General features: G+C 72.0%; 104 protein-coding genes and 1 riboswitch (2 of these 105 cut by a window edge). Of the genes, 65 read left to right on the forward strand and 39 right to left on the reverse strand.

Annotated features, from left to right (window positions below):
* The 4 genes from pknB to thiO form a co-directional block, all read right to left on the reverse strand.
* Positions 1-1,668 carry the 5' portion of a Stk1 family PASTA domain-containing Ser/Thr kinase gene (gene pknB, locus ACZ7L0_RS09385; RefSeq protein WP_471241830.1) on the reverse strand. The gene continues 297 nt to the left of window position 1, outside the view, so the window shows 1,668 of its 1,965 coding nt (coding positions 1-1,668); its start codon is at positions 1,666-1,668; its stop codon lies off the left edge, out of view.
* A 123-nt stretch (positions 1,669-1,791) separates the two neighbouring features.
* The gene (locus ACZ7L0_RS09390) at positions 1,792-2,586 is read right to left on the reverse strand and encodes a thiazole synthase (protein ID WP_471241831.1); all 795 of its coding nucleotides are present in this window, start codon (positions 2,584-2,586) and stop codon (positions 1,792-1,794) included.
* 2 nt (positions 2,587-2,588) lie between these two features.
* Positions 2,589-2,789 carry a sulfur carrier protein ThiS gene (gene thiS / locus ACZ7L0_RS09395; RefSeq protein ID WP_471241832.1) on the reverse strand — a complete coding sequence of 67 codons (201 nt, stop codon included), beginning with the start codon at positions 2,787-2,789 and terminating at the stop codon, positions 2,589-2,591.
* Positions 2,786-3,946, reverse strand: a complete 1,161-nt coding sequence (thiO, locus tag ACZ7L0_RS09400) for a glycine oxidase ThiO (RefSeq protein WP_471241833.1) — start codon at positions 3,944-3,946, stop codon at positions 2,786-2,788. Before thiO ends, thiS begins: the two co-directional genes overlap by 4 nt.
* Positions 3,944-4,055, reverse strand: a riboswitch (TPP riboswitch). (Overlaps the previous gene by 3 nt.)
* Positions 4,056-4,107: 52 nt before the next feature.
* Here thiO and ACZ7L0_RS09405 point away from each other — a divergent pair.
* The 6 genes from ACZ7L0_RS09405 to ACZ7L0_RS09430 all read left to right on the forward strand — a co-directional run bounded on the left by ACZ7L0_RS09405 (position 4,108) and on the right by ACZ7L0_RS09430 (position 8,996).
* Positions 4,108-4,458, forward strand: a complete 351-nt coding sequence (locus tag ACZ7L0_RS09405) for an avidin-fold protein (protein WP_471241834.1) — start codon at positions 4,108-4,110, stop codon at positions 4,456-4,458.
* A 32-nt stretch (positions 4,459-4,490) separates the two neighbouring features.
* On the forward strand, positions 4,491-5,720 hold the full coding sequence (locus tag ACZ7L0_RS09410) for an NAD(P)/FAD-dependent oxidoreductase (protein WP_471241835.1): 1,230 nt from the start codon (positions 4,491-4,493) through the stop codon (positions 5,718-5,720).
* Between the two features lie 80 nt (positions 5,721-5,800).
* Positions 5,801-6,166: an Rv2175c family DNA-binding protein gene (locus ACZ7L0_RS09415; RefSeq protein WP_471241836.1), complete on the forward strand. Its 366-nt coding sequence runs from the start codon at positions 5,801-5,803 to the stop codon at positions 6,164-6,166.
* Positions 6,167-6,328: 162 nt separating this feature from the next.
* The gene (thiE, locus tag ACZ7L0_RS09420; protein WP_471241837.1) at positions 6,329-6,985 is read left to right on the forward strand and encodes a thiamine phosphate synthase; all 657 of its coding nucleotides are present in this window, start codon (positions 6,329-6,331) and stop codon (positions 6,983-6,985) included.
* 116 nt (positions 6,986-7,101) lie between these two features.
* Positions 7,102-8,025 (forward strand): methylenetetrahydrofolate reductase [NAD(P)H], encoded by a 924-nt coding sequence (gene metF, locus ACZ7L0_RS09425; protein ID WP_471241838.1) that lies wholly within the window; start codon positions 7,102-7,104, stop codon positions 8,023-8,025.
* 56 nt (positions 8,026-8,081) lie between these two features.
* On the forward strand, positions 8,082-8,996 hold the full coding sequence (locus ACZ7L0_RS09430) for an SCO2102 family sporulation regulator (protein WP_471241839.1): 915 nt from the start codon (positions 8,082-8,084) through the stop codon (positions 8,994-8,996).
* A 22-nt stretch (positions 8,997-9,018) separates the two neighbouring features.
* On the opposite strand, the gene ACZ7L0_RS09435 is transcribed toward ACZ7L0_RS09430, so the two are convergent.
* The 4 genes from ACZ7L0_RS09435 to ACZ7L0_RS09450 form a co-directional block, all read right to left on the reverse strand.
* Entirely contained in the window at positions 9,019-10,530 is a 1,512-nt protein-coding gene (locus tag ACZ7L0_RS09435) for a phytoene desaturase family protein (protein ID WP_471241840.1), read from the reverse strand.
* Between the two features lie 412 nt (positions 10,531-10,942).
* The gene (locus ACZ7L0_RS09440) at positions 10,943-11,572 is read right to left on the reverse strand and encodes a TetR/AcrR family transcriptional regulator (RefSeq protein ID WP_471241841.1); all 630 of its coding nucleotides are present in this window, start codon (positions 11,570-11,572) and stop codon (positions 10,943-10,945) included.
* A gap of 50 nt (positions 11,573-11,622) precedes the next feature.
* On the reverse strand, positions 11,623-13,707 hold the full coding sequence (locus tag ACZ7L0_RS09445) for a YhgE/Pip family protein (protein WP_471241842.1): 2,085 nt from the start codon (positions 13,705-13,707) through the stop codon (positions 11,623-11,625).
* Positions 13,679-14,545 carry an ATP-binding cassette domain-containing protein gene (locus ACZ7L0_RS09450; protein ID WP_471241843.1) on the reverse strand — a complete coding sequence of 289 codons (867 nt, stop codon included), beginning with the start codon at positions 14,543-14,545 and terminating at the stop codon, positions 13,679-13,681. Before ACZ7L0_RS09450 ends, ACZ7L0_RS09445 begins: the two co-directional genes overlap by 29 nt.
* A gap of 181 nt (positions 14,546-14,726) precedes the next feature.
* Between ACZ7L0_RS09450 and ACZ7L0_RS09455 the strand changes: the two genes are divergently transcribed.
* The 3 genes from ACZ7L0_RS09455 to ACZ7L0_RS09465 all read left to right on the forward strand — a co-directional run bounded on the left by ACZ7L0_RS09455 (position 14,727) and on the right by ACZ7L0_RS09465 (position 16,825).
* Positions 14,727-15,290: an SAV_6107 family HEPN domain-containing protein gene (locus ACZ7L0_RS09455; RefSeq protein WP_471241844.1), complete on the forward strand. Its 564-nt coding sequence runs from the start codon at positions 14,727-14,729 to the stop codon at positions 15,288-15,290.
* An 89-nt stretch (positions 15,291-15,379) separates the two neighbouring features.
* Positions 15,380-16,150, forward strand: coding sequence for a methyltransferase (locus ACZ7L0_RS09460; protein ID WP_471241845.1), 771 nt, complete (start codon positions 15,380-15,382; stop codon positions 16,148-16,150).
* 285 nt (positions 16,151-16,435) lie between these two features.
* The gene (locus tag ACZ7L0_RS09465; protein ID WP_355934871.1) at positions 16,436-16,825 is read left to right on the forward strand and encodes a DUF3040 domain-containing protein; all 390 of its coding nucleotides are present in this window, start codon (positions 16,436-16,438) and stop codon (positions 16,823-16,825) included.
* A gap of 100 nt (positions 16,826-16,925) precedes the next feature.
* On the opposite strand, the gene ACZ7L0_RS09470 is transcribed toward ACZ7L0_RS09465, so the two are convergent.
* The 4 genes from ACZ7L0_RS09470 to ACZ7L0_RS09485 form a co-directional block, all read right to left on the reverse strand.
* The gene (locus tag ACZ7L0_RS09470) at positions 16,926-19,307 is read right to left on the reverse strand and encodes a transglutaminase TgpA family protein (RefSeq protein ID WP_471241846.1); all 2,382 of its coding nucleotides are present in this window, start codon (positions 19,305-19,307) and stop codon (positions 16,926-16,928) included.
* A 22-nt stretch (positions 19,308-19,329) separates the two neighbouring features.
* Entirely contained in the window at positions 19,330-20,691 is a 1,362-nt protein-coding gene (locus ACZ7L0_RS09475) for a DUF58 domain-containing protein (RefSeq protein ID WP_471241847.1), read from the reverse strand.
* Entirely contained in the window at positions 20,691-21,728 is a 1,038-nt protein-coding gene (locus ACZ7L0_RS09480) for an AAA family ATPase (protein ID WP_471241848.1), read from the reverse strand. The genes ACZ7L0_RS09475 and ACZ7L0_RS09480 overlap by 1 nt, the downstream gene beginning before the upstream one ends.
* A 237-nt stretch (positions 21,729-21,965) precedes the next feature.
* Positions 21,966-22,577, reverse strand: coding sequence for a beta-class carbonic anhydrase (locus ACZ7L0_RS09485; protein WP_471241849.1), 612 nt, complete (start codon positions 22,575-22,577; stop codon positions 21,966-21,968).
* A gap of 322 nt (positions 22,578-22,899) precedes the next feature.
* Here ACZ7L0_RS09485 and rsmH point away from each other — a divergent pair, with 322 nt between their 5' ends.
* From rsmH to ACZ7L0_RS09565, 16 genes are all read left to right on the forward strand, one after another.
* Positions 22,900-23,856, forward strand: a complete 957-nt coding sequence (gene rsmH / locus ACZ7L0_RS09490) for a 16S rRNA (cytosine(1402)-N(4))-methyltransferase RsmH (protein ID WP_471241850.1) — start codon at positions 22,900-22,902, stop codon at positions 23,854-23,856.
* Positions 23,857-23,920: 64 nt separating this feature from the next.
* Positions 23,921-24,487, forward strand: a complete 567-nt coding sequence (gene ftsL / locus ACZ7L0_RS09495; RefSeq protein ID WP_471241851.1) for a cell division protein FtsL — start codon at positions 23,921-23,923, stop codon at positions 24,485-24,487.
* Positions 24,488-24,492: 5 nt separating this feature from the next.
* Entirely contained in the window at positions 24,493-26,466 is a 1,974-nt protein-coding gene (locus ACZ7L0_RS09500) for a peptidoglycan D,D-transpeptidase FtsI family protein (protein WP_471241852.1), read from the forward strand.
* A gap of 148 nt (positions 26,467-26,614) precedes the next feature.
* Positions 26,615-28,135: a UDP-N-acetylmuramoyl-L-alanyl-D-glutamate--2,6-diaminopimelate ligase gene (locus tag ACZ7L0_RS09505; RefSeq protein ID WP_471241853.1), complete on the forward strand. Its 1,521-nt coding sequence runs from the start codon at positions 26,615-26,617 to the stop codon at positions 28,133-28,135.
* A 4-nt stretch (positions 28,136-28,139) separates the two neighbouring features.
* Positions 28,140-29,546 carry a UDP-N-acetylmuramoyl-tripeptide--D-alanyl-D-alanine ligase gene (locus tag ACZ7L0_RS09510; RefSeq protein ID WP_471241854.1) on the forward strand — a complete coding sequence of 469 codons (1,407 nt, stop codon included), beginning with the start codon at positions 28,140-28,142 and terminating at the stop codon, positions 29,544-29,546.
* Entirely contained in the window at positions 29,546-30,634 is a 1,089-nt protein-coding gene (mraY, locus tag ACZ7L0_RS09515; protein WP_471242201.1) for a phospho-N-acetylmuramoyl-pentapeptide-transferase, read from the forward strand. Before ACZ7L0_RS09510 ends, mraY begins: the two co-directional genes overlap by 1 nt.
* Positions 30,616-32,040, forward strand: a complete 1,425-nt coding sequence (gene murD, locus ACZ7L0_RS09520; RefSeq protein ID WP_471241855.1) for a UDP-N-acetylmuramoyl-L-alanine--D-glutamate ligase — start codon at positions 30,616-30,618, stop codon at positions 32,038-32,040. Before mraY ends, murD begins: the two co-directional genes overlap by 19 nt.
* A gap of 86 nt (positions 32,041-32,126) precedes the next feature.
* On the forward strand, positions 32,127-33,491 hold the full coding sequence (ftsW, locus tag ACZ7L0_RS09525) for a putative lipid II flippase FtsW (RefSeq protein WP_471241856.1): 1,365 nt from the start codon (positions 32,127-32,129) through the stop codon (positions 33,489-33,491).
* Positions 33,492-33,497: 6 nt separating this feature from the next.
* Positions 33,498-34,586, forward strand: coding sequence for an undecaprenyldiphospho-muramoylpentapeptide beta-N-acetylglucosaminyltransferase (murG, locus tag ACZ7L0_RS09530; RefSeq protein WP_471241857.1), 1,089 nt, complete (start codon positions 33,498-33,500; stop codon positions 34,584-34,586).
* Positions 34,587-34,612: 26 nt separating this feature from the next.
* Positions 34,613-35,416, forward strand: coding sequence for a cell division protein FtsQ/DivIB (locus ACZ7L0_RS09535; RefSeq protein WP_471241858.1), 804 nt, complete (start codon positions 34,613-34,615; stop codon positions 35,414-35,416).
* Positions 35,417-35,695: 279 nt separating this feature from the next.
* On the forward strand, positions 35,696-36,895 hold the full coding sequence (ftsZ, locus tag ACZ7L0_RS09540) for a cell division protein FtsZ (RefSeq protein ID WP_471241859.1): 1,200 nt from the start codon (positions 35,696-35,698) through the stop codon (positions 36,893-36,895).
* A 10-nt stretch (positions 36,896-36,905) separates the two neighbouring features.
* Entirely contained in the window at positions 36,906-37,634 is a 729-nt protein-coding gene (pgeF, locus tag ACZ7L0_RS09545) for a peptidoglycan editing factor PgeF (protein ID WP_471241860.1), read from the forward strand.
* A 6-nt stretch (positions 37,635-37,640) separates the two neighbouring features.
* Complete coding sequence (locus ACZ7L0_RS09550; RefSeq protein WP_471241861.1) at positions 37,641-38,360, forward strand: YggS family pyridoxal phosphate-dependent enzyme; 720 nt, start codon at positions 37,641-37,643, stop codon at positions 38,358-38,360.
* 129 nt (positions 38,361-38,489) lie between these two features.
* Positions 38,490-39,122, forward strand: a complete 633-nt coding sequence (locus ACZ7L0_RS09555; protein WP_471241862.1) for a cell division protein SepF — start codon at positions 38,490-38,492, stop codon at positions 39,120-39,122.
* 50 nt (positions 39,123-39,172) lie between these two features.
* Positions 39,173-39,463: a YggT family protein gene (locus tag ACZ7L0_RS09560; protein ID WP_471241863.1), complete on the forward strand. Its 291-nt coding sequence runs from the start codon at positions 39,173-39,175 to the stop codon at positions 39,461-39,463.
* Between the two features lie 51 nt (positions 39,464-39,514).
* Positions 39,515-40,699 carry a DivIVA domain-containing protein gene (locus ACZ7L0_RS09565; protein ID WP_471241864.1) on the forward strand — a complete coding sequence of 395 codons (1,185 nt, stop codon included), beginning with the start codon at positions 39,515-39,517 and terminating at the stop codon, positions 40,697-40,699.
* Positions 40,700-40,884: 185 nt separating this feature from the next.
* Here ACZ7L0_RS09565 and ileS read toward each other — a convergent pair whose 3' ends face one another.
* Positions 40,885-44,031, reverse strand: coding sequence for an isoleucine--tRNA ligase (gene ileS / locus ACZ7L0_RS09570; RefSeq protein ID WP_471241865.1), 3,147 nt, complete (start codon positions 44,029-44,031; stop codon positions 40,885-40,887).
* Between the two features lie 579 nt (positions 44,032-44,610).
* Between ileS and ACZ7L0_RS09575 the strand changes: the two genes are divergently transcribed.
* The 5 genes from ACZ7L0_RS09575 (at position 44,611) to ACZ7L0_RS09595 (ending at position 50,026) form a co-directional block, all read left to right on the forward strand.
* Positions 44,611-46,203: a TraR/DksA family transcriptional regulator gene (locus tag ACZ7L0_RS09575; RefSeq protein ID WP_471241866.1), complete on the forward strand. Its 1,593-nt coding sequence runs from the start codon at positions 44,611-44,613 to the stop codon at positions 46,201-46,203.
* A 70-nt stretch (positions 46,204-46,273) separates the two neighbouring features.
* Positions 46,274-46,876: a signal peptidase II gene (lspA, locus tag ACZ7L0_RS09580; RefSeq protein WP_471241867.1), complete on the forward strand. Its 603-nt coding sequence runs from the start codon at positions 46,274-46,276 to the stop codon at positions 46,874-46,876.
* 52 nt (positions 46,877-46,928) lie between these two features.
* Positions 46,929-47,873, forward strand: coding sequence for an RluA family pseudouridine synthase (locus tag ACZ7L0_RS09585; RefSeq protein ID WP_471241868.1), 945 nt, complete (start codon positions 46,929-46,931; stop codon positions 47,871-47,873).
* Positions 47,870-48,340 (forward strand): GNAT family N-acetyltransferase, encoded by a 471-nt coding sequence (locus ACZ7L0_RS09590; protein ID WP_471241869.1) that lies wholly within the window; start codon positions 47,870-47,872, stop codon positions 48,338-48,340. Before ACZ7L0_RS09585 ends, ACZ7L0_RS09590 begins: the two co-directional genes overlap by 4 nt.
* A gap of 99 nt (positions 48,341-48,439) precedes the next feature.
* Positions 48,440-50,026, forward strand: a complete 1,587-nt coding sequence (locus ACZ7L0_RS09595; protein ID WP_471241870.1) for a Na+/H+ antiporter — start codon at positions 48,440-48,442, stop codon at positions 50,024-50,026.
* 57 nt (positions 50,027-50,083) lie between these two features.
* Here the strand turns inward: ACZ7L0_RS09595 and ACZ7L0_RS09600 are convergent, their stop codons facing one another.
* Complete coding sequence (locus ACZ7L0_RS09600; RefSeq protein WP_471241871.1) at positions 50,084-51,190, reverse strand: mechanosensitive ion channel family protein; 1,107 nt, start codon at positions 51,188-51,190, stop codon at positions 50,084-50,086.
* A 116-nt stretch (positions 51,191-51,306) separates the two neighbouring features.
* Between ACZ7L0_RS09600 and ACZ7L0_RS09605 the strand changes: the two genes are divergently transcribed.
* Positions 51,307-51,876, forward strand: a complete 570-nt coding sequence (locus ACZ7L0_RS09605; RefSeq protein WP_471241872.1) for a dienelactone hydrolase family protein — start codon at positions 51,307-51,309, stop codon at positions 51,874-51,876.
* A 7-nt stretch (positions 51,877-51,883) separates the two neighbouring features.
* On the opposite strand, the gene ACZ7L0_RS09610 is transcribed toward ACZ7L0_RS09605, so the two are convergent.
* The 4 genes from ACZ7L0_RS09610 to ACZ7L0_RS09625 form a co-directional block, all read right to left on the reverse strand.
* Positions 51,884-53,554 (reverse strand): alkaline phosphatase D family protein, encoded by a 1,671-nt coding sequence (locus tag ACZ7L0_RS09610; RefSeq protein WP_471241873.1) that lies wholly within the window; start codon positions 53,552-53,554, stop codon positions 51,884-51,886.
* A 75-nt stretch (positions 53,555-53,629) separates the two neighbouring features.
* Positions 53,630-54,454, reverse strand: a complete 825-nt coding sequence (locus ACZ7L0_RS09615; RefSeq protein ID WP_471241874.1) for a thioredoxin domain-containing protein — start codon at positions 54,452-54,454, stop codon at positions 53,630-53,632.
* A gap of 78 nt (positions 54,455-54,532) precedes the next feature.
* Entirely contained in the window at positions 54,533-55,225 is a 693-nt protein-coding gene (locus ACZ7L0_RS09620; protein WP_471241875.1) for a hypothetical protein, read from the reverse strand.
* A gap of 68 nt (positions 55,226-55,293) precedes the next feature.
* A complete protein-coding gene (locus tag ACZ7L0_RS09625; RefSeq protein ID WP_471241876.1) occupies positions 55,294-56,619 on the reverse strand; it encodes a DUF2252 domain-containing protein in 1,326 nt (441 codons plus the stop codon).
* Positions 56,620-56,855: 236 nt separating this feature from the next.
* Here ACZ7L0_RS09625 and dnaE point away from each other — a divergent pair, with 236 nt between their 5' ends.
* Positions 56,856-60,395, forward strand: a complete 3,540-nt coding sequence (dnaE, locus tag ACZ7L0_RS09630) for a DNA polymerase III subunit alpha (protein WP_471241877.1) — start codon at positions 56,856-56,858, stop codon at positions 60,393-60,395.
* A gap of 96 nt (positions 60,396-60,491) precedes the next feature.
* Here the strand turns inward: dnaE and ACZ7L0_RS09635 are convergent, their stop codons facing one another.
* Positions 60,492-60,665: a hypothetical protein gene (locus ACZ7L0_RS09635; protein ID WP_471241878.1), complete on the reverse strand. Its 174-nt coding sequence runs from the start codon at positions 60,663-60,665 to the stop codon at positions 60,492-60,494.
* A 224-nt stretch (positions 60,666-60,889) separates the two neighbouring features.
* Here ACZ7L0_RS09635 and ACZ7L0_RS09640 point away from each other — a divergent pair, with 224 nt between their 5' ends.
* The 4 genes from ACZ7L0_RS09640 (at position 60,890) to ACZ7L0_RS09655 (ending at position 64,794) form a co-directional block, all read left to right on the forward strand.
* Positions 60,890-62,107: an NYN domain-containing protein gene (locus tag ACZ7L0_RS09640; protein WP_471241879.1), complete on the forward strand. Its 1,218-nt coding sequence runs from the start codon at positions 60,890-60,892 to the stop codon at positions 62,105-62,107.
* 104 nt (positions 62,108-62,211) lie between these two features.
* Positions 62,212-63,186, forward strand: coding sequence for an ABC transporter ATP-binding protein (locus ACZ7L0_RS09645; protein ID WP_471242202.1), 975 nt, complete (start codon positions 62,212-62,214; stop codon positions 63,184-63,186).
* A gap of 74 nt (positions 63,187-63,260) precedes the next feature.
* Positions 63,261-64,091 carry an ABC transporter permease gene (locus tag ACZ7L0_RS09650; protein ID WP_471241880.1) on the forward strand — a complete coding sequence of 277 codons (831 nt, stop codon included), beginning with the start codon at positions 63,261-63,263 and terminating at the stop codon, positions 64,089-64,091.
* Positions 64,092-64,125: 34 nt separating this feature from the next.
* A complete protein-coding gene (locus ACZ7L0_RS09655; protein WP_471241881.1) occupies positions 64,126-64,794 on the forward strand; it encodes an AAA family ATPase in 669 nt (222 codons plus the stop codon).
* Positions 64,795-64,835: 41 nt separating this feature from the next.
* Here the strand turns inward: ACZ7L0_RS09655 and ybaK are convergent, their stop codons facing one another.
* From ybaK to ACZ7L0_RS09675, 4 genes are all read right to left on the reverse strand, one after another.
* Positions 64,836-65,339 carry a Cys-tRNA(Pro) deacylase gene (ybaK, locus tag ACZ7L0_RS09660; RefSeq protein WP_471241882.1) on the reverse strand — a complete coding sequence of 168 codons (504 nt, stop codon included), beginning with the start codon at positions 65,337-65,339 and terminating at the stop codon, positions 64,836-64,838.
* Between the two features lie 14 nt (positions 65,340-65,353).
* Positions 65,354-66,094, reverse strand: coding sequence for an LON peptidase substrate-binding domain-containing protein (locus ACZ7L0_RS09665; protein WP_471241883.1), 741 nt, complete (start codon positions 66,092-66,094; stop codon positions 65,354-65,356).
* A gap of 11 nt (positions 66,095-66,105) precedes the next feature.
* Positions 66,106-67,131 (reverse strand): hypothetical protein, encoded by a 1,026-nt coding sequence (locus tag ACZ7L0_RS09670; RefSeq protein ID WP_471241884.1) that lies wholly within the window; start codon positions 67,129-67,131, stop codon positions 66,106-66,108.
* Positions 67,132-67,283: 152 nt separating this feature from the next.
* Positions 67,284-68,861: an oxidoreductase gene (locus ACZ7L0_RS09675; RefSeq protein WP_471241885.1), complete on the reverse strand. Its 1,578-nt coding sequence runs from the start codon at positions 68,859-68,861 to the stop codon at positions 67,284-67,286.
* A 178-nt stretch (positions 68,862-69,039) separates the two neighbouring features.
* On the opposite strand from ACZ7L0_RS09675, the gene hisD reads away from it, so the two are divergent.
* The 10 genes from hisD to ACZ7L0_RS09725 all read left to right on the forward strand — a co-directional run bounded on the left by hisD (position 69,040) and on the right by ACZ7L0_RS09725 (position 76,696).
* Positions 69,040-70,365, forward strand: a complete 1,326-nt coding sequence (hisD, locus tag ACZ7L0_RS09680) for a histidinol dehydrogenase (protein ID WP_471241886.1) — start codon at positions 69,040-69,042, stop codon at positions 70,363-70,365.
* The gene (locus tag ACZ7L0_RS09685; RefSeq protein ID WP_471241887.1) at positions 70,362-71,471 is read left to right on the forward strand and encodes a histidinol-phosphate transaminase; all 1,110 of its coding nucleotides are present in this window, start codon (positions 70,362-70,364) and stop codon (positions 71,469-71,471) included. Before hisD ends, ACZ7L0_RS09685 begins: the two co-directional genes overlap by 4 nt.
* A complete protein-coding gene (gene hisB, locus ACZ7L0_RS09690) occupies positions 71,468-72,061 on the forward strand; it encodes an imidazoleglycerol-phosphate dehydratase HisB (protein ID WP_471241888.1) in 594 nt (197 codons plus the stop codon). The genes ACZ7L0_RS09685 and hisB overlap by 4 nt, the downstream gene beginning before the upstream one ends.
* Before the next feature lie 4 nt (positions 72,062-72,065).
* Positions 72,066-72,230, forward strand: coding sequence for a hypothetical protein (locus ACZ7L0_RS09695; RefSeq protein WP_360346106.1), 165 nt, complete (start codon positions 72,066-72,068; stop codon positions 72,228-72,230).
* Positions 72,230-72,871, forward strand: a complete 642-nt coding sequence (gene hisH / locus ACZ7L0_RS09700; RefSeq protein ID WP_471241889.1) for an imidazole glycerol phosphate synthase subunit HisH — start codon at positions 72,230-72,232, stop codon at positions 72,869-72,871. The genes ACZ7L0_RS09695 and hisH overlap by 1 nt, the downstream gene beginning before the upstream one ends.
* 4 nt (positions 72,872-72,875) lie before the next feature.
* The gene (priA, locus tag ACZ7L0_RS09705) at positions 72,876-73,601 is read left to right on the forward strand and encodes a bifunctional 1-(5-phosphoribosyl)-5-((5-phosphoribosylamino)methylideneamino)imidazole-4-carboxamide isomerase/phosphoribosylanthranilate isomerase PriA (RefSeq protein ID WP_471241890.1); all 726 of its coding nucleotides are present in this window, start codon (positions 72,876-72,878) and stop codon (positions 73,599-73,601) included.
* On the forward strand, positions 73,598-73,996 hold the full coding sequence (locus ACZ7L0_RS09710) for a RidA family protein (RefSeq protein WP_471241891.1): 399 nt from the start codon (positions 73,598-73,600) through the stop codon (positions 73,994-73,996). Before priA ends, ACZ7L0_RS09710 begins: the two co-directional genes overlap by 4 nt.
* Positions 73,993-74,748: an imidazole glycerol phosphate synthase subunit HisF gene (gene hisF, locus ACZ7L0_RS09715; protein WP_471241892.1), complete on the forward strand. Its 756-nt coding sequence runs from the start codon at positions 73,993-73,995 to the stop codon at positions 74,746-74,748. Before ACZ7L0_RS09710 ends, hisF begins: the two co-directional genes overlap by 4 nt.
* An 83-nt stretch (positions 74,749-74,831) precedes the next feature.
* Complete coding sequence (locus tag ACZ7L0_RS09720) at positions 74,832-75,419, forward strand: ArsR/SmtB family transcription factor (protein ID WP_471241893.1); 588 nt, start codon at positions 74,832-74,834, stop codon at positions 75,417-75,419.
* Positions 75,420-75,436: 17 nt separating this feature from the next.
* Positions 75,437-76,696 (forward strand): MFS transporter, encoded by a 1,260-nt coding sequence (locus ACZ7L0_RS09725; protein WP_471241894.1) that lies wholly within the window; start codon positions 75,437-75,439, stop codon positions 76,694-76,696.
* A 3-nt stretch (positions 76,697-76,699) separates the two neighbouring features.
* Here ACZ7L0_RS09725 and ACZ7L0_RS09730 read toward each other — a convergent pair whose 3' ends face one another.
* Complete coding sequence (locus tag ACZ7L0_RS09730; protein WP_471241895.1) at positions 76,700-77,098, reverse strand: VOC family protein; 399 nt, start codon at positions 77,096-77,098, stop codon at positions 76,700-76,702.
* 11 nt (positions 77,099-77,109) lie between these two features.
* The gene (locus ACZ7L0_RS09735; RefSeq protein WP_471241896.1) at positions 77,110-77,745 is read right to left on the reverse strand and encodes a TIGR03085 family metal-binding protein; all 636 of its coding nucleotides are present in this window, start codon (positions 77,743-77,745) and stop codon (positions 77,110-77,112) included.
* An 82-nt stretch (positions 77,746-77,827) separates the two neighbouring features.
* Here ACZ7L0_RS09735 and hisI point away from each other — a divergent pair, with 82 nt between their 5' ends.
* The 11 genes from hisI (at position 77,828) to lgt (ending at position 86,723) form a co-directional block, all read left to right on the forward strand.
* Complete coding sequence (gene hisI, locus ACZ7L0_RS09740; RefSeq protein WP_471241897.1) at positions 77,828-78,238, forward strand: phosphoribosyl-AMP cyclohydrolase; 411 nt, start codon at positions 77,828-77,830, stop codon at positions 78,236-78,238.
* A gap of 11 nt (positions 78,239-78,249) precedes the next feature.
* A complete protein-coding gene (locus ACZ7L0_RS09745) occupies positions 78,250-79,740 on the forward strand; it encodes an anthranilate synthase component I (RefSeq protein WP_471241898.1) in 1,491 nt (496 codons plus the stop codon).
* A gap of 61 nt (positions 79,741-79,801) precedes the next feature.
* A complete protein-coding gene (locus ACZ7L0_RS09750) occupies positions 79,802-80,440 on the forward strand; it encodes a TIGR02234 family membrane protein (RefSeq protein WP_471241899.1) in 639 nt (212 codons plus the stop codon).
* A gap of 163 nt (positions 80,441-80,603) precedes the next feature.
* The gene (locus ACZ7L0_RS09755) at positions 80,604-80,861 is read left to right on the forward strand and encodes an HGxxPAAW family protein (protein ID WP_471241900.1); all 258 of its coding nucleotides are present in this window, start codon (positions 80,604-80,606) and stop codon (positions 80,859-80,861) included.
* Between the two features lie 94 nt (positions 80,862-80,955).
* Positions 80,956-81,405 (forward strand): DUF2752 domain-containing protein, encoded by a 450-nt coding sequence (locus tag ACZ7L0_RS09760; RefSeq protein WP_471241901.1) that lies wholly within the window; start codon positions 80,956-80,958, stop codon positions 81,403-81,405.
* A 143-nt stretch (positions 81,406-81,548) separates the two neighbouring features.
* Entirely contained in the window at positions 81,549-82,358 is an 810-nt protein-coding gene (gene trpC / locus ACZ7L0_RS09765; protein ID WP_471241902.1) for an indole-3-glycerol phosphate synthase TrpC, read from the forward strand.
* Positions 82,359-82,380: 22 nt separating this feature from the next.
* Positions 82,381-82,629: a tryptophan biosynthesis modulator TrpM gene (trpM, locus tag ACZ7L0_RS09770; RefSeq protein WP_471241903.1), complete on the forward strand. Its 249-nt coding sequence runs from the start codon at positions 82,381-82,383 to the stop codon at positions 82,627-82,629.
* Between the two features lie 59 nt (positions 82,630-82,688).
* Positions 82,689-83,972 (forward strand): tryptophan synthase subunit beta, encoded by a 1,284-nt coding sequence (gene trpB / locus ACZ7L0_RS09775; RefSeq protein WP_471241904.1) that lies wholly within the window; start codon positions 82,689-82,691, stop codon positions 83,970-83,972.
* The gene (gene trpA, locus ACZ7L0_RS09780) at positions 83,969-84,787 is read left to right on the forward strand and encodes a tryptophan synthase subunit alpha (RefSeq protein ID WP_471241905.1); all 819 of its coding nucleotides are present in this window, start codon (positions 83,969-83,971) and stop codon (positions 84,785-84,787) included. Before trpB ends, trpA begins: the two co-directional genes overlap by 4 nt.
* An 88-nt stretch (positions 84,788-84,875) precedes the next feature.
* On the forward strand, positions 84,876-85,655 hold the full coding sequence (locus ACZ7L0_RS09785; protein WP_471241906.1) for a DsbA family protein: 780 nt from the start codon (positions 84,876-84,878) through the stop codon (positions 85,653-85,655).
* A gap of 99 nt (positions 85,656-85,754) precedes the next feature.
* Positions 85,755-86,723, forward strand: coding sequence for a prolipoprotein diacylglyceryl transferase (gene lgt / locus ACZ7L0_RS09790; protein ID WP_471241907.1), 969 nt, complete (start codon positions 85,755-85,757; stop codon positions 86,721-86,723).
* Between the two features lie 53 nt (positions 86,724-86,776).
* Here the strand turns inward: lgt and ACZ7L0_RS09795 are convergent, their stop codons facing one another.
* The 7 genes from ACZ7L0_RS09795 to ACZ7L0_RS09825 are packed head-to-tail and all read right to left on the reverse strand — an operon-like array spanning position 86,777 to position 94,423.
* Positions 86,777-87,589, reverse strand: coding sequence for an HpcH/HpaI aldolase/citrate lyase family protein (locus tag ACZ7L0_RS09795; protein WP_471241908.1), 813 nt, complete (start codon positions 87,587-87,589; stop codon positions 86,777-86,779).
* A complete protein-coding gene (locus ACZ7L0_RS09800; protein ID WP_471241909.1) occupies positions 87,586-88,779 on the reverse strand; it encodes a CaiB/BaiF CoA transferase family protein in 1,194 nt (397 codons plus the stop codon). Before ACZ7L0_RS09800 ends, ACZ7L0_RS09795 begins: the two co-directional genes overlap by 4 nt.
* The gene (gene rbsK / locus ACZ7L0_RS09805; RefSeq protein WP_471241910.1) at positions 88,776-89,669 is read right to left on the reverse strand and encodes a ribokinase; all 894 of its coding nucleotides are present in this window, start codon (positions 89,667-89,669) and stop codon (positions 88,776-88,778) included. Before rbsK ends, ACZ7L0_RS09800 begins: the two co-directional genes overlap by 4 nt.
* A complete protein-coding gene (locus tag ACZ7L0_RS09810; RefSeq protein ID WP_471241911.1) occupies positions 89,666-91,048 on the reverse strand; it encodes an ADP-ribosylglycohydrolase family protein in 1,383 nt (460 codons plus the stop codon). Before ACZ7L0_RS09810 ends, rbsK begins: the two co-directional genes overlap by 4 nt.
* Positions 91,036-92,211 carry an ADP-ribosylglycohydrolase family protein gene (locus ACZ7L0_RS09815; RefSeq protein ID WP_471241912.1) on the reverse strand — a complete coding sequence of 392 codons (1,176 nt, stop codon included), beginning with the start codon at positions 92,209-92,211 and terminating at the stop codon, positions 91,036-91,038. Before ACZ7L0_RS09815 ends, ACZ7L0_RS09810 begins: the two co-directional genes overlap by 13 nt.
* 8 nt (positions 92,212-92,219) lie before the next feature.
* Entirely contained in the window at positions 92,220-93,335 is a 1,116-nt protein-coding gene (locus ACZ7L0_RS09820) for an ADP-ribosylglycohydrolase family protein (protein WP_471241913.1), read from the reverse strand.
* On the reverse strand, positions 93,332-94,423 hold the full coding sequence (locus ACZ7L0_RS09825; protein WP_471241914.1) for an ADP-ribosylglycohydrolase family protein: 1,092 nt from the start codon (positions 94,421-94,423) through the stop codon (positions 93,332-93,334). Before ACZ7L0_RS09825 ends, ACZ7L0_RS09820 begins: the two co-directional genes overlap by 4 nt.
* A 263-nt stretch (positions 94,424-94,686) precedes the next feature.
* On the opposite strand from ACZ7L0_RS09825, the gene ACZ7L0_RS09830 reads away from it, so the two are divergent.
* The 3 genes from ACZ7L0_RS09830 (at position 94,687) to ACZ7L0_RS09840 (ending at position 101,856) form a co-directional block, all read left to right on the forward strand.
* A complete protein-coding gene (locus ACZ7L0_RS09830; protein ID WP_471241915.1) occupies positions 94,687-95,418 on the forward strand; it encodes a VIT1/CCC1 transporter family protein in 732 nt (243 codons plus the stop codon).
* Between the two features lie 383 nt (positions 95,419-95,801).
* Positions 95,802-100,400, forward strand: a complete 4,599-nt coding sequence (gltB, locus tag ACZ7L0_RS09835) for a glutamate synthase large subunit (protein WP_471242203.1) — start codon at positions 95,802-95,804, stop codon at positions 100,398-100,400.
* Positions 100,393-101,856, forward strand: coding sequence for a glutamate synthase subunit beta (locus tag ACZ7L0_RS09840; RefSeq protein WP_471241916.1), 1,464 nt, complete (start codon positions 100,393-100,395; stop codon positions 101,854-101,856). The genes gltB and ACZ7L0_RS09840 overlap by 8 nt, the downstream gene beginning before the upstream one ends.
* 121 nt (positions 101,857-101,977) lie before the next feature.
* On the opposite strand, the gene ACZ7L0_RS09845 is transcribed toward ACZ7L0_RS09840, so the two are convergent.
* A complete protein-coding gene (locus ACZ7L0_RS09845) occupies positions 101,978-102,877 on the reverse strand; it encodes a rhomboid family intramembrane serine protease (RefSeq protein WP_471241917.1) in 900 nt (299 codons plus the stop codon).
* 98 nt (positions 102,878-102,975) lie between these two features.
* Here ACZ7L0_RS09845 and ACZ7L0_RS09850 point away from each other — a divergent pair, with 98 nt between their 5' ends.
* Complete coding sequence (locus ACZ7L0_RS09850) at positions 102,976-103,698, forward strand: vWA domain-containing protein (RefSeq protein ID WP_471241918.1); 723 nt, start codon at positions 102,976-102,978, stop codon at positions 103,696-103,698.
* A 7-nt stretch (positions 103,699-103,705) separates the two neighbouring features.
* Here the strand turns inward: ACZ7L0_RS09850 and ACZ7L0_RS09855 are convergent, their stop codons facing one another.
* Positions 103,706-104,662: an acyl-CoA dehydrogenase family protein gene (locus ACZ7L0_RS09855; protein ID WP_471241919.1), complete on the reverse strand. Its 957-nt coding sequence runs from the start codon at positions 104,660-104,662 to the stop codon at positions 103,706-103,708.
* On the reverse strand, positions 104,662-105,801 hold the full coding sequence (locus ACZ7L0_RS09860) for an acyl-CoA dehydrogenase family protein (RefSeq protein ID WP_471242204.1): 1,140 nt from the start codon (positions 105,799-105,801) through the stop codon (positions 104,662-104,664). The genes ACZ7L0_RS09855 and ACZ7L0_RS09860 overlap by 1 nt, the downstream gene beginning before the upstream one ends.
* Positions 105,802-105,884: 83 nt before the next feature.
* Between ACZ7L0_RS09860 and ACZ7L0_RS09865 the strand changes: the two genes are divergently transcribed.
* From ACZ7L0_RS09865 to ACZ7L0_RS09875, 3 genes are read left to right on the forward strand one after another with little or no spacing between them, the layout of a single operon-like run.
* The gene (locus ACZ7L0_RS09865; RefSeq protein WP_471241920.1) at positions 105,885-106,673 is read left to right on the forward strand and encodes an SDR family oxidoreductase; all 789 of its coding nucleotides are present in this window, start codon (positions 105,885-105,887) and stop codon (positions 106,671-106,673) included.
* A 25-nt stretch (positions 106,674-106,698) separates the two neighbouring features.
* A complete protein-coding gene (locus ACZ7L0_RS09870) occupies positions 106,699-107,310 on the forward strand; it encodes a TetR/AcrR family transcriptional regulator (RefSeq protein WP_471241921.1) in 612 nt (203 codons plus the stop codon).
* A 17-nt stretch (positions 107,311-107,327) separates the two neighbouring features.
* A complete protein-coding gene (locus tag ACZ7L0_RS09875) occupies positions 107,328-108,485 on the forward strand; it encodes an acetyl-CoA C-acetyltransferase (RefSeq protein WP_471241922.1) in 1,158 nt (385 codons plus the stop codon).
* Here ACZ7L0_RS09875 and ACZ7L0_RS09880 read toward each other — a convergent pair.
* The 4 genes from ACZ7L0_RS09880 to ACZ7L0_RS09895 are packed head-to-tail and all read right to left on the reverse strand — an operon-like array spanning position 108,469 to position 111,865.
* Positions 108,469-109,518, reverse strand: coding sequence for an NAD(P)H-dependent flavin oxidoreductase (locus tag ACZ7L0_RS09880; RefSeq protein WP_471241923.1), 1,050 nt, complete (start codon positions 109,516-109,518; stop codon positions 108,469-108,471). The two genes, ACZ7L0_RS09875 and ACZ7L0_RS09880, sit on opposite strands and share 17 nt — an antisense overlap.
* Complete coding sequence (locus tag ACZ7L0_RS09885) at positions 109,518-110,261, reverse strand: CoA-transferase subunit beta (RefSeq protein WP_471241924.1); 744 nt, start codon at positions 110,259-110,261, stop codon at positions 109,518-109,520. Before ACZ7L0_RS09885 ends, ACZ7L0_RS09880 begins: the two co-directional genes overlap by 1 nt.
* Positions 110,258-111,106: a CoA transferase subunit A gene (locus tag ACZ7L0_RS09890; RefSeq protein ID WP_471241925.1), complete on the reverse strand. Its 849-nt coding sequence runs from the start codon at positions 111,104-111,106 to the stop codon at positions 110,258-110,260. The genes ACZ7L0_RS09885 and ACZ7L0_RS09890 overlap by 4 nt, the downstream gene beginning before the upstream one ends.
* Positions 111,107-111,865: an enoyl-CoA hydratase family protein gene (locus ACZ7L0_RS09895; protein ID WP_471241926.1), complete on the reverse strand. Its 759-nt coding sequence runs from the start codon at positions 111,863-111,865 to the stop codon at positions 111,107-111,109.
* 124 nt (positions 111,866-111,989) lie between these two features.
* On the opposite strand from ACZ7L0_RS09895, the gene ACZ7L0_RS09900 reads away from it, so the two are divergent.
* Positions 111,990-112,644: the 5' portion of an SDR family oxidoreductase gene (locus tag ACZ7L0_RS09900; RefSeq protein ID WP_471241927.1), read on the forward strand. Its footprint extends 80 nt past the window's final position; the window shows 655 of its 735 coding nt (coding positions 1-655); its start codon is at positions 111,990-111,992; the stop codon falls past the right edge of the window.

Genomic DNA, 112,644 nt, shown 5'->3' on the forward strand with positions numbered 1-112,644 from the left:
CTGGCGCGTGGCCACGGTCACCTTCAGCCCGGCGGCCTCCAGATCGCGCTTGGCGCTGTCCAGGTCCTCACCGGTGACGTCCGGTACGTCGATCGGGCTGCCCTTGCTCACGGTCAGCGCGATCGCCGAGCCCGCGTGCCGCACGGTGCCCGCCTCCGGGTCCGTACCGATCACCGACCCGGAGGCCACGTCCTCACTGAACTCCCGGGTGACCATGCCCGGCTCCAGCCCCTCGGACTTCAGCAGCGCCCGCGCCTTGCCCAGCTCCTTGCCCGACAGGTCCGGCACCTTCACCGTCTCCGGACCCTTGGAGAGTGTCAGCGTCACCGAGTCGTTGCTGCGGATGCGGGCGCCGGTCTTCGGGTCGGTGCTGATCACCGTGCCCTTCTTCACCGAGTCGCTGTAGGCGAGCTTGACCTGCCCGACCTCGAGCCCGGCCTTCTCCAGCCGCTCCCTGGCCTGTGTCTCGGTCTTCGTCAGCAGCGGCGGGACGTGGGTGAACTGGCCGGAGTTGATGTACCAGATCCCGGCCCCGACCCCGAAGACCACCAGCACGGCCGCGACGATCGTGAGGAGCCCGCGCCGGGGGCGCCCCGGCCGCCGCGCGGGCGGGACGGGCGGGGCCTGGAGCCGGCTGGTCCGGTCGACGACCGCCGCGGGCCGGTCCTCCTCGTTCACCGGCAGCGGGCGCGCCGGGGGTCCCCCCGCGCCGGCGAAGCCGAGTGTGGGGGAGGTCAGCGCGCGCGGGATCACGCTCGTCCGGTCCTCCGCGTTGTCGTGCTCCACGGCGACGGCCTGCGGCGGCACGGCGTCCAGCTGCCCGTCGGCGAGCGCCGCGCGGGCCTCCCGCACGTGGGCGAGGAAGCCCACGGCGTCCTGCGGCCGGAGCTCCGGGGCGCGGGCGGTGGCGGCGACGACCAGCTCGTCCAGCTCGTAGGCCAGTCCCGGCACCACGGCCGAGGGCGGCGGTACGTCCTCGTGGATGTGCTTGTACAGCACCTGGGCGGGGGTGTCCCCGGCGTGCGGCTTGCCGCCGGTGAGCATCTCGTAGAGCACGACACCACAGGCGTACACGTCGACGCGCGGATCGGCTGTCCCCCGCTCGATCTGCTCGGGCGCGAGGTAGGAGACGGTCCCGAGCACGGTCCCGGTCGTGCTGGTCACCGTGTCCACGGACCGCACGAGCCCGAAGTCGGCCACCTTGACCCGCCCGTCGTCCCCTATCAGGACGTTCTCCGGCTTCATGTCCCGGTGCACGAACCCGGCCCGGTGGGCGGCGCCGAGCGCGGCCAGCACCGGCTCCAGGATGTCCAGCGCGGCCCGCGGCTGCAGCGCGCCCCGATCGCGCAGCACGTCCCGCAGGGTGCACCCGGCGATGTACTCCATGGCCAGGTAGACGTACGACCCGTCGGTCCCCTGGTCGAAGACCTGCACCACGTTGGGGTGGGCGAGCCGGGCCACCGACTTCGCCTCCCGGATGAACCGGTCCACGAACGATCCGTCGGCCGCGAGCGTCGGGTGCATCACCTTGAGCGCGAGGACCCGGTCAAGGCGGGTGTCCAGGGCCCGGTAGACCGTGGCCATCCCGCCGACCGCGATCCGCGCGTCGACGCGGTAACGGCCGTCGAGCACCTGCCCGACGAGAGGGTCCTGAAGGGTCGTATCCACGCAGGTGAGTGTACGAGCCACGACCGACAGCCCCACGGGTTCGCCCACGATCGGAGCGGTACTGAAGCGGACCTGTGACGCTTCCCACGAACGGAAAGCCGCCGAACGGGACCGCGACCCCGCTCAGAACGCGGGCCGCTCAGGATCGAGCGCGGCCAGGCCCTCCGCGGGAGAAGACGCCTCGGCGAAGTGCCGCCGCGGGATCCGCCCCGCCCGCCGGGCCAACCGCCCCGCCTCCACCGCATGCCGCATCGCCGAAGCCATCAGTTCGGGCTCCTGAGCCCGCGTCACCGCAGACGCGAGCATCACCCCCGCACACCCCAGCTCCATCGCCAGCGCCGCGTCCGAGGCCGTACCGGCCCCCGCGTCCAGAATCACCGGTACGCGCGCGTGCTCGACGATCAGCCGGAAGTTGTGCGGATTGCGGATCCCGAGCCCCGACCCGATCGGCGACCCCAGCGGCATGACCGCGGCGCACCCCACGTCTTCCAGCTTCCGCGCCAGCACGGGGTCGTCGTTCGTGTACGGCAGCACCGTGAACCCGTCGTCGACCAGCGTCTCCGCCGCGTCCAGCAGCTCGATCGGATCCGGCAGCAGCGTGCGCTCGTCGGCGATGACCTCCAGCTTGACCAGATCGGTGCCCAGCGCCTCCCGCGCCAGCCGGGCGGTGAGCACGGCCTCCCCGGCGGTGAAGCAGCCCGCCGTGTTCGGCAGCACCCGGATGCCGAGCCGGTCCAGCACCGACAGCACCGACCCGTGCACGCCGGGATCCACCCGCCGCATCGCCACGGTCGTCAGCTCCGTGCCGGAGGCGACCAGCGCCCGCTCCAGCACGTCCAGGCTGGGCGCACCGCCCGTACCCATGATCAGACGGGACGTGAAGGACGTACCACCGAGGACGAAGGGGTCGTCGGCCATGCTCAGCCTCCTTGGACGGCGGTGAGGACTTCGACGCGGTCGCCCTCGGCCAGGGCCGTGGACGGCCACTGCGCGCGCGGGACGACGGTTTCGTTGAGCGCGGCGGCGACTCCGCGCGGCGCCGCGGTGAGGGACTCGACCAGCGTGTCGAGAGCGGTGCCCGGGGCGACCTCCCGGGGCTCTCCGTTGACGGAGATGTTCATACGGGCTGCTCCGTGAGTGCCGCGCTGAAGCGCTTCGGGGTGAACGGGAGGGCCACTTCCGGCAGTTCACCGGTGACCAGTACGTGCGCCATGGCGTCCCCGGTGACCGGCGTGAGCAGCACGCCGTTGCGGTAGTGCCCGGTGGCCAGCAGCAGCCCGTCCAGACCGGTCGGGCCGAGCAGCGGCGCGTTGTCGGGGGAGCCGGGGCGCAGTCCGGCCCGGGTCTCCGTGAGCGGCAGTTCGGTGATGCCGGGCACCAGTTCGTGCGCGTCGCGCAGCAACTGGTACACCCCGCCCGCGGTCACCGTCGTGTCCCAGCCCAGCTCCTCGCTGGTGGCCCCGACGACCAGTTCGCCGTTCTCCCGGGGCACCAGGTAGACCTGGCTGCCGCGCACCACGGCCCGCACGGTCCGGCTCAGGAACGGCGCGTACCGCTCGGGCACGGCCATCCGCACCACCTGCCCCTTCACCGGCCGCACCGGCGGCAGCAGGTCCTCCGGGACGCCCGCGAGCCGCCCGCTCAGGCTCCCGGCCGCGAGCACCACCTGGCCCGCGCCCAGGGTCACGCCCTCGCGCGTGACGGCACCCGCCGCCCGGTCCCGTACCACGGACAGCCGTTGCGCCCACGTCCGGTGGAAGACCACCCCGGCCCGCTCGCACGCGGCGAGAAGCGCCGCCGCCAGCCGGCGCGGGTCGATCTGGTGGTCTCCGTCCACCCGCAGCCCGCCGCGCACGCCCGGCGCGAGCAGCGGCTCCAGGCGCCGGCACTCCCGCCCGGACAGCCACTCGGACGCGAGGCCCGACCGCTGCTGCAGGGCGTGCAGTTCGCGCAGATGGGCGCGGTCGTCGGCGTCCAGTGCCACGGCGAGCGTGCCGCAGCCGCGGTAGCCGAGGTCCAGGCCGGTGAGACCGGTCAGCTCGGCCGCGAAGTCCGGATAGCGGCGGGCCGATTCCAGGTTCAGGCCGAGCAGCGTCTGCTCGCCGTAGTGCAGTTCCGTGACGGCGGCCAGCATCCCGGCCGCGACCTGCGCGGCCCCGCCGCCCGGCTCCGGGTCCAGCACGGCCGTGACCAGCCCGCGCTGCGCGGCGCGCCAGGCCGTGACCAGGCCGATGATCCCGCCCCCGATGACGAGGACGTCTGACGTACGTGACGACATGGGCGTCCAGCCCCTCCCTTCGCCGGCATGACCCGGATCAGGTTCGTACGGTCGGAGGCCGCCAGCCTCCCTCTCAGCCCGGTGCGTCCGGGCTCCCGCGAGTGCTTGTACGGTGGCCACCCTAGCCCGCGGACCTTCGACCTTGTAGGGAGCCTCTGCCCATGCCCCGTTCGCTCGACGGACTGACCCTCGCCCCGGTCGCGGACCAAGCCCCAGGTCAGGTGGGTACTCGCACCCGGTTCACCTACCACGAGGAGAACGGCGCGATCTGGGCCGAGTACGCGGGCGGCGACGTGGTACGAGGGCATCTGGTGGGCACCCGGGAGGGCGACCGGCTGGACTTCCGCTATGTGCAGCTGAAGCACGACGGCACCACCTCCTCCGGGCACTGCGTGTCCACCGTCGTCGGCCTGCCCGACGGCCGGGTGCGGCTGGAGGAGACCTGGGAGTGGGAGTCGCAGCCCGGTCGGGGGACGAGCGTTGTGGAACAGGTCACTCAGCACGCCCCCTGACTGACGGATTGTCAGTTGTCTATGGTGATCGGGTGAGCGAGCAGACGCGGGAACAGGGCACGTCACAGGCGCGGCGCGTGGTCGTCGTCGGCGCGGGCATGGCCGGGGTGCAGACCGCGGTCGCCCTGCGCGAACAGGGCTTCCAGGGCACCGTGACGCTGATCGGCGCCGAGCCCCACCAGCCGTACGACCGGCCACCGCTGTCCAAGGCCGTGCTGCTCGGCAAGGCCGAGGGCTCCGCCTTCGACGTCGACTTCGAGGCGCTCGGCATCGAACTCCGGCTGGGGCGCGAGGTACTGGGGGTGCGTCCCGGCGACCACGAACTGGACACCGAGGCCGGCCCCGTGCCGTACGACGTCCTGGTCCTCGCCACCGGCGCCGAACCGATCCGCCTGCCCGGCGCGGAGGGCGTGCCCGGCGTGCACCTGCTGCGCACCCTCGACGACGCCGAACGGCTGCGGCCCGTCCTCGCCCGGCAGCACGACGTCGTGGTCGTCGGCGCGGGCTGGATCGGCGCCGAGTTCGCCACGGCGGCCCGCGAGGCGGGCTGCGCGGTGACGGTCGTGGAGGCGGCGGACCGCCCGCTCGCCGGCGCGCTGCCCGCCGAGGTGGCCGCGCCGATGGCGGCCTGGTACGCCGACAGCGGCGCCGCCTTGCGCACGCACGCGCGCGTGGAGCGCGTCGAGCCCGGCGCGGTGGTGCTCGACGACGGCTCGCGGCTGCCCGCGGGCGCCGTCGTCGTCGGTATCGGCGCCCGCCCCGCCACGGGGTGGCTGGCCGGCTCCGGCGTCGAGCTCGGCGCGCACCGCGAGGTGGTGGCCGACGAGCGCCTGCGCACCTCCGTCCCGGACGTGTACGCGGTCGGCGACTGCGCCTCCTTCCCCTCCCGCCGGTACGGGGAGCGTCTGCTCGTCCACCACTGGGACAACGCCTTGCAGGGCCCGCGCACGGTCGCCGCGAACATCATCGGCGAGGCTCCCGCCGTCTACGACCCGGTGCCGTACTTCTGGTCGGAGCAGTTCGGCCGCTTCGTCCAGTACGCCGGCCATCACGGGGCGGCCGACCGGACCCTGTGGCGCGGCGACCCCGCCGGACCGGCGTGGACGGTCTGCTGGCTGAAGGAGGACCGGCTGGTGGCCCTGCTCGCCGTCGGGCGCCCGAGGGATCTGGCGCAGGGGCGGCGGCTGATCGAGGCGGGCACGCCCATGCGGCCGGAGGCACTGGCCGACCCGGCGAGGCCGCTGAAGAACGCCACGGCGTAGGGGCGGCCCGGGCTGCCACGGGGCCCCGGGTGGACCGGCCCGGCTTCCGACTGTCAGTGGCAGATGGCAGGCTTGTTTCCGTGACCGAGATTGACGCAAAGATCGATGCTCTCGTCCCCGCCTGGCTCACCCTCCCCGACATCGCGGAACAGCTCGATGTCGAGGTGACACGTGTGCGGCAGCTGGTCAAGGACGGCCAGCTCATCGCCGTACGCCGTGGTGAGAACCGGGCGCTGCACGTCCCCGCCGCCTTCATCGACGGGGACAAGGTCGTCAAGGGCCTGTCCGGGACCCTGACGCTGCTGCGGGACGACGGCTTCACGGACGAAGAGATGCTGGAGTGGCTCTTCACTCCTGACCCGAGCCTGCCCGGTACCCCCGCGCAGGCCCTGAGCGAGAATCGCGGCACGGAGGTGAAGCGCCGCGCCCAGGCGCTCGCCGTCTGACCCGGACCACCTGAACCGGACACCGTCCGGCGTACGGGCCGGGGCCCCGCGGGGCCCCGGACCTCACCGGCGGCGGCCTGCCGCGCCCTCACCGGGGCGGCAGGGCCGGCGCCGGGCCCGGCGCCGCCGACATCCGCAACCGACCACTGGGGGGATTCTCGTATGTCCGACACCGCCGCCACCGCCCGCGCCCGGCTCGCGGACGCCCGGCTCTATCTGTGCACGGACGCCCGCAAGCGGCAGGGCGACCTCGCCGAGTTCCTGGACGCGGTGCTGGCCGGCGGTGTCGACATCGTGCAGCTGCGGGACAAGGGCATGGAGGCGGCCGAGGAGCTGGAGCACCTGGCGGTCCTCGCCGACGCCTGCGCCCGGCACGGCAAGCTGCTGGCGGTCAACGACCGCGCGGACGTCGCCCACGCCGCCGCCGCCGATGTGCTCCACCTCGGCCAGGGCGACCTCCCGGTCCCCGCGGCCCGCGCGATCCTGGGCCCGGACGTGCTCATAGGACGCTCCACGCACGCCCCGGCCGAGGCGGAGGCGGCGGCCGTCCAGGAGGGCGTGGACTACTTCTGCACCGGCCCGTGCTGGCCCACCCCCACCAAGCCCGGCCGCCACGCCCCGGGCCTCGACCTGGTCCGGCACACCGCCGCCCTGGGCACCGACCGCCCCTGGTTCGCCATCGGCGGCATCGACCTGGGCAATCTCGACGAGGTTTTGGACGCGGGCGCCCGCCGGGTGGTCGTCGTACGGGCGATCACGGAGGCCGAGGACCCCGGAGCGGCGGCGGCGGAGTTCGCCAAGCGGCTGCGGCAGGCGTAGGGCCTGTCCGGCTCCCTGTCCGGCTTCGTGTCCAAGGGGTGGACAACAACCCGGCAAATCGGGCAAATTTCCGATGTCCGGTTGGGGGACCGGCCACCCCTGGCTAACCTGCGGGTATGGCCCTCGGAACCGCATCAACCAGGACCGATCGCGCGCGTACGGTGCGTGACATCATCGGCACCGGCAAAACGACGTACTCCTTCGAGTTCTACGCGCCCAAGACCCCTCAGGGCGAGCGGAACCTCTGGAACGCGCTGCGCCGGGTCGAGGCGGTGGCGCCCGACTTCGTGTCCGTGACGTACGGCGCCGGCGGTTCCACCCGGGCCACCACGGTCAAGGAGACCCAGCAGATCGTCGTCGACACCACGCTGACGCCGGTCGCCCACCTCACCGCGGTCAACCACTCCATCGCCGAACTGCGCAACATCATCGGCCAGTACGCGGACGCGGGGATCCGCAACATGCTCGCGGTGCGCGGCGACCCGCCCGGCGACCCGATGGGCGAGTGGGTGCCGCACCCCCGGGGCCTGACGTACGCGGCCGAACTCGTCCGTCTCATCAAGGAGTCGGGCGACTTCTGCGTGGGCGTCGCCGCCTTCCCCGAGATGCACCCGCGCTCCACCGAGTGGGACGCCGACGTCGCCCACTTCGTCGACAAGTGCCGGGCCGGCGCCGACTACGCCATCACCCAGATGTTCTTCCAGCCGGAGTCCTACCTGCGTCTGCGCGACCGGGTGGCCGCGGCCGGCTGCGAGACCCCGGTCATCCCCGAGGTCCTGCCGGTGACGAGCGTGAAGATGCTGCAACGGTTGCCACAGCTCAGCAACGCCGCCTTCCCGTCCGCGCTGAAAGAGCGGATCCTCACAGCCAAAGACGATCCGGCGGCGGTACGCTCCATTGGTATCGAATTCGCCACGGAGTTCTGCGCACGGCTGCTGTCCGAGGGAGTGCCCGGACTGCACTTCATCACGCTCAACAACTCCACGGCGACGCTGGAAATCTACGAAAACCTGGGCCTGCACCATCCCCCGCAGGCCTAGACCGGCCGCACCGCGATACGACACACTGCGTAGCGGCCAATGGGAGAGGGGCGTACATGGGCTGGACGGTCCTCTACATCGCGTTCGGCATCGTCGCGCTGTGGTTGCTCGGTGAGGTGCTGCTGCAGTACAAGGCGAGACTGCGCTGGCGGTTGCTCGCCTTCGTCGGCTTCCTCGGTGTCGTGCTCGGTGTCCTGATCCCGTCCGTGATCGTCATCGGCCTGGGCGCGGCCGCCTTCGCGGTCGGCCAGACCTACGTCACGCTGTCGTTCCGCCGGGGCTTCGCCGAGGGCTGGGCGGTCAGCCGCCCGGCAGCCGATGCCGGGGCGGGCAGCGGCGGCAAGAGCAAGCGCCGCCGCGGCGAACCCGAGCGCCAGGAGCCCGCCCTGGAGGTCTCCGGCCTGGAAGGCGCGACCACGGCCGGTTACGCCGACGGCAACGGCGACTACGGCCGCGACGGGCTCGCCTACGGCCAGGACGACGACTTCGACCGCGACGACGTGTTCACCCCCGCCGCCCGCTCCGCCGCCGAGGCCACCGCGGTCTACGAGCCGCAGCCCCTGCCCGACGAGACCGGTACGTACGGCATATACGGCCACTCCTACCCGGACTCCGCCTACGCCGCCGCCCAGGGCACCGACCAGTCGTACGCCTACGACTACTCGGGCTACGGGCAGCAGCAGTACGGCTACGAGGCCGGCGGCCAGCAGCAGTACACCGGTTACTCCGACCCCTACGGCGGGACCGGGTACGACCAGACCTACGGCGGCCAGCAGTACGGCCAACAGGGCTACGGCCAGGACCAGTACGCCACCGGCGGCTACGGCGAGACCCCGGCCGACGGCGTCTGGGTCCCGCAGCAGCGCACCGACGAGCCCTACCAGGGCGAGCCCCCGGCCGAGCAGCAGTACCCCTACCAGACGGGCGGGCAGCAGCAGGAGCACGGGTTCGACGAGCAGTACCGTTTCTGAGCCCCGCGCCCGCGCGCTGGACTCACTGCGAGCCCCGGAAGTCCGGCCCCTCCACGATCAGCCCCGCGACCAGCGCGCCGGACATACCGGCGTGGGGGAGCCCGCCGCCGGGGTGTGACCAGCCGCCCACCCGGTACAGGCCCGGCAGGCGTGTGGTGTTCGCCGGATGCAGGAAGCGGCCGTCGGCGGCGGCGAGCGCGGGTGCGGGGACGGCCCCGAAAGCGGCGCCCGTCTCGGCCTCGACGTGGTCGGGCGTGCGCACCTCGTGCCAGATCAGCCGCTCACGCAGCCCCGGAACGGCGGCCTCGGCGGCGTCCAGGACGAGGTCGGCGTAGCGCCGGACCATGCTCTCCCGCTCCCAGCCCGCCCCGGCCGGCACCACCGCCGAGGCCACCACCGACTCATGCGCCCCCTCCGGACGCATGGAGGGGTCGCCGGGCCGCAGTACGGTCACCGTGGGCCGCACGGGCTCGTCGCCGCCGAGGGAGGCGAGCAGGTCCTGCTCGGCCTCGGGGTCCGGCGCGTGCACGACCGTGCGGTGCGCGGCACCGGGCTCGCGCTCGCCGCGCAGGGCCAGCAGCACGGTGAACCGGCCCGGGCGGGGCGTCACGGTCTCGGCGCGCACGTCCGCGTCCGCGTCGAGCGGATGCTCCGTCAGGCCCAGCAGCCGCACCGGGTGCACGTCCGCCACCACATGGTCCGCCTCGGCCACCGTCCCGTCCGCCAGCTCCACCCCGGCGGCGCGGCCGTCCTTCTCCAGGATGCCGGTGACCTCCGCGCCGAAGACGAACTCCACCCGGCGGGCCACGCACCGCTCGTACACCGCGCGCGCCAACTCCCTTATGCCACCGCGCACATACCAGATGCCGAAGGCGTGCTCCATATAGGGCAGCACGGCCGCGCTCGCCGGAGTGGTCCGGGGCTGAAGGCCGTACGCGAGCGCGTGGCTCTCCAGGAGCGCGGCGAGACGGGGGTCGCGCAGTTCCCAGTCCCCGACCTCGGTGAGTGTGGACGCCCGGCGGGTGCGCAGCAGCCGCTTGTGCGGGACGGCGGGATAGGGCTCCTGGTCGGCCAGCACCCGCCAGTTCGGCCACAGGGGCTCTTCCAGCAGGGGACGGCGGGTGCGGTCCCAGGCCTCCCGTGCCCGCACCAGGAAGTCGCCCCAGCGCTGACCCGCGCCCGCCCCCAGGGCCTCGTCCAGGGCGGTGACGACGCCCGCGCGCGAGGCGTTCGGCAACGACACCTCGGTGCCGTCCGCGAAGACGTGCCGGGACGACGGGTCGACCTGCACCAGCTCGACGCAGGCCTCCAGGGGCTCCTTGCCGGTCTTGACGAACAGGTCGCGGTAGACCGCGGGCAACGGCAGCAGACCGGGACCGGTGTCGAAGCGGAACCCGTCCCGCTCGAACCGGCGCACCGCACCGCCGTACGTCCCCGTACGTTCGTACACCGTCACCCGGTGGCCCGCGACGGCCAGCCGGGCGGCGGCCGCCATCGCGCCCATCCCGGCGCCGATCACCGCAATCGTTGCCATGCCTGCGACTTTATCGAGCACCACCGACAATCCGGCCCACAGGGCCGGGGGTGAGCGCGCGGGGCTGAGTACGCGTACCTATGCGGAGAGATGAGTACGCGCACGGATGGGCCACCACCTGCGCGGACGAGAGAGTGGAGACACGGAAAGGGGCGCGGCTCCGGCACCGGCGACACGGGGCGCCGGAACGGAGCGGCCCTCGATCCGCTCCTTCCGCCGATCCATCGGCGGAAGCGAGACACGGGGGAGATCCGGGGGAGACCCGGGGAGAACAGGGGGGACGACCGTACGGGGGACGTACGGGGGAGTACGGGGGAGCGAGAGGGAAGCGCCGGTTCGAGGTGGCCCGCGGGGGACGCGGCCAGGGCGGACCGGCGCTTCCTTCGTGCACGTGCGCGTGCCGGTGACCCGCTCAGCCCTTCCCGCTGACCCGCCCCTGGAGCAGCCGGGACAGCGCCGCGTGGACATCGTCCAGGGACCGCTCCGGCTGGAACGACTTCCAGTCCAGCGCGGCCACCAGCACCATGCCGACGAGAGCGGCGGCGGTCAGCTGGACGTCGATCTCCTCGCTGAACTCGCCGTTCGCCACGCCCTCGCGCAGTACGCCCTCCACGACCGCGACGGCCTCCTGCCGGACCACCATCAGCGTGGACTGCCAGGCCCGGTTGGTGCGCCACAGCTCGGCCACGTACAGCTGGGTGAAGGCCGGGTAGCGGTCGATGAAGACCAGCCCGGCCCGGACCATCGCGTCCAGGGCGTCGACCCTGCTGCCGCCCTCGCATGCCGTCCGCTCGGCCGCCTCGCGCAGGGAGGCGGTGAGCAGGCCGACGCCGTGCCGCAGCAGCTCCTCGAAGAGGACCGACTTGCTCGCGAAGTTGTAGTAGACCGTGCCCTTGGCCACGCCCGCCCGCTCGGCGATCTCGTCCACCGTGGTGGCGGAGAAGCCCTGTTCGGCGATGAGCGTGACGGCTGCCTCGTAGAGCTTCTGCCGGGTGGCCTCGCGGCGTGTGCTGCCACCCGACGTGGCGCTGCTGCTTTCCATGGCGTCGATTGTCACAGGAACAGCGCCGGAACGGGGCACGAAAGGCGAGGTCACAGGCTCAGCTCCGGGTGCAGCCGGTCCAGTGTCCACACTTGGCGGCGGCGGGCCGACAGGGCGGTGAGCGCGAGGGCGCCCGCGGTGAACGCCGCCAGCACGCCGCACGCCGTCCACACCGGGCCGAGGCCGCCGCCCGAGATCAGCCGGCGCAGCGCGTCCACGATGTAGCTCATCGGCAGGAACGGGTGGATGGCGTTGAAGAAGCCCGGACTGGTCTGCACGGGGTAGGTGCCGCCCGCGGAGGTCAGCTGGAGCATCAGCAGGGCCAGGACGAGGATCCGGCCCGCCGCCCCGAAGCGCGCGTTCAGCCACTGCACGATCGCCGCGAAGCACGCCGCCACCAGGAACAGGAAGCCCACCGTGCCGGCCGCCCGGGTCATCTCCAGGCCGATCGCCCAGTGCAGGACGGACATCAGGGCCGCCGTCTGCAGCACCCCGATCGCGGCCACCGGCAGCCAGCCCGCCAGCGCGATCCGCCAGGCCGAGGAGCCGACCGCGAGGGCACGCCGGTTGAGCGGCGGGATCAGCATGTAGGCCACCATCGCGCCCACCCACAGGGACAGCGGGATGAAGTACGGGGCGAACCCGGTGCCGTAGTTCGGGGCCTGGTGCAGGTCCCTGGAGGCGAGCTGGACCGGGTCGGCCATGACGTCGGTGCGCTGGTCGCGGTCCCGCTTGTCGTAGTCGGGGATCTTCTCCGCCCCGTCGTGCAGGCCGCCGGCCAGCTTCCCGGAGCCGTCGACCAGCTTGTACATGCCGCCGCTGAGGGTCTCGGCGCCCGACTCGGCCGTGCCGATGCCCGTGTCGAGCTTGGCCGCGCCGGTCTTCGCGGTACCGAGCCCGGTGTGCAGCTTCTTCGCGCCCGCGGCCACCTTGCCCGCGCCCTCGTTCAGCTTGTTGATCCGGGACACGGCGTCGTCGAGGTCCTCGGAGAGGTGCGGGGCGCGGTCGGCGAGCGCCTGGGCCTGCTTCTGGAGCGTGCCGAGGTTCGCGCGCAGCGTCTTCAGGTCGCCGTCCTGGTCGGCGATCAGCGTGTTGAGGTCGTCGGCGACCTTGGCCACGTCGGAGGCCGCCACCTTGGCCTTCTTCAGGTCGGGGCAGATGGGGTCGGGCAGTACGGGGCTCTCGCAGTGCGTCTTGTAGACCTCGTCCAGCGTGGTGGAGGCCGCGTGGGCGGTCTTGGCGGCGGCCGGTGCCGCCTTCACCAGGACGTCGAGGTTGTCGCGGACCGTCTTGGCCGAGTCGGCGACGAGCCGGGCGGTGTCCCCGATGGTCTTCTCGTTGTCCTTCACGAACGGGCCGACCTCGGCGTAGACCCCGTTGACCTTGTCGGCGAGGGTCTGGGTGCCTTCCGCGACCTGCTTCGAGCCGTCCTCCAGGTCGCCCGCGCCCGTGTCGAGCTTCTTCAGGCCCTTGGACAGCTTGCCGCTGCCGCTCTTGGCGTCCTTCAGCCCGTCGGCGAGGTCCTTCGAACCCTTCTCCGCCTTCCCGATGCCGCCCTCGAGCTTGTCGGCGCCCTTGGCGGCCTTCTCCGTCTCCCCGTGGATGTCGGAGAAGGAGATGAAGATCCGGTCCAGGAAGGACCGGGACGCCTTGGTGGACGCGGCCGAGCGCACCTCGCCGAACACCGTCTTGGATATCTGCCCGACGATGTAGTTGTTCGCGTCGTTCGTCCGCACCTGGAGCGCGCTCGTCTCGGGGGAGTCGCCCGCGCTGGAGGCGATGCGCCGGCTGAAGTCGGCGGGCATGGTCAGCGACAGGTAGTAGGTGCCGTCCTCGACGCCCCGGCGCGCCTCGGCGGCGCTCACCTCGTGCCACTCGAAGGTCCGGCTGTCGCGCAGGCCGTCGACGATGTCGTCACCGGCCGTGATCTTCTTCCCGCCGGTCTTCGCCCCCTTGTCGTCGTTCACCAGGGCCACGGGGATGCGGTCGAGGCGGCCGTAGGGGTCCCAGAAGGACCACAGGTACAGGGCGCCGTACAGCAGGGGCAGCACGAGGAGGGCGACCAGGGCGGCGCGGGGGAGCTTGCCCCGGCCGAAGCGCCGCAGCTCAAGGGCGGCCAGTTTCGGCGAGCGCATCGGCCGCCTCCTTCGCTTCTTCGTCGGTGCCTTCGGTGCCTTCGGTGGCTTCGGGGGTCTCGGTGGCCTCGGTTGCTTCGGCGGACCGGGTGGAGGTGGAGACGGTCACGGCGCCCTCGGGTGCCTCGGCGCAGACCGCCACGACCGTCGTCCCGGCCGCGGCGAGGGACGCCAGCAGTGCGTGGGCCTCGGCCCGCTCCGCGCCGGTGAGCTTGAGGTCGGTGTCGTCCACCGCCAGCAGCCGGGGGCCGCCGACGAGGGCCAGGGCGACGGACAGGCGCAGCGCCTCCAGCCGCTCCAGGTCGCGTACGGCCGTCCGGGCGCCCTTGGGCAGGGCGTCCAGGTCGAGTCCGGCGGCGGCCAGCGCGGTGTCGGTCCGCCGCCGCGCCTCGTCCGCCCGCTCCTGCCGGGGCCGCAGCAGCCCGCGCAGGGTGCCGCCGAAACGGCGTTGCAGCAGCGCCCGTTCGCGCAGGTGCTCGCCGGCGGTGAGGGCCGGGTCGAGGTCGGTGACGCCGGCGACGTTGGCCACGGCGCTGACCCGGCGCAAGGCGGACATCTGCCGGGGGAGTTTGAGGCCGCCGACGCTGGCCACTCCCTCCGTGGGCTTCATGCGTCCCGCGAGCGCGAGCAGCAGACACGTACGGCCGGAACCGGAGGGCCCCTCGATCGCGATCAGCGAGCCGGGCCCCGCGTCCACCGAGACGCCCCGGAACACCCAGCCGCGCGGTCCGCGCAGCCCGAGGTCGCGGGCCGTGATGCCGAGGCCGTGCGGGCTGTCAGGTGATGGGTCGTCCGCTGACGGGTTGTCCGGTGACGGGCTGTCCTGTGACGGGTCCATGGCTCCCGCCTTCCCCCTGCTCCGTGTTTTTGAACTGACTGGTCAGTGCAAAAACTAGCCCGAACCTTCGATCGAAGCAAAGGCCCAGGTCAGAACGGGTTGTCAGTGGCATACCTCACGATGGGCACATACGGCACCACCTGACAGGGCGTGCCGTCACCCAGACGACAGGAGGTTCGTCATGGCCAACTCCTCCGCAGCCGCCGCCCGTCGGCGCCGCGCCACCGGCCCTGCCCCCTCACTGACCGGACCGGCGAGCGACGTGCACCCCGTACTGCGCCGGTCCACGGCCCCGCCCGCCGCCCTCGACCTGCTCGCCCAGGCCCGCGCCGGACTCGAAGAGGCCGCCGTCCTCGAAACCCCGAACGAGCGCTACGCCACGGCCCACCTCGCCGCCCTGCGCACCGCCGCCGCAGTCCTCGCCGCGCGTGGCCGCCCCGAAACCTCCCCGCGACGCCGCGCACGCATCCGGAGCGCCTGGGAAGTGCTCCCCGAGATCGCTCCCGAACTGACCGAGTGGAGCGCCCTGTTCGCCGCCGGCGCCGCCCGCCGGGCCCGGGCCGAGGCCGGCATAGAGGGCGCCGCGACCAGCCGGGACGCCGACGACCTGATACGGGACGTGGCGATGTTCCTCCGTATCGTCGAGCGGATGCTGGTGCCGCAGCCGGTGCTGCCCCAGCCCCGCCAGGACACCGCCGGGCCGGACGGCCCGGCCACCCCGCGCGAGATGCCGGACGCGGGCTGACTCGATGACCGCCCACGGGGCCGGAGGCAATAGGGTGGAGGGCGCCTGAAGCCTTCCGGAAGCGTTTTGTCCCCGAGGAGTCAACTGCCGTGTCGGACCCGATGCGCCCCCGCGCCTCTCTCCGTACCGCCGTGGTCTGGGAGGTCCTTCAGGACGCCCTCGACCGCCGGGTCAAGGCCACGGGTCGGGACTCGCTGGACGTCCTCGACACCGGCGGCGGCAGCGGCAAGTTCGCGGTGCCCGTCGCCCGCCTCGGCCACCGCGTCACCGTCGTCGACCCCAGCCCGAACGCGCTGTTCGCGCTGGAGCGCCGGGCCGCCGAGGCCGGCGTCGCCGACCGGGTGCGGGGCGTGCAGGGCGACGCCCACGGCCTGTTCGACGTGGTCGAGCGCGGCGGCTACGACGCGGTGCTGTGCCACGGCGTCCTGGAGTACGTGGACGACCCGGCCGAGGGCGTCCGCAACGCGGTGGCCGCCCTGCGCCCCGAGGGCGTCCTCAGCCTGCTCGCCGCCGGTCTCGGCGGTGCCGTGCTCGCCCGCGCCCTCGCGGGTCACTTCAAGGAGGCCAAGCAGGCGCTCGAGGACCCCCACGGCCGCTGGGGCTCCGGCGACCCGGTGCCGCGCCGCTTCACCGCCGAGCAGCTCACCTCGCTGGTCGAGGGCGCGGGCCTCAGGGTCGGCGCCGTGCACGGCGTCCGGGTCTTCGCCGACCTGGTCCCGGGCGTCCTCGTGGACACCGAGCCCGGTGCTCTCGACGCCCTGCTCAAGCTGGAGGCGGCGGCCGCCGAGCTCCCGGCCTTCCACTCCGTGGCCACCCAGCTGCACGTGCTCGGCGAGAGTGCCGGGGCCGCCGGGGCGTGAGCCGCCTCCCGTGGTAGCCGGGGGCACGTCGCTGATCAGGGAGTCGGCGGCGCATGGAGTACGCCACAGGCCCCCCGATCGAGGGGTTTGCGCCGTATGATCGAGGGAGACCGCTCGGCATGACGGGTCGGCCGCCGGGGAATGGAAGCCTCAGCGAGCCGGACCGCCGTGGCGGTTCCGGTTGGCCAATTGGCGCAGAGGGGCGGGTTTCACGGGGGCGATTCCCTGCCTATCCTGAAGGGACCCCCCGGGTCGCCCCGGCGACTGCACGATGAGGAGGACTCCGTGCCGCTCTCGGAGCACGAGCAGCGCATGCTCGAGCAGATGGAGCGAGCGCTGTACGCCGAAGATCCCAAGTTCGCGTCAGCGCTCGAGGGAAGCGGGCTGCGTACGTACACCCGGCGGCGGGTCTACCAGGCGGTCGCAGGCTTCCTCGTGGGTATCGCGCTCCTCATGGCCGGAATGGTCGCGCAGCAGATCTGGATCAGCGTGGTGGGCTTCCTCGTCATGCTGGGCTGTGCGGTGCTCGCCGTCACCGGCTGGCGCAAGGCCCCCAAGCCGGGCGAACAGCCCGCGGGTGCCCCGCACGCCCGCCGTCAGGGACGGCCCAAGCGCTCCATGATGGACCGGATCGAGCAGCGCTGGCAGCGCCGCCGCGACGAACAGGGCCACTAGCCTCCGGCTCTCACCGACATACCTGAGGGGCGGCCACCATCCGGTGGCCGCCCCTCACGGCTGTCCGCTGTCTGCCTGGGGTGTCTGCCTCGGGGCCGCCTCAGCCCCGCTGCCCCGACGACGCCCCGCGCAGCGACGGCCGGGCCGCCGTCGCGCGCGCCCTGACGGACGCCCACCAGGCCGACGCGGCCCACAGCACCCGGACGGTCGAGCGCGGGGCGAGCAGCGCCCGCAGTCGCGTACGGCGGTTCACCGCGCCGCCGAGCGCCTCGGTCACCTGGCGCACGTCCGCGGCCAGACCCGCCGTCGGGCGCGGCCGGGGAGCGTAGAGGACCTGCTCCACGGCATCCGCCACCCGGTGCACCGCGGCCCCGGCCGCCGGGTCGAGATGCCCGAGCCGGACGATCCGGGCGGCCGCTCTGCGCGGGGTCTGCGACTCGTCCGGCAGGATGCCGAAGTCCCAGGCGCTGTCCGTCAGTTCCTGCCAGGCCGCCAGCGTGTGGGCCGCCGCGCCCTGTTCGGTGCGGGCGTGCGCGCCCAGCCGTGCCCCGCGCAGACGGGTCCGCCAGAGCATCGGTGCCAGCGGGATCAGCACGACGGCGAGCCCGCCGAGTGCCCACAGCGCGTACACCCACCGCTGCCGGTCGTCCTGGTGCTCGCCCTGCTCGGCCTGCGCCGACGGGCCGCCGCACGCCTCCAGCTTGCGCTGCCGGGCCGTGCAGCTCTCGCTCGGGGAGACCGGCACGGCGGGCGCCGCGCTCGCCTCCCGCGAGGGCCGCACCTGGTCCGGGAGGCTGCTGCCGGGCGTGTCCGACTGGGTGTACGACGGTGTCGTGCCCCGCGTCGGGGTCGGCTCGAAGCGGGTCCAGCCCACGCCCTCGAAGTACAGCTCCGGCCAGGCGTGCGCGTCCTTCAACCCGACCGACACACTGCCGTCCGCCTGCGGGGAACCGGGCGCGAACCCCACCGCGACGCGGGCCGGGATGCCCAGCGTGCGGGCCATCGCCGCCATCGCGAAGGAGAAGTGCACACAGAAGCCCTGCTTCTGTTCCAGGAACTTCGCTATGGCGCCCGGGCCCCGGCCGACCTGCACCCGGGTGTCGTACTGGAAGCCGCCCGTCACGGCGAAGTAGTTCTGGAGCTTGACCGCCTGGTCGTAGTGGCTCGTCGCGCCGTCGGTGACCTCCGCGGCGGTCCTCGCCACCACCTTGGGCAGCGAGCGCGGCACCTTGGTGTACTCCCGCAGCAGGGCCGCCGGCGGCTGCGGCGCCGTGTCCAGCTGCTCGGCGGTCGGCCGCACGTCCAGGCTGGTCACCGTGTACGTCGCGCCACGCGTGTTCTGGCCGTGGTCGCCGACGAGCGTCATGCCCACCGGCTCGTACCGCCAGTTGCCGCTGATCTTCACGCCGCTCGGCGGGTACGGCATCGGCAGCCAGTCCTGGGCGTACCAGTCCGCCGCCGTCACCGTGGTCCGCACGCTCGTGCGCTTGGTGTCCCCGCTCAGGCCGATCGGCGTGGGCAACCGGTCCGGTACGCCGACGATGTGCCGCTGGGACGGCTTCCAGGTGGTGCCGTCGAAGTCGTCCAGGGAGACGATCCGCAGATACAGGTCCGAGATGTCGTTCGTGCTGGTCCTCACGGACAGCACCTGGCGGTCCTGGTCCACGTTCAGGCTGTCGCGCAGCGACACCAGCGGGTTCACGGCGGAGATCGTGCCGCCGTTGCCGCCGCCCGCCCCGATGCCGGTGCCCGCCCCGTCCAGGAGGCCGCCGCTCATCCCGGGCAGCGCCAGCGGCACCACCAGGGCGACGCCCAGCGCGACCATGCCGATGCGGCGCCCCGTACGGACCGGGGCCACCGCGCCACCCGGCGGCTCGCCGGGCGCACGCGACGCGAAGACCCGGCCCCACTGCGAGAGCCGGTCGCGGCCCTCGGCGAGCAGCAGCATCAGATAGCCCGCGGCGGCGACCAGGAACCACAGCCAGTCGGCGCCGCCGTCGGACAGTCCGGCGGCGACGGAGTACAGCGCGAGCAGCGGCAGACCGGCCGGGGCGGCGCTGCGGTAGGTCACCGCGAGGGTGTCCACCAGCAGGCCGATCACCAGGACGCCGCCGATCAGCATCAGCCGGATGCCGTCGGACAGCGGCGCCGGTATCGCGTACCGGCTGACGTCGTCCGAGCCCTGCTGGAGCAGGTCGGCCAGGTGCCGGATGGCCTCGGGGCCGGGGATCAGCCCGGCGACGGCCTGCGCGTGGGCGAAGACCAGGGTGAGCAGCAGCAGCGTCGCCAGGGCCTGCGCCGCCACGGTCAGCGGCCGGGCCAGCGGCACCCGCCGGGTCGCCGCGCCCACGCCCGTCTGCACCGCCACCAGGAAGACCGCCTGCAACAGCCAGGTGGGCTGGTCCACCAGGGGCAGCAGCGCGCACGCCGCCATCAGCGTGGCCGCCGCGGCACACAGGGCCAGCCGTGCCCGCCCGCTCATGACAGTCCCTCCGGCCTCGTCCTCACAGCGCCTCCCCGCCGGCCACCGCGCTCAGACCCCTGCGTTCGAGGTCCGCCCGACGCCACAGGTCGGTCAGGGAAGCGCCGCGGGGGACGCTCACAGCGGTCCAGCCCGCGTCGTGCAGCATCCGCAGCCGCTCACCGTGCTCGTCCGCCGGGCCGGGGACGTCGGTGGGCTCGCGCAGCCACGCGTCACCGTCCAGCAGGAAGGCGACCGCGCCGCCGCTGCGCTGGCGCATCTTGGCGACCACCGCGGCCTGCTCCTCGTCGAGGTCGCCGAGGAAGGCCACCAGCAGCCCTTCGTTGCCGCCGCGCAGCACGTCGTACGCGAGGGACAGGCCCGCGCCGTCCGAGTGGTCGATCACCGCGAGCGTGTCCATCATCAGCCCGGCCGCGTCCGCCGTCTCCTGGCTGGCACCGGCGAACCCGTCGGCCCCCTCGCCCGGCACCACGCTTCCGGTGTCCGTCAACAACCGCACCGCGAAGCCGCGTTCGAGCATGTGCACCAGCACGGACGCCGCGCCCGACACCGCCCACTCGAAGGCCGAGTCCGGGCCCGCGCCCGCGTAGGCGATGCCCCGGGTGTCCAGCAGCACCGTGCAGCGGGAGCGCTGCGGCTGCTCCTCGCGGCGGACCATCAGCTCGCCGTAGCGCGCGGTGGAGCGCCAGTGCACCCGGCGCAGGTCGTCGCCGTAGCGGTACCCGCGCGGGATCACGTCGTCCTCGCCCGCCAGCGCCAGCGAGCGCTGCCGCCCGTCGCCGTACCCCTTGGCCTCGCCGCTCAGCCGGACCGGCGGCAGCGGTTCCACGCGCGGGATCACCGTCAGGGTGTCGTACGTAGAGAAGGAGCGGGTCAGCTCGCACATCCCGAACGGGTCGGTGAGCCGCAGTTGCAGCGGGCCCAGCGGATAGCGGCCGCGCAGGTCCGAGCGGACCCGGTAGGACACCTCGCGCCGGCCGCCCGGCTCCACCCGGTCCAGGACGAAGCGGGGCCGTGGCCCGAGGACGTACGGCACCCGGTCCTGCAGCATCAGCAGGCCGGTGGGCAGCCGCGAGACGTTGTCCATCCGCAGATGGACCCGGGCCTCGCTGCCGGCGGGCACCCGCGCGGGGGAGAGCCGGCGGCTGCCGGCCACCCGGTAGCGCGTGCGGTACAGCACGGTCGCGCAGATCAGCGGCAGCACGGCCAGCAACAGCCCGACCCGGAGCAGGTCGCTCTGGCCCAGCACATACGCGCAGATCGCGGCGGCGATGCCGGCGGCCAGGAAGGACCGCCCGCGGGTGGTCAGCCCGGCCAGCGCCGTGCGGATGCCGCCCTGCTCCCCGCGGTCGGCCTCCGCCTGGCCGGTGCCCCCCATGGCCATCACAGCCTCCGTGGGGGCTGCGAGGGATAGTCCGGAACGCCCCGGCCGAAACCGAAGCCGGTCTGCTGCGGCGCCGCCGCGGGCACCGGTGTCTGCTGGAGGATCTCCTGCACGACCTGCTCCGAGGTGCGCCGGTTGAGCTGGGCCTGGGCGGTCGGCAGCAGCCGGTGGGCCAGCACGGCGACGGCCAGGGCCTGCACGTCGTCCGGCAGCGCGTACTCCCGCCCGCTGAGGGCGGCGGACGCCTTCGCGGCGCGCAGCAGGTGCAGCGTCGCGCGCGGGGACGCGCCGAGTCTGAGGTCGGGGTGGGTGCGGGTGGCGGCGACCAGGTCCACCGCGTACCGCCGGACCGGGTCGGCGACGTGGACGCCACGCACCGCCTCTATCAGCTTCACGATCTCGTGCGCGTGCGCCACCGGCTGGAGGTCCTCCAGCGGCGAGACCCCGCCGTGCACGTCCAGCATCTGCAACTCGGCCTCGACGCTGGGGTAACCGACTGAGACCCGGGCCATGAAGCGGTCGCGCTGGGCCTCGGGCAGCGGGTAGGTGCCCTCCATCTCGACCGGGTTCTGCGTGGCCACCACCATGAACGGGCTGGGCAGTTCATAGGTCTGCCCGTCGATCGTGACCTGGCGCTCCTCCATCGACTCCAGCAGCGCGGACTGGGTCTTGGGCGAGGCGCGGTTGATCTCGTCGCCGATCACGATCTGCGCGAAGATGGCGCCCGGCTTGAACTCGAAGTCACGGCGCTGCTGGTCCCAGATGGACACACCGGTGATGTCCGAGGGCAGCAGGTCGGGCGTGAACTGGATACGCCGTACCGAACAGTCGATCGACCGCGCCAGCGCCTTGGCGAGCATCGTCTTGCCCACCCCGGGGACGTCCTCGATCAGAAGATGCCCCTCGGCGAGCAGTACGGTCAGCGAAAGCCGTACGACCTCGGGCTTGCCCTCGATCACTCCTTCCACCGAACTGCGGACCCGCTCCACAGTGGCAGTCAGATCTGTAAGGCTCGCTCGATCGTCATAGGTCGTCACCCGGCCCTCCTCGGCCCGTTCTTTTGCCGGGCCGATGCTCTGCGTACGCAGCCGGCCCACCCCAAAACACGGACACCACGCGGAAACAGTTCCGCGTGACGTCACACTCGCATTCTTGCCGCCGTTACCGATTCGTGTCACTCGCCTGTGGACAACTGCCCGCACTTTGTCGGTCTTACGACCTTTTCGACTGGACTTTCGATGCCGGCGGCGGGATTTTCGGGGCGGGCAGGACGGTCAGCCCGGGTCGACCTCGCGCAGCAGACCGGTCCTGACGTCGAAGACGAAGCCGCGCACGTCGTCGGTGTGCAGCAGGAACGGCGAGGTGCGCACCCGCTGCATCGACTGCCGTACGTCCTGGTCGACATCCCGGAAGGACTCCACCGCCCACGCCGGACGCTGGCCGACCTCCATCTCCAGCTCGGTGCGGAAGTCCTCGGTGAGGGACTCCAGGCCGCAGCCGGTGTGGTGGATGAGGACGATGCTGCGCGTCCCCAGCTTGCGCTGGCTGATGGTCAGGGAGCGGATCACGTCGTCGGTGACCACACCGCCCGCGTTGCGGATGGTGTGGCAGTCACCGAGCTCAAGGCCGAGCGCGTCGTGCAGGTCGAGCCGGGCGTCCATGCAGGCCACCACGGCGACGTGCAGAACGGGGCGGGCGTCCATGCCGGGGTCGGTGAACGCGGAGGCGTAACGCCGGTTGGCCGTCACGAGGCGGTCCGTGACCCTGTCGCCGCTGTTTATGGCGTCTTCGGATCCAGTGGGAGCTGCTGCGGAAGTCGTCATAGTCATGACGTTACTGGTCACCCGCGTTCCCGGCCTGCTGTGAGAGGGGACAAAGAACGTCATCGTGGCTTGTTGTGAGCTAACCCACACGGAGGGCAAACCCGCGCCGTACGGGTGATTCCTTTCGAATTGCGGGCCCGGCCGGGATGCGGTACGCGACGCGCAGGCCAGTTGATTGACCGCGAGACAGGGTGGACTAAAGTGACGCGAAGCGGGAGGCGACGCTCTCCCTGCTGGACTGACTTTCCCCGCGCGGCGCGTACGCACGGCCCGGCCTCCTCCCGCTCCCGGCCGGCTGACGCCTCCGGCGCCGGCAGGCCTCCCCTTCGCGAGCGGGCGGGGACCCGGCGGTGCGTACCGCCCGCGCCGCACATGAGAGGCCCCCTTGAGCCAGAGTCGACACGTCCCGGTGATGCTCCAGCGGTGCCTGGACCTGCTGGCGCCCGCCCTGGAGCGGCCGGGAGCGGTGGTCGTCGACTGCACCCTCGGCCTCGGCGGCCACAGCGAGGCGCTGCTGACCCGGTTCCCCGAGGCCCGGCTCGTCGCCCTCGACCGCGACAAGGAGGCCCTGCGGCTGTCCGGAGAGCGGCTGGCGCCGTACGGGGAGCGGGCCACCCTCGTGCACGCCGTGTACGACGAGCTTCCCGAGGTGCTGGACCGGCTCGGCATCCCGGGCGTGCAGGGCGTGCTGTTCGACCTCGGCGTCTCCTCCATGCAGCTCGACGAGGCCGACCGCGGGTTCGCCTACGCCCAGGACGCCCCTCTCGACATGCGCATGGACCAGACGACCGGTATGAGCGCCGCCGAGGTCCTCAACACCTACCCGGCCGGTGAACTCGTCCGGATACTGCGCGCGTACGGCGAGGAGAAGCAGGCCAAGCGGATCGTGGCCGCGATCGTGCGGGAGCGCGAGAAGGAGCCCTTCTCCCACAGCGCCCGGCTGGTCGAGCTGATCCGGGACGCCCTGCCGCAGGCCGCCAAGCGCACCGGCGGCAACCCGGCCAAGCGCACCTTCCAGGCCCTGCGCATCGAGGTCAACGGCGAACTCTCCGTCCTGGAGCGGGCGATCCCGGCCGCGGTGAAGGCGCTCCAGGTGGGCGGGCGGATCGCCGTGCTGTCGTACCACTCGCTCGAGGACCGTCTGGTCAAGCAGGTGTTCGCGGCCGGCGCCGCCACCACCGCACCGCCCGGCCTGCCGGTCGTCCCCGAGCGCTACCAGCCCCGGCTCAAGCTGCTCACGCGCGGTGCCGAACTTCCCACCGAGGAAGAGATCGCCGAGAACCGCCGGGCCGCTCCGGCACGGCTGCGCGGGGCCCAGCGCATCAGGGAGGACGTCGAGTGAGCGAGCTGGGTCGGCCGGATCCCCGGACTCAGTCGGTCGGGTCCCCGAACTCACCGGAGGGCACGTGAGCAGGAAACCCGAGCTGAGGGGGCGGGCGGCCCGGCTCGCGCGGCTCTTCCCGGCGGGGCCGGGACAGGCGGCGCGCACCCCGTTCGTGCTCCTCGTCGTCCTGCTCCTCGGTGGCGGCCTCATCGGACTGCTCGTACTGAACTCGGCGCTCAGCGAGGGGTCGTTCAAACTCGACGACCTGCAGAAGCAGACCAAGAACCTCACCGACGAGCAGCAGGCCCTCCAGCGGGACATCGACGCCTTCTCCGCTCCCGACGCCCTCCAGCGCCGTGCCCGGGAACTCGGCATGGTGCCCGGCGGCGACCCGGCCTTCCTCGACCCGAACGGCACCGTCAAGGGCGTCCCCAGCCCCGCCGTCGCCGACCGGCCCGCCGCCCCCGCCGTCCCCCTCGCGGCCCCCGCCACCACACCCCCACCCGCACCCACCCCACCGCCCCCCGCGCCGCCCACCCCTTCGGCGCCCACCCCCGCGCCGCCCGCCCCTTCGGTGTCCGCCGTCCCGGCGCCCGTGGTGGCCCCCGCCGCCCCCCAGCCCGCCACGACCACGACCCCCGGCAGGTGACGGAAGTGTCCGACAGGGAACCGCCGCGCCGCCGTGTGCCCGGCCCCGCCAAGCCGCCCCGGCCCCGTACCGCGGACGGTGGGGGTGTCAGGCGTCCCGGTCCCGGGGCCCGGCCGGCCCGGCGTCCGAGCCGGCCGCGGCCGCCGGCTCCCCGTACGATCCGGCTCGGCAGCCCGCGCCCGCGTCTGCGCATGGTGAGCCTCGCGCTGACCCTGGTGCTGCTCGCCTTCGTCGTACGTCTGCTGCAGGTCCAGGCCGTCGACGCGAGCGCGTACACCGCCAAGGCCGAGCAGAACCGGTACGTGGTCCACACCCTGGCCGCCGAGCGCGGCGGGATCACCGACCGCAACGGGGTGGCCCTCGCGATCAGCGAGGACGCCTACGACCTCACGGCCGACCCCACCATGTTCACCCGCAAGCAGCTGGGCATCGACGACGGCCCCGAACAGGCGGCGGCCCTGCTCGCCCCGATCCTGGGCCAGGACCAGGCCGCGCTGGTGAAGAAGCTGCGGCCCGCGAACAAGGGCCTGCGGTATGTGAAGCTGGCGAGCCGCCAGACCCCGGAGGTCTGGAACCAGATCAAGGACCTGAGGACCGCGCTCACCAAGAAGGCGGCCACGGACCACTCCACCGTCAACGTCCTCGCCGGCGTCTTCTCCGACCCCAGCAGCAAGCGCGTGTACCCCAACCGCGACCTCGCCGCCGGGATACTGGGCTGGGTCAACGCCGACGGCAAGGGCGGCGGCGGCATCGAGCAGCAGCTGAACAAGCGGCTGACCGGCAAGGACGGCAAGGTCCGCTACGCCCAGTCCGGCGGCCGTCAGGTGCCCACCGTCGGCTCCACGGAGACCCCCGCCGTGCCCGGCTCCGACGTCGAGCTCACCATCGACCGCGACATCCAGTGGGCCGCGCAGAACGCCATCACCGAGCAGGTGAAGAAGTCCAAGGCGGACCGCGGTTACGTGATCGTCCAGGACACCCGGACCGGCCAGATCCTGGCCATGGCCAACTCGCCCGGCTTCGACCCCAACGACCTGGCGAAGGCCGACGGCGCGGCGATGGGCAACGCGGCCGTCCAGGACGCGTACGAGCCCGGTTCCACCGCCAAGGTCATGTCGATGGCGGCCGTACTGGAGCAGAACGTCGCCACCCCGCTGACGCATGTCGTCGTACCCAACCGGCTGCACCGCGGCGACCGGCTCTTCCAGGACGACATCGACCACGCGACCTGGTACCTCACGCTCAACGGCGTGCTGGCCAAGTCCAGCAACATCGGCACCATCCTGGCCACCGGCCAGCTCGGCAAGACACAGCCGCAGGCCAACAAGGTGCTCTACTCCTATCTGCGCAAGTTCGGCCTCGGCAGCTACAGCGGGCTCGGCTTCCCCGGCGAGACCAAGGGCATCCTGGCCCCGGCCGGCAAGTGGTCCACGTCGCAGCAGTACACGATTCCTTTCGGCCAGGGCATGTCCCTGAACGCCATGCAGGCGGCCTCCGTCTACTCCACCGTCGCCAACGGCGGCGTCCGCGTCCAGCCGACCCTGGTGCGCGGCACCAAGGGCGCCGACGGCCGCTTCGTACCCGCGCCGAAGCCCAAGAAGACGCGGGTGATCAGCGAGAAGACCGCCAAGACCCTCGCCAGGATGCTGGAGTCGGTGGTGGACGACGAGCAGGGCACCGGCATCAAGGCACGCATCCCGGGGTACCGGGTGGCCGGCAAGACCGGTACGGCCAACCGTGTGGATCCGGCCACCGGCAAGTACCGCGGCTACACGTCGTCGTTCGCCGGATTCGCACCCGCGGACAACCCGCGCGTCACCGTCTACTGCGCGATCCAGAACGCCACGACCGGCAGCTACTTCGGCGGCCAGATCTGCGGCCCCATCTACAAGCAGGTGATGGAGTTCGCGCTGAAGACCCTGCAGATCCCGCCGACCGGTGCCAAGGCCGCGAACCTGCCCGTCGACTTCAAGCCCTGATCAGGAAGACCCCGTGACAACGATCACTCCCGATCCCGGGAAACCCGGTGCCCCCCGCCCCTCGCTTCGCTCCCAAGAGGGTGCGCCCGGTACGCTCACCGCCGTGCCACACGCTGATCAGTCCCAAACCACCCAGAAGGGCGCTTCCGTGACCTATCCGGGACCGCCGCGACCGGCTCAGGCCTCCGCCACACCCCTGGCGGAGCTCGCCGATCAGCTGGGTGCCGAACGACCGGAGAGCGACGCGCGGGTCACGGGCATCACCCACGACTCGCGCGCCGTCCGCCCCGGCGACCTGTACGCCGCCCGCCCCGGCGAGCGCGTGCACGGCGCCGACTTCGTCGCCCAGGCCGCAGGTCTCGGCGCGGTCGCCGTGCTGACCGACCCGTCCGGCGCCGAGCGCGCCGCCGCGACCGGTCTGCCGGTCCTGGTCGTGGACGACCCGCGCGCGCGGATGGGCGAACTGGCGGCCACGATCTACGGCCACCCCGGCCGGGACCTGCTCCAGATCGGCATCACCGGCACCTCGGGCAAGACCACCACCGCCTACCTCGTCGAGGGCGGGCTGAAGACGGTGAGGTCCACCGGGCTGATCGGCACGGTCGAGACGCGCATCGGCGACGAGCGCATCAAGTCCGAGCGCACCACCCCCGAAGCCACCGACCTGCAGGCGCTGTTCGCCGTCATGCGCGAGCGCGACGTCGAGGCGGTCGCCATGGAGGTCTCCAGCCACGCCCTGGTCCTCGGCCGGGTCGACGGCTGCGTGTTCGACATCGCCGTCTTCACCAACCTCAGCCCGGAACACATGGAGTTCCACTCCGGCATGGAGGACTACTTCCAGGCCAAGGCGCAGCTGTTCACCCCTCTGCGCAGCAAACTCGGCGTGGTCAACATCGACGACGACTACGGCCGCCGGCTCGCCGGGGAGGCGACCGTCCCGGTGGTCACCTACTCCGCCGAGGGCCACCCCGACGCCGACTGGCGCGCCCAGGACGTGCACGTCGGCCCGACGGACTCGACGTTCACCGTGCTCGGCCCGCGGGGTGAGCGGATCACCGCCAAGGCTCCGCTGCCGGGCACCTTCAACGTGGCGAACACCCTCGCCGCCATCGTCGCCCTCGCCGCCGCCGGCCTGGACCCGCAGGCCGCCGCCGACGGCATCGCCGCCGTACCGGGTGTGCCGGGCCGCCTCGAACGGGTGGACGCCGGACAGCCGTATCTGGCCGTCGTCGACTACGCCCACAAGACCGACGCGGTCGAGTCGGTGCTCAGGGCCCTGCGCAAGGTCACCAAGGGCCGTCTGCACGTCGTCCTCGGCTGCGGCGGCGACCGCGACACCACCAAGCGCGCCCCGATGGGCGCCGCCGTGGCCCGGCTCGCCGACACGGCCGTACTGACCTCCGACAACCCCCGCTCCGAGGACCCTCTCGCGATCCTGGCGACCATGCTCCAGGGCGCGGCGTCCGTGCCCGCGCACGAGCGCGGTGAGGTGGCCCTCTTCGAGGACCGCGCAGCCGCGATCGCCGACGCCGTGGGCCGGGCGCAGCCCGGGGACACCGTGCTGGTCGCGGGCAAGGGCCATGAGCAGGGCCAGGACATCGCCGGCGTGATCCGTCCCTTCGACGACCGCCAGGTGCTTCGCGAAGCTATCCAGAAGACCCAGGGATGAACTTGTGATCGCCCTCTCCCTCGCCGAGATCGCAGCAGTCGTCGGCGGGCAGACGCACGACATACCGGATCCGTCCGTCCAGGTCACCGGGCCCGTGGTCCGGGACTCCCGGGAGGCGGGCCCGGGCAGCCTGTTCGTCGCCTTCGTCGGCGAGCGCGTCGACGGCCACGACTTCGCGGCGCAGGTGGTGGCGGCGGGCGCGGTCGCCGTCCTGGCCTCCCGCCCCGTCGGTGTGCCCGCGATCGTCGTCGAAGACGTCCAGAGCGCCCTCGGCGCCCTCGCCCGGCACGTCGTACGACGGCTCGGCGCGACCCTCGTCGCCCTCACCGGCTCCGCGGGCAAGACCAGCACCAAGGACCTGATCGCCCAGGTGCTCCGGCGCAAGGCGCCGACCGTGTTCACGCCCGGCTCCCTCAACAACGAGATCGGGCTGCCGCTGACCGCCCTGAGCGCCACCGAGGAGACGAGGTTCCTCGTCCTGGAGATGGGCGCCCGCGGGATCGGCCACATCCGCTACCTCACCGAGCTGACGCCGCCCAGGGTCGGACTCGTGCTGAACGTCGGCACCGCCCACATCGGCGAGTTCGGCGGGCGCGAGCAGATCGCACAGGCGAAGGGCGAACTGGTCGAGGCGCTCCCGGAAGACGGTGCGGCGATCCTCAACGCCGACGACCCGTTGGTCCGGGCCATGGCCTCCCGTACCAAGGCGAAGGTGATCCTTTTCGGAGAGTCGGCCGAAGCGGACGTACGCGCCGAGAACGTACGACTCACGGACAGCGGACAGCCCGCCTTCAGGCTTCACACACCCTCCGGTGCATGCGATGTGACCATGCGCCTGTACGGTGAGCACCACGTGTCGAACGCGCTCGCCGCGGCCGCCGTCGCCCATGAGCTGGGCATGTCCGCGGAAGAGATCGCCACCGCGCTCTCGGAGGCGGGCTCCCTCTCCCGCTGGCGGATGGAGGTCACCGAGCGCCCGGACGGCGTGACCGTCGTCAACGACGCCTACAACGCCAACCCGGAGTCCATGCGGGCCGCCCTGCGCGCCCTGGCTGCCATGGGCCGGGGGCGGCGGACCTGGGCGGTGCTCGGCAAGATGGCCGAGCTCGGGGACGAGGCGCTCGCCGAGCACGACGCGGTCGGGCGGCTCGCCGTCCGGCTCAACGTCAGCAAGCTCGTCGCGGTCGGGGGGATCGAAGCCTCCTGGCTGCAACTGGGCGCATATAACGAGGGTTCGTGGGGTGAGGAGTCGGTGCACGTGTCCGACGCACAGGCGGCGGTCGAGCTGTTGCGCAGCGAGTTGCGCCCGGGAGACGTCGTTCTCGTGAAGGCGTCCCGTTCGGTGGGGCTGGAGGGCGTCGCCCAGGCGCTGCTCGAGACCGGTGCCGAGGGTGAGGTTTCCGCCCGATGATGAAGCAGATCCTGTTCGCAGGAGTCATTGGCCTCTTCCTGACCCTGGTCGGCACCCCGCTGCTGATCAAACTCCTCGCGCGCAAGGGCTACGGCCAGTACATCCGCGACGACGGCCCGCGTGAGCACGCCAGCAAGCGCGGTACACCGACCATGGGCGGTATCGCCTTCATCCTGGCGACGGTCGCCGCCTACTTCCTGTCCAAGGTGATCACGAGCTGGACCACCGAGCGGGCGGCCACGCCGACCTTCTCCGGTCTGCTGGTCCTCGGCCTGATGGTCGGCATGGGCCTGGTCGGCTTCCTGGACGACTACATCAAGATCGTCAAGCGGCGTTCGCTGGGTCTGCGGGCCAAGGCGAAGATGGCCGGCCAGCTGATCGTCGGCATCGCCTTCGCGGTCCTGTCGCTCCAGTTCGCGGACGCCCGCGGCAACACCCCGGCCTCCACCAAGCTGTCCTTCATCACCGACTTCGGCTGGTCGATCGGCCCGGTGCTGTTCGTCGTCTGGGCGCTGTTCATGATCCTGGCGATGTCGAACGGCGTGAACCTGACCGACGGTCTGGACGGTCTGGCCACCGGCGCCTCCGTGCTGGTCTTCGGCGCCTACACGTTCATCGGCGTCTGGCAGTTCCAGGAGTCCTGCGCCAACGCGACGACACTGACCAACCCGGGCGCCTGCTACGAGGTGCGCGACCCGCTCGACCTGGCCGTGGTCGCCTCCGCGCTGATGGGTTCCTGCCTCGGCTTCCTGTGGTGGAACACCTCGCCGGCGAAGATCTTCATGGGCGACACCGGCTCGCTCGCCCTCGGCGGTGTCCTCACGGGCCTGGCCATCCTCTCCCGCACGGAGCTGCTGGTGGCCATCATGGGCGGTCTGTTCGTCCTCATCACCATGTCGGTCGTCATCCAGGTCGGCTCCTTCCGGCTCACCGGCAAGCGCGTCTTCCGGATGGCGCCACTCCAGCACCACTTCGAACTCAAGGGCTGGTCCGAGGTACTTGTGGTGGTCCGATTCTGGATCATCCAGGGCATCTGTGTGATCGTCGGACTGGGCCTCTTCTACGCGGGATGGGCAGCGGACAAGTGACCGACTGGCAGGGGAAGAACGTCACCGTCGCCGGACTCGGCGTCTCCGGCGTCCCGGCGGCCAAGGTGCTGCACGGGCTGGGCGCGCGGGTCACCGTCGTCAACGACGGCGACGACGAACGCGCGCGGACCCAGGCCGCCGAACTCCGCGAACTGGGCGTCACCGTGCGCCTCGGCGACGGCGACACCCTGCCCGAAGGCACCGAACTCATCGTCACCGCGCCCGGCTGGAAGCCGGACAAGCCGCTGTTCGCGGCGGCGGCCGAAGCGGACGTCCCCGTCTGGGGCGACGTCGAGCTGGCCTGGCGGCTGAGGGGTCCCGACGCCGCCCCCTGGCTGGCCGTCACCGGCACCAACGGCAAGACCACGACCGTGCAGATGCTCGCCTCCATCCTCAAGGCGGCGGGCCTGCGCACGGCGGCCGTGGGCAACATCGGCGTCTCGCTGCTGGACGCCGTGCTCGGCGACGAGGAGTACGACGTCCTGGCCGTGGAGCTGTCCAGTTACCAGCTGCACTGGGCGCCCTCCCTGCGCGCGCACTCGGCGGCGGTGCTGAACATCGCCCCCGACCACCTCGACTGGCACGGCTCCATGGAGGCCTACGCCGCCGACAAGGGCCGTATCTACGAGGGCAATCGGATCGCCTGCGTCTACAACGTCGCCGACAAGCTCACCGAGGACCTGGTGCGCGAGGCGGACGTCGAGGAGGGCTGCCGGGCCGTCGGCTTCACCCTCGGCACCCCCGCGCCGTCCCAACTGGGCGTGGTGGACGGCATCCTGGTCGACCGCGCCTTCGTCGAGAACCGGCAGAAGAACGCCCAGGAGCTCGCCGAGGTCTCCGACGTCAACCCGCCCGCCCCGCACAACATCGCCAACGCCCTTGCCGCGGCGGCCCTCGCACGCGCCTTCGGAGTGCCTCCGCAGGCCGTACGGGACGGCCTCAGGGCCTTCACCCCGGACGCCCACCGCATCGCGCACGTGGCCGACGTGGCGGGCGTGGCGTACGTCGACGACTCGAAGGCCACCAACACCCACGCCGCGGAAGCGTCGTTGGCGGCATACGAGTCGATCGTGTGGATCGCCGGCGGCCTGGCGAAGGGCGCCACCTTCGACGAACTGGTCGCCAAGTCGGCCAAGCGACTTCGCGGGGCCGTCCTCATCGGCGCCGATCGCGCCCTGATCCGCGAGGCCCTCGCGCGACACGCGCCGGAAGTACCCGTCGTCGACCTCGACCGGACCGACACTGGGGCGATGCTCCAGGCGGTGACGGAAGCCAAGCGGCTCGCGCAGCCCGGCGACACGGTGCTGCTGGCCCCGGCCTGCGCCTCCATGGACATGTTCACCAACTACAACCAGCGCGGTGACGCGTTCGCGGAGGCGGTTCGCGAACTCGGCGCGGGCGCCTGACGGCGGGTCCCGTCCACAGCGGGTGCCACGGGACCCTTGGAGGGACGCGTGACTGTCGATGTGGTGCAGGGCGGGAGGAGCCGGTGATGTCCGGTAGCCGTACGGGCCGTCCTCCGGTCCAGCGGGCGGTCAGACGGCCGGCGGCCCCCCGGCCGCCGCGCGACAACCCCGTACGACGGCTCTTCACGCGCGCGCGGAAGGCCTGGGACCGTCCGCTGACCGCGTACTACCTGATCCTCGGCGGCAGCGTGCTGATCACCGTGCTGGGTCTGGTGATGGTCTACTCGGCCTCCCAGATCACCGCGCTCCAGCTCTCGCTGCCGGGGTCGTACTTCTTCCGCAAGCAGTTCCTGGCCGCGGCCCTCGGCGGCGGGCTGCTGTTCGCCGCCTCCCGGATGCCGGTGAAGCTGCACCGCGCGCTGGCCTACCCGATCCTCGCCGGTGCCGTCTTCCTGATGGTCCTGGTGCAGGTGCCGGGGATAGGGATGGCGGTCAACGGCAACCAGAACTGGATCTCGCTCGGCGGCTCCTTCCAGATCCAGCCCAGCGAGTTCGGCAAGCTCGCCCTGGTGCTGTGGGGCGCCGACCTGCTCGCCCGCAAGCACGACCGGAAACTGCTGACCCAGTGGAAGCACATGCTGGTACCGCTGGTGCCGGTCACCTTCCTGCTGCTCGGGCTGATCATGCTCGGCGGCGACATGGGCACCGCGATCATCCTCACCGCGATCCTGTTCGGGCTGTTGTGGCTGGCGGGCGCGCCGACCCGGCTGTTCGTCGGGGTGCTGTCGGTCGCCGGGGCGATCGGGGTGCTCCTGATCAAGACCAGCCCCAACCGCATGGCCCGCCTCGCCTGCATCGGCGCCACCGAGCCCCGCTCCGGGGTCGCCGACTGCTGGCAGGCCGTGCACGGGATCTACGCCCTGGCCTCCGGCGGGATCTTCGGCTCCGGGCTCGGCGCGAGTGTGGAGAAATGGGGCCAACTCCCCGAAGCCCACACCGACTTCATCTTCGCCGTCACCGGTGAGGAACTGGGCCTGGCGGGGACGCTGTCGGTACTCGCCCTCTTCGCGGCTCTAGGCTATGCGGGTATCCGCGTGGCCGGACGCACGGAGGACCCCTTCGTCAGGTATGCCGCGGGAGGCGTGACCACCTGGATCACCGCCCAGGCGGTGATCAACATCGGTGCGGTGCTCGGCCTGCTGCCGATCGCCGGCGTGCCCCTCCCGCTGTTCTCCTACGGGGGATCCGCACTGCTGCCGACCATGTTCGCCATCGGGCTGCTGATCGCCTTCGCGCGCGACGAGCCCGCTGCGCGGGCAGCGCTTGCGATGCGGCAACCCCGCTTTGGTAGAAAACGGGGGGCGGGGGGTTCCGTGCTTGATCGGGGCCCCCGGAGATGGAACACGATGAGACGGCGCGCCTCGGCGGCGCGCTCGTCCGGAGAGCGGTGAATTTCGGTGCATGTCGTACTCGCCGGTGGGGGGACCGCCGGCCACATCGAGCCAGCGCTCGCCCTCGCGGACGCCCTGCGCAGGCAGGACCCGACCGTGGGGATCACGGCCCTGGGCACGGAGCGCGGCCTGGAGACCCGGCTCGTCCCGGAGCGCGGCTACGATCTCGCGCTGATCCCGGCGGTGCCGCTGCCCCGCAAGCCCACCCCCGAGCTGATCACCGTCCCGGGCCGGCTGCGCGGCACGATCAAGGCCGCCGAGCAGATCCTGGAGCGCACCAAGGCGGACGCGGTGGTCGGCTTCGGCGGCTACGTCGCCCTGCCCGGCTACCTGGCCGCCAAGCGCCTCGGCGTGCCCATCGTGATCCACGAGGCGAACGCCCGCCCCGGCCTGGCCAACAAGATCGGCTCGCGCTACGCCGCCCAGGTCGCCGTCTCCACGCCGGACAGCAAGCTCAGGAACGCCCGCTACATCGGCATCCCGCTGCGCCGCTCCATCGCCACCCTGGACCGCGCCGCCGTCCGCCCCGAGGCCCGCGCGCGCTTCGGCCTCGACCCGAACCTGCCCACGCTGCTCGTCACCGGCGGCTCGCAGGGCGCCCGCCGCCTCAACGAGGTGGTGCAGCAGGTCGCTCCCTGGCTCCAGCAGGCCGGGATCCAGATCCTGCACGCGGTCGGCCCGAAGAACGAACTGCCGCAGGTGCACCAGATGCCGGGAATGCCCCCCTACATCCCGGTAAGTTACCTGGACCGGATGGACCTCGCGTACGCCGCTGCCGACATGATGCTCTGCCGCGCGGGCGCGATGACCGTCGCCGAACTCTCCGCCGTCGGGCTGCCGGCCGCCTATGTCCCGCTGCCCATCGGCAACGGCGAACAGCGGCTGAACGCCCAGCCGGTGGTCAAGGCCGGCGGCGGGCTCCTGGTCGACGACGCGGAGCTCACGCCCGAGTGGGTGCAGCAGAACGTCCTGCCCGTGCTCGCCGACCCGCACCGGCTGTACGAGATGTCCCGTGCCGCCGGCGAGTTCGGCCGCCGGGACGCCGACGACCTGCTCGTCGGCATGGTGTACGAGGCGATCGCCTCGCGCCGTTAGGACGATATGCACGGAGGGCAGTGAGCGTGGCCGGACCGACGACCGCCGAGCGCGGTGACCGCCAGCAGGAGTCGTCCGGCCCGCCGCTCGTGCGGCGGTTGCGGAAACCCCGTCTGCCCCGGGTTCGTGTGATCGTCATTCTGGCTGCCGTCCTGGTGCTCCTCGGCGCCGGTTCCGTCTGGGTGCTCTACGGCTCCAAGTGGCTCAGGGTCGACCACGTCTCGGTCTCGGGGACCGTCGTCCTGACGCCCGCCGAGGTGCGGGAGGCCGCCCGCGTGCCGGTCGGGAAGCCGATGGTCTCCGTGGACACCGATGCCATCGAGGCGCGACTGCGCCGGAAACTGCCCCGAATTGACGTGGTGGACGTCGTCCGTTCCTGGCCGCACGGAATTGGGCTGAAAGTGACCGAGCGTGTTCCGGTTCTTCTCATCGAAAAGGGCCGAAACTTCGTCGAAGTGGACGATGAAGGTGTCCGTTTCGCCACGGTTGCGCAGCCGCCGAGACGTGTTCCGACTCTGGAACTGGCCCCGTCCCGGTCCGGTTCGGCCGCCGCGAGCCTGCGCCGTTTCGGCGAGGACGGCCTGGTGCGGGCGGCGGTGCATGTCGCGGGGGACATTCCGGCCACCGTCGCGCGCGACACACAGGTCGTCAAGGTCCGCTCGTACGACGACATCTCGCTGGAGTTGACCGGCGGGCGGACGGTGGAGTGGGGCAGCGACGAGAACGGCCGCGCAAAGGCCCGTACCCTCAACGCTCTCATGAAAGCCGCGTCCGGCGCACGGTACTTCGACGTCAGCGTGCCCACGGCCCCTGCGTCATCAGGGAGTTGACGCACATCAGCGCAGGCCAGCACCCTGGTTGGGCACCGCTATGGCTGATCACATAGGGTGAAAAGAAAAACGGGAGGTTCGGCGTGTTCGTTGAACGGGCGCCACTTGTCGACTTAGTGTCCTGTTCAGAAGACTTCAAGGAACAGACACACTGGTAACCCTAAACTTCAGGGTTAGGGTTCGGGTCGGCGCTACGGACCGTCCCATTCGGCATCAGTCGTCGGATCGCGGCAAGGTCGCGATGCGGCGACACGTAACTCGAGGCGAGAGGCCTTCGACGTGGCAGCACCGCAGAACTACCTCGCAGTCATCAAAGTCATCGGTGTCGGCGGCGGTGGTGTCAATGCCATCAACCGGATGATCGAGGTCGGTCTCAAGGGCGTCGAGTTCATCGCCATCAACACCGACGCACAGGCGCTGTTGATGAGCGACGCCGACGTCAAGCTCGACGTCGGCCGCGAACTCACCCGCGGACTCGGCGCCGGAGCCAACCCGGCCGTCGGCCGCAAGGCCGCCGAGGATCACCGTGAGGAGATCGAGGAGGTCCTCAAGGGGGCCGACATGGTCTTCGTGACGGCCGGTGAAGGCGGCGGCACCGGCACCGGCGGCGCGCCCGTCGTGGCCAACATCGCACGCTCGCTCGGCGCCCTCACCATCGGCGTGGTCACGCGCCCGTTCACCTTCGAGGGACGGCGCCGCGCCAACCAGGCCGAGGACGGCATCGCGGAACTCCGCGAAGAGGTCGACACCCTCATCGTCATCCCGAACGACCGGCTGCTGTCCATCTCGGACCGCCAGGTCTCGGTGCTCGACGCCTTCAAGTCGGCCGACCAGGTCCTGCTCTCCGGTGTGCAGGGCATCACCGACCTCATCACCACCCCCGGCCTGATCAACCTCGACTTCGCCGACGTCAAGTCGGTCATGTCCGAGGCCGGTTCCGCCCTCATGGGCATCGGCTCGGCCCGCGGCGACGACCGCGCGGTGGCCGCGGCCGAGATGGCGATCTCCTCACCGCTCCTCGAGGCCTCCATCGACGGCGCCCGGGGCGTGCTGCTGTCCATCTCCGGCGGCTCCGACCTCGGCCTGTTCGAGATCAACGAGGCCGCCCAGCTGGTCAGCGAGGCCGCCCACCCCGAGGCCAACATCATCTTCGGCGCGGTGATCGACGACGCCCTCGGCGACGAGGTCCGGGTCACCGTGATCGCGGCCGGCTTCGACGGGGGCCAGCCGCCGGCCCGCCGGGACACCGTCCTCGGCTCGTCCTCGTCCTCGGCCCGGCGCGAGGAGCCGGCGCCGGCCCGGCAGCCCGAGAGCCGTCCCTCCTTCGGGTCGCTCGGCAGCGTCACGCCCAAGGAGGAGCCGGAGCCCGCCGCTCCGGAGCCGGTGGCCGAGATCCCGGTCGCTCCGCCGGTGCCGCCGTCGCGGACCTACTCGGACAGCGCGGCCGAGGAGCTGGACGTACCGGACTTCCTCAAGTGATCCTCCTGACGTGATAGGACAGCACGACATCGTGAACGGCGCGCACTTCGCCTTCACCGACCGGTGGGGCGGGGTGAGCGCCGTTCCGTACGAGGAGCTCAACCTCGGCGGCGCGGTCGGCGACGACCCCGACGCCGTTCGGACCAACCGCGAACTGGCCGCCAAGTCACTGGGCCTGGACCCGGCGAACGTGGTGTGGATGAACCAGGTGCACGGGGCCGGCGTGGCCGTGGTCGACGGACCCTGGGGCGAGAACCCGGTGCCCGAGGTCGACGCGATCGTCACGGCGCGGCGCGGACTCGCCCTCGCCGTCCTCACCGCCGACTGCACGCCGGTGCTGCTGGCCGACCCGGTGGCCGGGATCGCCGCCGCGGCCCACGCGGGGCGGCCGGGCATGGCCGCCGGGGTCGTCCCGGCCGCGGTGCGGGCCATGGTGGAACTGGGCGCCGAGCCGGACCGGATCGTCGCCCGCACCGGACCGGCCGTCTGCGGACGTTGCTACGAGGTGCCGGAGGCGATGCGCGCCGAGGTGGCCGCCGTCGAGCCGGCGGCGCACTCCGAGACGAGTTGGGGCACCCCGGCGGTCGACGTGAGCGCCGGAGTGCACGCGCAGCTCGAACGCCTCGGGGTGCGCGACCGGCAGCACTCGCCGGTGTGCACGCTGGAATCGGGCGATCACTTCTCGTACCGACGCGACCGCACCACCGGGCGGCTCGCGGGCTATGTGTGGTTGGACTGATGGGGCATGACGGACCGTAAGGGCGAACTCGCCGCAAATCTGGCGAAAGTGGAGGAGCGCATCGCCGCGGCCTGCGTGGCCGCCGGGCGCGAGCGGGAGGAGGTGACCCTGATCGTGGTCACCAAGACCTACCCGGCGGGCGATGTGCGGATCCTGTCGGAACTCGGTGTGCGCCATGTCGCCGAGAACCGCGACCAGGATGCCGCCCCCAAGGCGGCCGAATGCTCGGACCTGCCCCTTTCCTGGCATTTCGTGGGCCAGTTGCAGACCAACAAGGTGCGATCCGTGGTCGGTTACGCCGATGTCGTGCAGTCCGTCGATCGTTCCAAGCTCGTCACGGCGCTGTCGAAGGAGGCCGTGCGGGTCGGGCGCGAGGTGGGATGCCTGATCCAGGTCGCGCTCGACGCCGGGGCGAGCGAACGGGGGGAGCGCGGTGGTGTGGCGCCGGGCGGAATCGAGGAGTTGGCCGACCTCGTCGCCGGCGCTCCGGGACTGCGGCTCGACGGGCTGATGACCGTGGCACCGCTGACCGGTGAGTACGCCGGGCGCCAACGGGCGGCCTTCGAGCGGTTGATGGATTTGTCGACCGACCTGCGCCGAGCCCATCCTGCTGCGAACATGGTGTCCGCAGGGATGAGTGCGGATCTCGAGGCCGCCGTGGCCGCCGGAGCGACACATGTACGCATCGGCACTGCGGTACTCGGAGTCCGCCCCAAGCTCGGGTAACGTCGCCAAGAAGTCGGACCACAGCAGAAAATATGGTCAATGTCGCCGAAAGGCGGACAGAACGACCTCGTGGATCGCGGGCACTTGGCAGTCGTCAGCCGATCCACCACAGAGCGGAGGACTCAGAGCATGGCCGGCGCGATGCGCAAGATGGCGGTCTACCTCGGCCTCGTGGAGGACGATGGGTACGACGGCCGCGGTTTCGACCCCGACGACGACTTCGAGCCCGAACTGGACCCGGAGCCCGAGCGGGACCACCGACGGCACGAGCCGTCACACCAGTCGCATCAGTCCCAAAGGGACGAATCGGTACGAGTCGTGCAGCCTCCGGCACCGCGCGACCCGATTGCCCACGCCGCTTCGCTCCCCGCGGAATCGGGACGCCCGGCGCGGATCGCGCCCGTGGCATCCATCACACAAGAACGTCAGTCCCTGGAGAAGAACGCACCGGTGATCATGCCCAAGGTCGTGTCGGAACGAGAGCCTTACCGGATCACCACCCTTCACCCCCGGACCTACAACGAGGCCCGTACCATCGGGGAACACTTCCGTGAAGGCACGCCGGTGATCATGAATCTGACTGAGATGGATGACACAGACGCGAAGCGACTTGTCGACTTTGCGGCCGGTTTGGTGTTTGGTCTTCACGGCAGCATCGAGCGGGTGACGCAGAAGGTGTTCCTGTTGTCTCCTGCTAACGTCGATGTCACGGCGGAGGACAAGGCCCGCATCGCAGAGGGCGGGTTCTTCAACCAGAGCTGAGACACACAACCGGAACGAAGCACGAAACAGGGGAGAGTGAAGCACAGGCCATGAGCGTGTTCGCCGAGGTGATCTACATCGCGCTGATGGTGTTCCTCATCGTGCTCATCTTCCGGCTGGTCATGGACTACGTCTTCCAGTTCGCCCGCTCGTGGCAACCCGGCAAGGCCATGGTGGTCGTACTGGAGGCCACCTACACTGTCACCGATCCACCGTTGAAGCTTCTGCGGCGCTTCATCCCGCCGCTGCGTCTCGGGGGCGTGGCGCTCGACCTGTCCTTCTTCGTACTGATGATCATCGTTTACATTCTCATCTCCATCGTGGGAAACCTGATGGGGTGACTGTGGACGAAAGGTCTTGCCGACTGCCGATGACTACGTTGAGGTGAAGAGATGCCGTTGACCCCCGAGGACGTGCGGAACAAGCAGTTCACGACCGTCCGCCTCCGAGAAGGCTATGACGAGGACGAGGTCGATGCCTTCCTCGACGAGGTCGAAGCCGAACTGACCCGTCTGCTCCGCGAGAACGAGGACCTGCGCGCCAAACTGGCCGCGGCCACGCGCGCGGCCGCGCAGAACCAGCAGAACATGCGCAAGCCGCCGGAGCAGGACCAGCAGCAGGGCGGAATGCAGCAGGGCGGAATGCAGCAAGGCGGTATGCCGCAGGGCGGTATGCAGCAGGGCGGCATGCCGCAGCAGGGCATGCGCGGACCCGGCGCTCCGGTACCCGCCGGGATATCGGGCCCGCCGCAGCAGCAGATGGGTGGCCCCATGGGTGGTCCGCCCCAGCTGCCGAGCGGTGCCCCGCAGCTGCCCGCCGGCCCCGGCGGTCAGGGCGGTCCGCAGGGTCCCGGCCCGATGGGTCAGGGTCCGATGGGCCAGGGCCCGATGGGTGGTCAGCCCCCCATGCAGCAGCAGATGGGCGGTCCGATGGGCGGCCCCATGGGCGGTCCGATGGGCGGCCCCGGTCAGGGCCCCGGCGGCGACAGCGCCGCCCGTGTCCTCTCGCTGGCCCAGCAGACCGCCGACCAGGCGATCGCCGAGGCCCGCTCCGAAGCCAACAAGATCGTCGGCGAGGCCCGCAGCCGCGCCGAGGGTCTGGAGCGTGACGCCCGCGCCAAGGCCGACGCGCTCGAGCGGGACGCGCAGGAGAAGCACCGCGTGGCCATGGGCTCCCTGGAGTCCGCGCGCGCCACGCTGGAGCGCAAGGTCGAGGACCTGCGTGGCTTCGAACGCGAGTACCGTACGCGCCTGAAGTCGTACCTCGAGTCCCAGCTCCGTCAGCTGGAGACCCAGGCGGACGACTCCCTGGCCCCGCCGCGGACTCCGGCCACGGCCTCCCTGCCGCCGTCCCCGGCGCCCTCCATGGCCCCGGCCGGCGCGAGCGCCCCGTCCTACGGCGGCAACCAGGGCATGGGCGGTGGGCCGAACCCCGCCGGTCCGTCCTACGGCGGCCAGCAGCAGATGACCCCTGCGATGACCCAGCCGATGGCTCCGGTCCGCCCGCAGGGCCCGTCGCCGATGGGCCAGGCTCCCTCGCCGATGCGCGGGTTCCTGATCGACGAGGACGACAACTGACGGCCGGCACGGTCAGTAGTACGCCCTAGGCGTCGGCAGCGTTCACAGGGCGGAGCCCCGGATGCGATATCCGGGGCTCCGCCCTTTTTACGCGCGTTGGCACGGGCGTTGGGCGGCCACACACCGAGGGCCCGGTCTCCGCGGGGGAGACCGGGCCCTCGTGTCTTCTGCGCGCGCCGTGCGCCTTACGCCTTGCGCAGGCGGAAGGTGAGGGACAGGCCCTCGTCGGTGAACGGCTCGCCGTAGGAGTCGTCCGCCTCGCCCTGGGCGAAGTCGGTGCCCAGGACCTCGTCGGCGATCAGCTCCGCGTGCTCGGTGAGCGCCGCGACGACCGCCGGGTCCGTGGACGTCCAGCGCAGCGCGATGCGGTCGGCCACATCGAGGCCGCTGTTCTTGCGGGCCTCCTGGATCAGACGGATCGCGTCACGGGCCAGGCCGGCCTGGCGCAGCTCCTCCGTGATCTCCAGGTCCAGGGCGACCGTGGCGCCGGAGTCGGACGCCACCGACCAGCCCTCGCGCGGGGTTTCGGTGATGATCACCTCGTCGGGGGCGAGGGTGATCGTCTCACCGTCGACCTCCACCGACGCCGTGCCCTCGCGCAGGGCCAGGGACAGCGCGGCGGCGTCGGCCGCGGCGACGGCCTTCGCCACGTCCTGGACGCGCTTGCCGAACCGCTTGCCCAGCGCACGGAAGTTGGCCTTCGCCGTGGTGTCGACCAGCGAACCGCCGACCTCGGAGAGGGACGCGAGCGCCTCGACGTTGAGCTCCTCGGTGATCTGCGCGTGCAGCTCCGTGTCCAGCGTCTCGAAGCCCGCCACCGCCACCAGCGCGCGCCTCAGCGGCTGGCGCGTCTTGACGCCCGACTCCGCGCGGGTGGCGCGGCCCAGCTCCACCAGGCGGCGGACCAGGACCATCTGCTTCGACAGCTCCGGGTCGATCGCCGACAGATCCGCCTCGGGCCAGGAGGCCAGGTGGACGGATTCCGGGGCGCCGGGGGCGACCGGTACGACCAGGTCCTGCCAGACCCGCTCGGTGATGAACGGGGTCAGCGGGGCCATCAGCCTGGTGACCGTCTCGACGACCTCGTGCAGGGTGCGCAGCGCCGCCTTGTCGCCCTGCCAGAAGCGGCGGCGGGAGCGGCGGACGTACCAGTTGGACAGGTCGTCGACGAACGCCGAGAGCAGCTTGCCGGCGCGCTGGGTGTCGTACGCCTCCAGGGACTGGGTGACCTGGTCGGTCAGCGCGTGCAGCTCGGACAGCAGCCAGCGGTCCAGCAGCGGGCGCTCGGCGGGGGCCGGGTCGGCCTCGCTGGGCGCCCAGTTGGAGGTGCGGGCGTACAGGGCCTGGAAGGCGACCGTGTTCCAGTAGGTCAGCAGCGTCTTGCGGACGACCTCCTGGATGGTGCCGTGGCCCACGCGCCGTGCCGCCCAGGGGGAGCCGCCGGCCGCCATGAACCAGCGCACCGCGTCCGCGCCGTGCTGGTCCATGAGCGGGATCGGCTGCAGGATGTTGCCCAGGTGCTTGGACATCTTGCGGCCGTCCTCGGCGAGGATGTGACCGAGGCAGACCACGTTCTCGTACGACGACTTGTCGAACACCAGGGTGCCGACCGCCATCAGCGTGTAGAACCAGCCGCGGGTCTGGTCGATGGCCTCGGAGATGAACTGCGCCGGGTACCGGCTCTCGAACAGCTCCTTGTTCTTGTACGGGTAGCCCCACTGCGCGAACGGCATCGAGCCCGAGTCGTACCAGGCGTCGATGACCTCCGGCACGCGCGTGGCCGTCTTCTCGCACTGCGGGCAGGCGAAGGTGACCTCGTCGATGAAGGGGCGGTGCGGGTCCAGTCCGGACTGGTCGGTGCCGGTCAGCTCGGTCAGCTCGGCGCGGGAGCCGACGCAGGTGAGGTGGTCGTCCTCGCAGCGCCAGATCGGCAGCGGGGTGCCCCAGTACCGGTTGCGGGACAGCGCCCAGTCGATGTTGTTGTTGAGCCAGTCGCCGTACCGGCCGTGCTTGACGGTCTCCGGGAACCAGTTGGTCTTCTCGTTCTCCGCCAGCAGCCGGTCCTTGACGGCCGTCGTGCGGATGTACCAGGACGGCTGCGCGTAGTAGAGCAGCGCGGTGTGGCAGCGCCAGCAGTGCGGGTAGCTGTGCTCGTACGGCAGGTGCTTGAAGAGCAGGCCGCGCCGCTGGAGGTCCTCGGTGAGCTGTTCGTCCGCCTTCTTGAAGAAGACACCGCCGACCAGCGGGACGGTCTCCTCGAAGGTGCCGTCCGGGCGGACGGGGTTCACGACCGGCAGGCCGTAGGCGCGGCAGACCCTGAGGTCGTCCTCACCGAAGGCGGGGGACTGGTGGACCAGGCCCGTACCGTCCTCGGTGGTGACGTAGTCGGCGTTGACGACGAAGTGCGCCTCGGCCGGGAACTCCACGAGCTCGAACGGACGTTGATACGTCCAGCGCTCCATCTCGGCGCCGGTGAAGGTCTCGCCCGTGAGCTCGAAGCCCTCGCCGAGTGCCTTGCCCACGAGCGGCTCGGCGACGACGAGCTTCTCCGCGCCGTCCGTGCCCTTCGTCGCGACGACGTAGGTGACCTCGGGGTGGGCGGCGACGGCGGTGTTGGAGACCAGGGTCCACGGGGTCGTCGTCCACACCAGGAGTGCGGCCTCCCCGGCGAGCGGACCGGAGGTGAGCGGGAAACGGACGTACACGGACGGGTCGACGACCGTCTCGTAGCCCTGCGCCAGCTCGTGGTCCGACAGACCGGTGCCGCAGCGGGGGCACCAGGGGGCGACGCGGTGGTCCTGGACCAGCAGACCCTTGCCGAAGATCTCCTTCAGCGACCACCAGACCGACTCGATGTAGGCCGGGTCCATGGTGCGGTAGGCGCCGTCGAGGTCCGTCCAGTACCCCATGCGGGTCGTCAGCTCGGCGAAGGCGTCGGTGTGGCGGGTCACGGACTCGCGGCACTTGGCGTTGAACTCGGCGATGCCGTACGCCTCGATGTCCTGCTTGCCGGAGAAGCCCAGCTCCTTCTCGACCGCCAGCTCCACCGGGAGGCCGTGGCAGTCCCAGCCGGCCTTGCGGGCCACGTGGTAGCCGCGCATGGTGCGGAAGCGGGGGAAGACGTCCTTGAAGACGCGGGCCTCGATGTGGTGGGCGCCGGGCATGCCGTTGGCGGTGGGCGGGCCCTCGTAGAACACCCATTCGGGGCGGCCCTCGGACTGCTCCAGACTCTTGGCGAAGATCTTCTGCTCGCGCCAGAAGTCGAGCACCGCGTGCTCGAGCGCGGGCAGGTCGACCTGGGCGGGTACCGGGCGGTACGTCGGCGCTGTCATCAGCGAGCTTCCTCCAACGGACTTGCTGCCTTCCGTCGGAGGGACGAGAGCCGTATGTGCTACGTACGCCGTGTGCGGCGCGCTCCCGCGGTACCACCCTCCTTGGCCCCCGGTGCTTCGTGCGCACCGATGAGCCCCCTCATTGGGGTCGCGATGCCGGTTCTACCGACCGCGGCGGTCCTGCTGCGGCTTTCTTCCGGCGGCTCCGGGGTGATCTTCACGTCGCGCTCGCCCCCGGGCTTCCACCGTCCCCGGGTCGCTCTGGGCTGCGTACGCCGCTACTCGTCCCCATCCACGCTTTTCGCTCCGCCCAGTGTACGGCGCCCCGGGGACAGTGGCAGACGGATTTCCGGAGGGGTGAGATGCCCCGAATGGCGAGGTACGCGTGTTCGGATCCCGGGATGCCCGGCTCGGCGGATTACCCGGCGGGGAGCTGGGCACAACGCATGCAGGCTTGTCGCGCGGGGGTCGCGGGGCGGGCGGATCGGGCGGCGTGCCCCGTTGCCGCGGGACTCAAGTCGATTTATCGTCCCAGCACGATTCGCGTGCAAGATCACAATATGTGAAGGGGCCGCGGCCATGGTGGTGAAGAAGACCGCCGTACAGCAGTCGGCGGCGTCCGGCAGGGCCAGGGGCGCGGGTGCCTCCGGCGGTGTGGGCAACCCGGTGAGGCCGGCGCGGGCGGCCCAGGAGAAGGCGGTCGGGAAACGGACGGCCGGCAAGACGTCGGCGAAGGCGCCCGCGAAGGGGACTGCCGAAGAGGACGCGGCCCGGAAGAGCGTGGCCCAAACGAGCACGGTCCGGAAGACGGCGGTCACGAAGGCGGCCGAGAAGGCCGCGGCCACGAAGACCGTGGCGGCCACGAAGAGCACCGCGAAGAAGGGCGCCGCGAAGAAAACGGTGGCCAAGGAGGCGGGGGCCGGGAAGGCGCGGGCCACTGCCTCGGGGAAAGCTTCGGCCAAGGAATCCTCGGCCAAGGAATCCGGGGGCAAGAAGGTCGTGGCGAGAGGGGTCATCCCCAAGAAGGCCGCGGCGAAGGCGCCCAAGGGCGCGGGGGGCGGGAAGGCGGCGGCCGAGGAGGCCACTCCGAAGAAGACCGCGGCCGAAGAGACCGGCCGGGGGAAGGCTTCGGCAGGGCAATCCGGTGGCACAAAGGTGGTGGCCAGGGAGGTCATCCCCAGGAAGGCCGCGGGGAAGGAGACCGGCCCCGGAAAGGTCCCGGCCGGGGAATCCGGTGGCGCGAAGGTGGTGGCCAAGGGGACGGGGGGCGGGAAGGCGGCGGCCAAAGAGGTCATCCCCAAGAAGGCCGGGGCTAAAGAGGCCAGCCCCGGGAAAGCTTCCGCCGAGGAAACCGGCGGCGAGAAGGTCGTGGCCGAGGGGGCGGAGCACGGGAAAGCGGGGGTCGGCAAGGCGGGGGCTGGGGAATCCGGGGCGGTGGCCAAGAAGGCGGCGGTGAAGGAACCCGGCGCCAAGCGGCCCCGTTCAACGAAGACGGCGGTCGAGAAAGCGGTGGAGGAACCCGGCGCCGAGACAGCACGCGCCGAGGAGAGCGGTGTGGCGGAAAACGGGGTCGCGGAAGTGGGCGTCGGGGAAGCGGTGGGTAAGAAGGCGGGCACCGCGGAGGCGGTGGCCGGGAAGAGTTCGGCCAAGAAGGCGGGCGCGGCGCAGGCCGCGAAGCAGACGGGAGCCACAACGGTGGTTGCGAAGAAGACTCCTGGCACGGCCACGGCGGGGAGTACCGCCGTTCCCAAGGCACGCCTCGCCGCGGTGGAGCCCGGCGAGCTCGCGGTGCGCCCCGGCGAGGACCCATGGACCCTGGAGGAGGTCGAGGAGGCCCGCGCCGAGCTGCAGTCCGAGGAGGCACGGCTCAGCGCCGAGATCACCGCGTCCGAGCAGTCGCTCGTGGGGCTCATGCGGGACTCCGGGGACGGTGCCGGCGACGACCAGGCCGACACCGGTACCAAGAACATCACGCGTGAGCACGAGATGGCGCTGGCCGCCAACGCGCGCGAGATGCTCATCCAGACCGAGCGGGCCCTGGAACGGCTCGACTCCGGCACGTACGGTCTGTGCGAGAACTGCGGCAACCCCATCGGCAAGGCCAGGATGCAGGCCTTCCCCAGAGCCACCCTGTGCGTGGAGTGCAAGCAGAAGCAGGAACGCCGGTACTGACCGCTACCGGGGCCTGCCGTGGCGTGCCGTAGTCTCGTCTGCAGTCAGGCACCTAGGTTGAGGGACTCACGTGGCAGAGGCGGAGCGCATCATCGGTACGCCGGACACCCCGGGCGCGGCCGGAGCGGGAGACGATGAGACCGCGGCGACCGCGGCGATCGCGGAGACGCCGGCCGAGCGGCCCCGGGGCCGGCGCCGGATCGCCGTGCTGTTCTCGGTGGCCGCCTTCGCGTACGCCCTCGACCTGGTCAGCAAGCTGATCGTGGTCGCCAGGCTGGAGCACCACGCGCCGGTCAAGGTCCTCGGGGACTGGCTGGAGTTCACCGCCATCCGCAACCCCGGCGCCGCCTTCAGCTTCGGCCAGGCCTTCACGGTCATCTTCACGGCCATCGCGGCGGCCGTGATCGTGGTGATCATCCGCCTGGCCCGCAAGCTCTACAGCCTGCCCTGGGCGATCGCGCTCGGCATGCTGCTCGGCGGCGCGCTGGGCAACCTCACCGACCGGATCTTCCGCTCGCCGGGGATCTTCGAGGGCGAGGTCGTCGACTTCATCGCGCCCAAGGGCTTCGCGGTGTTCAACCTGGCCGACTCCGCGATCGTCTGCGGCGGCATCCTGATCGTGCTGCTGTCCTTCCGTGGCCTGGACCCGGACGGCACGGTCCACAAGGACTGAGGCCGCGGGAGGCTCGTACGGCGTAGTCCGACCCGTCCGGCATACTCGTCGGGTGAGTACGCTTCCCGAGATCCGAACCCTGCCCGTGCCCGACGGCCTGGAGGGCGAGCGCGTCGACGCCGCCATCTCCCGCATGTTCGGCTTCTCCCGTACCAAGGCGGCGGAGCTGGCCGCCGCGGGCAAGGTCCAGGTCGACGGCGCGGTGGTCGGCAAGTCCGAGCGGGTGAGCGGGGGTGCCTGGCTGGAGGTCGAGATGCCGCAGGCACCCGCGCCGGTGCAGGTGGTCGCCGAGCCGGTCGAGGGCATGGAGATCGTGCACGACGACGACGACGTGGTCGTGATCGTCAAGCCGGTCGGCGTCGCCGCGCACCCCAGCCCCGGCTGGACCGGGCCGACCGTCATCGGCGGGCTCGCCGCCGCCGGGTACCGGATCTCCACCTCCGGCGCCGCCGAGCGCCAGGGCATCGTGCACCGGCTCGACGTCGGCACCTCCGGCCTGATGGTGGTCGCCAAGTCCGAGTACGCGTACACGTCGCTCAAGCGCCAGTTCAAGGAGCGCACGGTCGACAAGCGGTACCACACCCTCGTACAGGGCCACCCCGACCCGACCAGCGGCACCATCGACGCCCCCATCGGCCGCCACCCCCACCACGACTACAAGTGGGCCGTCACCGCGGACGGCAAGGCCTCCGTCACCCACTACGACCTCATCGAGGCCTTCCGCGCCGCCTCCCTGCTCGACGTGAAGCTGGAGACCGGCCGCACCCACCAGATCCGCGTCCACATGGCCGCCCACCGCCACCCGTGCGTCGGCGACCTGACCTACGGCGCCGACCCCACGCTCGCCAAGCGGCTCCGCCTGACCCGCCAGTGGCTGCACGCCGTACGGCTCGGCTTCGAGCACCCCGGGGACGGGCAGTGGGTGGAGTTCGCCTGCGACTACCCGGAGGACCTCCAGCAGGCGCTCGACCAGGTCCGCGAGGAGACCTACGGGTGAGCGGCACGCCGTACGCGGTGCGGGTAGCCGAGAGCCCGGCCGACCGGGAGGCCTGCTTCGCGGTGCGCAAGGAGGTCTTCGTCGGCGAACAGGGCGTGCCCGAGGACATCGAGTACGACGCGTACGACGCCGTGGCCGTGCACCTGCTGGCGGTCCGGGAGGACGGCGTGCCCCTCGGTACCGGCCGGCTGCTGTACGGCGAGGCGGCGGCGGCCAAGACCGGCGGTGACGCCTCGGTGGGCTCGCTGGGGCGGCTCGCCGTGGCCAAGGAGGCTCGCGGGCTGGGCGTCGGGGTGGCCCTGGTGCGGGCCGTCGAGGACGCGGCACGCGCGCGTGGACTGGCGGCGGTGGACCTGCACGCGCAGACGCACGCGCTGGGATTCTACGAGCGGCTCGGATACGAGGCGTACGGGCCGGAATACCCGGAGGCGGGCATTCCGCACCGGGCGATGCGGCGCGCACTGTAGCGCGGACCGCCGCCGGGGCGGTCCCGGACGGCCGGTGAGCAGGGGTACATGGCAGGCTTGGGGGCAGCCGTGTGACGTCGAACCACCGGAGCGCCGGCCGTGGATCAGTTGGCTCTGCTGTTCATCCTGTTGCTCGGGGCCTTGGTGAGCGTGCCGGTGGGGGACCGGTTCGGGCTGCCGGCGCCGGTGCTGATGACGCTGCTCGGAATCGTGCTCGCGGTGGCCGACTTCGTGCCGAACGTGAACATCCCGCCGGACCTGATCCTGCCCGCGCTGCTGCCGCCGCTGCTCTACGCGGCGGTGCGGCGGACCTCCTGGCGGCAGTTCACCGCCAACAAACGGCCGATCTTCCTGCTCGCCGTCGCCCTGGTCTTCGTCACCACGGTGTGCGTGGCGGCCGTCGCCTCCGCGATCGTGCCGGGACTGCCGGTGGCCGCCGCCGTCGCGCTGGGCGCGCTGGTCGCGCCGCCCGACCCGGTGGCCGCGACCGCCGTCGCCGGGCAGCTCGGACTGCCGCGCCGGCTGGTGTCGATCCTGGAGGGCGAGGGGCTGTTCAACGACGTCACGGCCATCGTCCTCTACCACGTGGCGATCGCCGCGGTGGTCGGCGGGAGCTTCTCGCCGTGGGGGGCCGGACTGGACCTGGTGCTGTCCGCGGTGGTCGCCGTCGCCGTGGGGCTGGGGCTCGGCTGGGGCGCCAACCGGCTGATGGACCTGCTGGGGGACGCGACCCTGCAGATCGGTCTGACGCTGCTGGTGCCGTACGCCTCGTACGTGCTCGCGGAGGAGCTGCACGGCTCCGGGGTGCTCGCCGTGCTCACCACCGCGCTCTTCCTCGCCGAGTACGCCTCCGACCCGGACGACGTGATGACGCGGCTCGCCGGGCACACCGTCTGGGACGTGATCGACACGCTCGTCACGGGGGTGGCGTTCGGGCTGATCGGCCTGGAGCTGCACAACGCGATCCGCACGGCGTCCGGGCGGTGGGGCGAGCTGCTCGGCTGGGCGGCGGCGATCCTGGGTGTGGTGGTCTTCGTACGACTGCTGTGGCTGATGCCGGCGACCTGGCTGACAAAGCGACTGCACGCGAGGCGGGACTACGACGAGGACATCCCGATGAGCTGGCGGGAGACCGTCGTGATGTGGTGGGCCGGGATGCGGGGCGTGGCGTCGGTGGCGTTGGCGCTGGCGGTTCCGCTGCGAACCGATGACGGGTCGGCGTTTCCGGACCGGGACGAGATGGTGTTCATCGCCTTCGGGGTGATCATGGGGACGCTGGTGCTGCAGGGGTTGACGCTGCCGTGGCTGGTGAAGCGGCTGGGGGTGCGCTCGGACACGGAGCGCGAGAAGGAGTTCGAGAAGCAGCTGGCCGTGCGGGCGGCGAAGGCGGCGAAGCGGCGGCTGAAGGAGATCGAGGAGATCGAGGAGCTGCCGGAGGAGCTGGCCGAGCAGATGGGGCGGCGGGCGTTCGACATCGGGCTGCGGATCAGTCCGGACATGGGGGAGGACGAGCGGCGGGAGGCGCATCAGCAGCGGGTGCGCAGGCTGAAGCGGGTCCGGCGGATCCAGGGGGAGATGCTCAGCGCCGCGCGACACGAGGTGATGGCGGCGCGAAGTGAGCCCGGGGCGGATCCGGAGATCGTGGACCGGGTGCTGCGGCATCTCGACGTACGCAGTCTGAGATGACCTCCCACTTCGCGCCGCCCGCAGCGGCCGTCCCTGGCCGTCCCTTGCGTCGAGGTATCAGCCCCTCCCCGTCCTCGGCTGCTCATAGGCGCGGCGGTGGACGCCGTCCTGGGAGGGCACATGGGCCCAGTGCGGAGGCAGCACCGCGTCGGCCGTGTTGACGCGGGGCAGGGCGTACGGGTGTTCCGCGTACAGCCAGGTGATCATCTGCTCGCGGACCGTGACCCGTACCGTCCAGATGTCGTCGGCGTCCTTCGCGGTCACCAGCGCGCGGACCTGGACGGTGTTGGGCGTCGAGTCGGTGACCTGGAGGCCGTGGGCACGGCCGTCCCAGGCCGCGCACTCGCGCAGGATGTCGCGGAGCTTCTCGCGCATCGCCTCGATCGGCGCGCTGTGGTCCAGGTGCCAGTAGACGATGCCGGTCATCTGCGGGGTGCCGCGCGACCAGTTCTCGAAGGGATTGGCCGTGAAGTACGACACCGGCATGGTGATCCGGCGCTCGTCCCAGGTCCGCACCGTCAGGAAGGTCAGTGTGATCTCCTCGACGGTGCCCCACTCGCCGTCCACCACCACGGTGTCCCCGATCCGCACCATGTCGCCGAAGGCGATCTGCAGCCCGGCGAACATGTTGCTCAGCGTGGACTGCGCGGCGACACCGGCGACGATGCCGAGGATGCCGGCCGAGGCCAGCAGTGAGGCGCCGGCGGCGCGCATCGCCGGGAAGGTCAGCAGCATCGAGGCGGCGGCCACGACGATGACGATCGCCGAGACCACCCGCATGATCAGCTCGACCTGCGTGCGCACCCGGCGCACCCTGGCCGCGTCCCGATGGGCGCGGGCGTACCGGCTGTAGGACGTCTCGACTATCGCCCCCGCGATACGGATCACCAACCAGGCCGCCGACCCGATCAGCACCAGGGTCAGTGTCCGGCCGATGCCGGCCTGGTGCTGTTCCAGCAGCTTCGCCTGGTCGTACGACCCTCTGAGCATGGCGGAGCAGATCACGAGCTGATAGGGAACGCGCGCACGGCGCAGCAGTCCCCACAGCGGTGTCTCATGGTCTCGTTCGTCGGCCTTGCGCAGCAGCCGGTCCGTGGCCCAGCCGATGGCCAGGGTCACCAGAACCGCGCTGCCGATGACAATCAGTGGGCGGAGAGCGTCCATGCCTGCGAACCTAACCGGCGCTCCGGGGGCATGAACATGTGACTTCGGCGCGTATCTGGGTAGCGCCGGACACGGTCGCAGTCCGTCACTGGCGCACCGGCTGGCACCATGGCCTCATGAACATCATGCTCTTTCACTCGACCTACGGCCTCAGGCCCGCGGTGCGCCGGGCCGCGGACCGGTTGCGTGCCGCGGGGCACGAGGTGTGGACGCCGGACCTCTTCGAGGGGCGTACGTTCGACACGGTCGAGGAGGGCATGGCCTTCAACGACGAGGTCGGCAAGGACGAGCTGCTGAAGCGGGCCGTACTGGCCGCAGCGCCGTACTCCGAGCGAGGACTCGTCTACGCGGGGTTCTCGCTCGGCGCCTCCATCGCGCAGACCCTCGCGCTCGGCGACGAGAAGGCGCGCGGGCTGCTGCTCCTGCACGGCACCTCGGACCTCGCGCCGAACACCTCCGTGGACGACCTGCCGGTGCAGTTGCACGTCGCCGAGCCGGATCCGTTCGAGACGGACGACTGGCTGTCCGCCTGGTACCTGCAGATGGGCCGGGCGGGCGCCGACGTGGAGGTGTACAGATACGCCGGGGCCGGTCACCTCTACACCGACCCCGACCTGCCGGACTACGACGAGGAGGCCGCCGAGGCCACCTGGCGGGTGGCGCTCGGCTTCCTCGAATCGCTCTAGCCGGCGGCTACACCGGGTCGTAGGTCCGCTCGACCTTCTGGGTGCCGCTGCGCGTGCGGTAGGAACGCGCCCAGGTGGAGGTGGCGTTCGTGTCCGCGCGGTCGGACAGCACGTAGTAGTCCATCTGCGCGCGGTCGGCGGTGATGTCCAGGACGCCGTAGCCGTGCCGGTCGGTGTCGACCCAGTGGACGTGCCGGTTGGCGGCCTTGATGATCGGGGCGGCGACGGCGGAGACGGTGCCCTCGGGGACCTTCACGATGTCGTCGAGGTTGTCGGAGGTGACCGAGGTGACCACGAACTCGGTGGCCGCCGACGCGGACAGCGGGTAGGTCCCGGCGTCCACCGGCACGTCGTTGGCCCACGCCATGTGGATGTCACCGGTCAGGAAGACGGTGTTGCCGATGGCGTTGGAGCGCAGGTGGGCCAGCAGTTCGCGCCGGTCGTCGGTGTAGCCGTCCCACTGGTCGGTGTTGAGGGCGAGGCCCTCCTGGGGCAGTCCGAGCAGCTTGGCCAGCGGCTTGAGCAGGTCGGCGGAGAGGGAGCCGATGGCGAACGGCGAGATCATCACCGAGTTGCCGACCAGCCGCCACTTGGTGTCGGAGGCCTTCAGCCCGGCCTTCAGCCAGTCGAGCTGGGCGCGGCCGGTGAGCGTGCGGTCCGGGTCGTCGACCGAGCCGTTGCCGACCTTGACCTGCTGCGAGCGGAACGAGCGCAGGTCCAGCAGGGAGAGGTCGGCGAGCTTGCCGAAGCGCAGACGGCGGTAGGTGGTGCCGGCGATCGCCGGGCGTACCGGCATCCACTCGAAGTAGGCCTGCTTGGCCGCCGCCTGACGGGCCGCCCAGGTCCCCTCGGCGCCCTCGGTGTGGTTCTCGGCGCCGCCCGACCAGGTGTCGTTGGCGAACTCGTGGTCGTCCCAGATCGCGATGACGGGCGCCTTGGCGTGCAGGGCCTGCAGGTCGGGGTCGGTCTTGTACTTGCCGTGCCGGGTGCGGTAGTCGGCGAGTGTGAGGATCTCGTGGGTGGGCGCGTGCTGCCGTACGACGGTCCCGCGCGTGCCGTACTCGCCGGTGCCGTACTCGTAGATGTAGTCGCCGAGGTGCAGCCAGGCGTCGAGGTCGCCGCGGGCCGCGAGGTGACGGTACGAGGAGAAGTAGCCGGCCTCCCAGTTGGCGCAGGAGACGACGCCGAAGCGCAGGCCCGTGACGGCGGCGTCCGCCGCCGGCGCGGTGCGGGTGCGCGCCGCCGGGGAGTCGGTGCCGCCGGCCGAGAAGCGGAACCAGTAGTCGGTGGCCGGTTCCAGGCCGCGGATGTCGGCCTTGACGGTGTGGTCGGAGGCGGCCGTGGCGGTGGTGGAGCCCTTGGCGACGACGGTGGTGAACGCCTTGTCCTTCGCGACCACCCAGCTCACCTCGGTGTCCGCGCCGAGCCCGGAGCCGGGTATCGCCTCGGCGGCGGGCGTCACCCGGGTCCACAGCAGGATGCCGTCGGGCAGCGGGTCGCCGGAGGCTACGCCGTGCAGGAAGGCGGGCGTGTCCGTGGCGGCCCGGGCCGGGAGCGCGGCGGCGAGCGGGCCGGCCAGGACAGCGGTGGCCGCCGCGGCCTTGACGACCGTACGGCGGCGCGGGGAGAGGGAGTTGAGGCCCTCGGACGATGTGGAGGCTCTGTATCGACTGGTCACGGCCGATCAGGTTACTGATCGGTACGCAAAAAGGGCAGGCGAACTCACAAAGTTCGCCCGCCCTTTACGCAGTGGCTAGGCCTTGAGGGCCGCCCCGACCAACGAGTTGAACTCGGCCACCGTCATCGGCGGGTTGCCGTCGGGCCGGCCGTTGGTGGTGAGCTTCTTGCCGTTCATCACGAAGCTCGGCGTCCCCGTCACCCCGTCCTTGTTGGTGTTGAAGGTGTTCGACATGGCCACGGCCCAGGCGTCGTACGTGCCCTTCTTCACCGCGTTCTGGAAGGCGGTGTTGCCCTTCAGCGCGGAGACGGTGTCGGCGACCTTGATGAGGTAGGCGTCGTCCTTGAACTTGTCGGTCGTCTCGTCCGGGTGCCACTTCGCCGAGTACAGCGCGGCCTTGTACTCGATGAACGCCTCCGGGCTGACGTTCAGCGCGGCGCCCATCGCGCTCAGCGCGTTCTTGGAGCCCTGGCCGTTGTCCTTGTCGTCGATGAACGTGCCACCGATGTACTGGATCTTGAACTTGCCGTCGTCGACGTCCTTCTTCACGGTGGAGCCGACGGCCTGCTCGAACTGGGCGCAGACGGGGCAGCGCGGGTCCTCGTAGACCTTGAGGGTCTTCTTGGCGCTGCTCTTGCCGATGACGAGGGTGGTGCCCTTCGCGCCCGTGGTGTTGGCCGGGGCGACGACCTTGGCGTCCTTCAGACCCGCCCAGTAGCTGGGCTTGTTGGCCTGGACGACGGCGTAGCCTATGCCGCCGGCCGCCGCCAGTACGGCCACGACCGAACCGGCGACGATGGCCTGCCGCTTGGCCTTGTCGCGCTTGGCCTGGCGCTCGCGCTCCTGGCGCAGCCGCTCGCGGGCCGCCGTCTTCGCCGCCGCGCTGTTCCGCTTGCTCATGTGATGCTCTCCGTAGGGACGCGCGCACAGATGAAGTGCGCGGGGATGTTCATGGGGGCCGTGCTCGGGTGGTGCCGCTCAGACGAGGGCGGCCCGGCGCGGCGGTCCGCGCCGTCCCAGGGAGTGCGTGAGCAGCAGGTCGCGGGCGATGGCCGTACGGCGGACCGGGCGGGAGGGGCGACGCACCTTCGGGACCCGTCGTACCGCCCCCGAGGCGACCGCGAGCAGCAGCGGCCGGAACGTCGTCGCGCCCACCGCGCGCACCACCTGGCCCAGCGCCCGCTCGCCCCGGCGCAGCCAGGCGGCGGCGAGCAGCCCGACGCCGACGTGCGCGGCGAGCAGCAGCCAGGCGGTCGCCGGGTCGGCGTGGGCCAGCAGCAGGGCGAGCCGGTCGGTGTCCGTGCCGGTCACCCGTGCGAGGGGGGTACCGACACCGCTGCCGTTGCCGCACAGCACGTCCCAGCCGACCGAGCGCAGCGGGCCCGCGACCGGGCCGCCCGCCCGGCCGTAGCAGACGTGCTGGCCGGTGGTGAAGACGGTGTCGGCGGCCAGCTCCAGCGGGATCAGCAGGGCGGCGATCCTGGCGAAGCCGCGCTCGCGGCCCGCCAGGGCGTAGGCGAGGACGAACACGGCGACCGCGACCGCGGCCACCGTGTTCACCGGCAGCGGGACCCGGGACAGCAGCACGTGCGACGCGGTGCTGAGGGTCACGACCAGTGCCGTGAACAGCGCCGCGCGTACGGCTCTGAGCTGGATCCGGGATATGTCCATAGTCGGGGAGAGTGTGTCACGCGCCGCTGTAAGAGACCCCTAAAGGGCGCCTGTGAGCGGCCGGTCGGTTACAGGCCTGGAATCCGGCCGTTGCGGAACAGGTCGACGAAGATCTGGTGGTCGGCACGCGCGCGTGCGCCGTACCCGTGCGCGAAGTCGGTCAGCAGCTGGGCGAAGCCCTCCTCGTCCGCCGCGATCGCCGCGTCGATGGCCCGCTCGGTGGAGAACGGCACCAGGGACTCGCCGGAGGTGTCGTCGGCCGCCGCGTGCATCGTGGCGGTGGCCCGGCCGAGGTCGGCGACGACCGCCGCGATCTCCTCCGGGTCGTCGATGTCGCTCCAGTCCAGGTCGACCGCGTACGGCGACACCTCGGCGACCAACTGGCCCGCGCCGTCCAGCTCGGTCCAGCCCAGCCACGGGTCGGCGTGCGCCTGGAGGGCGCGCTGGGAGATCACCGTGCGGTGGCCCTCGTGCTGGAAGTAGTCACGGATCGCCTGGTCGGTGATGTGCCGGGAGACGGCCGGGGTCTGGGCCTGCTTGATGTAGATCACCACATCGTTCTCCAGGGCGTCGCTGTGGCCCTCCAGGAGGATGTTGTACGACGGCAGACCGGCCGACCCGATGCCGATGCCGCGCCGCCCGACGACGTCCTTCACCCGGTACGAGTCCGGGCGGGCCAGCGAGGTCTCCGGGAGCGTCTCCAGATAGCCGTCGAAGGCGGCCAGCACCTTGTAGCGGGAGGCCGCGTCCAGCTCGATGGAGCCGCCGCCCGGGGCGAAGCGGCGCTCGAAGTCGCGGATCTCGGTCATCGAGTCCAGCAGCCCGAACCGGGTCAGGGAGCGGGCGTCACGCAGCGCGTCCAGGAGGGCGCCCTGGGCGGTGTCCAGGGTGAAGGGCGGCACCTCGTCGCGCTTGGCGCCGGTCGCCAGGGCGTGCACGCGCTCGCGGTAGGCGGCCGCGTAGACCCGGACCAGCTCGGTGATCTGGTCGTCGCCGAGCGCCTTCGCGTACCCGATGAGGGCGATGGAGGCGGAGAAGCGCTTCAGGTCCCAGGTGAACGGGCCGACGTACGCCTCGTCGAAGTCGTTGACGTTGAAGATCAGGCGGCCGGTGGCGTCCATGTACGTGCCGAAGTTCTCGGCGTGCAGGTCGCCGTGGATCCACACCCGGGACGTCCGCTCGTCGAGGTACGGGCCGCCCCGCTTCTCGGCGTCGAGGTCGTGGTAGAAGAGGGCCGCCGTGCCCCGGTAGAACGCGAAGGCCGAGGCCGCCATCTTCCGGAACTTCACCCGGAACGCGGCCGGGTCGGCGGCCAGGAGCTCGCCGAAGGCGGTGTCGAAGACGGCGAGGATCTCCTCGCCGCGCTGCTCGTCGTTGAGCTGGGGAACCGACATCGCTGGGTGCCTCCTGGTACGGGTGGTACGTGACATGTAGGGGAGGATCTTCCCTCACACCAACGTCCGACGGCGCGGGGGAGTGCCCGCTGTCTCCTCGCACGAAGGTACGCGGCGAACGCCGCCGAGTGTCAGTGCCGGGGCATAGACTTCGACGCTGTCCCCCAGACCGTCCGCGGTCGGTCCGCAGCCGGTCGGAAGATCGTCGACGCCCGTTCTCCTTGGAGGCCGAAACCGTGTCAAAGCCGCCCTTCACGCACCTGCACGTTCACACCCAGTACTCGCTGCTGGACGGTGCCGCGCGGCTCAAGGACATGTTCAACGCCTGCAACGAGATGGGCATGACGCACATCGCCATGTCCGACCACGGCAACCTGCACGGGGCGTACGACTTCTTCCACTCCGCGAAGAAGGCCGGAGTCACCCCGATCATCGGGATCGAGGCGTATGTCGCCCCCGAGTCCCGGCGGAACAAGCGCAAGATCCAGTGGGGCCAGCCGCACCAGAAGAGGGACGACGTCTCCGGTTCGGGTGGTTACACCCACAAGACGATCTGGGCGGCGAACGCGACCGGCCTGCACAACCTCTTCCGGCTCTCCTCGGACGCGTACGCCGAGGGCTGGCTGCAGAAGTGGCCCCGCATGGACAAGGAGACCATCTCCCAGTGGTCCGAGGGGCTCATCGCCTCCACCGGCTGCCCCTCCGGCGAGCTCCAGACCCGGCTGCGCCTCGGCCAGTTCGACGAGGCCCTGAAGTCCGCCGCCGAGTACCAGGACATCTTCGGCAAGGACCGCTACTTCCTGGAGCTGATGGACCACGGCATCGAGATCGAGCGCCGGGTCCGCGACGGGCTCCTGGAGATCGGCAAGAAGCTCGGCATCCCGCCTCTGGTCACCAACGACTCGCACTACACGTACGCGCACGAGGCGGCGGCGCACGACGCCCTGCTGTGCATCCAGACCGGCAAGAACCTCTCCGACCCCGACCGCTTCAAGTTCGACGGCACCGGCTACTACCTGAAGTCCACGGACGAGATGTACGCCATCGACTCCTCGGACGCCTGGCAGGAGGGCTGCCGCAACACGCTCCTGGTCGCCGAGCAGATCGACACCACGGGCATGTTCGAGGCCAAGAACCTCATGCCCAAGTTCGACATCCCCGAGGGCTACACCGAGGTCACCTGGTTCAAGGAGGAGGTCCGCCGCGGCATGGAGCGGCGCTTCCCCGGCGGCATCCCCGAGGACCGCCAGAAGCAGGTCGAGTACGAGATGGACGTCATCATCCAGATGGGGTTCCCGGGCTACTTCCTCGTGGTCGCCGACTTCATCATGTGGGCCAAGAACAACGGCATCGCGGTGGGCCCGGGCCGTGGTTCCGCGGCGGGCTCGATCGTCGCCTACGCCATGGGCATCACCGACCTCGACCCGATCCCGCACGGCCTGATCTTCGAGCGGTTCCTCAACCCCGAGCGCGTCTCCATGCCCGATGTCGACATCGACTTCGACGAGCGCAGGCGCGTCGAGGTGATCCGGTACGTGACCGAGAAGTACGGCGCCGACAAGGTCGCCATGATCGGCACCTACGGCAAGATCAAGGCGAAGAACGCCATCAAGGACTCCGCGCGCGTGCTGGGCTACCCGTACGCGATGGGCGACCGCCTCACCAAGGCGATGCCCGCCGACGTCCTCGGCAAGGGCATCGACCTCAACGGCATCACCGACCCCTCGCACCCCCGCTACAGCGAGGCGGGCGAGATCCGCTCGATGTACGAGAACGAGCCGGACGTGAAGAAGGTCATCGACACCGCCAAGGGCGTCGAGGGCCTGGTCCGGCAGATGGGTGTGCACGCGGCCGGCGTGATCATGTCCAGCGAGACCATCACCGAGCACGTCCCGGTCTGGGTGCGGCACACCGACGGCGTGACCATCACGCAGTGGGACTACCCGAGCTGTGAGTCGCTCGGCCTGCTGAAGATGGACTTCCTCGGCCTGCGCAACCTGACGATCATGGACGACGCCGTCAAGATGGTGAAGTCCAACAAGGGCGTCGACATCGATCTGCTGAGCCTCCCGCTCGACGATCCGACGACCTTCGAACTGCTTCAGCGCGGCGACACCCTCGGCGTCTTCCAGTTCGACGGCGGCCCGATGCGCTCGCTGCTGCGCCTGATGAAGCCCGACAACTTCGAAGACATCTCCGCCGTCTCCGCGCTCTACCGTCCGGGCCCGATGGGCATGGACTCGCACACCAACTACGCGCTGCGCAAGAACAAGCTCCAGGAGATCACCCCGATCCACAAGGAGCTGGAGGAGCCCCTCGAAGAGGTCCTGGCCGTCACCTACGGCCTGATCGTCTACCAGGAGCAGGTGCAGAAGGCCGCCCAGATCATCGCGGGCTACTCGCTCGGCGAGGCCGACATCCTCCGCCGCGTGATGGGCAAGAAGAAGCCCGACGAGCTGGCCAAGAACTTCACCATCTTCCAGGCCGGCGCGAAGAAGAACGGCTACAGCGACGAGGCCATCCAGGCCCTGTGGGACGTGCTGGTCCCCTTCGCCGGCTACGCGTTCAACAAGGCGCACTCCGCCGCGTACGGCCTGGTCTCGTACTGGACCGCGTACCTCAAGGCGAACTACCCCGCCGAGTACATGGCCGCGCTGCTGACCTCCGTCAAGGACGACAAGGACAAGTCGGCCGTCTACCTCAACGAGTGCCGCCGCATGGGCATCAAGGTGCTCCCGCCGAACGTCAACGAGTCCGAGTCGAACTTCGCCGCCCAGGGCGACGACGTGATCCTCTTCGGCCTCTCCGCCGTCCGCAACGTCGGTACGAACGTCGTCGAGTCGATCATCAGGTGCCGCAAGGCCAAGGGGAAGTACGCGTCGTTCCCCGACTACCTCGACAAGGTCGACGCGGTGGTCTGCAACAAGCGCACCACGGAATCGCTGATCAAGGCCGGCGCCTTCGACTCGATGGGGCACACCCGCAAGGGCCTCACCGCCCAGTACGAGCCGATGATCGACAACGTGGTCGCGGTCAAGCGCAAGGAGGCCGAGGGCCAGTTCGACCTCTTCGGCGGGATGGGCGAGGAGACCAGCAGCGAGCCGGGCTTCGGGCTCGACGTGGAGTTCACCACCGACGAGTGGGACAAGACCTACCTGCTCGCCCAGGAGCGGGAGATGCTCGGTCTGTACGTCTCCGACCACCCGCTCTTCGGCCTGGAGCACGTGCTGTCCGACAAGGCCGACGCAGGCATCGCCCAGCTCACCGGCGGCGAGCACGCGGACGGCGCGGTGGTCACCATCGGCGGCATCATCTCGGGCCTGCAGCGCAAGATGACCAAGCAGGGCAACGCCTGGGCGATCGCCACGGTGGAGGACCTCGCCGGTTCCATCGAGTGCATGTTCTTCCCGGCGACCTACCAGCTGGTGTCGACCCAACTCGTCGAGGACGCGGTCGTCTTCGTCAAGGGGCGGCTGGACAAGCGCGAGGACGTGCCGCGGCTCGTCGCGATGGAGCTGATGGTCCCGGACCTCTCCAACGCGGGTACGAACGCGCCCGTGATCCTCACCATCCCGGCCACGCGGGTCACCCCGCCGATGGTCAGCCGCCTCGGCGAGATCCTCAGCCACCACAAGGGCGACAGCGAGGTCCGGATCAAGCTCCAGGGCCCGCGCAAGACCACGGTCCTGCGCCTGGACCGGCACCGGGTGAAGCCGGACCCGGCGCTCTTCGGCGATCTGAAGGTGCTGCTCGGGCCGTCCTGTCTGGCGGGCTGAGCGGCCCGGCGGACGGCGGTCGACGTGAACGAGGGGCGTATCCGGCACGGATACGCCCCTCGTCAGTGCCTGGGCTCAACGGCCCGCGCCTCGGTCTCAGTTGTGGCCGAAGCGCTTGTGCTGCTTACGGGCAACGTCCGCCGGGCCGCCCTGTGCCATCGGGGATTCGTGCGCCTCCACCGGAGTGCGCTGCGTGTGCTCCTGCGGCTGCTCGGCCTGGGAGGAGCGGTTCTTCGGGCCGGCCTGCTTGCGGTTCTTGTTCTTGGCCATGGTGATCTGCCTCCTGTGGGGGATCTAGGGGCCAGGGCCGCCATCAGATTCACATAGGCTGACAATGAACGCATTCCAGATAATTACCGTGTGTGACAGGCTTGTCGGAGCGCAAGGCCCGGAAACGCCACGCCGAAGATCGAGTTCGGGCCGTTAACCCCCGCGTGGTCGGGCAGACTCGAAGGAAGCCGCAAACGAAACCTCCGGGGAAGAGGGTGAGTCGCGTGGACCGCTGCATCGTCCTGGTGGACGCCGGGTACTTGTTGGGGGCCGCCGCCAGCCTCCTCGCCGGTGAGCCCTCGCGGTCCCGGATCACCGTCGATCACACCGCCCTGATCCAGGCGCTGCGCGAGCGCGCCGAGGCCGACACCGAGCGCCCCCTGCTGCGCATCTACTGGTTCGACGGCGCCCCCGACCGCGTCCCCCAGCCGGAGCACCGCCGGCTGCGCGTGATGCCCCGGGTCACCGTCCGGCTCGGCGCCCTGACCCGCAGCGACGGCCGCTGGGCCCAGAAGGGCGTGGACGCCGCCATGCACGCCGAGCTCACCGAGCTGGCCCGCAACCGCGCCTGCTCCGACGTCGTCCTGGTCACCGGCGACGGCGATCTGCTGCCCGGCATGATGGCCGCCAAGGAACACGGCGTCGCCGTCCACCTGTGGGCCGTACAGGCCGCCGACGGCGACTACAACCAGTCCGAGGACCTGGTCGCCGAGGCCGACGAGCGGCGCGTCCTGGACCGTGCCTGGATCACCCAGGCGGTACGGGCCAAGGAGCTGACCGGTGTCTGCGCGCCGCCGCCCGTGCCCCGGCCGGAGATCGCCGCGATCCTCTCCGCGCCGCTGCCCGAGTCCGCGCCGGCCACCGCGGCCGAGCGGTCCGTCGAGGAGGGCGAGCACGCACCGGCCGCCACCGCCTCGGAGAACGGTGCCCAGGAGCGGCCCGCCCCCAAGGGCGTGCCCACCCCCAAGGACCTGGCCGCGCTGCGGGCGCCCGGCGCCCAGGCCGTCCAGCACCCGGCCACGGCCACCCTGCGCTGGTCCTCCGACAAGGGCTGGGTGGACCGGCCGGGCGTGGTCGCCGAGCCCCCCGAGGCGGCCTCCATGCCGACGCTGGCGCAGCTGACCACGGCCGAGCAGCGGTGGGCCGACCGCGAGGAGGACATCACCACGGTCGGCGGGGACCCGTACGAGGTCGGGCAGGTGTTCGCCCGGCGGTGGATCTCCCGGCTGGGCGACCAGAGCCACCTGCAGAAGCTCTCCGCGATGTACCCGCGTGTCCCGCACCGCATCGACGGCGAGCTGCTGCGCTACGCGGCCCGCTTCGGCCTCCTCGCCCACAAGGACGACCAGATCGACGAGCACGACCGCTACGCCATCCGGGCGGGCTTCTGGCGGGAGATCGACGTGCCCGCCGCCGCGGAGCACGCGCCCGCGGGGGAGTGAACCCACGTAGGAGGACCCAAAGGCGAGTAAAGGTCCCCGACCCCGTACTCTCGTCCTTTGTGAGTACGCGCGCGGCACAGGCACTTCGGCATCCCGATGACGTCGTGTGCGCCGTGCGCGGGCTGACCAAGACCTACCCCGCCGTGCGCGGGCGGCGGGGGACGCCCGGGGCCCCTCAGGTGCTGGCCACCGACGGCGTGGCGCTGGACGTCCGGCGCGGTGAGATCTTCGGCCTGCTCGGGCCGAACGGCGCCGGCAAGTCCACCCTCGTACGGCAGCTCACCGGACTGCTCAGGCCGGACGCCGGCAGCGTCGATCTGCTCGGCCACGACATCGTGCGGCATCCCGAGCGGGCCGCGCGCATCCTCGCCTACCTCGGCCAGGAGTCCACCGCCCTGGACGAGCTGACCGTCTCCCTCGCCGCCGAGACCACCGGACGCCTGCGCGGCCTGGACGTGGTGCGGGCGCGCGCCGAGCGGGACGCCGTGCTGGAGGAGCTCGGCCTCACGCCGATCGCCGGGCGCGCGCTGAAGAAGCTGTCCGGCGGCCAGCGGCGGCTCGCCTGCTTCGCCGCCGCCCTGGTCGGCGAGCGTCCGCTGCTGGTCCTGGACGAGCCGACCACCGGCATGGACCCGGTGGCGCGGCGCGCGGTGTGGGCGGCGGTCGACCGGCGGCGGGCCGAGCGCGGTACCACCGTGCTGCTGGTCACCCACAACGTCATCGAGGCCGAGACCGTTCTGGACCGGGTCGCCGTCCTCGACCAGGGCCGGGTCATCGCCTGCGACACCCCCGCCGGGCTCAAGGAACGCGTGGCCGGTGAGGTGCGGGTGGAGCTGGTGTGGCGGGAGCAGCCTCCCCTGGAGGTGCCGGAGGTCGCCGTGCTGCGGGAGCGGGCCGTGGAGGCCGGGCGCCGCTGGACCCTCCGCCTCGCGCCCGAGGAGGCCCGCGCGGCCGTCGCCACGGTCACCGGCGGGGCCGCCTTCGCCGCCCTGGACGACTTCACGCTCGCCACGCCCAGCCTGGAGGACGTGTATCTGGCGCTGGGCGGTGCCGCGCGGCAGGGGCTGGTGAGGGCATGAGCGCGCGGGGCGTGGCGTCCGTAGGTTCCCCTGGGGAGCGGCTCGGCCGCCGTAGGGAAGAGGAGCAGCTCGAGGTGAGTGCCGTATCCGCGCAGTCTCCCCGGGGGAGTGCCGTGTCCGTGTCCGTGGAGCAGAAGGTGGCGCGGGACGCGGCCGAACTGGGGCAGGGCGCGCGGTTGTGGCCGTCGCTGGCCGCCGTGTACCGGGCGCAGCTGTCCCGGGCCCGGGTGGCGCGGATCCCGCTGCTGTTCGTGGCCACCTTCCAGTCGGTCGGTATCATGATCATGATGCGCGGGGTGGTGGACACCCGGGGCGAGGCGCAGTCCGTGGTGGCCGGGTCGTCGGTCGTGGTCGTCGCGTACGTCGCGCTGAACCTGCTGGCGCAGTACTTCGGGCAGCTGCGGGCGAGCGGAGGGCTCGACTACTACGCCACACTGCCGGTGTCGCCGGCGGCCGTGGTGCTGGGGGCGGCGGGGGCGTACGCCTCCTTCACCGTCCCCGGGACGCTGGTGACCGCGGTGTTCGGCTGCGTCCTGTTCGGGCTGCCGCTGGGCAACCTGTGGATCCTCGTCGCGGTGATCCCGCTCGCGGGTGCCGCGCTCGCCGGGCTCGGCGCGGCCTGCGGGCTGCTCGCGCCCCGGCCCGAGCTGGCCACGCTGCTCGGACAGCTGGGCATGTCGGCGGCGCTGCTCCTCGGGGTGCTGCCGCCCGACCGGATGCCGGAGATCATCCGGCTGGCCCGGGATCTGCTGCCGTCCACCTACGGCGTGGAGGCGTACGCGCGTACCTTCGGGGCACACCCCGACTGGGCGTTCGTCGCCGGTGACCTGGGTGTGTGCGCCGGGGTCGGGGTGGTGTCGCTGGCCGTGGCGACCTGGGCGTATCGCAGGGCCGCCGTCCGGTGACGCGCCGCACAGGGCGACCTGGCACGATGTCAGGGTGACCGCACCACTGACTCCGCCTCCGCCGCCGCACGAACCGTCCTCGCACCAGGCCTGGCAGGCGCCGCACCCTGCCGGGACGGCGGGAGGAGCCTACGAACAGGACGGCCCCGGGATGAAGACCGAAGTGCGCGAAGCCGCCGTGGTGACCGTGGCGCTGGCGCTCGGCGGGGTGCTGCTCGGGCTGCTGTGGTGGTGGCTGGCGCCGAGCCTGCCGCTGGTCGGTGCCCCGGATGAGAACGGCGGCTGGATCGTCATCCTCAAGGACAGCGAGGGGGAGCAGGCGATCGGCGTCGACGGAACGTTCACGCTGCTGGCGCTCGCCTTCGGGGCGGTCAGCGCGGTCGCCGTCTTCCTGCTGCGGCGGCGCGGGGGCGTGCCGCTGGTCGTCGCGCTGACCGTCGGGGGCGTGCTCGGCTCGCTGCTGGCATGGCGGCTCGGGGTGTGGCTCGGCCCCGAGAAGGACGTCCTCGCCCACGCCAAGTCCGTGGGCAAGGGAGTGACCTTCTCGGCACCGCTGAAGCTCGGCGCGAAGGGCGCGCTGCTGGCGTGGTCGGTGGGCGCGCTACTGGTCCACCTCGGCCTGACAGCACTCTTCGGACCGCGGGACCCCGACCCCTACCAGGACGGCTACCACCAGCCCCCGTACGGGGCGCCTCCGGCGTAGGGCGGATCCCGCTGGGGGCTGCGCCCCCGGGCCCCCAGAGGTCACGCGCGGCCGATGGGGGCGAGGGTGGCTTCGGTGAGGTTGGTGAGGGTGGTGGGGGAGAGTTCGACCTCCAGGCCCCGGCGGCCCGCTGAGACGCAGATCGTGGTGTGGGTGGTTGCCGAGTCGTCGAGGACCGTCGGGAGTTTTTTGCGCTGGCCGAGGGGGGAGATGCCGCCGCGTACGTAGCCCGTGGTGCGTTCCGCCAGGGTGGGGTCGGCCATGGTGGCGCGCTTGCCGCCGACCGCGGTGGCCAGGGCCTTCAGGTCGAGGGAGCCCGCGACCGGGACCACGGCCACCGTCAGGGTGCCGTCGACGTCGGCGACGAGGGTCTTGAAGACCCGTTCGGGGGAGACGCCCATCGCCTCGGCCGCCTCCTCGCCGTAGGAGGGGTGGGAGGGGTCGTGGTCGTAGGCGTGCACGGTGTAGTCGACGCCCGCCGCCGTCAGCGCGACCGTGGCGGGCGTGCCTCCCGGCTGTTGCTGCTTCTTGGACTTCTTCGCCATCCGGGATCCCGGCCTCAGTTCAGACTCGTCGGGCCGCGCGTCAGGTCTGCCGCCGGCAATGAGGGCAGGTTACGGATGATGGCCGTCTCCGAGCGAAGGAGTTTCAGCTCGTCGCGCAGGCGGGAGGCGGTGTCCGGGGCCTGCAGCAGCCGCTGCTTCGTCGGGGTGTCGAGCATCATCGCCGCCGCCACCAGATAGGAGACGACGGCCGGTTCGTCCGGCAGCTCCGCCCCGGTGGACAACGAGCGCTCCCGCGCTCCCGCCAGCCGCTTCTGGTACTGCCGGAAGGCCCGCAGGGTCCCCTCGGCCAGCGCCCCCGCCTCGTCGCCCGGTTCCTCCTCCAGCTCCTCCAGCTCGGCCGTCAGGAAGGGGCCCGACGCGTCCACGGACAGCAGCCGGACCCGGGTCGTCCCGGTCGCCAGCACCTCGAAGGTGCCGTCGGCCCGTTCCCGGACGGTCGCCGCGTCCGCGACGCAGCCCACGCCGTGGAACGCCCGCAGGGGATCGGCGCCGAAGCCCGCGGCGGGCCCGCGGTCGGGCAGGGCCGTCGGGTCCGGCATGCCCGGGGCGCTCGGCGCGACCTCGTAGCCGTCGCGGATCGCCACGACGACGAACCGGCGCGGCTCCTCCTCGGGCGTCTTGAGCAACTCGCGCATCATGGCGCGGTAGCGCTCCTCGAAGACGTTGAGAGGCAGCACCAGGCCCGGGAACAGTACCGAGTTCAGCGGGAAGAGGGGGAGACGGACGGTGGTCACGGCGCCCCAGCCTAGTGGTCACCGGCACGGGCGTGTCCGCGGTGCTCACCAGGCGGTCGCAGGGGGGCCGGGATCAGCCCCGTCCGGAGTTCCTCGCGCAGCCGCAGGAAGTGGCCCAGCGGATCGTCCGAGACCCGGTCCCAGGGGAAGGAGGTGGCGTAAGGGCCGATCAGACGCAGTTGGGCGCGGGCGTCCTCCCAGCGTTCCAGCCGTACGAGGACGTACGTGAGCTTGTTGCGGATCTCGGCGGGCCAGGGGTCGGCCGCCGGGAACCGGCCGGAGAGCGCGAGGGCCCGGTCGGCCGCCGCGTCCAGCCGCCCGCGCGGCACCTCGGGACCGCAGCCGTCGGTCAGATAGCCGAGGGCCACCCGCGCGGGCAGCGCCTGGACGAGCGAGTCCGCCGGGGCGTCCTGCGCGGCCAGGTCGGCGAAGTCGAAGCACGCGTGGTGGGAGCCGTGCCAGGAGGCGGCGAGGTAGCGCAGGGCCGCGACATGGCAGCCGTAGTGGTGCGGGGCGCGCCGGACCGCCGCCTCCCACAGCTCCTCGAAGTACCGGTGGCCGGCCCGGGAGCCGCGGGCGTGGTCCAGCGCGATCCGCCACGGCACCGGGTCGCGGTCGTCGCCCCGGGCAGCGGCCGTGATCAGCGGGCTGACCTCGCGCAGCAGTTCGGCCCGGGCCGGCGAGGGCCAGGCCCGGTCCACCGCCAGCTGCGCCCCGACCAGCAGTGCGTCGGGATCGTCCGGGGCGGCCGTACGCCACTCCTCGAACCACTCGGGGCGCGAGCGGGCGAAGGCGGCCAGGCGACGCGCGTAGCGGTCACGGTTCTCCCACGCGGCGGCCGCACGGGTGGCGGCCAGCAGCTCGGCGGCGGCCCCGTACTCGCCTCGCCCGGCCGCGACGAGGGCGGGGCCGAGCAGGGCGTCGGGGGCGTCGAGCAGCACCTCGTCATCGATCGGCGGTCCGGCCGGGCGCGAGGGGGTCCTTTTCATCCGGGTGGGGCGGATGAACGGGGGCAGCAGAGCCATGGTGTCGACCATTGAAAGACCGCAGGTCGGCCCCGCGCCAGCCCTTGCGGCAAGGCCGAGGAAAGTTGTACGCGGCCCGGTCAAGGGCGAGTAAAAGATGATGACTGTTCAACTACTGACGGATACCTGCCAACCCCGGGAAACCGGCGCGGTCCGGCACCGGGTCAGCCCCGCCGCAGCAGCCGCGTCGCCCCCGCCGCCACCGTGGTCGCCAGGACCCAGCCCAGCAGGATCAGCGCCGTCGCCAGCCACTGCCAGCCGCCGCGCAGCTGCCACTGACCCGCCTGGCCCAGGTCGATGACCGGCAGCAGCAGATCGAGGGCGAACAGCGCCGGGCTCCAGGTCGGGTGGCCCCCGGAGTTCATCGGCGGATGGCTGGCGTGCGTGAAGGCGAGCGTGCCCGCCGCCCACAGCACCGCCATCCACACGGCGGCCCGGCCCGGCCGGTACCCGTAGGCGACCGTCCAGTCCTGCGCGTACCCCCAGAGCTTGGCGGCCAGCGGCAGGGTCTCGCGGCGCCGGCGCTGCTTGGCGAGCAGCACCTCGCGCGCGTCCTCGTCCTCACCGGCGCCGCGCAGCACGGCGGCCAGCCGCTCGTACGGCTCCGGGTTGTACTCGGCGGTGGCCGCCGCCACCCAGCCCAGCCGTTCGGTGAGCGGGAACGGGCCCTGCGGCACCAGGCTCTCGTACGTGAAGCCGCCCATGTGCAGCTGCCCCGGCTCCGGCCAGCTGGCCGCCCGGTCCACGAGGTTGACGACCCGCGCCCCGGACAGCACCACCTTGCCGCGCTGCGGCCGCTCCCCGAGGAAGCGCAGCTCGGGCGTCTGCACCCGGCGCAGCGACAGCTCCTGCTCCTCGGCGAAGGCGAACCGCGCCCGCTCCAGGTCGACCGCGTCCCCGAACCGCCCGTCGTCCAGGCGCACCCCGCCCTGGCACTCGAAGCGCTGGACGCGCGTCCCGCGCGCGGGGGTGGTGCCGCTGAGCAGCGGACTGCCCACGCCGGCCGGGGTCAGGTAGAGGGTGCGCTCGACGGTCAGCTGGGGCGCGTTCAGGGCCAGCCGGGAGTAGGGGTTGGCCAGCTTCGCGCCGCGCAGGCTCAGCGAGACGCCGACCTTGGCGCTGCGCAGACTCAGCTCGCCGTGCGACTCCAGCAGCTCCGCCTGGAGGTCCTGGCCGACGGTCATGCCGTCGGCGGCGATCGAGCGGCCGGTGCGGTCCCGGTACACGATCGCCTGGTTGAGCAGCAGATCCGTACCGATGTGCGCGTCGGTGAGCCGGACGCCGCCCTGGAAGCGGCAGCGCGGCAGGTGCAGGTCGCCCTCGGTGTGCACCCGGGCGGCCTCCAGGCGCGGCACCGCGCAGTCCACCAGGCGCAGGGTGGTGAAGCGGGCCTCGGGCAGCAGGACCTCCCGGTCGAAGCGGCAGCCCTTCAGCTCCACGTACGGCACCACCGTGCCGCCCGCCAGGTCCAGGGTGCCGCTGATCCGCACGCCGGCCAGCTTGAGCGAGGACACACGGCCGGCCAGGGCGGGCGGGCCGTCCAGGAGCAGCCAGCAGACGATGCGCGCCCGCACGGTCCGCTCGGGCCCCCAGGGATGCCCGCCGTGCGGGTCGTCCACGACGGCGTCCCCGCTGCTCAGGTCGTACACGCTGCCGTTGCGGAAGGCCTGCCACATGCCGGCCTCGGCGGCGGTCAGGTCGTCCGGCAGGTCCCCCGCACGGAGGCCGGCCCCCTCGGTCACTGCTCTTCCTTCTCCCTCTGCTACTCGCGGGTTCGTCCGTTTCGTACAGCAGTTCATGCCCGGTGAGTGAGCCCCGAACGCTAGACGTGAAGGGGATCTTCCGGGTTCCGGCCACGTTCTGTATCAGCCATTGATACGCGCGGACGACCGCCGACCCCGGTCTGAGAGAATTGGAACCGTGATCTCCCGAATCGATCTGCGCGGCGACGCCCTTCCCGAGGGCCCCGCCCTGCGCGACCTGCTGCCCCGAGCCGACTTCGACGTTCAGGCCGCACTGGAGAAGGTGCGTCCGATCTGCGAGGCCGTGCATCATCGGGGTGACGCGGCGCTGATCGACTTCGCCGAGAAGTTCGACGGGGTGCGGCTGGAATCCGTACGGGTCCCGGCGCAGGCGCTCACCGACGCGCTGGAGCGGCTCGACCCGGCCGTGCGCGCGGCCCTGGAGGAGTCCATCCGGCGCGCCCGTCTCGTCCACCGCGAGCAGCGCCGTACGACGCACACCACCCAGGTCGTGCCCGGCGGCTCGGTCACCGAGAAGTGGGTGCCGGTCGAGCGGGTCGGTCTGTACGCCCCCGGCGGGCGGTCCGTCTACCCCTCCTCCGTGATCATGAACGTCGTGCCCGCGCAGGAGGCCGGCGTCGGGTCGATCGCCCTCGCCTCGCCGGCGCAGGCCGAGTTCGACGGCCTGCCGCACCCGACGATCCTCGCCGCGTGCGCGCTGCTCGGCGTGGACGAGGTCTACGCGGCCGGTGGCGCCACCGCCGTCGCGATGTTCGCGTACGGCACCGAGTCCTGCCCGCCCGCCCCCATGGTCACCGGGCCCGGCAACATCTGGGTCGCCGCCGCCAAGCGCTACTTCACCGGCAAGATCGGCATCGACGCCGAGGCCGGCCCCACCGAGATCGCGATCCTCGCGGACTCCAGCGCCGACCCGGCGCACGTCGCCGCCGACCTGATCAGCCAGGCCGAGCACGACCCGCTCGCGGCGGCCGTGCTGGTCACCGACTCCACCGAGCTGGCGGACGCGGTGGAGAAGGAGCTCGAACCGCAGGTCGCGGCCACCAAGCACATCGACGACCGGATCGTCCCGGCCCTGAAGGGCAGGCAGTCCGCGATCGTGCTGGTCGACGGAGTCGACGAGGGTCTCAGGGTGGTCGACGCCTACGGCGCCGAGCACCTGGAGATCCAGACGGCCGACGCCGCCGCCGTCGCCGACCGGGTCAGGAACGCGGGGGCGATCTTCATCGGCCCCTGGGCGCCGGTCTCGCTGGGCGACTACGCGGCCGGGTCCAACCACGTCCTGCCCACCGGCGGCTGCGCCTGCCACTCCTCCGGCCTGTCCGTCCAGTCCTTCCTGCGCGGCATCCACATCGTCGACTACACGCGGGAGGCGCTGGCCGACGTGGCCCACCACGTGGTGACGCTGGCGGAGGCGGAGGACCTGCCCGCGCACGGCGCGGCGATCAAGGCGAGGTTCGGCTGGAAGGTACCGACGAGCAAGTGAGCTTCGGAATCGACGATCTCCCCGTACGGGACGAGCTGCGCGGCAAGTCCCCCTACGGCGCGCCCCAGCTGGACGTCCCCGTACGGCTGAACACGAACGAGAACCCCTACCCGCTGCCCGAACCGCTGGTCGAGCGGATCACCGAGCGGGTGCGCGAGGCGGCCCGCGGCCTCAACCGCTACCCGGACCGGGACGCGGTCGAGCTGCGTACCCAGCTCGCCAAGTACCTGACGGACACCTCCGGTTACGAGGTCGGCCCGGCGAACGTGTGGGCCGCCAACGGCTCGAACGAGGTCATCCAGCAGCTGCTGCAGACCTTCGCCGGCCCCGGCCGTACGGCGATCGGCTTCGAGCCCTCGTACTCGATGCACGCGCTCATCTCGCGCGGCACGGGCACCGGCTGGATCTCCGGCCCCCGGCGCGAGGACTTCACCATCGACCCGGCGGCGGCCGAGCGGGCCATCGCCGAGCACCGGCCGGACGTCGTCTTCATCACCACCCCCAACAACCCCACGGGCAACGCCGTCCCGCCCGAGACGGTTCTCGCGCTCTACGAGGCGGCGCAGGCGGCCAAGCCGTCGATGGTCGTCGTGGACGAGGCGTACGTCGAGTTCAGCCACGGCGACTCGCTGCTGCCGCTGCTCGAAGGTCGGCCGAAACTCGTCGTCTCGCGGACCATGTCGAAGGCGTTCGGGGCCGCCGGCCTCCGCCTCGGCTATCTCGCCGCGCACCCGGCGGTGGTGGACGCCGTCCAGCTCGTACGGCTGCCGTACCACCTGTCGGCGATCACCCAGGCGACCGCCCTGGCCGCCCTGGAGCACACCGGCACGCTGCTGAAGTACGTCGAAGAGCTGAAGTCCGAGCGGGACCGACTGGTCGGTGAGCTGCGCGCGATCGGCTACGAGGTCACCGAGTCCGACGCGAACTTCGTGCAGTTCGGACGGTTCCCCGACGCCCACGAGGCCTGGCGGCGGATCCTCGACCGGGGCGTCCTGGTCCGTGACAACGGCGTACCGGGGTGGCTGCGGGTCACCGCCGGGACCCCGGCCGAAAACGACGCGTTCCTCGACGCGGTCCGTGATGTGAAGAAGGAGCAGAGTTCATGAGCCGCGTAGGACGCGTGGAGCGCACGACGAAGGAGACCGCGGTCCTCGTCGAGATAGACCTCGACGGCACCGGCAAGACCGACATCGCCACCGGCGTCGGCTTCTACGACCACATGCTCGACCAGCTCGGCCGGCACGGTCTGTTCGACCTGACCGTGAAGACCGACGGCGACCTGCACATCGACTCCCACCACACCATCGAGGACACCGCCCTCGCGCTGGGCGCCGCCTTCAAGCAGGCGCTCGGCGACAAGGTGGGGATCTACCGCTTCGGCAACTGCACGGTCCCGCTGGACGAGTCCCTCGCCCAGGTCACCGTCGACCTCTCCGGCCGCCCCTACCTCGTGCACACCGAGCCCGAGAAGATGGCGCCGATGATCGGCGAGTACGACACCACGATGACCCGGCACATCCTGGAGTCCTTCGTCGCCCAGGCGCAGATCGCGCTGCACGTGCACGTGCCCTACGGGCGCAACGCCCACCACATCGTGGAGTGCCAGTTCAAGGCGCTGGCCCGGGCGCTGCGCTACGCCAGTGAGCGGGACCCGCGCGCGGCCGGCATCCTTCCGTCCACGAAGGGTGCGCTGTAAACCCATGAACGGTCTGTCCACCGTCCTGATCGTCGTCGGCCTGTTCCTGGTCGGCGGCATCTACTCCTTCGTCAAGCAGCAGATGCCCAAGAGCCTCATCGTGCTGCTGTCCATCGGCGCCGCGATGTGCCTCGTCGCGGGTGTGCTGCGGCTGGAGGTGTGGAACTGATGAGCACGCCGAAGAAGGTCGTGGTCTTCGACTACGGCTTCGGCAACGTCCGCTCCGCCGAGCGCGCCCTCGCGCGCACCGGAGCCGAGGTCGAGATCACGCGCGACTTCGACAGGGCCATGAACGCGGACGGCCTGCTGGTGCCCGGCGTGGGCGCCTTCGCCGCCTGCATGCGGGGCCTGAAGGAGGCCCGCGGCGACTGGATCATCGGCCGCCGGCTGTCCGGCGGGCGCCCGGTGATGGGCATCTGCGTCGGCATGCAGATCCTGTTCGCGCGCGGCATCGAGCACGGCGTCGAGACCGAGGGCCTCGACGAGTGGCCCGGCTCGGTCGAGCCGCTGCAGGCCGAGATCGTGCCCCACATGGGCTGGAACACCGTCGAGGCACCGGCCGACTCGGAGCTGTTCGCGGGGCTGGAGGCGGACGCGCGCTTCTACTTCGTGCACTCCTACGCCGTCCACGACTGGTCGCTGGACGTGCACAACCCGGTGATGCACGCCCCCAAGGTGACCTGGTCCACCCACGGCAAGCCCTTCGTGGCCGCCGTGGAGAACGGCGCCCTGTGGGCCACCCAGTTCCACCCCGAGAAGTCCGGCGACGCCGGAGCCCAGCTGCTCACCAACTGGATCGGAACCCTGTAGAGACATGGCCAAGCTCGAACTCCTCCCCGCCGTCGACGTCCGCGACGGCCAGGCCGTCCGCCTCGTGCACGGTGAGTCCGGCACGGAGACCTCCTACGGCTCGCCCCTCGAAGCCGCCCTCGCCTGGCAGCGGTCGGGCGCCGAGTGGCTGCACCTGGTCGACCTGGACGCCGCGTTCGGCACCGGCGACAACCGGGAGCTGATCGCCGAGGTCGCGAAGGCGATGGACATCAAGGTGGAGCTGTCCGGCGGCATCCGCGACGACGCCTCCCTGGCCGCCGCCCTCGCCACCGGCTGCACCCGGGTGAACCTCGGCACCGCCGCCCTGGAGACCCCGGAGTGGGTCGCCAAGATCATCGCCGAGCACGGCGACAAGATCGCGGTGGGTCTGGACGTACGCGGCACGACCCTGCGCGGACGCGGCTGGACCCGCGACGGCGGTGACCTCTACGAGACGCTGGCGCGGCTCGACAAGGAGGGCTGCGCGCGCTACGTCGTCACCGACATCGCCAAGGACGGCACGCTGCAGGGCCCCAACCTGGAGCTGCTGAGGAACGTGTGCGCCGCGACCGATCGCCCGGTCGTGGCCTCCGGTGGCGTGTCGTCGCTCGACGACCTGCGGGCCCTCGCCGAACTGGTACCTCTCGGTGTCGAGGGCGCCATCGTAGGGAAGGCGCTGTACGCGAAGGCGTTCACCCTTGAAGAGGCCTTGGAGGCGGTAGCCCAGTGAGCGATGTACGACGCGTCACGACCGGTGCGCCCTGGGAGGAGAACTTCGGCTACTCCCGAGCGGTGGAGCTGCCGAACGGGCTGGTGCTGGTCTCCGGTTGCACATCGATAGTGGACGGCGAGATCGCCGGAGGCGGACCGTACGAGCAGACGGTCAACGCCTTCAACGTGGCGCTCGCGGCGCTGGGCCAGTTGGGCCTGGGCCGCGAGGACGTCGTGCGTACGCGCATGTACATCACCCACGCCCGGGACGTGGACGACGTCGGACGCGCGCACAAGGAGCTGTTCGACTCCGTCCGGCCCGCCACATCCATGATCATCGTCTCCGGCTTCGTCGACCCCAGTCTGGTCGTCGAGGTCGAGGTGGAGGCGTTCCGAGGAGTGTCCGGACCATGACCCTCGCCGTCCGAGTCATCCCCTGCCTGGACGTGGACGACGGCCGGGTCGTCAAGGGCGTCAACTTCCAGAACCTGCGCGACGCGGGCGACCCCGTCGAGATGGCCAAGGTGTACGACGCCGAGGGCGCCGACGAGCTGACGTTCCTGGACATCACCGCGTCCTCGGGCAACCGCGAGACGACGTACGACGTGGTCCGCCGCACCGCCGAGCAGGTGTTCATCCCGCTGACCGTCGGCGGCGGGGTCCGCACCGCCGAGGACGTGGACAGGCTGCTGCGCGCGGGCGCCGACAAGGTGGGCGTGAACACCGCGGCGATCGCCCGCCCGGACCTGATCCGGGAGATCGCCGAGCGCTTCGGCCGCCAGGTGCTGGTGCTCTCGGTGGACGCGCGCCGCACGGAGTCGGGCTCCTTCGAGGTGACCACCCACGGCGGGCGCAAGGGCACCGGCATCGACGCCGTCGAGTGGGCGCACCGGGCCGCCGAACTGGGCGCGGGCGAGATCCTGCTGAACTCCATGGACGCGGACGGCACGAAGGACGGCTACGACCTGGAGATGATCGCGGCCGTACGCAAGCACGTGACGGTCCCCGTCATCGCCTCGGGCGGCGCGGGCCGGCTCGCCGACTTCGCCCCGGCGGTCGGGGCGGGCGCGGACGCGGTGCTCGCGGCCTCCGTCTTCCACTTCGGTGACCTGCGGATCTCAGAGGTGAAGCAGGCTCTGCGGGAGGCGGGTCACCCGGTGCGGTGACGTAACCACACGGACCAAGATGCGAAAGGGAAGTTGCGCAAAATCTGTTGTGCAACTTCTCTTTCGTATCTACGGTTGGTGGCATGACAACCAAGGGGAGTCGTGCCATCACGGACGTGGGCACGCTCAAGGCACTCGCCCATCCGCTGCGGATGAAGCTGTACCGGGCCCTGTGCGTGGCCGACAAGGCGACCGCCTCGCACCTCGCCGAGCAGGTGGACGAGGCCGTCTCGCTGGTCAGCTACCACCTGCGCAAGCTCGCCGAGCACGGGCTGATCGAGGAGGCCGAGCCGCAGAGCGGGGACGGCCGCGAGCGGTGGTGGCAGCCGTCCTCGGACGGCGTGAGCATCCGCGACCGGGACTTCCGGGACGCGCCCGAGAAGGCGGCAGCGCATCTGGCGGCCACCCGGCTCTTCCACGAACAGCGCGTGGACATGTACCGCCGCTACCTCGACGAGCGGCCCACCTGGAGCCCCGAGTGGAACGCCGCCGCTCCCGACAGCGAGTCCCTCCTCCGCCTGACCGCGAGCGAACTGAACGAACTGCGTGAGGAACTCGTCGCCCTCGCCAGGAAGTACGACGAGAAAGGCCGGTCCGCCGAAGCCTCGGGCGACACCGAAGGGCGCGAGCACGTCGCGCTGCACGTGTACGGATTCCCGTTCCGCGTCTGAGAGGACCTCGCCGCCCCATGACCGCCACGCTCATATCCTCGGCGCAGCCCACCACCGACCGCCCCGCCCACCGCGACCCCAACGTCCTGCGCTGGCTCGCGGCGTACACGTCCTCGATGGTCGGAGACAGCGTCTACTACATCGCCCTGTCCTGGGCCGCCGTACAGACCGGAAGCCCCTCGCAGGCGGGGGTGGTCATGTCGGTCAGCGCACTGCCGAGGGCCGTGCTGATGCTGGGCGGCGGTGTGATCGCCGACCGGCTGGGACCGCGCAGAGTCGTCATCGGCAGTGACGCGGTGCGCTGCGCGGCCGTCCTCGCGGTGGCCGCCCTGCTGTTCCTCACCAGCCCCGGCCTGTGGCCGCTGGCCCTGCTGGCCCTGGTCTTCGGCACCGTCGACGCCGTGTTCATGCCCGCCGTGGGCGCCCTCCCCGCGCGGATCACCGGCAAGGACCAGCTCGCCCGCGTCCAGGGCATGCGCGGCCTCGCGATCCGCTGCGCGAGCGTCGTCGGCGCCCCGCTCGGCGGCCTGGGCGTGGCGGTCGGCGGGGCGGCGGTCGCGTTCGCACTCGCCGGACTGCTCATCGCGGTGTCGGTGCCGCTGCTGGTCTCCCTGCGGGTGCGGGAGCTGCCCGCCGACGACACCGCCCCTTCCGGCACCGCCCGGAACACCGCCTGGAGCGACCTCGCGGCCGGACTCCGGTACATCCGGGGCCACCGGGTCCTCGCCCCGCTGATGCTGGCCATCGCCCTCGGCGACCTGGGCTTCGTCGGCCCCTTCAACGTCGGTCTGACCCTGCTGGCCGACGAACGCGGCTGGGGCGCCTCCGGGATGGGCTGGGTGCTCGCCGGGTTCAGCGTCGGCGCGGGCGCCGCCTCGCTGCTGCTGACCGTCCGGGGCCGGCTGCCCCGCGCCGGCCTGGTCGCCGCGTACGCCATCCTCGCGGGCTCCGTCGCGATCGGCGCCCTCGCCTTCGTCCCGGATCTCGCAGGGGCAGTCGGGGTCGCCCTGCTCGTCGGGGCGCTCGCCGGACTCAGCGGCGCGATGTGCGGCGCCCTTCTCCAGACCCAGTCCGAACCCGCCTACCTGGGCCGGGTCACCGCCGTCTCCGGCCTGGTCAGCCTCGGCCTGGCCCCGCTGAGCATGCCGATCGCCGCCACCGCGGCCGACGCCTTCGGCCTCGGCCCGGTCTATGTCGTCAGCGCCGCCGTGTGCGGCCTCGGCGGGGTCGTCGCCCTGTGCGCGCCGGGGCTGCGCCGCGCCGAACTGCCCCGCTGACCGTCACCGCTTCGGCTGGGCCAGCTGCACCAGATTGCCGACGGTGTCGTCGAGCACGGCGGCGATCACCGGCCCCTGCTCCCGGGGCTCGTGGGTGAAGCGCACACCGAGCCCGCGCAGCCGTTCGTACTCCGCCGCGATGTCGTCCACCGAGAAGACGATGGCCGGGATCCCCGCCTCGTACAGGGACCGGCGGTACGGCTCCGCGATGGGGCCCGAGCCCGGCTCCAGCAGCAACTGCAGCTCCGGCTGGGCCCCGCCGGACGCCCCGACCGTGACGAACAGCGTGCCGTCGCCCAGGTCCAGGTGGTTGCGGGTCTCGAAGCCCAGGACGTCCGTGTAGAAGGCGTGGGCCTCCGCCACGTCGTCGACGTACACGCCGGTCATCGCGACCCTGATCACGGGAAGCCCCCTCAGATGCCGAGCTGCTTCGACTCGTGCAGCTTGCTGATCGCGTTCTCGTCGCCCTCCAGGTCCACCTTCGCGGCGCTCTGCCGGCCGAAGGCGAACATCAGCAGCTCGGAGGGCTCGCCGGTGACCGTCACCACCGGCGTGCCCCGGTGGGCGACCGCCGTCTGGCCGTCCGGGCGGCGCAGCACCAGGCCCGTGGGCACGCCCCGGCCCACCAGGCGGGCGGTGCGCTCCAGGCGGGACCACAGGGTGTCCTGGAAGACCCGGTCCAGCTCCCGCGGGCTCCAGTCGGGCTGGGCGCGGCGGACGTCCTCCGTGTGGACGTAGAACTCGACGATGTTGGCCGCCTCGTCGATCTGCTTGAGCTGGAAGGGCGAGAAGCGCGGCGGGCCCGTACGGATCAGCTGGATCAGCTCCTCGTACGGCTTCGCGGTGTACTCCGCCATCACCTTCTCCAGGCGCGGCGCGAGCTGCTTGATCAGGGTGCCGCCGGCCGCGTCGGGGCGGCGCTCGCGCACCACCACGTGCGCGGCGAGATCGCGGGTCAGCCAGCCCTGGCACAGGGTCGGGGCCTCGGGGCCGGTGGTTTCCAAGAGGTCGGCGAGCAGAAGCCGTTCACGCTTGGCGAAGGTCGACATGCTGTCAGCCTACGACCGCGTACCAGGTCCGGACAGTGGACACGATCCCGGGCCCGCCGGCGCCTCCCGGCACAATGGCACCATGACCAGTACGACCGGTACGCCCCGGCCCAGCAGCCTCGACCCCGAGATCGCCGCGCGCCTCAAGCGCAGCGCCGACGGACTCCTGCCCGCCATCGCCCAGCAGTACGACACCGGAGAGGTGCTGATGCTGGGCTGGATGGACGACGAGGCGCTGCACCGCACGCTCACCACCGGCCGCTGCACGTACTGGTCCCGCAGCCGCCAGGAGTACTGGGTCAAGGGCGACACCTCCGGCCACGTCCAGCGGGTCAGGTCCGTCGCCCTGGACTGCGACGCCGACACCGTGCTGGTCAAGGTCGACCAGACCGGCGCCGCCTGCCACACCGGCGCGCGCACCTGCTTCGACGACGACGTGCTCCTGAAGGACGCCGAGGGCGCCGGTTCCGGCGTACCGGCCTCGGATCAGTAAGGTCAGCGGCCATGGATCTCGAGACGTTCCGCAAGCTCGCCGCCGACCGCCGCGTCATCCCGGTCACCCGCAAGCTCCTCGCCGACGGTGACACCCCGGTCGCGCTGTACCGCAAGCTCGCCGCCGAGCGCCCCGGCACCTTCCTGCTGGAGTCCGCGGAGAACGGCCGCTCGTGGTCCCGCTACTCCTTCGTGGGCGTGCGGTCGTCGGCCACGCTGACCGAGCGCGACGGCCAGGCCCACTGGCTGGGCACCCCGCCCGTCGGCGTCCCCGCGGCCGGCGACCCGCTCGCCACCCTGCGCGCCACCGTCGAGGCCCTGCACACTCCCCGCGACCTGGCCCATGACCTGGGCCTGCCGCCCTTCACCGGCGGCATGGTCGGCTACCTCGGCTACGACATCGTCCGCCGCCTGGAGAAGATCGGCCCCGGCGAGCGGGACGACCTCCGGCTCCCCGAGCTGACCATGCTGCTGACCAGCGACCTCGCGGTGATGGACCACTGGGAGGGCTCCGTCCTGCTGATCGCCAACGCGATCAACCACAACGACCTGGAGACCGGCGTCGACGAGGCCTACGCCGACGCCGTGGCCCGGCTCGACGCCATGGAGGCCGACCTGTCCCGGGCGGTCGCCCAGCCCCCGGCCGTCCTGCCGCCCTCCGAACTGCCCGAGTACACCGCCCGGTGGGGCGGCCCCGACTTCCAGGCCGCGGTCGAGGACATCAAGGAGCGCATCCGGGCGGGCGAGGCCTTCCAGGTCGTACCGTCGCAGCGGTTCGAGACGCCGTGCACGGCGAGCGCGCTGGACGTGTACCGGGTGCTGCGGGCGACCAACCCGTCCCCCTACATGTACCTGTTCCGCTTCGACGGGTTCGACGTGGTGGGATCCTCGCCCGAAGCCCTGGTCAAGGTCGAGGACGGGCAGGCCATGGTCCACCCCATCGCCGGCACCCGGCACCGCGGCGCCACCCCGCAGGAGGACCAGGCCCTCGCCGACGAACTGCTCGCCGACCCCAAGGAGCGCGCCGAGCACCTCATGCTCGTCGACCTCGGCCGCAACGACCTCGGACGGGTCTGCGAACCCGGCTCGGTGGAGGTCGTCGACTTCATGTCCATCGAGCGGTACTCGCACGTGATGCACATCGTCTCGACGGTGACCGGACGCGTGGCGCGGGGCCGCACCGCCTTCGACGTGCTGACGGCCTGCTTCCCGGCGGGCACCCTCTCCGGCGCGCCCAAGCCCCGCGCGATGCAGATCATCGACGAACTGGAACCGTCCCGGCGCGGGCTGTACGGCGGCTGCGTCGGCTACCTCGACTTCGCGGGCGACTCCGACACCGCCATCGCCATCCGTACGGCCCTGCTGCGCGGCGGCACCGCCTATGTCCAGGCCGGCGCGGGCATCGTCGCCGACTCCGACCCGCTCGCCGAGGACCAGGAGTGCCGCAACAAGGCCGCGGCGGTGCTGCGGGCCGTGCACACCGCCAACCGGCTGGGCGAATAGGGCGCTTATCACGTTCCCCATCCGAACCCCGGGCGCCGTTTCGCCCGGGGTTCGGGAGATAGTGGGGTACGTGACTGCCGTACCCCACTCATCCGAAGCCCCCGCATCCGAGCGGTCCGGCCGCCGGAGCCTCGCCCTCGCCCTGCTGTGCGGCGCGCTCGGCGCGGCCGTGGCGCTGCTGGCCACCCGGCAGCGCTGGTCGGAGGGCACCGCGACGGTGGCCGGCGGCGCCTTCCCGCTGACCGCCAGGGGCAGTGACGTCACGGGCGTCCCCGCGGCCCTCGCCATAGTGGGCCTCGCCGCGCTCGTCGCCGTCTTCGCCGTCCGCAGGGCCGGCCGCTTCCTGGTCGCCGGGCTGCTCGCGCTCTCCGGCGCCGGCACCGTCGCCGCGGCCCTGATCGGCGCCTCCGACAGCTCCGCGCTCGACGAGAAGGCCGCCGAGGCCACCGGCGACACCTCCGCCTCCGTGGGCGCGCTCAGCCACACCGGCTGGCCCTACGTCGCGGCCGTCGGCGGCGCCCTCCTCCTGCTCGCCGGCCTCCTCGCCCTGCGCTATGGCCGGCTGTGGCCCGCCATGTCCGGCCGCTACGAGCGCGACGGCACCCCCCGCCCGCGCCGCACCGCCAAGGCCGCCGACCCCGACCGCCCCGAGGAACTCTGGAAGGCCCTGGACCGGGGCGAGGACCCGACGGGGGCCTAGCCGCCTCCCCGGTGTGGCGAAACAGACGCCCACGAGGAGCGACCCCCGCTCACGGCACGCGTACGCGTACGGGACAATGGACGGCAACGTCCGCCCCGGACACGGGCGGGCCCGGAGACGTACGGCACGTACGGACACGCACACCAGCAACGAGGAGCAAGCAATGGCGGGCAGCAGCCACGGTCACACCCCGGCCGCCTGGACCGGTGTCATCATCGCCTTCATCGGTTTCTGCGTCGCGGGCGCCTTCATGGTGATGGCACAGCCGCTGGGCTTCTGGGCCGGCATGGCGATCGTGGTCCTCGGCGGTGTCGTGGGCGCCGTCATGCGCTCCATGGGCCTGGGCCAGCCGAAGCAGTCGCACGCGGTGGCGCACGCCGCCCCGGCCGTGACCCGCGAGCCGGCGAGCGTCGAGGGCTGAGCACGCGTTCTTCGCGTCCTTCGCGCAAGGGGCGGCCGGCACCGGTGAGGTGCCGGCCGCCCCTCACGCGCGCGGGGGGCCGCTACGGGGCAGAATGCGAGGCGTGAACGCCGACAGCCCCAGCGTCCAGCGCACACCCCCGCCCGCCGCCCGGTGGGGACGGGCGGCCGTGCCCGCCGGGGTCCTCACGGCCGTCGCCGGGGCCTTCGCCTACGTCGGGGCCGTCGACCCCAACCAGCCCGGCCACTACCCGGTGTGCCCGCTGCTGCGCTACACCGGCCTGTACTGCCCCGGCTGCGGCGGCCTGCGCAGCGCGCACGCCTTCGTCCACGGGGACCTCCTCACCGCGCTCCAGGACAACGCGGTGGCCGTGGTCGGCTATCTGGGTTTCGCGGTGCTGTGGACCGTCTGGGTGGTGCGCGCGGTGCGCGGACGGCCGCTGCGGATCGACCCCGCACCGGCGGCCCTGTGGGCCGCCGGGGTGTCGCTGCTGGTGTTCACCCTCGTCCGGAACCTGCCGTTCGGCGGCTGGCTGCATCCTTGACCGGCCGGTGAACGTCCAGGTAGTGGGATCGGCGTCAACCGGATGCGGGGCCTACGCCGTCCTCCGGATACCATCGCAGTGACCATGGCTTTTCAATGGGTTTTCAACCGTCTGGAAAAACCGTCTGGAAGGGGGCCGCTCGCGTGAGTGTGCTCGACGAGATCATCGACGGAGTCCGTGCCGACCTCGCGGAGCGGCAGGCGCGCGTCAGCCTCGACGAGCTCAAGGAGCGCGCGGCGAAGGCTTCCGCCGCCAAGGACGGCGTGGCCGCACTGCGCGGTGAGGGCGTCAAGGTCATCTGTGAGGTGAAGCGCTCCAGCCCGTCCAAGGGCGCGCTGGCCGCGATCGCCGACCCGGCCGGGCTCGCCGCGGACTACGAGGCGGGCGGCGCGGCCGTCATCTCGGTCCTCACCGAGCAGCGCCGCTTCGGCGGCTCGCTGGCCGACCTGGAAGCCGTCCGGGCCCGCGTGGACATCCCGGTCCTGCGCAAGGACTTCATCGTCACCTCGTACCAGTTGTGGGAGGCCCGGGCGTACGGCGCCGACCTCGTGCTGCTGATCGTGGCGGCCCTGGACCAGCCGGCCCTGGAGTCGCTGATCGAGCGCGCCGTCTCCATCGGTCTCACCCCGCTCGTCGAGGTGCACGACGAGGACGAGGTCGAGCGGGCGGTGGACGCCGGCGCCAAGGTCATCGGCGTCAACGCGCGCAACCTCAAGACGCTGGAGGTCGACCGCGGGACGTTCGAACGCGTCGCGCCGGAGATCCCGAACCACATCGTCAAGATCGCCGAGTCCGGGGTGCGCGGACCGCACGACCTCATCGCCTACGCCAACGCGGGCGCGGACGCGGTCCTGGTCGGCGAGTCCCTGGTGACCGGCCGCGACCCGAAGAGCGCCGTCGCCGATCTGGTGGCGGCGGGGGAGCACCCCGCACTGCGGCACGGCCGGGGCTGAGCTCCCGGTAGGCTGGCCGTCGATGACTCTCCCGCTCACCCCGGCGACCCGGGACCCGTATGCCCGCCTCGCGCGCGGCTGCCGGCCCCGTGGCTGTCGTGCGCCCGCGCGACGGGTGCACGGCCGCCGGGTGCGGTACGTCATCGGTGACGAGCCCGGGCAGGTGAACGGGCGTCGATGGCAGCGCCCCCTTCAGGGGCGCGGGGTAGTTCTGGACATGCGGCTTCGCCGCGTGGGTGCGACGAGCCGTACACGGCCCGCCGTCGGCTGACCATCCCCGCCCCCACGGCGATCAGTGTCTTTTTCACGCACTCACCGTGAGGTATCCGCATGCCCAGCGAGTTCTTCATCCCCGACCCGGAGGGTCAGGTCCCCAGCGCCGAGGGCTACTTCGGCGCGTTCGGCGGCAAGTTCATCCCGGAGGCGCTCGTCGCCGCCGTGGACGAGGTAGCCGTCGAGTACGACAAGGCGAAGGCCGACCCCGAGTTCGCCCGCGAGCTCGACGACCTGCTCGTCAACTACACCGGCCGGCCGAGCGCCCTCACCGAGGTGCCGAGATTCGCCGAGCACGCCGGTGGCGCCCGTGTCTTCCTCAAGCGCGAGGACCTCAACCACACCGGCTCCCACAAGATCAACAACGTGCTCGGCCAGGCCCTGCTCACCAAGCGCATGGGCAAGACCCGCGTCATCGCCGAGACCGGCGCCGGCCAGCACGGTGTGGCGACGGCGACGGCCTGCGCCCTGTTCGGCCTTGAGTGCACCATCTACATGGGCGAGATCGACACCCAGCGCCAGGCCCTCAACGTGGCCCGGATGCGCATGCTCGGTGCCGAGGTCGTCGCCGTGAAGTCCGGCAGCCGCACGCTGAAGGACGCCATCAACGAGGCCTTCCGCGACTGGGTGGCCAACGTCGACCACACCCACTACCTCTTCGGCACGGTCGCCGGGCCCCACCCCTTCCCGGCGATGGTCCGCGACTTCCACCGCGTCATCGGCGTCGAGGCCCGCCGCCAGCTCCTGGAGCGGGCGGGGCGCCTCCCCGACGCCGCCGTCGCCTGCGTCGGCGGCGGATCCAACGCCATCGGCCTCTTCCACGCCTTCATCCCGGACGAGGGCGTGCGGCTCATCGGCTGCGAGCCCGCCGGGCACGGCGTCGAGACCGGCGAGCACGCCGCGACCCTGACCGCGGGCGAGCCCGGCATCCTGCACGGCTCCCGCTCCTACGTCCTGCAGGACGAGGAAGGCCAGATCACCGAGCCCTACTCGATCTCGGCCGGTCTGGACTACCCGGGCATCGGGCCCGAGCACAGCTACCTCAAGGACTCGGGCCGCGGCGAGTACCGCGCGGTCACCGACGACGCGGCGATGCAGGCCCTGCGCCTGCTGTCGCGCACCGAGGGCATCATCCCGGCGATCGAGTCCGCCCACGCGCTGGCCGGCGCTCTGGAAGTCGGCAGGGAGCTGGGCGAGGACGGGCTGATCGTGATCAACCTGTCCGGCCGCGGCGACAAGGACATGGACACGGCCGCCCGCTACTTCGGCCTGTACGACACCGACGCGGAGGTCGCGGCCAACGCGGCCGACACCGCCGAGATCGAGGGGGACGCCAAGTGAGCGGGAACATCCAGCTGCTGTCGGACACCCTCGCCGCCGCCAAGGCCGAGGGGCGCTCCGCGCTCATCGCCTACCTCCCGGCCGGGTTCCCGACCGTGGACGGCGGTATCGAGGCGATCAAGGCCGTCTTCGACGGCGGGGCGGACGTCGTCGAGGTCGGCCTGCCGCACAGCGACCCCGTCCTCGACGGGCCCGTCATCCAGACCGCCGACGACATCGCCCTGCGCGGCGGAGTCAGGATCGCGGACGTGATGCGCACGGTCCGGGAGGCCCACCAGGCAACCGGGAAGCCGGTGCTCGTGATGACCTACTGGAACCCGATCGACCGCTACGGCGTCGAGCGCTTCACCGCCGAGCTGGCCGAGGCGGGAGGCGCGGGCTGCATCCTGCCCGACCTGCCCGTCCAGGAGTCGGCGCTGTGGCGGGAGCACGCCGAGAAGCACGGCCTCGCGACGGTCTTCGTGGTGGCGCCGAGCAGCAAGGACGAGCGGCTCGCCCGGATCACCGCGGCGGGCAGCGGCTTCGTCTACGCGGCCTCGCTGATGGGTGTCACCGGCACCCGCGAGTCGGTCGGCGCGCAGGCACAGGACCTGGTGGAGCGGACCCGGGCCGCCGGTGGCGAGCTGCCGGTCTGTGTCGGGCTGGGTGTCTCCAACGCGGCCCAGGCCGCCGAGGTGGCCGGCTTCGCCGACGGCGTGATCGTCGGCTCGGCCTTCGTCAAGCGGATGCTGGACGCGCCGGACCACGCGGCCGGTATCGAGGCGGTCCGCGAACTCGCCGGCGAGCTGGCGAAGGGCGTGCGCGGACAGGCCTGACACGACGGTACGTGATCATTCGGTCACTCGAACGAGTGGACCTGGGACCGGGGAGGCGCGCTGCGCCTCCCCGGTTCGTTCTGGGGGTGTGAGCGAGAAGAACCGGAACGGAAAGCGCACCGCCCGGGAGCGGCTGGCGGAAGAGCGTGAGAAGCAGAGGTCCGCGGAGAAGCGACGGCGTGCGCTGATCGTCGGCGCGAGCGTCGTCTGCGTCCTGGGCCTCGCGGCGGTGATCGGGGTGATCGCCGCGAACGCGGGCAAGGAGAAGAGCAGCGACAAGACGACCGGCCCGGTCGTCGCGCCCTCGGGGGCACAGGGCAAGGACAGCCTGGCGATCCCGGTCGGCAAGGACGGCGCCAAGTCGACGCTCACGGTGTGGGAGGACTTCCGCTGCCCCGCCTGCAACGCCTTCGAGAAGGCGTACCGCTCGACGGTCAACGAGCTGACCGCGGCCGGCAAGCTCAGAGCCGAGTACCACCTGGTCACCCTGATCGACGGCAACCTCGGCGGCAGCGGCTCCCGCCGCGCGGCCAACGCCGCGGCCTGCGCCCAGGACGCCGGGAAGTTCCGCGCGTACCACGACGTGTTGTACGAGAACCAGCCCCAGGAGACGGACGACGCCTACGGCAGTGACGCCAAGCTGATCGAGCTGGCGGGCAAGGTGCCCGGCCTCGACACACCCGCCTTCCGCAAGTGCGTCGAGGACGGCACGCACAACAGCTGGGTGGTGAAGTCCAACGACGCTTTCGGGGCCAGTGGCCTCAACCAGACGCCGACCGTGCTGCTGAACGGCAAGAGCATCTACCAGGACCCGGCCATGACGCCTGCGAAGCTGAAGCAGATGGTGGAGGCGGCCGACAAGGGATGAGCCGGCGCCGGGGGTAAGCGTTTCTCACCCCCCCGTTACGGACCCGTAGCCGGGCTGCCTGCCGTGTGCGCGGCCCGGCACGGTAGCGTCGACCCTGCCATGGAACTTGCCTACATTCCCAGCCCGTCGCGCGGGGTGATCCACCTCGGCCCCATCCCGCTGCGCGGCTACGCGTTCTGCATCATCATCGGTGTCTTCGTTGCCGTCTGGCTCGGCAACAAGCGCTGGGTCGCCCGCGGCGGGCGGGCCGGCACGGTCGCCGACATCGCTGTCTGGGCCGTACCGTTCGGCCTGGTCGGCGGGCGGCTCTACCACGTGATCACGGACTACGAGCTGTACTTCAGCGAGGGCCGTGACTGGGTGGACGCCTTCAAGGTGTGGCAGGGCGGTCTCGGTATCTGGGGCGCGATCGCGCTCGGCGCGGTCGGCGCGTGGATCGGCTGCCGGCGCCGGGGCATCCCGCTGCCCGCGTACGCCGACGCCATCGCGCCCGGTATCGCCTTCGCCCAGGCCATCGGCCGCTGGGGCAACTGGTTCAACCAGGAGCTGTACGGACACGAGACGCACCTCCCGTGGGCGCTGCACATCACCTCCTCCGAGGGCGGCCGGGTGCCGGGCTACTACCACCCGACGTTCCTCTACGAGTCCCTGTGGTGCATCGGCGTCGGCCTCCTGGTCATCTGGGCCGACCGCCGCTTCACGCTGGGCCATGGCCGGGCGTTCGCCCTGTACGTGGCCGCGTACTGCGCGGGCCGCGGCTGGATCGAGTACATGCGCGTCGACGACGCCCACCACATCCTGGGCCTGCGGCTCAACGTCTGGACCGCGATGATCGTGTTCCTGCTCGCGGTGGTGTACCTCGTGGTCTCGGCGAAGAAGCGGCCGGGCCGGGAAGCGGTGGTGGAACCGGGGGCCCTTGACGGTTCGGCCGAGACCGAGACCGAGGCCGAGGCCGGGGACAAGGCTGAGGACAAGCCTGGGCCGGATGCCGTGGAGGCCGAGGACGAGGCCGAGCCGGATGCCGCGGAGGCGAAGGACGAGACCGAGTCGGCCGGCAAGAAGAGCTGACACCAGGCGGTACGACGTCGAGGGCGCCCCGGTCGGGGCGCCCTCGACGCGTTTCAGGACCTGTCGGCCAGCGACAGCGTCCGCTGGGCCGCCGCCACCACCGCCGCGTCGACGAAGCGGCCGTCCGGGAGGGCCTGGGCGCCCTGGTCGGTCATCGCCGCCTTGACGATCGTCTCGGCCTGTTCGAGCTCCTGGGGGGTGGGGAGGTAGGCGCTCTCGATCACCGGCAACTGGCGGGGGTGGATGGCCGCCCGGCCGAGGAAGCCCAGATCGCGGCCGTGGGCGCAGGAGGCGGCCAGGCCCGCGAGGTCGCGGATGTCGGGGTGGACCGACTGGGGCGGCGGGGGCAGCCCGGCCGCGCGCGCGGCGACGACCAGCCGGGAGCGGCACCAGTCGAGGCCCGCGTCGTCGCGTACGCCCAGGTCGGCCCGGAGGTCCGTCTCGCCCAAGGCGACGCCCCGCAGTGACGGGTGGGCGGCGGCGACGGCATAGGCCCGCTCGATGCCCAGGGCGCTCTCCAGCATCGCGAAGAGGGGCAGTGCGGTGCGCTCGGCCACCGCCACCACGTCCTGCGCCGACGTCACCTTCGGCAGCCGCAGTCCGGCCACCCCCGGCAGCCCGGCCACCGCCCGCAGATCCGCCGCCGCCCACGGCCCGTCCAGGGCGTTCACCCGGACGTGCACCGGCACCGGCTGGGGCTCGGACAGCACTTCGGCCGTGGCCGCGCGGGCGTACTCCTTGCGGTCCGGGGCGACCGCGTCCTCCAGGTCGGCCACCACGACGTCGGCGCCGGAGGCCAGTGCCTTGACGACCACATGCGGGCGGTCACCGGGTGCGTACAGCCAGGTCAGCGGGAACGCGGTCACAGGGCGCCCTCCTCGCGCAGAGCGCGCAGCTCCTTCGGGGACAGTCCCAGCTCGGTCAGGACGGCCTCGGTGTCCGCGCCGTGCGGGCGGCCCGCCCAGCGGATCGCGCCGGGCGTGGCGGAGAGGCGGAAGAGGACGTTCTGCATACGCAGCGGCCCGAGTTCCGGGTCGTCGACGCGGGTGACGGTGTCCAGGGCCTGGTACTGCGGGTCGGCCATCACTCCCCGGACGTCCTGGATCTCCGCCACCGCCGCCTCCGCCTTCTCGAAGGCGGCCAGTACCTCGGTGCGGGTGCGCCCGGCGATCCAGCCGCCGACCGCCTCGTCCAGCACCTCGGAGTGCGCGGCCCGGTCGGCGCCCGTGGCGAACCACGGCTCGTCGATCAGCTCCGGCCTGCCCACCAGACGCATCACCCGCTCCGCCACCGACTGCGCGGAGGTGGAGACGGCGACCCAGGAGCCGTCGGCCGTGCGGTAGGTGTTGCGCGGGGCGTTGTTGGCGGACCGGTTGCCGGTGCGCTCCTGGACGTATCCGAGCTGGTCGTACCAGGTGGGCTGGGGGCCGAGGACGGTCAGGATCGGCTCGATGATCGCCATGTCGACGACCTGGCCCGCGCCGGTGCGGTCCCGGGCCGCCAGCGCGGCCATCACGGCGTACGCCGTCGCCAGGGCGGCGATGGAGTCGGCGAGGCCGAACGGCGGCAGCGTCGGCGGGGCGTCCGGCTCCCCGGTGATCGCGGCGAAGCCGCTCATCGCCTCGGCGAGGGTGCCGAAGCCGGGGCGGTGGGCGTAGGGCCCGAACTGGCCGAACGCGGTGACCCGGGTCAGTACCAGGCGTGGGTTGGCGGCGGACAGTTCGTCCCAGCCCAGGTCCCACTTCTCCAGGGTGCCGGGGCGGAAGTTCTCGATCACGACGTCGGCGGTGGCGGCCAGGCGCAGCAGCGTGGTCCGGCCGCCCGGCTTGGACAGGTCCAGCGTCATCGTGCGCTTGTTGCGGCCGAGCACCTTCCACCACAGGCCGACACCGTGTTTCGCGGGACCGTGGCCCCGGGAGGGGTCGGGCTTGGCCGGATGCTCGACCTTGATGACCTCGGCGCCGAAGTCGCCGAGCAGGGTGGCGGCCAGGGGGCCGGCGAAGAGGGTGGCGAGGTCGAGGACGCGCAGGCCGCTGAGCGGTTGTGGAGTACTCATGCGGTGTACTGCGCCTCGATCTCCGGGCGGTACGGCATCGACGCCGACGCCCCCTCCCGCTGTACCGAGATCGCCGCCGCCGCGGCTGCCCAGGTCAGCGCCTCCCACACGGGCCGCTCCTCGGCGAGGGCCACCGCGAGGGCGCCGACGAAGGTGTCGCCGGCGCCGGTGGAGTCCACGGCGGTCACCCGGGGCGCGGGGAACACGAGGGGTTCGGCGTCCCGGGTCATGTACAGGCCGCCCGCCGAGCCCAGGGTGATCACGACCTCCGGCACCTGGTCGAGCAGGGCGGCCCCCGCGTCCAGCGGGTCGGTGCGGCCGGTGAGGGTGGCCGCCTCGTGTTCGTTCGGCACCAGCAGGTCGGTGGCCGCGAGGAGTTCGGGCGGGAGCGGGCGGGCGGGCGCCGGGGTGAGGACCGTACGGACACCGTGCCTGCGGGCCGCCTCCGCGCCCGCGACGACTCCGGCCAGGGGGATCTCCAACTGCAGGAGCAGCGCGTCGGCGGAGGCGATGACGCCCTCGTCGCCGGGGGTGAGGTGGTCGACGGTGCCGTTCGCGCCCGGGATCACGACGATCGCGTTGCCGCCCTCGTCGTCGACGACGATGTGCGCGGTGCCGGACGGGCCCTCGACCGTGCGCAGGCTGTCGGTGTCCACGCCGGAGTGGTCGAGGGTGGAGCGCAGCCGGGTGCCGAAGGCGTCGTTGCCGACCGCGCCGATCATCGAGACCGTCGCGCCGGCGCGGGCGGCGGCGATCGCCTGGTTGCCGCCCTTGCCGCCGGGGATCGTACGGAACTCCCGTCCCGTCACGGTCTCGCCGCGCTGCGGGGCCTTCTCGACGTACGCGACCAGGTCCATGTTGATGCTGCCGAGTACGGCGATATGGGTCATGGGTGGGGCACCTCCGGGTGGGTGAGCGAGTGGGTGAGCTGGGCGAGGGTGTCGAAGCCGGTGCCGTCGAAGCCGGCCACGGACGTGGCGAGGCGGTTCTTCAGGGGGGACGTCCAGCGGTCCGGGAGGGCGGCGGGGGATCCGGCGAGGAGACCGGCGAGGCCGCCCGTGGTGGCGCCGTTGGAATCGGTGTCCCAGCCGCCCGACACCGTGCGGCAGACGGAGCCGGTGAAGTCACCGTCCGCGTGGGTGAGGGCGGCGGCGATCAGGGCGGTGTTGGGGATGGCGTGCACCCAGTGGTAGGTGGCGGAGTGGGTGGCGTGGAGTTCGTCCACGACGTCGTCGAAGTCCTCGTGGGTCCGCGCCAGTTCGATGGCGTGGTCGATCGCCTCGGCCAGGCGGGAGCGGGGTGGGATCACCGTGCGGCCGGTGCGCAGGCAGGCGTGGACGTCGTGGGTGCCGGTGGCGGCGGTGGCGATGGCGGCGGCGGTGAACATCGCCGCGTAGACGCCGTTGGCGGTGTGGGTGAGGGTCGCGTCGCGATGGGCCTGTTCGGCGGCGGCGGCCGGGTCGCCCGGGTTGGTCCAGCCGTGCACGTCGGCGCGGATCAGGGCGCCGATCCATTCGCGGAAGGGGTTGCGGTGGCGGGCGGTGTGCGGGGGCTCGATGCCGGTGAGGAGGTTGCGGTGGGCGATGCGTTCCGCCGTGAACGTGCGGCCGGGTGGGAGTTCGTCCAGCCAGAGTCTCGCCACGTCGGTGGTGGTGAAGGCCCTGCCGTGGCGTTGGAGGAGGACGAGGTTGAGGAGGGGGTAGTTGAGGTCGTCGTCCTCGGGCATGCCGTCGATGTTCTCGGCGAGGGAGGTTGCCGCGGAGCGGCGGTTCCAGGGATGCGCCGCGAGGAGTTCCCCGGGGACTCCCCTTGCCGTGAACCAGGTGTTCAGGGGCCAGTTGCCGGTGGACCGGGCGAGTTGGCGGATGGCGTGCAGGGGGAGCTTCTCGACGGGTTTGCCGAGCAGGCAGCCGACGGCTCTGCCCAGCCAGGCGGCTTCCAGGGCCAGTGGGGTCGGGGCTGGGGCAGGGGAGTGTGCGGACCGTGCCGGCCAAGCCGGGCAGGCGGCCCTGATCCTCGCCAGATCCGTCGGCTCGTCCTCCGCCAACCTGCTCGGCAGGTCCGCCAGTTCGTCCAGCAGGTCCTCCGCCAGCGTCCGCAGATAGCGTGAGGCCGGTCGCGCCGACGCCCCCGCTCGTACCGGCGCCTCCTGACCGCCCGCCGCCCACCACCGTGCCGCGATCGCCGAGGGCTCGCGGCCGTCCTGGGTCGCCTGACGGAGTTCGTGGCCCACCAGGTCCTCCGGCTGGACCCAGGTCAGGCGGAGCATCCGGCGCCCCCGAGCTGGGCGAAGGCCGCCTCGTGGGACCGGCGGCGCCGTACGTCCCGGTCGAAGACCTCCCGGGTCACCTCCGTGAGCGTGCGGGCCGGTTCCCACAGGTCCAGGCGGCTGGCCTCGGCCACCGTCTTGGACCAGTCCTCCGGGACCGGTGAGCCGAGGGCGCCGGCCAGGGCACCCGCCATCGTGGCGATGGAGTCGCAGTCCCGGCCGTAGTTGACCGAACCCAGCACCGCCTGGCGGTAGTCGCCGCCGGAGACCAGCAACATGGCCAGGGCGACGGGGAGTTCCTCGATGGAGTGCAGACGGGAGGGGCGGCGGGCTGCGAGGGAGGGGGAGCGGTAGTCGGGCCCCACCGTGTCGTAGGGGGCGACCGCCTCCCGCAGGGGGGTCAGGGCCGACTCGAAGTCCCGGTGGCCGACCGCCACCTCGCAGACCCGGTCGATCGCCTCCCGCGTGCCGTCCTTCGCCAGGCCCAGGCACGCGGCGACCACCGACTCCGGCGTGGCGCCCGGCGTGGCCGCCGCGGCCACCGCCGCCGCGAAGACCCCGGCCGCCTCCCGCCCGTACGACGACTGGTGCGCACCGGCGACGTCCAGCGCCTCGGCGTACGCGCCCGCCGGGTTGGCCGCGTTGACCAGGCCGACGGGGGCCATGTACATCGCCGCGCCGCAGTTGACGATGTTGCCGGTGCCCGCCTCCCGGGGATCGACGTGGCCGTAGGCCAGCCTGGCCACCAGCCATTTCTCCGCCAGGAAGATCCGGTGCAGGGGGAGCGCCTCCGCCTCCAGCTCCGGGATCCAGCGCGGGGTCGTCATCAGGTCGGGGACCAGGTGGTCGGCGATCGCGTACGCGTCGAGGTGGTCGCGGACCCGCGCGTACACCCGTACCAGCGCATGGGTCATCAAGGTGTCGTCGGTGACGTGCCCGTCGCCCTTGTGGTAGGGCGCGATCGGGCGGGCGGTGCGCCAGGCTCCGCCGTTCCAGGGGCCGACGATGCCGTGGACGCGCCCGCCGTGGCGCTCGGCGATCTGGTCGGGGGAGTAGCCCTCCACGGGGCCGCCCAGGGCGTCGCCGACGGCGGCCCCGACCAGCGCCCCGGTGATCCGCTCGTCCAGGCCCACCCCGCTGTTTTCTTCTGCTTTGGGCGTCATGCCCCGAATCATCCTCCTGGTCGGTCCGGTTGCGTGGCTTCCAGGAGTCCGGCGAGTTCCACCAGGTCGGTGCCGGTGAGGCGGGGCAGCGCGCAGCCGGAGAGGGTGCGGCAGGCGTCGCGCCAGGCCTCGGGGATGGCGTCGCCCCCGCCCAGTGCGCCGGTGAGGGCGCCGGCCAGCGCGGGCGCGGAGTCGGCGACCCGGGACAGACAGGCCGCGGCGGGGACCGCCTCGCCGATCCTGCCGCGTGCCGCGGTGGCCAGGGCCAGGGCGACCGGGACCGTCTCGGCGGCGGCGATGCCGTAGCTGTAGACGTGGTCGACGATCTGGTGTTCGAGGAGCGGGACGAGTCCGAAGGCGGTGTCGGTGTCCCGGACGAGGGCCAGCGCGTGGCGGGTGTTGCGGCCGATCTCCGTCTCGTCGGGCAGTTCGGCGAGCGCCGCCGTCACACAGGCCCCGGTTTCCGCCCCGGCGAGTGCCAGCGCCAGGGCCGCCGCCATCGCCCGCGCGCCGTGCACGCCGTCGCCGTCCTGGGTGTAGCGGGCGTCGAACTCGGCCAGGTCGGCGGCGCGCCGGGGGTCGCCGGGGTGGGCCACGGCGAGCACACAGGCCCGTACGCAGGCCGCGTCGTCGAAGTAGTGCGGGTTGTCGTGGCCGGTGGCGGGCGGGCGCAGCCCGGCGGCGAGGTTGCCGAGTCCGGCGCGGACCGAGATCCGGGCGCGCAGGGGCAGTACCGCCGACTCGACCTCGGGGGCGCGTTCGGCGGCGGCCGCGACCTCGGAGGCGACGGCGGTCCAGGTCAGGTCGATGGCGGCGCGCATCCGGCGGTCCCGGCTCAGGTCCCCGAGCGCGCTGTCGTCCCCGGCGCGCAGCACCGCCTCCGCCGCGAACGCCGCCCACTCGGCGTCGTCGGAGGGGCCGAGGCGCAGCGGTTCCGGGGGCTGGTTGAGCGCGATCGGCACCGGGAGCGTGGTCGTCGCGTTCCGCTCGGCGAAGGTGTCCAGCTCCCGGGTGAGCCGCCGGGTCCACTCCGGCATCCGCGCGGCCCGGTGCCGGGCCGCGGGCCAGCCGGCCGCGTCCCCGGCGGCGAGCCCCAGGAGGAGGCCCTCCACGCGCCGGGTCACGGCCGGACCTCGTCCTGGTCGGCGGCGAGCACGTACTCCGCCGGGTCGGGCGCGGGCGGCGGGTCACCCGGTACGGGATCCCGCAGGAGCGCCGCAGCGACGTCCGGTACGACCAGGTCCGCGCCCCACTTGCCGCCCTCGCCCGGGGTCAGCAGCTCCGCCACGTCGAGCACATGGTGCCCCGCCATGGACGGCAGGCAGCTGCCCCGCGCCGGACCGATCGCCGCCGCCCACCCGGCCGGGATCGCGGCGTCGCCCTGGGTCGCGCCGGCCAGGGCACCGGCGACCGCGGCCGTGGTGTCGGCGTCGCGGCCCATGTTGACGGCCGTCAGCACGGCGTCCCGGAAGTCTCCGTCGGCCGCCGCGTACGCGCCGAAGGCCAGGGCCACCGCCTCCGGGGCCAGGTCGGTCCAGGGGTAGCCGCCGATGACGACGGCGGAGCGGACCGCGCGTTCGCCGCGGTGGGCGACGGCCGCCGCGCGGCGCAGGGAGCGGGCGGTCCAGGAGTCGTCCGGGACCACCGCGAGGGCGGCGGCCACCACGGCGACGACCGGGGCGCCCGCCATCGCCGCCGCGACCCCGGCCGCCACCGCCTGGCCGCCGTAGATGCCCTCGCCGTCGTGGCTGACCGAGCCGTCGATCGCCACCAGCCGGGCCGCCTCGCCGGGGCGGCCCGCGGCGAACACCCCGAAGGGGGCGGCCCGCATCGCCAGACCGTCGCTCCAGGCGTGCCGGTGCTGCGCGGAGATGGGGGCCGCAAGGCCCCGGCGGAGGTTCTCCAGCGTGCCGCGCTCGCTGAAGCCCGCGCCCCGGAAGGGGCCCTCCGCACGGTCGGCGATCCACTCGTGCCAGGCCGCCTCGACATGCGCCGGGGTGAGCGCGGAGCCGTGCCGGGCGAGCAGGAGCCCGGAGAAGATCGCGTACTCGGTGTCGTCCGTGCCGGCCGGCCGCTCGGCCACGTACCCGGTGATCCGGCCCCAGCGGGAGCGGATCTCGGAGGGTTTCAGGTTCTCGGCCGGTGCCCCGAGCGCGTCCCCGACGGCCAGGCCGAGCAGCGCACCGCGCGCCCGTTCGCGGATCGATGCCATACGGGCCTCACCTCCGGGGGGAGCTCCGCCCAGAGCGCGGAGCCCTTTGCGGAGGTCTCCCACCGGAGCGGGCCGGTAGCGCCTGGGAGGCCGCAGAGTCACCCGGTCGCGCCATGGCCGGGAGGCTGCGCCGGGATCAAAACCGCAGGTTAGCCCAGCCTTTCCTTGCTGGCGGCGAGGGAATCCCAGGCGTAGGTTTGCTGTTGTCGAAAAGTAGAACTCGTCCAAAGTTAGCTTTGGCTAAGCTTCCTGGGGGACCCCTCATGGCGATCATCGAGACCGAGGCGGCGCTGCACGAGGCGCACCGCGACAACCACACGCACCGCGATGTGAACGGCGGCTGGCTGCGTCCCGCCGTGTTCGGCGCGATGGACGGCCTGGTCTCCAACCTCGCCCTGCTGACCGGTGTCGCCGGCGGGTCCGTCGGCCACCAGACCATTGTGATCACCGGGCTCGCCGGTCTCGCGGCCGGTGCCTTCTCCATGGCGGCCGGCGAGTACACCTCCGTCGCCTCCCAGCGCGAGCTGGTCGAGGCCGAGCTGGACGTCGAGCGCCGGGAGCTGCGCAAGCACCCCCAGGACGAGGAGGCCGAGCTCGCCGCGCTCTACGCGGCGCGCGGCGTGCAGCCGGAGCTGGCGCGTGAGGTGGCCCGGCAGCTGTCCCGTGACCCCGAGCAGGCGCTGGAGATACACGCCCGCGAGGAGCTCGGCATCGACCCCGGCGACCTGCCCTCGCCGCTGGTCGCGGCCGTGTCGTCGTTCGGTTCCTTCGCGCTGGGCGCCCTGCTCCCCGTACTGCCGTTCCTGCTGGGCGCGACCGCGCTGTGGCCGGCCCTGCTGCTGGCGCTCGCCGGGCTGTTCGGCTGCGGTGCGGTGGTGGCCAGGGTGACGGCACGCACCTGGTGGTTCAGCGGGCTCCGGCAGCTCGCGCTCGGCGGCGCAGCGGCCGGTGTGACGTACGCCCTGGGCAGCTTGTTCGGAACGGCCGTAGGATAGTGCGACTGCTACTTATGCGTTGGGCCGCATAAGTAGCCGTTACTTGCTGGTTTCGCATGCTTAATCACCGGGCATGAGCCGTAAGCGCTGCGGGCAATGACGCCTGTCGCGCACCCGCGGGGCGGGCGACGACGCTTTTCCCCGCCCCCTCGGGCCGTCCGACACCGATCTGACCGATCGTGTCGGGATCGGTCCCCACACACTTCCACCGCATCGCGCGGCACCCCCCACCGCGACCCTGCGGTGTCCGCATGTTGGAACGCAGTATCCGGTTCCCGAGAACCGCTCCATCATGTAACCTGCACGAAATTTTGCACCCACGCAGAGGGCCAACGTCGTCCCTCGGCACTTGCACATGCCACATGACGACGACGGGAGAGCCGATGCGTACGCCGCGCCAGCCGTCCCAGCATTCCGCGAATGGCCAGAATTGGTCGTTCATGGATGCTCGCCCTGCTGCGCAGGGTATGTACGACCCCCGCAACGAGCACGACGCCTGTGGCGTCGGATTCGTGGCCAACCTCACCGGCGAGGCGAGCCACGCGCTGGTCGAGCAGGCGCTGACCGTTCTGCGCAACCTCGAACACCGCGGTGCCACCGGCTCCGAGCCCGACTCCGGCGACGGCGCGGGCATCCTCGCGCAGGTGCCGGACACCTTCTTCCGCGAGGTGGCCGGATTCGACCTCCCCGCGGCCGGCGCCTACGCCGTCGGCACCGCCTTCCTGCCGGAGGACGGGGCCGAGGACGCCGTCTCACAGATCGAGACGATCGCCGCCGAGGAGGGCCTCACCGTCCTCGGCTGGCGCGAGGTCCCCGTCGCCCCCGAACTGCTGGGCGCCACCGCCCGGTCCACCATGCCGGCCTTCCGGCAGGTCTTCGTCGCCGACGGTTCGAGCGAGGGCATCGCGCTCGACCGCAAGGCCTTCGTGCTGCGCAAGCGCGCCGAGCGCGAGGCCGGCGTCTACTTCCCGTCGCTGTCGGCCCGCACGATCGTGTACAAGGGCATGCTGACCACCGGCCAGCTGGAGCCCTTCTTCCCGGACCTGTCCGACCGCCGCTTCGCCTCCGCGATCGCGCTGGTGCACTCCCGGTTCTCCACGAACACCTTCCCGTCGTGGCCGCTCGCCCACCCGTACCGCTTCGTCGCGCACAACGGTGAGATCAACACCGTCAAGGGCAACCGCAACTGGATGCGCGCCCGCGAGTCCCAGCTGGTCTCGGACCTGTTCGGGTCCGACGAGCGGGCCCTCGAGCGCATCTTCCCGGTGTGTACGCCCGACGCCTCCGACTCGGCGTCCTTCGACGAGGTGCTGGAACTCCTGCACCTGGGCGGCCGCTCGCTGCCGCACTCCGTGCTGATGATGATCCCGGAGGCGTGGGAGAACCACGACTCCATGGACCCGGCCCGGCGCGCCTTCTACCAGTTCCACTCCACGATGATGGAGCCCTGGGACGGTCCCGCCTGCGTCACCTTCACCGACGGCACCCAGGTTGGCGCCGTGCTCGACCGCAACGGCCTGCGCCCCGGCCGCTACTGGGTCACCGACGAGGGCCTCGTCGTCCTCAGCTCCGAGGTCGGCGTCCTCGACATCGACCCCGCCAAGGTCGTCCGCAAGGGCCGCCTGCAGCCCGGCCGCATGTTCCTCGTCGACACCGCCGAGCACCGCATCATCGAGGACGACGAGATCAAGGCGCAGCTCGCCACCGAGCACCCCTACGCGGAGTGGCTGGAGGCCGGCGAGATCGAACTGGGCGACCTGCCCGAGCGCGAGCACATCGTGCACACCCACGCCTCGGTCACCCGCCGCCAGCAGACCTTCGGCTACACCGAGGAAGAGCTGCGCGTCATCCTGGCGCCGATGGCCAAGTCCGCCGCCGAGCCGATCGGTTCGATGGGCACGGACTCCCCGATCGCGGCCCTCTCCGAGCGCCCGCGGCTGCTCTTCGACTACTTCACCCAGCTGTTCGCGCAGGTCACCAACCCGCCGCTGGACGCGATCCGCGAGGAACTGGTCACCTCGCTGCGCTCGTCGCTGGGCCCGGAGGGCAACCTGCTGGAGCCGACGGCCGCCTCGTGCCGCTCGGTCACCCTGCCCTTCCCGGTCATCGACAACGACGAGCTCGCCAAGCTCATCCACATCAACGCCGACGGCGACATGCCCGGCTTCAAGGCCGCGACCCTCTCCGGCCTGTACCGGGTCTCCGGCGGCGGTGAGGCGCTCGCCGCGCGCCTCGACGAGATCTGCGCCGAGGCCGACGCCGCCATCGACAACGGCGCCCGTCTGATCGTCCTCTCCGACCGGCACTCCGACGCCGAGCACGCGCCGATCCCGTCGCTGCTGCTCACCGCGGCCGTCCACCACCACCTCATCCGCACCAAGCAGCGCACCCAGGTGGGCCTGCTGGTCGAGGCCGGCGACGTCCGCGAGGTCCACCACGTCGCCCTGCTGATCGGCTTCGGCGCCGCCGCCGTCAACCCGTACCTGGCGATGGAGTCCGTCGAGGACCTGGTCCGCGCGGGCACCTTCCTGCCGGGCGTCGAGCCCGAGAAGGCCATCCGCAACCTGATCTACGCCCTCGGCAAGGGCGTCCTGAAGGTCATGTCCAAGATGGGCATCTCGACCGTCGCCTCCTACCGCGGCGCCCAGGTCTTCGAGGCCGTCGGCCTCGACGAGGCCTTCGTCGAGAAGTACTTCAACGGCACGGCCACCAAGATCGGCGGCGTCGGCATCGACGTCATCGCCAAGGAGGTCGCCGCCCGCCACGCCAAGGCCTACCCCGCCTCCGGCATCGCTCCCGCGCACCGCGCGCTGGAGATAGGCGGCGAGTACCAGTGGCGCCGCGAGGGCGAGCCGCACCTGTTCGACCCGGAGACGGTCTTCCGCCTCCAGCACTCCACGCGCGCCGGCCGCTTCGACATCTTCAAGAAGTACACCGAGCGCGTGAACGAGCAGTCCGAGCGTCTGATGACGCTGCGCGGTCTGTTCGGCCTCAAGTCCGACCGGCAGCCGATCCCGGTGGAGGAGGTCGAGCCGGTCTCGTCGATCGTCAAGCGCTTCTCCACGGGCGCCATGTCGTACGGCTCCATCTCCAAGGAGGCGCACGAGACGCTCGCCATCGCCATGAACCAGCTGGGCGGCAAGTCCAACACCGGTGAGGGCGGCGAGGACCCGGAGCGCCTGTACGACCCCGCTCGCCGTTCGTCGATCAAGCAGGTCGCCTCCGGCCGCTTCGGTGTGACCTCCGAATACCTGGTCAACGCCGACGACATCCAGATCAAGATGGCCCAGGGCGCCAAGCCCGGCGAGGGCGGCCAGCTGCCCGGCCACAAGGTGTACCCGTGGGTGGCCAAGACCCGGCACAGCACCCCCGGTGTCGGCCTGATCTCCCCGCCGCCGCACCACGACATCTACTCCATCGAGGACCTGGCCCAGCTGATCCACGACCTGAAGAACGCGAACCCGCAGGCGCGGATTCACGTCAAGCTGGTCTCCGAGGTCGGCGTCGGCACGGTCGCCGCGGGTGTGTCGAAGGCGCACGCGGACGTGGTGCTCATCTCCGGCCACGACGGCGGTACCGGTGCCTCCCCGCTGACCTCGCTGAAGCACGCGGGCGGCCCCTGGGAGCTCGGCCTCGCCGAGACCCAGCAGACGCTGCTGCTCAACGGCCTGCGCGACCGCATCGTCGTGCAGACCGACGGCCAGCTGAAGACCGGCCGCGACGTGATCATCGCCGCGCTGCTCGGCGCCGAGGAGTTCGGTTTCGCGACCGCGCCGCTCGTCGTCTCCGGCTGCGTCATGATGCGCGTCTGCCACCTGGACACCTGCCCGGTCGGCATCGCCACCCAGAACCCGACCCTGCGGGACCGGTTCACCGGCAAGGCCGAGTACGTCGTCAACTTCTTCCGGTTCATCGCCGAGGAGGTTCGCGAGCTCCTCGCGGAGCTGGGCTTCCGCTCCATCGAGGAGGCCGTCGGACACGCCGAGGTCCTCGACGTCCAGCGGGCCGTCGACCACTGGAAGGCGCAGGGCCTGGACCTGGAGCCGCTGTTCCACGTGCCCGAGCTGGCCGAGGGCGCGGTGCGCCACCAGGTGATCGCCCAGGACCACGGCCTGGAGAAGGCGCTGGACAACGAGCTGATCAAGCTCGCCGCCGACGCGCTGGCCGCCGACTCGGCGACCGACGCCCAGCCGGTGCGCGCCCAGGTCGCCATCCGCAACATCAACCGCACGGTCGGCACCATGCTCGGCCACGAGGTGACGAAGAAGTTCGGCGGGGCCGGTCTGCCCGACGACACCATCGACATCACCTTCACCGGCTCGGCCGGCCAGTCCTTCGGCGCCTTCCTGCCGCGCGGTGTCACTCTGCGCCTGGAGGGCGACGCCAACGACTACGTCGGCAAGGGCCTCTCCGGTGGCCGCGTCGTCGTCCGGCCGGACCGGGGCGCCGACCACCTCGCCGAGTACTCGACGATCGCGGGCAACACCATCGCGTACGGCGCGACCGGCGGTGAGCTGTTCCTGCGCGGTCGTACGGGCGAGCGGTTCTGCGTCCGCAACTCCGGCGCGACGGTCGTCTCCGAGGGCGTGGGCGACCACGGCTGCGAGTACATGACCGGCGGTCACGCGGTGGTCCTCGGCGAGACGGGCCGCAACTTCGCGGCCGGCATGTCGGGTGGCGTCGCGTATGTGATCGACCTGAACCGCGACAACGTCAACATCGGCAACCTCGACTCGGTCGAGGCGCTGTCCGACGACGACAAGCAGTGGCTGCACGACGTGGTGCGCCGCCACGCCGAGGAGACCGGCTCGACCGTCGCCGGGAAGCTGCTCGCCGACTGGGACGTGTCCGTGGAGCGCTTCAGCAAGATCATCCCCAGCACGTACAAGGCAGTGCTCGCCGCCAAGGACGCCGCCGAGCGAGCCGGTCTCACCGAGACCGAGATCACCGAGAAGATGATGGAGGCGGCGATCAATGGCTGACCCGAAGGGCTTCCTGAACCACGGCCGTGAGGTCGCCAAGACCCGTCCCGTCACCGAGCGAGTCAAGGACTGGAACGAGGTCTACGTCCCCGGCTCCCTGCTGCCGATCATCAGCAAGCAGGCCAGCCGGTGCATGGACTGCGGCATCCCGTTCTGCCACAACGGCTGTCCGCTGGGGAACCTGATCCCCGAGTGGAACGACTACGCCTACCGCGAGGACTGGGGCGCGGCCTCGGAGCGTCTGCACGCGACGAACAACTTCCCGGAGTTCACCGGCCGCCTCTGCCCCGCTCCCTGCGAGTCGGCCTGTGTGCTGGGCATCAACCAGCCGCCGGTCACCATCAAGAACGTCGAGGTCTCGATCATCGACAAGGCGTGGGAGACCGGTGACGTCGCCCCGCAGATCCCCGAGCGCCTGTCCGGCAAGACGGTCGCGGTCATCGGCTCGGGCCCGGCGGGCCTGGCCGCCGCCCAGCAGCTGACCCGGGCCGGCCACACGGTCGCGGTGTACGAGCGCGCGGACCGCATCGGCGGCCTCCTGCGCTACGGCATCCCCGAGTTCAAGATGGAGAAGCGGCACATCAACCGCCGCATCGAGCAGATGCGCGCGGAGGGCACCCGCTTCCGCACGGGCATCGAGATCGGCCGCGACCTGAAGGCGACGGACCTGAAGAAGCGGTACGACGCGGTCGTCATCGCCGCCGGCGCCACCACCGCCCGCGACCTGCCGGTCCCCGGCCGCGAGCTCAAGGGCGTCTACCAGGCGATGGAGTACCTGCCCCTGGCCAACAAGGTCCAGGAGGGCGACTACGTGACGACCCCGGTCTCCGCCGAGGGCAAGCACGTCGTCGTGATCGGCGGCGGCGACACCGGCGCGGACTGCGTGGGCACCGCCCACCGCCAGGGCGCGGCCTCGGTGACGCAGCTGGAGATCATGCCGCGGCCCGGGGAGGAGCGGAACCCGGTCGCCCACCCGTGGCCGACCTTCCCGATGCTGTACAAGGTCACCTCGGCGCACGAGGAGGGCGGTGAGCGGGTCTACTCCGTCTCCACCACCCACTTCGAGGGCGACGAGGACGGCAACGTCCAGTGGCTGCACCTGGTCGAGGTCGAGTTCGTCGACGGCAAGCTGACCCAGAAGCCGGGCACGGAGCGCAAGATCCCGGCCCAGCTGGTCACCCTCGCCATGGGCTTCACCGGCACCGACCGCGACAACGGCCTGGTCGACCAGTTCGGCCTGGACCTCGACGAGCGCGGCAACGTCGCCCGCGACGCCGACTTCCAGACCAACGTGCCCGGCGTGTTCGTCGCCGGTGACGCCGGCCGCGGCCAGTCCCTCATCGTCTGGGCCATCGCGGAGGGCCGCTCGGCCGCCCGCGGCGTCGACCGCTTCCTGACCGGCGCCAGCGACCTCCCGGCGCCGATCCGCCCGACGGACCGTGCGCTGATGGTCTGACGGTTCCGTAGGAAAACCCCAACAGACGTCCCGTACAAAGGCGTGCGGAACACAGACGGCGCCTGCCCTTCCAGTCCCCGACCGGACCCTGGGCAGGCGCCGTCGCCTTTTCGCGCCCGGATCAGACCGCCCCACCGGTCAGCGCGTCGGCCTTGGCCCAGGTGAGGACCAGGAGCAGCGCCAACAACGCCACGCACACCCCGGCCTGCACCACCGCCCGCCGGTCCCGCGGCGCGTAGGCGTACGCCAGGGTCACCACGCCGCCCGCCAGGAGGCCGCCGAGGTGGCCCTGCCAGGAGGTCAGGCCGGCGGAGATCAGCAGCCACAGGAGGAGACCGCCGACGAAGCGGTTGACGGTGTCCATGTCGGCGCCGAGGCGGCGGGCCATGACGTAGTAGGCGGCGCCGAGTCCGAAGATCGCGCCGGACGCGCCGACCACGAGGTCCTGCGGGGCGATCAGCAGGACCAGGACCGAGCCGCCGAGGGCGGACAGCAGGTACAGGGCGAGGTAGCGGACACGGCCGAGCTGGGCCTCCACCACCCGGCCGATGCTCCACAGCGACACCATGTTCATCACGATGTGCAGGATCCCGAAGGTGCCCTCGGTGGGCGGGCTGTGCAGGAACGCGCCGGTCAGCAGTCGGTACCACTCGCCGTGCGCGACACCCTGCGGGTGGTAGCCCGGCGGCACGGTGCCCAGCATCCCGAACCGGACCTCGACCGAGGGCCGCACCAGCTCCGCGAGGTAGGCGAGGACGTTGAGCCCGACGAGGACGTACGTCACCAGCGGCACCGCCGTGATCCGGCCGCCGAACGCCGTCCGGGCCTGCCGCACCGAGCGCGCGCCCTCCTTCACGCACTCCACGCACTGGTGGCCGACGGCGGCCTCCCGCATGCAGGCGGGGCAGATGTAGCGGTCGCAGCGGGTGCAGCGGACGTGGGACTCCACCTTGGGGTGCCGGTAGCAGGTGGTCACCGCGGACTGGGCGGACTCGGTGGACTCGGTGGACTCGGGCGCCACGGCCGGCTCCTCGGGGAGGGTGGGGACAGGGGTGAGCCGGTGGGGACGGCGGCGAACAAAAATAGCGAACGCCCCAGAGCGGGTGGGAAGGTGGGGCCATGGTCGCGATCAGTCTCAGCAAGGTGGAGGAGACCGCGCCCGCGCTGGTCAGCCTGTACAAGAGCGCCGGGGGGTCCCTCACCCGGCATGGGCTGGACGGGCTGCGGGCCGCCGTCTACCTCGTGGTCGACTACTCCGGTTCGATGAAGCCGTACTACGACGACGGCAGCGTCCAGGCGCTCGCCGACCGCGTGCTGGGCCTGTCCGCCCACCTGGACGACGACGGCCGGGTGCCGGTGGTGTTCTTCTCCACGGGAATCGACGCCGTCACCGACATCTCCCTCGCCGACCACCAGGGGCGCATCGGCCGGATCGCGGCCGGACTCGGGCACATGGGCAAGACCAGCTACCACCTGGCGATGGACGCCGTCATCGACCACTACCTCGACAGCGGCACCCGCGAACCCGCCCTGGTCGTCTTCCAGACCGACGGCGGCCCGATCAACAAGCTCGCCGCGGAACGCTATCTGTGCAAGGCGGCGAAACTGCCCCTGTTCTGGCAGTTCATCGGCTTCGGCGACCCGGGCAGCCGGCAGTTCCAGTTCCTGCGCAGGCTCGACGAGCTGGCGGTGCCGGGCAAGCGGGCCGTCGACAACGCCGGTTTCTTCCACGCGGGCGCGGATCCGCGGACCGTGCCGGACGCGGAGCTGTACGACCGTCTCGTGGGCGAGTTCCCCAAGTGGCTGGTGGCCGGGCGGGCCGCGGGCATCGTACGGGGATGACGGGGGCTCACCAGCGTCCACCACCCCCGTCGAGCACCAGGTCCCGGCACTCGTCCGGGCCGCCCCACGCGGTGCGCAGGACGCGGGCCCTGGTCAGCCAGAGGGACAGGTCGTACTCCGCCGTGTAGCCGATCGCGCCGTGCAGCTGCAGCGCCGTACGGGCCGTCGCGTACGCCGCCTCGCACGCGCTCACCTTGGCGGCGGCCACATCCGCCGGGTCCATGGTCAGGGCGGCCCCGAGGAGGAGGGGGCGGGCGAACTCCAGGGCGATCCTCGCGTCCGCCAGCCGGTGTTTCACCGCCTGGAAGGAGCCTATGGGGACGCCGAACTGGGTGCGCCGCCTGACATGGGTGACGGTCCTGTCGAGGAGCGCGAGGCCGATACCGAGGGCCTGCGCGGCGGTGGCCAGGCGGGCCCAGGTGAGGGCGTGCTCCCGGGGCGGATCGGGGGTGAGGAGTTCGCCGCCCGGCATGAGGGGGGTGAGGCGGCGGGCGGGGTCCAGGGAGCGGCGGACCGGGCCGGGGCCGGGGGACAGGCGCAGGCCGTCGGCGGCCAGGGCGAGGTGGAGGTCCGCCGCGTCTCCGTCCAGGGCGTACGGGGTGGCGGCGACCGTGGCCATCGTCCCGCCCGCGACGAGCGGGGGCAGGAACCGTTTGGCGAGGGCGGGTTCGGTGAGCAGCGCGGCGGCCGTGACCGTCTCCACCAGCGGGCCGGGCACCGCGTGTCTGCCCAGTTCCACGAAGGCGACGGCCAGTTCGACGGGAAGGGGCCCCATGCCGTCGTACGCCTCCGCGACCGCCAGTGCGAACACCCCCGCCCGAGCGATACGGGCCCACAGCGCGCGCCCGCTCGTGTGGTCGCCGCGGCTCCAGTCCCGGATCACCGACGGCGTGTCCGCCGCCGTCAGCATCGCGTCCAGCGACTCGGCGAAGGCGCGCTGTTCGGCGTCGAGGAGGAAGCGCATCAGCGGCGTCCCTTCGGCAGGCCGAGCAGGCGCTCGGCGATGATGTCGCGCTGGATCTCGTTGGTGCCCGCGTAGATGGGACCGGCGAGCGAGAAGACGTACCCCTCCGACCAGGCGGAGTCCGCCGTTTCGCCCTCGGGGCCGAGGAGGTCGAGCGCGGTCTCGTGCAGCGCCAGGTCGTACTCGGACCAGAAGACCTTGTTCAGGCTGGACTCGGGGCCGAGGGTGTCGCCGTCCAGGAAGCGGGAGGCGGCGGCGTAGGTGAAGAGCTGGTAGGCGCGGGCGCCGATCAGGGCGTCGGCCACCCGGGCGCGCGCCGAGTGCGGAGCGCCCTGTTCCCGCCACAGGGCGAGGAGCCGGTCGGCGGCGGCGAGGAAGCGGCCGGGGGAGCGCAGCGTCAGGCCGCGTTCGTTGCCCGCCGTCGCCATCGCGATCCGCCAGCCCCGGCCCGGCTCGCCGATCACGTCCTCGTCCGGCACGAACACCTCGTCCAGGAAGAGTTCGGCGAAGGCGGGCTTGCCGTCCAGGCGGCCGATCGGGCGGACCGTGACGCCGGGCGCGCGCAGGTCGAACATCAGGTAGGTGAGGCCCTGGTGAGGTTTAGGGGTGTCCGGGTCGCTGCGGAACAGCCCGAAGGCGCGGTCGGCGAACGCGGCCCGCGACGACCAGGTCTTCTGCCCGCTCAGGAGCCAGCCGCCGTCCGTGCGCACGGCCCTGGAGGTCAGCGAGGCCAGGTCGGAGCCCGCCTCCGGCTCGGACCAGGCCTGCGCCCACACCACCTCGCCGGAGGCCATCGGCGGCAGCACCCGCGCGCGTTGCTCCTCGGTGCCGTGGTCGAAGAGGGTCGGCGCCAGCAGGCTGATGCCGTTCTGGCTCACCCGGCCCGGAGCGCCCGCCCGGTAGTACTCCTCCTCGAAGAGCAGCCAGCGCATCAGCCCCGCGTCCCGCCCGCCGTACGCGCCCGGCCAGGACACCACCGACCAGCGGTCCGCGGCCAGTTCCGCCTCCCACGCGCGGTGTGCCGCGAACCCCTCCTCGGTCTCCAGGGAGGGCAGGGGCGTGCGCGGTACGTGCGCCGCCAGCCAGGCGCGGGCCTCGGCGCGGAACTCCTCGTCGGCCGGGGTGTGGGTGAGGTCCACGGTCACCGCCACCGTCCTTCCCTAGTGGTCCGTCCGCAACGAGCGCCTTCCCTAACAAGTGTTTGGTAGGTTAGCGTGGCCCTATGACAGGCGTCGAGAGTCCGGCGTACGAGCCCGGGCACGGGCTGCTGACGGGGCGTACCGCCGTCATCACGGCGGCGGCCGGGGCGGGCATCGGCGGGGCGACCGCGCGCCGCTTCCTGGAGGAGGGCGCGCGCGTACTGATCAGCGACGCGCACACCCGGCGGCTCAAGGAGTACGAGGCCCGGCTCGCCGGGGAGTTCGGCGCGGCCTCGGTCACCGCGCTGCCGTGCGACGTCACCGACGAGGACCAGGTGCGGGCCCTGTTCGAGGCGGCCGGACGGGAACACGGGCGGCTGGACATCGTGGTCAACAACGCCGGACTCGGCGGGACCTCGGCCCTCGTCGACATGACCGACGACCAGTGGTCCCGGGTGCTGGACGTGACGCTGAACGGCACCTTCCGGTGCACCCGGGCGGCCCTGCGCGCCATGCGGGAGACCGGCGGTGGCGTGATCGTCAACAACGCCTCCGTCGTCGGCTGGCGCGCCCAGGCCGGGCAGGCGCACTACGCCGCCGCCAAGGCCGGTGTGATGGCGCTGACCCGGTGCGCGGCGATCGAGGCCGCCGAGTACGGGGTGCGGGTCAACGCGGTCGCGCCGAGCCTCGCCATGCACCCGCACCTGGCGAAGGTCACGACACCCGAGCTGCTCCAGGAGCTGACCGCACGGGAGGCCTTCGGGCGGTACGCCGAGCCCTGGGAAGTGGCCAACGTGATCGTCTTCCTGGCGTCCGGCTACTCCTCGTACCTGACCGGGGAGGTCGTCTCCGTCAGCAGCCAGCACCCCTGACGGCCGGAGCGACCACAATGGACCCGTGCCGACCAAGAAGAAGCCCCAGGTGACCGCCGCCGCCCAGCGCCGCCGCGAACTCCTGGACACCGCCGCCGAGGTCTTCGCCGAGCAGGGCTACAACGCCACCACCGTACGCAAGATCGCCGACCACGCGGGGATGCTCGCAGGCAGCCTCTACTACCACTTCGACTCCAAGGAGTCGATGCTGGAGGAGATCCTGCGGTCCTTCCTCGACGAGCTCTGGGGCGGCTACGACACCGTGCTGGCCGCCGGGCTGGACCCCCGCGAGACGCTGGAGGCGCTGGTCACCGAGTCGTTCCGGGAGATCGACCGGCACCGCGCCGCCGTCGCGATCTACCAGAAGGAGAGCAGGCAACTGGTCGCGCAGGAACGCTTCACGTTCCTCGCCCAGTCGCAGCTCAGGTTCGAGAAGGCGTGGCTGTCCACGCTGGAGCGCGGGGTCGCCGCGCGCGTCTTCCGGGCCGACCTCGACGTCCGGCTCACCTACCGGTTCGTGCGCGACACCGTGTGGGTCGCCGCGTCCTGGTACCGGCCCGGCGGACAGCACAGCCCGGAGGAGATCGCCCGGCAGTACCTGTCGATGGTGCTGGACGGGATCGCCGTACGCACCTAGCCCGCAGGGGGTTTGCCATGGCCGAGGCCTACATCGTCGAAGCGGTCCGGACGCCTGTCGGACGGCGCGGGGGAGGGCTGAGCGCGGTCCACCCGGCCGACCTCGGCGCACACGTGCTGAAAGAACTGGTCAGGCGCTCGGGCATCGACCCGGCCGCTGTCGAGGACGTCGTCTTCGGCTGCCTGGACGCGGTCGGCCCGCAGGCCGGCGACATCGCCCGGACCTGCTGGCTGGCGGCCGGGCTGCCCGAGGAGGTGCCGGGCGTGACCGTCGACCGGCAGTGCGGCTCCTCCCAGCAGGCCCTGCACTTCGCCGCGCAGGCCGTGCTCTCCGGCACCCAGGACCTGGTGGTCGCGGGCGGCGTGCAGAACATGTCGCAGATCCCGATCGCCTTCGCCACCCGGCAGGCCGCCGAGCCCCTGGGGTTCACCGAGGGGCCCTTCGCGGGCAGCGAAGGCTGGCGCGCCCGGTACGGCAGCCGGCCGGTGAACCAGTTCGCCGGCGCCGAGACGATCGCCGCGAAGTGGGGGATCAGCCGCCAGGACCAGGAGGAGTTCGCGCTGCGCTCCCATCGGCGGGCGGTGCGCGCCATCGACGAGGGCAGGTTCGAGCGGGAGACCGTGCCCTACGGCGAGGTCACCGCCGACGAGGGCCCGCGCCGGGACACCTCCCTGGAGAAGATGGCCACGCTGAAGCCGGTCATCGACGGCGGCACCATCACCGCCGCCTGCTCCTCCCAGGTCTCCGACGGCGCGGCGGCCCTGCTGCTGGCCTCGGAGCGGGCGGTACGGGAACACGGGCTGCGCCCGCGCGCCCGCGTGCACCACCTCTCCGTACGCGGCGAGGACCCCATCCGGATGCTCTCCGCGCCCATCCCGGCCACCGCGCACGCCCTGAAGAAGACCGGCCTCACCCTCGACGCCATCGACCTCGTCGAGATCAACGAAGCCTTCGCCCCCGTCGTCCTGGCCTGGCTGAAGGAGACCGGCGCGGACCCGGAGAGGGTCAACGTCAACGGCGGCGCGATCGCCCTCGGGCACCCCCTCGGCGCCACCGGCGCCAAGCTGATGACCACCCTGCTGCACGAACTGGAGCGTACCGGCGGCCGGTTCGGGCTGCAGACGATGTGCGAGGGCGGCGGCCAGGCCAATGTGACGATCATCGAGAGGCTGTGAGCCTCGCCCGCACCTCCTCCGCCTCCTTCATGATCCGCTCCACCAGCTCCGCGCACGACGGCAGGTCGTCGATGACCCCGGCGACCTGCCCCGACGCCATCACCCCGAGATCCGTACGCCCCTCCACCATCGCCGACCTGAGCAGCATCGGCGTGTTGGCCGCCAGCAGCACCTGACTCCACGACAGATCCTTGCCGTGCCTCATGGCGAGTCCGTCACGGACCATCCGCCGCCAGCCGAGCCCGGACAGCCGCCGGAACCCGGCCGCGTGCCGGACGGCGTGCAGCAGCGCGCGGGTACGGCCGGAGCGCTCCAGGGCGTCCACCAGCTCCGTGCGCAGCATGCGGTGCGGCAGGCCGTCCACCGCCGTGGTCACGGTGACGTCCCTGACGGTGGCCGCCAGATACCGGGCCTTGACCGGGTCCGGCACCGTCGAGTCCGAGGTCAGCAGGAACCGGGTGCCCATCGCGACCCCCGCCGCCCCATAGGCCAGCGCCGCGACCAGGCCCCGTCCGTCGAAGAAGCCGCCCGCCGCCACGACCGGTATCCGCACCGCGTCCACCACCTGCGGCAGCAGCACGCCGGTCGCCACCTCACCGGTGTGCCCGCCGCCCTCGCCGCCCTGCACGATCACCGCGTCCGCGCCCCACGCCGCGACCTTCTCGGCATGCCGCCGCGCCCCGACGGACGGGATCACCACCACGCCCGCCGCCTTCAGCTCGGCGATCAGCTCACGGGAGGGCGCGAGGGCGAAGGACGCCACCCGCACCCCCTCCTCGATGATCAGGCGGACCCGGTCGCCGGCGTCGCCCGCGTCCGCCCGGAGATTCACCCCGAACGGCGCCTCCGTGCGGGCGGCGACCTCCCGTACCGCCGCGCGCAGCTGGTCCAAGGTCATCGTCGCGGAGGCCAGGATGCCGAGGGCGCCCGCGTTCGCCGCCGCCGAGACCAGACGCGGGCCCGCCACCCAGCCCATCCCCGTCTGCACAAGCGGATGCCGGACCCCGACCAGCCGGGTGAGCGCCGTCTCCATCAGCCCCTCACCCCCTCGGGGACCTCGCGCGCGCGGGTGCCGTCCGGGTCGAGCACCTCGCGGATCAGGCGCAGTTCCCCGGCCGTCGGCTCCCGCGTCACCGGCACCTCCTCCGGGACCGCCAGCGCGAAGCCCGTCGCCTCCTCGACCTGTGCGACGCTCACCCCCGGATGCAGCGAGGCCAGCCGCATCGAGTGGTCGGGCGTGGCGAAGTCGAAGACGCCGAGGTCGGAGACGACCCGGGGGATGCGGTGGTAGCGGGCCGTGCCCGGGTGTTCGGCGGCACGGTCGTACCCCACCCCGCACACCATGTCGACCCGCTCCACGAAGACCCGGCGGGAGTGCCTCGGTATCCAGTAACTCGTCGGGTTGTTCAGCGTGTTCAGCGACGCCCCGCGCACGCCGAGCAGCTGCCGCCGGGGTCTCGCCCAGTCACCGACGCACGAGATGTTCTGGTTGCCGAAGCGGTCGATCTGGCCGGCGCCCATCATCACGTGCCGCCGCCCCCCGGCCACCAGGGTCAGGTGCTGCCGATAGGGCAGCCAGCCCTCCGGTGTGCCGTCCGGGCGGACGAGCAGCGCCTCGCCGTCGGTCAGCATCAGGTCCGGGGCGAAGGTGAGCCGGGCCAGCCGCGCCCCCAGCGACGGAATCAGGCCCATCGGGCTCGCCAGGATCTCGCCCGATCCGCGCCAGGCGTCGGCGCAGGCGATCACGCAGTACTCGGCGCGCGTGGGTCCACTCATCGCTGCTCCTCCTGCCGGGCCCGCACCGCCGCCCGGTACGCCTGCTCGTCCCCCGTGAGGTACCGCTCGGCGAACTTGGGCCAGGGCGTGGCCGCGTACTCCTTCTGGAACTCCTCGTCCCGCCCGTAGTCGGGGGCGCACGACGTGAAGTGCGCACCGTTCGGTGCCTCGACGACACCGGTCACCGCATGCCGTTTCACGAGCAGCGTCTGCGGCGCCGCCTCCTTCGTCAGCTCGGCAGTGTCCACGATCCGCTCGCAGGAGACGTAGGCCGTGTCCGCCGCCTCGCAGAACAGGTCGTCGAAGTACGGGTCGGGGCCCAGGTACTGCCCGTTGCCCAGCCGGTCGGCGCGGTTGACGTGGACCAGGGCCGCGTCCAGCCGCAGGGCGGGCATGGCCACGAACGTCTCCCCGTCCTCGTACGGGGAAGTCACCGTCCGCAGGCCGGGGTTGACCCGCATCACGTCCGAGCCGATCCCGGCCCGCACCGGCAGGAACGGCAGCCGGTTCGCGGCGGCGCGCAGCCCCCACATGAACATCGCCTCGTCGACCTCCATCAGCTCGAAGGCCCCCCGTTCGCGCGCCGCGCGGTAGTGCGGTTCGAGCGGGACGGAGTCGAGCGTGACGAAGGCGGCGACCAGCTTCCGGATCCGTCCGGCGGCGGCCAGCACGCCGATGTCCGGGCCGCCGTACGAGACGACGGTGAGGTCACCGATCCCGGACCGGAGCAGCGCTCTGACCAGGGTCATCGGTTTGCGCCGGGACCCCCAGCCGCCGATGCCCAGGGTCATGCCGCTCTCCAGCCGCGAGACCACCTCGTCGGCGGTCATCGTCTTGTCCCTCACCTACGCGCCCTCCTTTCCGAACGTGTCGCGGATCCGGTCGGCCACCCCGCTCAGGCCCGCCTCGAAGGTGAAGCCCTGCTCGAAGCGGTAGCTGCGGCGCACGTCGACCGGGTCGATCCCGTTGATGGCGGCCTTGGCCAGGCGCAGCAGCCGCCCGTCCTTGGCGGCGATCTCCCGCGCCAACTCCAGCGCGGCGTCGCGCAGCCGGGCGCGCGGGACCACCCGCCACACCGAGCCGTGCGCGTGCAGCTCGGCCGCGCTCGCCGTGCGCGAGGTGTAGTACAGCGCGCGCATCAGGTGCTGCGGGACGAGCCGGGCCAGGTGTGTGGCGGCGCCCAGCGCGCCCCGGTCCAGCTCGGGCAGCCCGAAGACGGCGTCGTCGCTCGCCACGATCGCGTCCGCGTTCCCGACCAGCCCTATCCCCCCGCCGAGACAGAAGCCCTGCACCGCGGCCACCACCGGTGTCTCGCACTCGTACACCGCCGCGAAGGCCTCCGCGCAGCCCTGGTTGGCGCCGATCAGCGCCTGGTGCCCCGCTCCCTGTATCTCCTTGATGTCCACGCCCGCGTTGAAGCCGCGCCCCTCGGCGGCCAGCACCACGCAGCGCACCTCCGGATCGCGGCCGGCCGCGCGCACGGCGTCGGCCAGGGCGAACCAGCCGCGCACCGGCAGCGCGTTCACCGGCGGGAAGTCGACCGTGACGACGGCGATTCCGTTTTTTTCGGGCCCCTTTTCCGGGGACGAGGTGGAGACACTCATGGACGCATCAGCTACCTTCGCACTCAACGCCTTTCCACCAAACATTTGTTAGGTGTGAGGCTTCGAAGCTAGCAGTCGGCGGATCGCGGCGGGAGGCCCTGTGGAAAACCCGGCGGCAGACCCTGTGGAAAACCGGACCGTGGTGGTCACCGGCGGCACCCGGGGCGTCGGGGCCGGTATCGCCCGGGCCTTCGCCGAGACCGGCGCCCGGGTCCTGGCCTGTGCCCGCAGACCTCCGGAAGTGCCCGTCGACGGCGTGGAGTTCGCCCCGCTCGACCTGCGGGACCCGCCCGCCGTCCGCGCCTTCTTCACCGCGCTGCCCCGGCTCGACGTCCTGGTCAACAACGCGGGCGGCACCCCCTGTCGACGGCTGGCCGACGCGGACGCCGAGCGGCACGCCCGGGTGATCGAGCTGAACCTGCTCACGCCGCTGACGGCCTCGCTCGCCGCGTACGAGCATCTGCGGCGGGCCCGGGGCTCCGTCGTGATGATCGGCAGCGTCAGCGGCAGCCGCCCCTCGCCCGGTTCGGCGGCCTACGGGGCGGCCAAGGCGGGCCTGGAGAGCCTGGCGAAGTCCATGGCCGTGGAGTGGGCGCCGGAGGTCCGGGTCAACACGCTGGTCGTCGGCATGGTCCGCACCGAGCTGTCCCACCTCCACTACGGCGGCGAGGAGGGCATCGCGGCCGTCTCCCGCACCGTCCCGCTGGACCGTCTCGCCGAGCCGTCCGACGTGGGCGCCGCCGCCGTCTTCCTCGCCTCCGACGCCGCCGTGTACATCA

The organism is Streptomyces sp. NPDC039424 (assembly GCF_055639495.1).

What these genes read in the sequence shown, in the direction of transcription:
- ACZ7L0_RS09390 (WP_471241831.1), bottom strand. Translation starts at nt 2,586, where the DNA reads ATGGCCGACGACCCCTTCGTCCTCGGTGGTACGTCCTTCACGTCCCGT.
- thiS (WP_471241832.1), bottom strand. Translation starts at nt 2,789, where the DNA reads ATGAACATCTCCGTCAACGGAGAGCCCCGGGAGGTCGCCCCGGGCACC.
- thiO (WP_471241833.1), bottom strand. Translation starts at nt 3,946, where the DNA reads ATGTCGTCACGTACGTCAGACGTCCTCGTCATCGGGGGCGGGATCATC.
- ACZ7L0_RS09405 (WP_471241834.1), top strand. Translation starts at nt 4,108, where the DNA reads ATGCCCCGTTCGCTCGACGGACTGACCCTCGCCCCGGTCGCGGACCAA.
- thiE (WP_471241837.1), top strand. Translation starts at nt 6,329, where the DNA reads ATGTCCGACACCGCCGCCACCGCCCGCGCCCGGCTCGCGGACGCCCGG.
- metF (WP_471241838.1), top strand. Translation starts at nt 7,102, where the DNA reads ATGGCCCTCGGAACCGCATCAACCAGGACCGATCGCGCGCGTACGGTG.
- ACZ7L0_RS09430 (WP_471241839.1), top strand. Translation starts at nt 8,082, where the DNA reads ATGGGCTGGACGGTCCTCTACATCGCGTTCGGCATCGTCGCGCTGTGG.
- ACZ7L0_RS09435 (WP_471241840.1), bottom strand. Translation starts at nt 10,530, where the DNA reads ATGGCAACGATTGCGGTGATCGGCGCCGGGATGGGCGCGATGGCGGCC.
- ACZ7L0_RS09440 (WP_471241841.1), bottom strand. Translation starts at nt 11,572, where the DNA reads ATGGAAAGCAGCAGCGCCACGTCGGGTGGCAGCACACGCCGCGAGGCC.
- ACZ7L0_RS09445 (WP_471241842.1), bottom strand. Translation starts at nt 13,707, where the DNA reads ATGCGCTCGCCGAAACTGGCCGCCCTTGAGCTGCGGCGCTTCGGCCGG.
- ACZ7L0_RS09450 (WP_471241843.1), bottom strand. Translation starts at nt 14,545, where the DNA reads ATGGACCCGTCACAGGACAGCCCGTCACCGGACAACCCGTCAGCGGAC.
- ACZ7L0_RS09455 (WP_471241844.1), top strand. Translation starts at nt 14,727, where the DNA reads ATGGCCAACTCCTCCGCAGCCGCCGCCCGTCGGCGCCGCGCCACCGGC.
- ACZ7L0_RS09470 (WP_471241846.1), bottom strand. Translation starts at nt 19,307, where the DNA reads ATGAGCGGGCGGGCACGGCTGGCCCTGTGTGCCGCGGCGGCCACGCTG.
- ACZ7L0_RS09475 (WP_471241847.1), bottom strand. Translation starts at nt 20,691, where the DNA reads ATGGCCATGGGGGGCACCGGCCAGGCGGAGGCCGACCGCGGGGAGCAG.
- ACZ7L0_RS09485 (WP_471241849.1), bottom strand. Translation starts at nt 22,577, where the DNA reads ATGACGTTCTTTGTCCCCTCTCACAGCAGGCCGGGAACGCGGGTGACC.
- mraY (WP_471242201.1), top strand. Translation starts at nt 29,546, where the DNA reads ATGAAGCAGATCCTGTTCGCAGGAGTCATTGGCCTCTTCCTGACCCTG.
- murD (WP_471241855.1), top strand. Translation starts at nt 30,616, where the DNA reads ATGGGCAGCGGACAAGTGACCGACTGGCAGGGGAAGAACGTCACCGTC.
- ftsW (WP_471241856.1), top strand. Translation starts at nt 32,127, where the DNA reads ATGTCCGGTAGCCGTACGGGCCGTCCTCCGGTCCAGCGGGCGGTCAGA.
- ACZ7L0_RS09550 (WP_471241861.1), top strand. Translation starts at nt 37,641, where the DNA reads ATGACGGACCGTAAGGGCGAACTCGCCGCAAATCTGGCGAAAGTGGAG.
- ACZ7L0_RS09555 (WP_471241862.1), top strand. Translation starts at nt 38,490, where the DNA reads ATGGCCGGCGCGATGCGCAAGATGGCGGTCTACCTCGGCCTCGTGGAG.
- ACZ7L0_RS09560 (WP_471241863.1), top strand. Translation starts at nt 39,173, where the DNA reads ATGAGCGTGTTCGCCGAGGTGATCTACATCGCGCTGATGGTGTTCCTC.
- ACZ7L0_RS09565 (WP_471241864.1), top strand. Translation starts at nt 39,515, where the DNA reads ATGCCGTTGACCCCCGAGGACGTGCGGAACAAGCAGTTCACGACCGTC.
- ileS (WP_471241865.1), bottom strand. Translation starts at nt 44,031, where the DNA reads ATGACAGCGCCGACGTACCGCCCGGTACCCGCCCAGGTCGACCTGCCC.
- ACZ7L0_RS09575 (WP_471241866.1), top strand. Translation starts at nt 44,611, where the DNA reads ATGGTGGTGAAGAAGACCGCCGTACAGCAGTCGGCGGCGTCCGGCAGG.
- ACZ7L0_RS09600 (WP_471241871.1), bottom strand. Translation starts at nt 51,190, where the DNA reads ATGGACGCTCTCCGCCCACTGATTGTCATCGGCAGCGCGGTTCTGGTG.
- ACZ7L0_RS09605 (WP_471241872.1), top strand. Translation starts at nt 51,307, where the DNA reads ATGAACATCATGCTCTTTCACTCGACCTACGGCCTCAGGCCCGCGGTG.
- ACZ7L0_RS09615 (WP_471241874.1), bottom strand. Translation starts at nt 54,454, where the DNA reads ATGAGCAAGCGGAACAGCGCGGCGGCGAAGACGGCGGCCCGCGAGCGG.
- ACZ7L0_RS09620 (WP_471241875.1), bottom strand. Translation starts at nt 55,225, where the DNA reads ATGGACATATCCCGGATCCAGCTCAGAGCCGTACGCGCGGCGCTGTTC.
- ACZ7L0_RS09625 (WP_471241876.1), bottom strand. Translation starts at nt 56,619, where the DNA reads ATGTCGGTTCCCCAGCTCAACGACGAGCAGCGCGGCGAGGAGATCCTC.
- ACZ7L0_RS09635 (WP_471241878.1), bottom strand. Translation starts at nt 60,665, where the DNA reads ATGGCCAAGAACAAGAACCGCAAGCAGGCCGGCCCGAAGAACCGCTCC.
- ybaK (WP_471241882.1), bottom strand. Translation starts at nt 65,339, where the DNA reads ATGGCGAAGAAGTCCAAGAAGCAGCAACAGCCGGGAGGCACGCCCGCC.
- ACZ7L0_RS09670 (WP_471241884.1), bottom strand. Translation starts at nt 67,131, where the DNA reads ATGGTCGACACCATGGCTCTGCTGCCCCCGTTCATCCGCCCCACCCGG.
- hisB (WP_471241888.1), top strand. Translation starts at nt 71,468, where the DNA reads ATGAGCCGCGTAGGACGCGTGGAGCGCACGACGAAGGAGACCGCGGTC.
- ACZ7L0_RS09695 (WP_360346106.1), top strand. Translation starts at nt 72,066, where the DNA reads ATGAACGGTCTGTCCACCGTCCTGATCGTCGTCGGCCTGTTCCTGGTC.
- hisH (WP_471241889.1), top strand. Translation starts at nt 72,230, where the DNA reads ATGAGCACGCCGAAGAAGGTCGTGGTCTTCGACTACGGCTTCGGCAAC.
- priA (WP_471241890.1), top strand. Translation starts at nt 72,876, where the DNA reads ATGGCCAAGCTCGAACTCCTCCCCGCCGTCGACGTCCGCGACGGCCAG.
- hisF (WP_471241892.1), top strand. Translation starts at nt 73,993, where the DNA reads ATGACCCTCGCCGTCCGAGTCATCCCCTGCCTGGACGTGGACGACGGC.
- ACZ7L0_RS09720 (WP_471241893.1), top strand. Translation starts at nt 74,832, where the DNA reads ATGACAACCAAGGGGAGTCGTGCCATCACGGACGTGGGCACGCTCAAG.
- ACZ7L0_RS09725 (WP_471241894.1), top strand. Translation starts at nt 75,437, where the DNA reads ATGACCGCCACGCTCATATCCTCGGCGCAGCCCACCACCGACCGCCCC.
- ACZ7L0_RS09735 (WP_471241896.1), bottom strand. Translation starts at nt 77,745, where the DNA reads ATGTCGACCTTCGCCAAGCGTGAACGGCTTCTGCTCGCCGACCTCTTG.
- hisI (WP_471241897.1), top strand. Translation starts at nt 77,828, where the DNA reads ATGACCAGTACGACCGGTACGCCCCGGCCCAGCAGCCTCGACCCCGAG.
- ACZ7L0_RS09745 (WP_471241898.1), top strand. Translation starts at nt 78,250, where the DNA reads ATGGATCTCGAGACGTTCCGCAAGCTCGCCGCCGACCGCCGCGTCATC.
- ACZ7L0_RS09755 (WP_471241900.1), top strand. Translation starts at nt 80,604, where the DNA reads ATGGCGGGCAGCAGCCACGGTCACACCCCGGCCGCCTGGACCGGTGTC.
- ACZ7L0_RS09760 (WP_471241901.1), top strand. Translation starts at nt 80,956, where the DNA reads ATGCGAGGCGTGAACGCCGACAGCCCCAGCGTCCAGCGCACACCCCCG.
- trpM (WP_471241903.1), top strand. Translation starts at nt 82,381, where the DNA reads ATGACTCTCCCGCTCACCCCGGCGACCCGGGACCCGTATGCCCGCCTC.
- trpB (WP_471241904.1), top strand. Translation starts at nt 82,689, where the DNA reads ATGCCCAGCGAGTTCTTCATCCCCGACCCGGAGGGTCAGGTCCCCAGC.
- lgt (WP_471241907.1), top strand. Translation starts at nt 85,755, where the DNA reads ATGGAACTTGCCTACATTCCCAGCCCGTCGCGCGGGGTGATCCACCTC.
- ACZ7L0_RS09800 (WP_471241909.1), bottom strand. Translation starts at nt 88,779, where the DNA reads ATGAGTACTCCACAACCGCTCAGCGGCCTGCGCGTCCTCGACCTCGCC.
- rbsK (WP_471241910.1), bottom strand. Translation starts at nt 89,669, where the DNA reads ATGACCCATATCGCCGTACTCGGCAGCATCAACATGGACCTGGTCGCG.
- ACZ7L0_RS09810 (WP_471241911.1), bottom strand. Translation starts at nt 91,048, where the DNA reads ATGCTCCGCCTGACCTGGGTCCAGCCGGAGGACCTGGTGGGCCACGAA.
- ACZ7L0_RS09815 (WP_471241912.1), bottom strand. Translation starts at nt 92,211, where the DNA reads ATGACGCCCAAAGCAGAAGAAAACAGCGGGGTGGGCCTGGACGAGCGG.
- ACZ7L0_RS09825 (WP_471241914.1), bottom strand. Translation starts at nt 94,423, where the DNA reads ATGGCATCGATCCGCGAACGGGCGCGCGGTGCGCTGCTCGGCCTGGCC.
- ACZ7L0_RS09830 (WP_471241915.1), top strand. Translation starts at nt 94,687, where the DNA reads ATGGCGATCATCGAGACCGAGGCGGCGCTGCACGAGGCGCACCGCGAC.
- gltB (WP_471242203.1), top strand. Translation starts at nt 95,802, where the DNA reads ATGCGTACGCCGCGCCAGCCGTCCCAGCATTCCGCGAATGGCCAGAAT.
- ACZ7L0_RS09840 (WP_471241916.1), top strand. Translation starts at nt 100,393, where the DNA reads ATGGCTGACCCGAAGGGCTTCCTGAACCACGGCCGTGAGGTCGCCAAG.
- ACZ7L0_RS09850 (WP_471241918.1), top strand. Translation starts at nt 102,976, where the DNA reads ATGGTCGCGATCAGTCTCAGCAAGGTGGAGGAGACCGCGCCCGCGCTG.
- ACZ7L0_RS09855 (WP_471241919.1), bottom strand. Translation starts at nt 104,662, where the DNA reads ATGCGCTTCCTCCTCGACGCCGAACAGCGCGCCTTCGCCGAGTCGCTG.
- ACZ7L0_RS09865 (WP_471241920.1), top strand. Translation starts at nt 105,885, where the DNA reads ATGACAGGCGTCGAGAGTCCGGCGTACGAGCCCGGGCACGGGCTGCTG.
- ACZ7L0_RS09875 (WP_471241922.1), top strand. Translation starts at nt 107,328, where the DNA reads ATGGCCGAGGCCTACATCGTCGAAGCGGTCCGGACGCCTGTCGGACGG.
- ACZ7L0_RS09880 (WP_471241923.1), bottom strand. Translation starts at nt 109,518, where the DNA reads ATGGAGACGGCGCTCACCCGGCTGGTCGGGGTCCGGCATCCGCTTGTG.
- ACZ7L0_RS09885 (WP_471241924.1), bottom strand. Translation starts at nt 110,261, where the DNA reads ATGAGTGGACCCACGCGCGCCGAGTACTGCGTGATCGCCTGCGCCGAC.
- ACZ7L0_RS09895 (WP_471241926.1), bottom strand. Translation starts at nt 111,865, where the DNA reads ATGAGTGTCTCCACCTCGTCCCCGGAAAAGGGGCCCGAAAAAAACGGA.